At 69.4% G+C, this 115,343-nt stretch carries 105 protein-coding genes, 2 tRNA genes and 1 pseudogene (2 of these 108 cut by a window edge); 80 read left to right on the top strand and 28 right to left on the bottom strand.

Annotated features, from left to right (window positions below; genetic code table 11):
• Together ligA and H0B56_RS05595 are read left to right on the top strand one after the other, a co-directional pair.
• A protein-coding gene (ligA, locus tag H0B56_RS05600; RefSeq protein WP_180891865.1) for an NAD-dependent DNA ligase LigA crosses the window boundary here: on the top strand, positions 1 to 146 show its 3' end. It extends 1,987 nt beyond the left edge of the window; the window shows 146 of its 2,133 coding nt (coding positions 1,988-2,133); the start codon falls outside the window, past its left edge; it ends in the stop codon at positions 144 to 146.
• The gene (locus tag H0B56_RS05595; protein WP_180891864.1) at positions 139 to 639 is read left to right on the top strand and encodes a GNAT family N-acetyltransferase; all 501 of its coding nucleotides are present in this window, start codon (positions 139 to 141) and stop codon (positions 637 to 639) included. Before ligA ends, H0B56_RS05595 begins: the two co-directional genes overlap by 8 nt.
• Before the next feature lie 25 nt (positions 640 to 664).
• Here the strand turns inward: H0B56_RS05595 and H0B56_RS05590 are convergent, their stop codons facing one another.
• Positions 665 to 1,315, bottom strand: coding sequence for an ACT domain-containing protein (locus tag H0B56_RS05590; RefSeq protein ID WP_180891863.1), 651 nt, complete (start codon positions 1,313 to 1,315; stop codon positions 665 to 667).
• A gap of 340 nt (positions 1,316 to 1,655) precedes the next feature.
• On the opposite strand from H0B56_RS05590, the gene gatC reads away from it, so the two are divergent.
• Genes gatC through gatB form a run of 3 tightly spaced genes read left to right on the top strand, consistent with a single transcriptional unit; the run spans position 1,656 to position 4,973 of the window.
• Positions 1,656 to 1,955, top strand: a complete 300-nt coding sequence (gene gatC / locus H0B56_RS05585; protein WP_180891862.1) for an Asp-tRNA(Asn)/Glu-tRNA(Gln) amidotransferase subunit GatC — start codon at positions 1,656 to 1,658, stop codon at positions 1,953 to 1,955.
• Positions 1,955 to 3,457: an Asp-tRNA(Asn)/Glu-tRNA(Gln) amidotransferase subunit GatA gene (gatA, locus tag H0B56_RS05580; protein WP_180891861.1), complete on the top strand. Its 1,503-nt coding sequence runs from the start codon at positions 1,955 to 1,957 to the stop codon at positions 3,455 to 3,457. Before gatC ends, gatA begins: the two co-directional genes overlap by 1 nt.
• A 7-nt stretch (positions 3,458 to 3,464) precedes the next feature.
• The gene (gene gatB, locus H0B56_RS05575; protein WP_343063768.1) at positions 3,465 to 4,973 is read left to right on the top strand and encodes an Asp-tRNA(Asn)/Glu-tRNA(Gln) amidotransferase subunit GatB; all 1,509 of its coding nucleotides are present in this window, start codon (positions 3,465 to 3,467) and stop codon (positions 4,971 to 4,973) included.
• Between the two features lie 54 nt (positions 4,974 to 5,027).
• Here gatB and H0B56_RS05570 read toward each other — a convergent pair whose 3' ends face one another.
• The 3 genes from H0B56_RS05570 to H0B56_RS05560 all read right to left on the bottom strand — a co-directional run bounded on the left by H0B56_RS05570 (position 5,028) and on the right by H0B56_RS05560 (position 7,554).
• On the bottom strand, positions 5,028 to 6,209 hold the full coding sequence (locus H0B56_RS05570; RefSeq protein WP_180892353.1) for a PQQ-dependent sugar dehydrogenase: 1,182 nt from the start codon (positions 6,207 to 6,209) through the stop codon (positions 5,028 to 5,030).
• Positions 6,210 to 6,313: 104 nt separating this feature from the next.
• Positions 6,314 to 6,589: a WhiB family transcriptional regulator gene (locus tag H0B56_RS05565; protein WP_180891860.1), complete on the bottom strand. Its 276-nt coding sequence runs from the start codon at positions 6,587 to 6,589 to the stop codon at positions 6,314 to 6,316.
• A gap of 347 nt (positions 6,590 to 6,936) precedes the next feature.
• Positions 6,937 to 7,554: a PH domain-containing protein gene (locus H0B56_RS05560; RefSeq protein WP_246360905.1), complete on the bottom strand. Its 618-nt coding sequence runs from the start codon at positions 7,552 to 7,554 to the stop codon at positions 6,937 to 6,939.
• A gap of 336 nt (positions 7,555 to 7,890) precedes the next feature.
• Here H0B56_RS05560 and H0B56_RS05555 point away from each other — a divergent pair, with 336 nt between their 5' ends.
• The 12 genes from H0B56_RS05555 to H0B56_RS05500 all read left to right on the top strand — a co-directional run bounded on the left by H0B56_RS05555 (position 7,891) and on the right by H0B56_RS05500 (position 20,547).
• Positions 7,891 to 9,744 carry an acetolactate synthase large subunit gene (locus tag H0B56_RS05555; protein ID WP_180892351.1) on the top strand — a complete coding sequence of 618 codons (1,854 nt, stop codon included), beginning with the start codon at positions 7,891 to 7,893 and terminating at the stop codon, positions 9,742 to 9,744.
• Positions 9,745 to 9,758: 14 nt separating this feature from the next.
• A complete protein-coding gene (ilvN, locus tag H0B56_RS05550; protein ID WP_089299960.1) occupies positions 9,759 to 10,265 on the top strand; it encodes an acetolactate synthase small subunit in 507 nt (168 codons plus the stop codon).
• Between the two features lie 152 nt (positions 10,266 to 10,417).
• Complete coding sequence (ilvC, locus tag H0B56_RS05545; protein ID WP_180891859.1) at positions 10,418 to 11,410, top strand: ketol-acid reductoisomerase; 993 nt, start codon at positions 10,418 to 10,420, stop codon at positions 11,408 to 11,410.
• A 108-nt stretch (positions 11,411 to 11,518) separates the two neighbouring features.
• The gene (locus H0B56_RS05540) at positions 11,519 to 11,827 is read left to right on the top strand and encodes a DUF397 domain-containing protein (RefSeq protein WP_180891858.1); all 309 of its coding nucleotides are present in this window, start codon (positions 11,519 to 11,521) and stop codon (positions 11,825 to 11,827) included.
• Positions 11,828 to 12,116: 289 nt separating this feature from the next.
• Positions 12,117 to 13,715 carry a phosphoglycerate dehydrogenase gene (serA, locus tag H0B56_RS05535; RefSeq protein ID WP_180891857.1) on the top strand — a complete coding sequence of 533 codons (1,599 nt, stop codon included), beginning with the start codon at positions 12,117 to 12,119 and terminating at the stop codon, positions 13,713 to 13,715.
• 269 nt (positions 13,716 to 13,984) lie between these two features.
• Positions 13,985 to 15,025, top strand: a complete 1,041-nt coding sequence (locus H0B56_RS05530) for a 3-isopropylmalate dehydrogenase (protein ID WP_180891856.1) — start codon at positions 13,985 to 13,987, stop codon at positions 15,023 to 15,025.
• Positions 15,026 to 15,272: 247 nt separating this feature from the next.
• Positions 15,273 to 16,973 (top strand): citramalate synthase, encoded by a 1,701-nt coding sequence (gene cimA, locus H0B56_RS05525; RefSeq protein ID WP_180891855.1) that lies wholly within the window; start codon positions 15,273 to 15,275, stop codon positions 16,971 to 16,973.
• A 34-nt stretch (positions 16,974 to 17,007) separates the two neighbouring features.
• A complete protein-coding gene (locus H0B56_RS05520) occupies positions 17,008 to 17,784 on the top strand; it encodes a fumarylacetoacetate hydrolase family protein (RefSeq protein ID WP_180891854.1) in 777 nt (258 codons plus the stop codon).
• 154 nt (positions 17,785 to 17,938) lie between these two features.
• On the top strand, positions 17,939 to 19,435 hold the full coding sequence (gene gltX, locus H0B56_RS05515) for a glutamate--tRNA ligase (protein WP_180891853.1): 1,497 nt from the start codon (positions 17,939 to 17,941) through the stop codon (positions 19,433 to 19,435).
• 69 nt (positions 19,436 to 19,504) lie between these two features.
• A complete protein-coding gene (locus H0B56_RS05510; RefSeq protein ID WP_343063767.1) occupies positions 19,505 to 20,284 on the top strand; it encodes an HAD family hydrolase in 780 nt (259 codons plus the stop codon).
• Positions 20,285 to 20,354: 70 nt separating this feature from the next.
• Positions 20,355 to 20,426: transfer RNA gene (locus tag H0B56_RS05505), tRNA-Gln, on the top strand.
• A 48-nt stretch (positions 20,427 to 20,474) separates the two neighbouring features.
• Positions 20,475 to 20,547, top strand: a tRNA-Glu gene (locus H0B56_RS05500).
• A 28-nt stretch (positions 20,548 to 20,575) separates the two neighbouring features.
• Here H0B56_RS05500 and H0B56_RS05495 read toward each other — a convergent pair.
• Positions 20,576 to 21,064, bottom strand: coding sequence for a methyltransferase domain-containing protein (locus H0B56_RS05495; protein WP_219632355.1), 489 nt, complete (start codon positions 21,062 to 21,064; stop codon positions 20,576 to 20,578).
• Between H0B56_RS05495 and H0B56_RS05490 the strand changes: the two genes are divergently transcribed.
• Positions 21,050 to 21,502: a MaoC family dehydratase gene (locus H0B56_RS05490; RefSeq protein ID WP_180891852.1), complete on the top strand. Its 453-nt coding sequence runs from the start codon at positions 21,050 to 21,052 to the stop codon at positions 21,500 to 21,502. The genes H0B56_RS05495 and H0B56_RS05490 overlap by 15 nt on opposite strands.
• A gap of 19 nt (positions 21,503 to 21,521) precedes the next feature.
• Here H0B56_RS05490 and H0B56_RS05485 read toward each other — a convergent pair whose 3' ends face one another.
• From H0B56_RS05485 to H0B56_RS05470, 4 genes are all read right to left on the bottom strand, one after another.
• The gene (locus tag H0B56_RS05485; protein WP_180891851.1) at positions 21,522 to 22,295 is read right to left on the bottom strand and encodes an SDR family NAD(P)-dependent oxidoreductase; all 774 of its coding nucleotides are present in this window, start codon (positions 22,293 to 22,295) and stop codon (positions 21,522 to 21,524) included.
• 50 nt (positions 22,296 to 22,345) lie between these two features.
• Positions 22,346 to 25,588, bottom strand: a complete 3,243-nt coding sequence (locus H0B56_RS05480) for a carboxyl transferase domain-containing protein (protein ID WP_180891850.1) — start codon at positions 25,586 to 25,588, stop codon at positions 22,346 to 22,348.
• 141 nt (positions 25,589 to 25,729) lie between these two features.
• Positions 25,730 to 26,368 carry a TetR/AcrR family transcriptional regulator gene (locus H0B56_RS05475; RefSeq protein ID WP_180891849.1) on the bottom strand — a complete coding sequence of 213 codons (639 nt, stop codon included), beginning with the start codon at positions 26,366 to 26,368 and terminating at the stop codon, positions 25,730 to 25,732.
• A gap of 67 nt (positions 26,369 to 26,435) precedes the next feature.
• Positions 26,436 to 27,587: an acyl-CoA dehydrogenase family protein gene (locus tag H0B56_RS05470; protein ID WP_180891848.1), complete on the bottom strand. Its 1,152-nt coding sequence runs from the start codon at positions 27,585 to 27,587 to the stop codon at positions 26,436 to 26,438.
• A gap of 115 nt (positions 27,588 to 27,702) precedes the next feature.
• Here H0B56_RS05470 and H0B56_RS05465 point away from each other — a divergent pair, with 115 nt between their 5' ends.
• Positions 27,703 to 28,326 carry a TetR/AcrR family transcriptional regulator gene (locus H0B56_RS05465; protein ID WP_180891847.1) on the top strand — a complete coding sequence of 208 codons (624 nt, stop codon included), beginning with the start codon at positions 27,703 to 27,705 and terminating at the stop codon, positions 28,324 to 28,326.
• A 79-nt stretch (positions 28,327 to 28,405) separates the two neighbouring features.
• Here the strand turns inward: H0B56_RS05465 and H0B56_RS05460 are convergent, their stop codons facing one another.
• Complete coding sequence (locus H0B56_RS05460; RefSeq protein WP_180891846.1) at positions 28,406 to 29,125, bottom strand: IclR family transcriptional regulator domain-containing protein; 720 nt, start codon at positions 29,123 to 29,125, stop codon at positions 28,406 to 28,408.
• A gap of 109 nt (positions 29,126 to 29,234) precedes the next feature.
• Between H0B56_RS05460 and leuC the strand changes: the two genes are divergently transcribed.
• The 3 genes and pseudogenes from leuC to H0B56_RS23420 form a co-directional block, all read left to right on the top strand.
• Complete coding sequence (gene leuC / locus H0B56_RS05455) at positions 29,235 to 30,713, top strand: 3-isopropylmalate dehydratase large subunit (RefSeq protein ID WP_180891845.1); 1,479 nt, start codon at positions 29,235 to 29,237, stop codon at positions 30,711 to 30,713.
• 11 nt (positions 30,714 to 30,724) lie between these two features.
• Positions 30,725 to 31,327 carry a 3-isopropylmalate dehydratase small subunit gene (gene leuD, locus H0B56_RS05450; protein ID WP_180891844.1) on the top strand — a complete coding sequence of 201 codons (603 nt, stop codon included), beginning with the start codon at positions 30,725 to 30,727 and terminating at the stop codon, positions 31,325 to 31,327.
• 177 nt (positions 31,328 to 31,504) lie between these two features.
• A pseudogene (locus tag H0B56_RS23420) lies at positions 31,505 to 31,759 on the top strand (HU family DNA-binding protein); the annotation flags it as partial.
• Positions 31,760 to 31,803: 44 nt separating this feature from the next.
• Here the strand turns inward: H0B56_RS23420 and H0B56_RS23415 are convergent.
• The 3 genes from H0B56_RS23415 to H0B56_RS05435 form a co-directional block, all read right to left on the bottom strand.
• On the bottom strand, positions 31,804 to 32,262 hold the full coding sequence (locus tag H0B56_RS23415; RefSeq protein ID WP_343063810.1) for a hypothetical protein: 459 nt from the start codon (positions 32,260 to 32,262) through the stop codon (positions 31,804 to 31,806).
• Between the two features lie 283 nt (positions 32,263 to 32,545).
• Positions 32,546 to 33,493, bottom strand: coding sequence for an NUDIX domain-containing protein (locus H0B56_RS05440; RefSeq protein ID WP_180891842.1), 948 nt, complete (start codon positions 33,491 to 33,493; stop codon positions 32,546 to 32,548).
• Between the two features lie 86 nt (positions 33,494 to 33,579).
• Positions 33,580 to 35,910: an RNA degradosome polyphosphate kinase gene (locus tag H0B56_RS05435; RefSeq protein WP_343063766.1), complete on the bottom strand. Its 2,331-nt coding sequence runs from the start codon at positions 35,908 to 35,910 to the stop codon at positions 33,580 to 33,582.
• 247 nt (positions 35,911 to 36,157) lie between these two features.
• Here H0B56_RS05435 and H0B56_RS05430 point away from each other — a divergent pair, with 247 nt between their 5' ends.
• The 3 genes from H0B56_RS05430 to H0B56_RS05420 all read left to right on the top strand — a co-directional run bounded on the left by H0B56_RS05430 (position 36,158) and on the right by H0B56_RS05420 (position 38,647).
• Positions 36,158 to 36,868, top strand: a complete 711-nt coding sequence (locus H0B56_RS05430) for a lysophospholipid acyltransferase family protein (RefSeq protein WP_180891841.1) — start codon at positions 36,158 to 36,160, stop codon at positions 36,866 to 36,868.
• Positions 36,861 to 37,895: an NAD(P)H-dependent glycerol-3-phosphate dehydrogenase gene (locus H0B56_RS05425; RefSeq protein WP_180891840.1), complete on the top strand. Its 1,035-nt coding sequence runs from the start codon at positions 36,861 to 36,863 to the stop codon at positions 37,893 to 37,895. The genes H0B56_RS05430 and H0B56_RS05425 overlap by 8 nt, the downstream gene beginning before the upstream one ends.
• A 287-nt stretch (positions 37,896 to 38,182) precedes the next feature.
• Complete coding sequence (locus H0B56_RS05420; RefSeq protein ID WP_180891839.1) at positions 38,183 to 38,647, top strand: cupin domain-containing protein; 465 nt, start codon at positions 38,183 to 38,185, stop codon at positions 38,645 to 38,647.
• A gap of 32 nt (positions 38,648 to 38,679) precedes the next feature.
• Here the strand turns inward: H0B56_RS05420 and H0B56_RS05415 are convergent, their stop codons facing one another.
• The gene (locus H0B56_RS05415) at positions 38,680 to 39,339 is read right to left on the bottom strand and encodes a pyridoxamine 5'-phosphate oxidase family protein (protein ID WP_180891838.1); all 660 of its coding nucleotides are present in this window, start codon (positions 39,337 to 39,339) and stop codon (positions 38,680 to 38,682) included.
• Positions 39,340 to 39,456: 117 nt separating this feature from the next.
• Between H0B56_RS05415 and pdxR the strand changes: the two genes are divergently transcribed.
• On the top strand, positions 39,457 to 40,830 hold the full coding sequence (gene pdxR / locus H0B56_RS05410) for a MocR-like pyridoxine biosynthesis transcription factor PdxR (RefSeq protein ID WP_180891837.1): 1,374 nt from the start codon (positions 39,457 to 39,459) through the stop codon (positions 40,828 to 40,830).
• Positions 40,831 to 40,879: 49 nt separating this feature from the next.
• Entirely contained in the window at positions 40,880 to 41,977 is a 1,098-nt protein-coding gene (locus H0B56_RS05405; protein WP_180891836.1) for a D-alanine--D-alanine ligase family protein, read from the top strand.
• A gap of 80 nt (positions 41,978 to 42,057) precedes the next feature.
• Here the strand turns inward: H0B56_RS05405 and H0B56_RS05400 are convergent, their stop codons facing one another.
• Entirely contained in the window at positions 42,058 to 42,630 is a 573-nt protein-coding gene (locus H0B56_RS05400) for a DUF3515 family protein (RefSeq protein ID WP_180891835.1), read from the bottom strand.
• Positions 42,631 to 42,649: 19 nt separating this feature from the next.
• Positions 42,650 to 42,883, bottom strand: a complete 234-nt coding sequence (locus H0B56_RS05395) for an Lrp/AsnC ligand binding domain-containing protein (protein ID WP_180891834.1) — start codon at positions 42,881 to 42,883, stop codon at positions 42,650 to 42,652.
• A 559-nt stretch (positions 42,884 to 43,442) separates the two neighbouring features.
• Between H0B56_RS05395 and H0B56_RS05390 the strand changes: the two genes are divergently transcribed.
• Positions 43,443 to 44,432, top strand: coding sequence for a thiamine-phosphate kinase (locus tag H0B56_RS05390; RefSeq protein WP_180891833.1), 990 nt, complete (start codon positions 43,443 to 43,445; stop codon positions 44,430 to 44,432).
• A gap of 59 nt (positions 44,433 to 44,491) precedes the next feature.
• Here the strand turns inward: H0B56_RS05390 and H0B56_RS05385 are convergent, their stop codons facing one another.
• Positions 44,492 to 45,373 (bottom strand): RNA-guided endonuclease TnpB family protein, encoded by an 882-nt coding sequence (locus H0B56_RS05385; RefSeq protein ID WP_180891832.1) that lies wholly within the window; start codon positions 45,371 to 45,373, stop codon positions 44,492 to 44,494.
• Between the two features lie 475 nt (positions 45,374 to 45,848).
• On the opposite strand from H0B56_RS05385, the gene H0B56_RS05380 reads away from it, so the two are divergent.
• The 21 genes from H0B56_RS05380 to H0B56_RS05280 all read left to right on the top strand — a co-directional run bounded on the left by H0B56_RS05380 (position 45,849) and on the right by H0B56_RS05280 (position 69,826).
• On the top strand, positions 45,849 to 46,355 hold the full coding sequence (locus H0B56_RS05380) for a GNAT family N-acetyltransferase (RefSeq protein ID WP_180891831.1): 507 nt from the start codon (positions 45,849 to 45,851) through the stop codon (positions 46,353 to 46,355).
• A 138-nt stretch (positions 46,356 to 46,493) separates the two neighbouring features.
• Positions 46,494 to 48,020 (top strand): UDP-N-acetylmuramoyl-L-alanyl-D-glutamate--2,6-diaminopimelate ligase, encoded by a 1,527-nt coding sequence (locus H0B56_RS05375; protein ID WP_180892348.1) that lies wholly within the window; start codon positions 46,494 to 46,496, stop codon positions 48,018 to 48,020.
• A complete protein-coding gene (locus H0B56_RS05370) occupies positions 48,017 to 49,531 on the top strand; it encodes a UDP-N-acetylmuramoyl-tripeptide--D-alanyl-D-alanine ligase (protein ID WP_180891830.1) in 1,515 nt (504 codons plus the stop codon). Before H0B56_RS05375 ends, H0B56_RS05370 begins: the two co-directional genes overlap by 4 nt.
• Positions 49,528 to 50,613 carry a phospho-N-acetylmuramoyl-pentapeptide-transferase gene (mraY, locus tag H0B56_RS05365; RefSeq protein ID WP_180891829.1) on the top strand — a complete coding sequence of 362 codons (1,086 nt, stop codon included), beginning with the start codon at positions 49,528 to 49,530 and terminating at the stop codon, positions 50,611 to 50,613. The genes H0B56_RS05370 and mraY overlap by 4 nt, the downstream gene beginning before the upstream one ends.
• 4 nt (positions 50,614 to 50,617) lie before the next feature.
• Entirely contained in the window at positions 50,618 to 52,045 is a 1,428-nt protein-coding gene (gene murD, locus H0B56_RS05360) for a UDP-N-acetylmuramoyl-L-alanine--D-glutamate ligase (protein ID WP_180891828.1), read from the top strand.
• Between the two features lie 41 nt (positions 52,046 to 52,086).
• The gene (ftsW, locus tag H0B56_RS05355) at positions 52,087 to 53,493 is read left to right on the top strand and encodes a putative lipid II flippase FtsW (RefSeq protein ID WP_343063765.1); all 1,407 of its coding nucleotides are present in this window, start codon (positions 52,087 to 52,089) and stop codon (positions 53,491 to 53,493) included.
• A gap of 81 nt (positions 53,494 to 53,574) precedes the next feature.
• Positions 53,575 to 54,660, top strand: coding sequence for an undecaprenyldiphospho-muramoylpentapeptide beta-N-acetylglucosaminyltransferase (murG, locus tag H0B56_RS05350; RefSeq protein ID WP_343063764.1), 1,086 nt, complete (start codon positions 53,575 to 53,577; stop codon positions 54,658 to 54,660).
• A gap of 28 nt (positions 54,661 to 54,688) precedes the next feature.
• Positions 54,689 to 56,140, top strand: coding sequence for a UDP-N-acetylmuramate--L-alanine ligase (gene murC, locus H0B56_RS05345; protein ID WP_180891827.1), 1,452 nt, complete (start codon positions 54,689 to 54,691; stop codon positions 56,138 to 56,140).
• A 3-nt stretch (positions 56,141 to 56,143) separates the two neighbouring features.
• Entirely contained in the window at positions 56,144 to 56,869 is a 726-nt protein-coding gene (locus H0B56_RS05340; RefSeq protein ID WP_180891826.1) for a cell division protein FtsQ/DivIB, read from the top strand.
• A gap of 281 nt (positions 56,870 to 57,150) precedes the next feature.
• On the top strand, positions 57,151 to 58,461 hold the full coding sequence (ftsZ, locus tag H0B56_RS05335; protein ID WP_180891825.1) for a cell division protein FtsZ: 1,311 nt from the start codon (positions 57,151 to 57,153) through the stop codon (positions 58,459 to 58,461).
• A 205-nt stretch (positions 58,462 to 58,666) separates the two neighbouring features.
• Positions 58,667 to 59,374, top strand: a complete 708-nt coding sequence (gene pgeF / locus H0B56_RS05330) for a peptidoglycan editing factor PgeF (protein WP_180891824.1) — start codon at positions 58,667 to 58,669, stop codon at positions 59,372 to 59,374.
• Positions 59,371 to 60,114, top strand: a complete 744-nt coding sequence (locus H0B56_RS05325) for a YggS family pyridoxal phosphate-dependent enzyme (protein WP_343063763.1) — start codon at positions 59,371 to 59,373, stop codon at positions 60,112 to 60,114. The genes pgeF and H0B56_RS05325 overlap by 4 nt, the downstream gene beginning before the upstream one ends.
• A gap of 35 nt (positions 60,115 to 60,149) precedes the next feature.
• Positions 60,150 to 60,794: a cell division protein SepF gene (locus tag H0B56_RS05320; RefSeq protein WP_180891823.1), complete on the top strand. Its 645-nt coding sequence runs from the start codon at positions 60,150 to 60,152 to the stop codon at positions 60,792 to 60,794.
• Positions 60,795 to 60,814: 20 nt separating this feature from the next.
• Positions 60,815 to 61,105 carry a YggT family protein gene (locus H0B56_RS05315; RefSeq protein ID WP_180891822.1) on the top strand — a complete coding sequence of 97 codons (291 nt, stop codon included), beginning with the start codon at positions 60,815 to 60,817 and terminating at the stop codon, positions 61,103 to 61,105.
• A gap of 44 nt (positions 61,106 to 61,149) precedes the next feature.
• Entirely contained in the window at positions 61,150 to 62,067 is a 918-nt protein-coding gene (gene wag31, locus H0B56_RS05310) for a DivIVA-like cell division protein Wag31 (RefSeq protein WP_180891821.1), read from the top strand.
• Between the two features lie 54 nt (positions 62,068 to 62,121).
• Positions 62,122 to 62,637, top strand: coding sequence for a hypothetical protein (locus H0B56_RS05305; protein ID WP_180891820.1), 516 nt, complete (start codon positions 62,122 to 62,124; stop codon positions 62,635 to 62,637).
• A gap of 518 nt (positions 62,638 to 63,155) precedes the next feature.
• Positions 63,156 to 66,311, top strand: a complete 3,156-nt coding sequence (gene ileS, locus H0B56_RS05300) for an isoleucine--tRNA ligase (protein WP_180891819.1) — start codon at positions 63,156 to 63,158, stop codon at positions 66,309 to 66,311.
• A gap of 55 nt (positions 66,312 to 66,366) precedes the next feature.
• Complete coding sequence (locus H0B56_RS05295; protein WP_180892344.1) at positions 66,367 to 66,648, top strand: DUF167 domain-containing protein; 282 nt, start codon at positions 66,367 to 66,369, stop codon at positions 66,646 to 66,648.
• Positions 66,649 to 66,796: 148 nt separating this feature from the next.
• Complete coding sequence (locus H0B56_RS05290) at positions 66,797 to 68,281, top strand: potassium/proton antiporter (RefSeq protein WP_180891818.1); 1,485 nt, start codon at positions 66,797 to 66,799, stop codon at positions 68,279 to 68,281.
• 55 nt (positions 68,282 to 68,336) lie between these two features.
• Positions 68,337 to 68,894 (top strand): signal peptidase II, encoded by a 558-nt coding sequence (lspA, locus tag H0B56_RS05285; protein WP_180891817.1) that lies wholly within the window; start codon positions 68,337 to 68,339, stop codon positions 68,892 to 68,894.
• Positions 68,891 to 69,826: an RluA family pseudouridine synthase gene (locus tag H0B56_RS05280; protein WP_180891816.1), complete on the top strand. Its 936-nt coding sequence runs from the start codon at positions 68,891 to 68,893 to the stop codon at positions 69,824 to 69,826. Before lspA ends, H0B56_RS05280 begins: the two co-directional genes overlap by 4 nt.
• 3 nt (positions 69,827 to 69,829) lie before the next feature.
• Here H0B56_RS05280 and H0B56_RS05275 read toward each other — a convergent pair whose 3' ends face one another.
• On the bottom strand, positions 69,830 to 70,825 hold the full coding sequence (locus tag H0B56_RS05275; protein WP_180891815.1) for an AsnC family protein: 996 nt from the start codon (positions 70,823 to 70,825) through the stop codon (positions 69,830 to 69,832).
• Between the two features lie 171 nt (positions 70,826 to 70,996).
• On the opposite strand from H0B56_RS05275, the gene H0B56_RS05270 reads away from it, so the two are divergent.
• Positions 70,997 to 72,664, top strand: a complete 1,668-nt coding sequence (locus H0B56_RS05270) for a DUF885 domain-containing protein (protein WP_180891814.1) — start codon at positions 70,997 to 70,999, stop codon at positions 72,662 to 72,664.
• A complete protein-coding gene (locus H0B56_RS05265; protein ID WP_180891813.1) occupies positions 72,661 to 74,349 on the top strand; it encodes a DUF885 domain-containing protein in 1,689 nt (562 codons plus the stop codon). The genes H0B56_RS05270 and H0B56_RS05265 overlap by 4 nt, the downstream gene beginning before the upstream one ends.
• A gap of 42 nt (positions 74,350 to 74,391) precedes the next feature.
• Here the strand turns inward: H0B56_RS05265 and H0B56_RS05260 are convergent, their stop codons facing one another.
• Positions 74,392 to 76,194, bottom strand: coding sequence for an AMP-dependent synthetase/ligase (locus H0B56_RS05260; protein ID WP_180891812.1), 1,803 nt, complete (start codon positions 76,192 to 76,194; stop codon positions 74,392 to 74,394).
• Between the two features lie 183 nt (positions 76,195 to 76,377).
• Here H0B56_RS05260 and H0B56_RS05255 point away from each other — a divergent pair, with 183 nt between their 5' ends.
• The 7 genes from H0B56_RS05255 (at position 76,378) to H0B56_RS05225 (ending at position 81,802) form a co-directional block, all read left to right on the top strand.
• On the top strand, positions 76,378 to 76,809 hold the full coding sequence (locus H0B56_RS05255; RefSeq protein ID WP_180891811.1) for a polyketide cyclase / dehydrase and lipid transport: 432 nt from the start codon (positions 76,378 to 76,380) through the stop codon (positions 76,807 to 76,809).
• A gap of 84 nt (positions 76,810 to 76,893) precedes the next feature.
• Positions 76,894 to 77,682, top strand: a complete 789-nt coding sequence (locus H0B56_RS05250; protein ID WP_180891810.1) for a metallophosphoesterase family protein — start codon at positions 76,894 to 76,896, stop codon at positions 77,680 to 77,682.
• 158 nt (positions 77,683 to 77,840) lie between these two features.
• Positions 77,841 to 78,287 carry an SRPBCC family protein gene (locus H0B56_RS05245; RefSeq protein ID WP_180891809.1) on the top strand — a complete coding sequence of 149 codons (447 nt, stop codon included), beginning with the start codon at positions 77,841 to 77,843 and terminating at the stop codon, positions 78,285 to 78,287.
• A gap of 1 nt (position 78,288) precedes the next feature.
• Positions 78,289 to 79,452 (top strand): ArsA family ATPase, encoded by a 1,164-nt coding sequence (locus tag H0B56_RS05240; RefSeq protein ID WP_180892343.1) that lies wholly within the window; start codon positions 78,289 to 78,291, stop codon positions 79,450 to 79,452.
• Entirely contained in the window at positions 79,452 to 79,952 is a 501-nt protein-coding gene (locus H0B56_RS05235; RefSeq protein WP_180891808.1) for a hypothetical protein, read from the top strand. Before H0B56_RS05240 ends, H0B56_RS05235 begins: the two co-directional genes overlap by 1 nt.
• A gap of 1 nt (position 79,953) precedes the next feature.
• Positions 79,954 to 80,946 (top strand): ROK family glucokinase, encoded by a 993-nt coding sequence (locus tag H0B56_RS05230; RefSeq protein ID WP_180891807.1) that lies wholly within the window; start codon positions 79,954 to 79,956, stop codon positions 80,944 to 80,946.
• The gene (locus H0B56_RS05225; RefSeq protein WP_180891806.1) at positions 80,927 to 81,802 is read left to right on the top strand and encodes an NUDIX domain-containing protein; all 876 of its coding nucleotides are present in this window, start codon (positions 80,927 to 80,929) and stop codon (positions 81,800 to 81,802) included. The genes H0B56_RS05230 and H0B56_RS05225 overlap by 20 nt, the downstream gene beginning before the upstream one ends.
• On the opposite strand, the gene H0B56_RS05220 is transcribed toward H0B56_RS05225, so the two are convergent.
• Entirely contained in the window at positions 81,799 to 82,413 is a 615-nt protein-coding gene (locus H0B56_RS05220) for a hypothetical protein (protein ID WP_180891805.1), read from the bottom strand. The genes H0B56_RS05225 and H0B56_RS05220 overlap by 4 nt on opposite strands.
• A complete protein-coding gene (locus H0B56_RS05215; RefSeq protein WP_180891804.1) occupies positions 82,410 to 83,180 on the bottom strand; it encodes an alpha/beta hydrolase in 771 nt (256 codons plus the stop codon). The genes H0B56_RS05220 and H0B56_RS05215 overlap by 4 nt, the downstream gene beginning before the upstream one ends.
• A 254-nt stretch (positions 83,181 to 83,434) precedes the next feature.
• On the opposite strand from H0B56_RS05215, the gene H0B56_RS05210 reads away from it, so the two are divergent.
• Positions 83,435 to 84,190, top strand: a complete 756-nt coding sequence (locus tag H0B56_RS05210; RefSeq protein ID WP_180892342.1) for a 1-acyl-sn-glycerol-3-phosphate acyltransferase — start codon at positions 83,435 to 83,437, stop codon at positions 84,188 to 84,190.
• A gap of 58 nt (positions 84,191 to 84,248) precedes the next feature.
• Positions 84,249 to 84,755 carry a polyadenylate-specific 3'-exoribonuclease AS gene (locus tag H0B56_RS05205; RefSeq protein WP_180891803.1) on the top strand — a complete coding sequence of 169 codons (507 nt, stop codon included), beginning with the start codon at positions 84,249 to 84,251 and terminating at the stop codon, positions 84,753 to 84,755.
• Between the two features lie 90 nt (positions 84,756 to 84,845).
• Here H0B56_RS05205 and H0B56_RS05200 read toward each other — a convergent pair whose 3' ends face one another.
• Positions 84,846 to 85,991, bottom strand: coding sequence for a 3-deoxy-7-phosphoheptulonate synthase (locus H0B56_RS05200; protein ID WP_180891802.1), 1,146 nt, complete (start codon positions 85,989 to 85,991; stop codon positions 84,846 to 84,848).
• A gap of 454 nt (positions 85,992 to 86,445) precedes the next feature.
• On the opposite strand from H0B56_RS05200, the gene H0B56_RS05195 reads away from it, so the two are divergent.
• From H0B56_RS05195 to H0B56_RS05165, 7 genes are all read left to right on the top strand, one after another.
• Positions 86,446 to 87,471 carry a 6-phosphofructokinase gene (locus tag H0B56_RS05195; RefSeq protein ID WP_180891801.1) on the top strand — a complete coding sequence of 342 codons (1,026 nt, stop codon included), beginning with the start codon at positions 86,446 to 86,448 and terminating at the stop codon, positions 87,469 to 87,471.
• Between the two features lie 100 nt (positions 87,472 to 87,571).
• Positions 87,572 to 88,996, top strand: coding sequence for a pyruvate kinase (gene pyk / locus H0B56_RS05190; protein WP_180891800.1), 1,425 nt, complete (start codon positions 87,572 to 87,574; stop codon positions 88,994 to 88,996).
• Positions 88,993 to 89,874 (top strand): acyl-CoA thioesterase II, encoded by an 882-nt coding sequence (gene tesB, locus H0B56_RS05185; protein WP_180891799.1) that lies wholly within the window; start codon positions 88,993 to 88,995, stop codon positions 89,872 to 89,874. The genes pyk and tesB overlap by 4 nt, the downstream gene beginning before the upstream one ends.
• Positions 89,875 to 90,277: 403 nt before the next feature.
• Complete coding sequence (locus H0B56_RS05180; protein WP_180891798.1) at positions 90,278 to 91,132, top strand: helix-turn-helix domain-containing protein; 855 nt, start codon at positions 90,278 to 90,280, stop codon at positions 91,130 to 91,132.
• 186 nt (positions 91,133 to 91,318) lie between these two features.
• Complete coding sequence (locus H0B56_RS05175; RefSeq protein WP_180891797.1) at positions 91,319 to 91,507, top strand: DUF397 domain-containing protein; 189 nt, start codon at positions 91,319 to 91,321, stop codon at positions 91,505 to 91,507.
• Positions 91,508 to 91,774: 267 nt separating this feature from the next.
• The gene (locus H0B56_RS05170) at positions 91,775 to 92,038 is read left to right on the top strand and encodes a hypothetical protein (protein WP_180891796.1); all 264 of its coding nucleotides are present in this window, start codon (positions 91,775 to 91,777) and stop codon (positions 92,036 to 92,038) included.
• A 105-nt stretch (positions 92,039 to 92,143) separates the two neighbouring features.
• Positions 92,144 to 95,173 carry a helix-turn-helix transcriptional regulator gene (locus tag H0B56_RS05165; protein WP_219632351.1) on the top strand — a complete coding sequence of 1,010 codons (3,030 nt, stop codon included), beginning with the start codon at positions 92,144 to 92,146 and terminating at the stop codon, positions 95,171 to 95,173.
• Between the two features lie 35 nt (positions 95,174 to 95,208).
• Here the strand turns inward: H0B56_RS05165 and H0B56_RS05160 are convergent, their stop codons facing one another.
• Both H0B56_RS05160 and H0B56_RS05155 read right to left on the bottom strand, forming a co-directional pair.
• Positions 95,209 to 96,819, bottom strand: coding sequence for a succinic semialdehyde dehydrogenase (locus H0B56_RS05160; protein ID WP_343063762.1), 1,611 nt, complete (start codon positions 96,817 to 96,819; stop codon positions 95,209 to 95,211).
• Positions 96,820 to 96,930: 111 nt separating this feature from the next.
• Positions 96,931 to 97,566, bottom strand: coding sequence for a TetR family transcriptional regulator (locus tag H0B56_RS05155; RefSeq protein WP_180891795.1), 636 nt, complete (start codon positions 97,564 to 97,566; stop codon positions 96,931 to 96,933).
• 131 nt (positions 97,567 to 97,697) lie between these two features.
• On the opposite strand from H0B56_RS05155, the gene H0B56_RS05150 reads away from it, so the two are divergent.
• Together H0B56_RS05150 and H0B56_RS05145 are read left to right on the top strand one after the other, a co-directional pair.
• Entirely contained in the window at positions 97,698 to 98,849 is a 1,152-nt protein-coding gene (locus H0B56_RS05150; protein WP_180891794.1) for an acyl-CoA dehydrogenase family protein, read from the top strand.
• A 61-nt stretch (positions 98,850 to 98,910) separates the two neighbouring features.
• Entirely contained in the window at positions 98,911 to 100,053 is a 1,143-nt protein-coding gene (locus H0B56_RS05145; RefSeq protein WP_180891793.1) for a CaiB/BaiF CoA transferase family protein, read from the top strand.
• A gap of 1 nt (position 100,054) precedes the next feature.
• Here H0B56_RS05145 and H0B56_RS05140 read toward each other — a convergent pair whose 3' ends face one another.
• Positions 100,055 to 101,071, bottom strand: coding sequence for an endonuclease/exonuclease/phosphatase family protein (locus H0B56_RS05140; RefSeq protein WP_343063761.1), 1,017 nt, complete (start codon positions 101,069 to 101,071; stop codon positions 100,055 to 100,057).
• 44 nt (positions 101,072 to 101,115) lie between these two features.
• Here H0B56_RS05140 and H0B56_RS22725 point away from each other — a divergent pair, with 44 nt between their 5' ends.
• A complete protein-coding gene (locus tag H0B56_RS22725; RefSeq protein WP_246360903.1) occupies positions 101,116 to 101,667 on the top strand; it encodes a tyrosine-protein phosphatase in 552 nt (183 codons plus the stop codon).
• Between the two features lie 17 nt (positions 101,668 to 101,684).
• Here the strand turns inward: H0B56_RS22725 and H0B56_RS05130 are convergent, their stop codons facing one another.
• Positions 101,685 to 102,467: a crotonase/enoyl-CoA hydratase family protein gene (locus H0B56_RS05130; protein ID WP_343063805.1), complete on the bottom strand. Its 783-nt coding sequence runs from the start codon at positions 102,465 to 102,467 to the stop codon at positions 101,685 to 101,687.
• A gap of 115 nt (positions 102,468 to 102,582) precedes the next feature.
• On the opposite strand from H0B56_RS05130, the gene H0B56_RS05125 reads away from it, so the two are divergent.
• From H0B56_RS05125 to icmF, 10 genes are all read left to right on the top strand, one after another.
• Complete coding sequence (locus H0B56_RS05125; protein WP_180891790.1) at positions 102,583 to 102,750, top strand: hypothetical protein; 168 nt, start codon at positions 102,583 to 102,585, stop codon at positions 102,748 to 102,750.
• A 204-nt stretch (positions 102,751 to 102,954) separates the two neighbouring features.
• Entirely contained in the window at positions 102,955 to 103,443 is a 489-nt protein-coding gene (locus H0B56_RS05120) for a helix-turn-helix transcriptional regulator (protein ID WP_180891789.1), read from the top strand.
• Between the two features lie 207 nt (positions 103,444 to 103,650).
• Positions 103,651 to 104,568: a lytic transglycosylase domain-containing protein gene (locus tag H0B56_RS23410; protein ID WP_343063760.1), complete on the top strand. Its 918-nt coding sequence runs from the start codon at positions 103,651 to 103,653 to the stop codon at positions 104,566 to 104,568.
• 108 nt (positions 104,569 to 104,676) lie between these two features.
• Positions 104,677 to 105,138 carry a transcriptional regulator gene (locus H0B56_RS05110; RefSeq protein WP_180891788.1) on the top strand — a complete coding sequence of 154 codons (462 nt, stop codon included), beginning with the start codon at positions 104,677 to 104,679 and terminating at the stop codon, positions 105,136 to 105,138.
• Positions 105,135 to 105,482, top strand: a complete 348-nt coding sequence (locus tag H0B56_RS05105) for a DUF3817 domain-containing protein (protein ID WP_180891787.1) — start codon at positions 105,135 to 105,137, stop codon at positions 105,480 to 105,482. Before H0B56_RS05110 ends, H0B56_RS05105 begins: the two co-directional genes overlap by 4 nt.
• Positions 105,483 to 106,172: 690 nt before the next feature.
• A complete protein-coding gene (locus H0B56_RS05100) occupies positions 106,173 to 109,367 on the top strand; it encodes a nitrate- and nitrite sensing domain-containing protein (protein ID WP_343063759.1) in 3,195 nt (1,064 codons plus the stop codon).
• Between the two features lie 76 nt (positions 109,368 to 109,443).
• Positions 109,444 to 109,887 (top strand): roadblock/LC7 domain-containing protein, encoded by a 444-nt coding sequence (locus H0B56_RS05095; RefSeq protein ID WP_089300031.1) that lies wholly within the window; start codon positions 109,444 to 109,446, stop codon positions 109,885 to 109,887.
• A gap of 202 nt (positions 109,888 to 110,089) precedes the next feature.
• Complete coding sequence (locus H0B56_RS05090) at positions 110,090 to 110,422, top strand: DUF742 domain-containing protein (RefSeq protein ID WP_246360902.1); 333 nt, start codon at positions 110,090 to 110,092, stop codon at positions 110,420 to 110,422.
• 230 nt (positions 110,423 to 110,652) lie between these two features.
• Positions 110,653 to 111,216 (top strand): GTP-binding protein, encoded by a 564-nt coding sequence (locus H0B56_RS05085; RefSeq protein ID WP_180892337.1) that lies wholly within the window; start codon positions 110,653 to 110,655, stop codon positions 111,214 to 111,216.
• Positions 111,217 to 111,290: 74 nt separating this feature from the next.
• Positions 111,291 to 114,560: a fused isobutyryl-CoA mutase/GTPase IcmF gene (gene icmF, locus H0B56_RS05080; protein WP_180891784.1), complete on the top strand. Its 3,270-nt coding sequence runs from the start codon at positions 111,291 to 111,293 to the stop codon at positions 114,558 to 114,560.
• An 88-nt stretch (positions 114,561 to 114,648) separates the two neighbouring features.
• On the opposite strand, the gene H0B56_RS05075 is transcribed toward icmF, so the two are convergent.
• Both H0B56_RS05075 and H0B56_RS05070 read right to left on the bottom strand, forming a co-directional pair.
• Positions 114,649 to 114,990 carry a DUF8129 domain-containing protein gene (locus H0B56_RS05075; RefSeq protein ID WP_180891783.1) on the bottom strand — a complete coding sequence of 114 codons (342 nt, stop codon included), beginning with the start codon at positions 114,988 to 114,990 and terminating at the stop codon, positions 114,649 to 114,651.
• An 18-nt stretch (positions 114,991 to 115,008) separates the two neighbouring features.
• A protein-coding gene (locus H0B56_RS05070) for a DUF2267 domain-containing protein (RefSeq protein WP_343063758.1) crosses the window boundary here: on the bottom strand, positions 115,009 to 115,343 show its 3' portion. The gene runs 64 nt beyond the window's last position; 335 of the gene's 399 nt are visible here — the last part of the coding sequence; the start codon falls outside the window, past its right edge; it ends in the stop codon at positions 115,009 to 115,011.

Below are 115,343 nucleotides of genomic sequence, written 5' to 3'. Positions count from 1 at the left end.
TCGTGGCGGGGGACGCCCCGGGGTCCAAGCACGACAAGGCCGTCCAGCTCGGAGTTCCGGTGCTGGACGAGGACGGGTTCCGGGTACTGCTCGAGCGCGGACCGGAGGCCGCGCGGTCCGCGGCAGGCGCTGGTGACGATGAGTGACGTCAGCGTCCGCCCGGTGCGGCCCGACGAGCTCGCCCGGGTCGGTGAGATCACCGTGGCCGCCTACCGCGCCTCCGGTCTCCTGCACGGCGACAGTGACTACGAACACCAGCTCCGGGACACCGCGAGGCGGGCCGAGCTGGCGGAGTTGCTCGCCGCGGTGGACGGCGACGACGTGGTACTCGGGTCGGTGACCGTCGCGCGCTACGGCAGCTGGTTCGCACAGGTGGCCGTGCCGGGTGAGCTGGAGTTCCGCATGCTGGCGATCGACCCGCAGCACCGCGGGCGCGGTGTCGGCGAGCTGCTGACGCAGGCCGTGTGCGATCGCGCTGGTGACCTTGGTTGTCACCGTGTGGTGATGTGTGTCGACCGCAGTAACGCGCCTGCCCTGCGGCTGTACGAGCGCATGGGGTTCCGGCGGCTACCGGAGCGCGACTGGGCCCCTGTGCCCGCCGTGCAGCTGCTCGCCCTCGGGCGTGAGGTGACTGGCTGACTCACCCCGGGCGCCGGTCCGGCCGCTAACCCTCGAGTACCACAGCCACGATGCCTGCGAGATGTGCGAGGCGGGCGACCTCGGCGGCACGGAACATGGGACCGCCGGGCCGGCCGACCAGGAGTGCGCGGTCCGGTTTGCCGAGCGGGGTGGCTGCCAGCTCGGTACCCAGCTCGCGCCAGGTCGGGGGGATCCACGACTCCTCGGAGTCGAGGATCGTGGCCCGTTCCAACGGCAACCACGGCAGGCCCTGTAGCGGGGTCTCGGGGGCCGCTGTGGACGCGGCCAGCCGCTCGACACCCCCGTTCTGCCGCAGGACCAGCGCCCATCCGGAGCGGACGATCCGTGGGACACCCTCGGCGAGGATCTCCAGGCCGGTCCGGGGCGCGGCCGCGATCTCCTCGACCAGCTCCAGCTCCCGGTGGGTATCGAGCACGCCCGCGTACGGTCGCACCGCGTCGACCTCGACGCCGTCGACGCTCTCCGCGGCCGTGATGAGGGCATCGGGAAGGCTGCCGGAAGGCAGCTCCACGACCATGTCGTCGACGGCGATTCCGGATGAGCGTTCGACCACGTCGACACTGAGGATGTCCGCGCCGACCATACCGAGCGCTGAGGCTACCGATCCCAGGCTTCCAGGGCTATCCGGGATCTGTACCCGGATCAGGAAGGACAACGCGAACCTCTTCTCCTCTGCCTACCCCAGCATTGCCGTGGGGCGATGGACCGGTAGGACATTGTCTCAGACGTGCGCTCCCGCCGGGATCCGCCATCTCCGGTAATGCGGTCGTGTGCGCGACGGTGCGCGTCACGTAGAGTCATGCCCCGGTTCGCCTGCGGTTACCTCGCGGGGTGTGCGGTGCGCGCCGTGCGCGCGCTGGGGCGGCCCGCTCGCGATGCGCGCGACGTATCCGGATGACCGGGCACTAGACTGCGAGGCGCTCCGGGTTGGCGAACGCACCGACCGGTGAGCACGACACCCGACCGACAGTACGTAGACCCCGGGGGTTGCCCTCGTGTCCCAGATTTCCCGTGACGAGCTCGCCCATCTGGCCAAGCTCGCCAGGCTCGGCGTGAGCGAGGCCGAGCTGGACACCTTCGTCGGCCAGCTCGACGTGATCCTCGACTCGGTGGCCAAGGTCGGCGAGGTGGCCGGCGACGATATCCCGCCGATGTCGCACGCGGCGAACCTGACGAACGTCTTCCGCTCCGACGAGATCCGTCCGGGCCTGAGCCAGCAGGAGGCACTTTCCGGCGCGCCGGCAGCGGAGGACGGGCGGTTCTGTGTGCCGCGAATCCTCGGGGAGGAACAGTGATGGACCCGACCACGCGTACGGCGGCCGAGCTGGCCGCCGGCATCCACGCGGGTGAGCTCAGCTCGGTGGAGGTCACCCGCTCTCACCTAGAACGCATCGCCAAGGTCGACTCGGAGATCAACGCGTTCCTGCACGTCGACACCGAGGGCGCGCTGGCGACCGCGGAGAAGGTGGACGCGGATATCGCGGCCGGCCGGCCGCCCGTCTCCCCGCTAGCCGGGGTACCCCTCGGGCTCAAGGACGTGCTCACCACCAAGGGCATCCCGACGACCTGCGGGTCACGCACGCTGGAGGGGTGGGTCCCCCCGTATGACGCTACGGTCACGCGCAAGCTGCGCGAGGCCGATGTGGTGGTGCTCGGCAAGACCAACATGGACGAGTTCGCGATGGGGTCCTCCACGGAGAACTCGGCCTACGGTCCGACCAGGAACCCTTGGGACACCGCGCGCGTGCCCGGTGGCTCGAGCGGCGGTTCGGCCGCCGCGCTCGCCGCGTTCCAGGCGCCGGTGACGGTCGGTACGGATACGGGAGGCTCGGTCCGCCAGCCGGGTGCGTTGACCGGAACGGTCGGGGTGAAGCCGACGTACGGCGGGGTCTCCCGGTACGGCCTCGTGGCGTTCTCCTCCTCCCTCGACCAGGCGGGACCGTGCGCGCGGACGGTTCTCGACGCCGCGCTGCTGCACGAGGTGATCGGCGGGCACGACCCGATGGACTCGACCTCGTTGAACGCTCCGGTCCCTTCCGTCGTCGAGGCCGCTCGCCGGGGTTCTTCCGGGGACCTGAGTGGTGTTCGCGTGGGTGTGGTCACCGAACTCGGCGGGGAGGGCTACCAGCCGGGCGTGCTGCGGTCGTTCGCCTCGGCCGTCGACACGCTGCGCGAGCTGGGAGCGGAGGTCGTCGAGGTCTCCTGCCCGAACTTCGAGTACGCGCTGTCGGCGTACTACCTGATCGCGCCGAGCGAGTGCTCGTCCAATCTCGCCCGCTTCGACGCGATGCGCTACGGGTTGCGTGTCGCCGACGACGGCACCAACGGCGCCGACGATGTGATGTCGTTGAGCAGGGAGGCAGGCTTCGGCGCCGAGGTGAAGCGGCGCATCATCATCGGAACGTACGCGCTGTCCGCCGGTTACTACGACGCGTACTACGGTTCGGCCCAGAAGGTTCGTTCGCTCGTCACGAGGGACTTCGACGCCGCGTACGAGCAGGTGGACGTGCTGGTGTCACCGACGGCGCCGACGACGGCGTTCCGTGTCGGGGAGCGAGTGGACGATCCGATGTCGATGTATCGCGGTGACCTGTGCACGATTCCGACGAACCTCGCCGGCACCGCCGCTATGAGCGTGCCGAGCGGACTGTCCGACGAGGACGGGCTTCCCGTTGGACTGCAGATAATGGCACCTGCGCTCGCCGACGACCGGATGTACGAGGTGGGCGCGGCATACGAGCGCGCACGCGACGCGGCCGCGGGCGGCGCGCTGGTCGACCGGATCCCGGAGCTGTGAGGCAGTCGTGACGACGAAGACGGAGACGATGGACTACGACGAGGTTCTCGAGCGTTTCGACCCGGTGCTGGGCCTCGAGGTGCATGTCGAGCTGTCCACGCGGACGAAGATGTTCTGCGGCTGCCCGAACGCATTCGGCGGGGAGCCCAACACGCACGTGTGCCCCACCTGTCTCGGGCTGCCGGGCGCGTTGCCTGTGGTCAACGGCAGTGCGGTGGAGTCGGCCATCCGGATCGGCCTGGGACTCAACTGCGAGATCGCCGGGTGGTGCCGGTTCGCGCGGAAGAACTACTTCTACCCGGACATGCCCAAGAACTTCCAGACGTCACAGTACGACGAGCCGATCGCCTTCGACGGGTACCTCGATGTCGAGCTCGGCGACGGTGAGACCGTCCGGGTCGGTATCGAGCGCGCGCACATGGAGGAGGACACCGGCAAGTCGCTGCACGTGGGTGGCGCGACCGGCCGGATTCACGGTGCCGACTACTCGCTGCTGGACTACAACCGGGCGGGCGTGCCGCTGATCGAGATCGTGACCAAACCGATCACCGGTGCGGGCAGGCGTGCCCCCGAGGTGGCGCGTGCCTACGTGTCGGCGCTGCGGGACTTGCTGCGTGCGATGGGGGTCTCGGATGTCCGGATGGATCAGGGGTCGTTGCGCTGCGACGCGAACGTCTCGCTGTCCCCAAAGGGAGACGAGGTTTTCGGTACCCGCTCCGAGACCAAGAACGTGAACTCGTTGCGCAGCGTGGAGCGTGCGGTGCGCTACGAGATGACCCGGCAGGCGAGCCTGCTGTCCCGTGGTGCGCAGGTGGTGCAGGAGACCAGGCACTTCCAGGAAGCCGACGGCACGACATCGGCGGGCAGGCCCAAGGAGACATCCGAGGACTACCGGTACTTCCCCGAGCCCGACCTGGTGCCGATCGCGCCGAGCAGCGCCTGGATCGAGGAGCTGCGGAGCACGCTTCCCGAGTTGCCCTGGGAGCGGAGGCGGCGTATCCAGCAGGACTGGCAGCTGACCGACGAGGAGCTGCGGGACCTGGTCAACACCGGCGCCGCCGACGTGGTCGCCGCGACCGTGGACGCGGGGGCGCCGGTCGACGACGCGCGCAGCTGGTGGGTGCAGTTCCTCACCGAGCAGGCCAACTCGCGTGGCGTCGACCTCGCCGACCTTCCGGTCACCCCTGGCCAGGTGGCCCGCGTCATCGCCCTGATCGGCGAGGGCACCTTGACGAACAAGCTGGGGCGTGAGGTCGTCCTCGGTGTGCTCGCCGGCGAAGGTGACCCGGACGAGGTGATCGCCTCGCGCGGGCTCGAGGTGGTCTCCGACGACTCGGCGTTGACCGCGGCGATCGACGAGGCGCTTGCCGCGCAACCGGATGTCGTGGAGAAGATCCGGGGCGGCAAGGTCCAGGCCGCGGGTGCGATCGTCGGCGCGGTCATGAAGGCGACCCAGGGCCAGGCCGATGCCAAGCGGGTACGCGAGCTGATCCTGCAACGCTGCGGCGCCGAGTAGCCCGCCGAGTAGCCCCCGGGGTAGAGCCCGGGGGCCGGGGTGGTCCCCGCGCGGTCAGTCGGCGCCGCCGGAGCCTGCCTCCGGGCGCAGCAGCAGAACGACCCGGTCGTCGCTGGACACGGGATCGCTACCGGCCTTGTTGACGGTCCCGGCGACGGCGACGTCGTCGCTGATCACGTCCACGTCGGCGATCCGGCCGTACCCGATCCCGTTGCCGTCCTGCTGAGTGTCAGTGACCTGCGGCTCCCCGGTGATGACGCCGTCCTCGTCGATCGGCATGGACTGGATCGTGCCCGTGTGCGATGTGGTCACCATGAGCATGTCCGACCAGTCGGCGCACCCGGCCACACCCGGCTGATCCTGCCATGTCCACGCGGGCGCGGACAGGTCCTCACCGGGTTCGATCCGGTACAGCGTGTCGACGCTGCCGCCCCGGTCGGTCACCCACGAGCGGGTCCCGTCCCGCGAGGTGCACAGCCCGCCGGGAGAGTGCAGCCCGCCGGCGATGACCGGCGAGCCCGGTTCCGGGTTGCCCTCGGCCGCGTCCCCCGACCGGTCGATACGAAGTACCTTGCCGGCCAGCGAGTCGGGGTCCTCTGCCGCGTCCGGATCCCCTCCGTCGCCTGTGGCGACGAGCAGCGTCCCGTCGCCACCGTGGCCGAGTGCGCCCGCGTTGCCGGAATCGCCCTTGGGAATGCCCGTCAGCACCGGTGTCGCCTCGCCGTCCTCGGCGAACCGTACGACGCGGTTGTCCTCCTCGGTGCTGATATAGGCGTAGACGAGCCGGTCCTCGTGGTAGGTGGGCGACAGCGCCAGCCCCGTCAGCCCGCCGTCGCCGGTGGCATCGACCTCGAGGGAGGCGAACTCGCGCGGTTCGGCGCCCTCGACGGCAACGTGCACGGTGCCAGACTCCCGCTCGCCGGCGAGCGCGCCGATCTCCGTGCCGTGCGGCGGCAGCGCGGCGACCGCTCCGATCGGATCGAGACAGGTCGCGATGACGGCGGGGTCGTGGTCGGTGCACCCGTCGGGTGGCGGAATGGATTCCTGCGTGCGTTCCGGAGCGTCCGGTTCCTGCTCGCCCCCCACTTCCGGGAGTTCCGGCTGCGGCCCGCGCTCCGGGGTGAGCTCGGCCGTCGGTCGCCAGTCGCCACTCGCGCTCGTCGAGTCGTCGAACGTGGCGCAGGACGCCAGCACCAGCGAGCCCGACGCGGTGAGCGCGGTGAGCAGCGCTCGCATGCTGGGACGGCCGGTGAGGGTGCGCACAACGGCAGAGGATAAGCGTATCGGCGTGAACGTCACGTAATACGGCACCGGTCGCGACCGGCGCAGGCGGGCACGGTTCAGCGTGCCGGCGAGTGGTGATCGTCACCGACCCGACGCCTGCGCATGATCCGGCGCCGCTCGCCGGCCGTCATGCCGCCGAAGACCCCGTGATCCAGCCTGTTGTCCAGTGCGAAGTCCAGACACTCGGACTGTACCGGGCAGCTCGCGCAGATGGCTTTCGCCTGCGCCACCCGCGCCGAATCCGGCACGTCCTCGGTGATCGGGAAGAACACCTCGGGGTCGGAGTCCCTGCAGGCGGCACGCTGCCGCCAGTCGTATGTTGCTCGTTCCATGTCGTGCCGCCTCCTTCCGTCAGGCACGTGCATAGCTCGGGTGCTGTCCACCTGGTGACGACGGTGAGCCGACGCGTCGCTCGCGGTCCGGCAACCACGCGGGACCGGGACGCGTCGCGCTCGTGTCCGGTTCGGTGACTGGGGACATGCGCAGGTGGCATGCGCTGGGGGCACGCGCAGGTGGCGTGCGCCGGTGGCATGCACTGGGGGCATGCACTGGGGGCACGCACAGCACGTCACCGCAGGCACCGATCCCACTCAACACGTGAACCCCGGCCGGTATTCCACGGGTGCGCGAGCTCGTGCGATCGCCCGGATACGGGGCGGCCTCCGGTGGCGGGAGTAGCTCAGTGCTCCCCGGGCTCGCGCCGTTCCGTCGGGTCGTCGATGCGGCCACCGCTGACGCCGGACAGCACAGGAAGGTGCCGGGTACGGACCGCGGGCAGTGCTACCTCGGTACCGTCCCCGAGCACGGCACGGACCTTCGACTTGCCGGTCAGGGTCAGACCGCTGAGGTCGTCCCAGGCCAGCGACCGGGTCCGGAACACGGTCCGCACGACCAGCCCCGAGCTGTCCACGACGGTCTCGGTGCGGAGCAGCCACACGATGAACCCGATCGGCACCACGTAGAGCACCGACAGCGCGGGCAGCGCGAGGGCCATCGGGGTGACGCAGAGGATGACCAGCAGCGGCACCAGAACGGCAGTCTTGGGCACACGGATGAGGGCGCGTGGCTGCCGCGCGGCCGCCGTCCCCGAGCCGGCCGACGATGCCGCCGGCGACGCCGCTGGGGACGCTGCTGGGGACGCCGCTGGGCTCGCGTCGTCGTTGTCGGTCACGGTGGTCATGGTCTCGCGTGCCATCGCGGGTGTCATGTCCGGGGTGGCCCCGCCCGGATCCCGGTGCGGGGGCACATCGCCGTGCCCGCCCGTCGTGCCCAGTATCTGGGAAGTCGGTCCCGCCAAGTTGACACCCTGACCGGGCTGCGACTAACGTACGTGCCATGCAGCAGCTAGTTGAGCTCGTAGTAATTTCCTTGCGCGTCAGCATGACGTGAGGGCGACTGCAAGCCATCCGCTGCTGACGCGCAACCCTCGTTCGACCGTCCGGTCGGCGGGGGTTTTTTCGTGCGGTGAGCGAGTGTATTCCAGGGGTGGTGCCATGATGCGGGCAACGAACCGGGAGCACACGCGGCACCGAACCGTGACGGCACCGACAATGGGTTACACCGGCGTACACCCCGACTCGCGAATGAGCGCACTATGACCGTTCCCGACCCAGCGACCGACGAGGCAGAACCGATGACAAGCGCCACATCGAGAGCGAGCTCGCAGCCACGGCCGACGCATCCGGCGCCGCACGGCAAGCTCGATTCGCGTCCGAAGCCGGCACCCCCCGCGGGCGCCCCCGTCCGGGTGACAGGTGCGCAGGCGCTCGTACGGTCCCTCGAGTCTCTCGGTGCCGAGGTCGTCTTCGGCATTCCCGGCGGGACGATCCTGCCCGCCTACGACCCGTTGCTCGACTCCACCAAGGTCCGGCACGTGCTGGTCCGGCACGAGCAGGGCGCGGGTCACGCCGCCACCGGTTACGCGCAGGCCACCGGCAAGGTGGGCGTGTGCATGGCGACGTCAGGGCCCGGTGCTACCAACCTGGTCACACCCATCGCCGACGCGCATATGGACTCCGTGCCGATGGTGGCCATCACCGGCCAGCAGACCCGCGCGCTGATCGGGTCGGACGCGTTCCAGGAAGCCGACATCTGCGGTATCACGATGCCGATCACCAAGCACAACTTCCTGGTCACCGAGCCGGCCGACATCCCGCAGGCGATCGCGGAGGCGTTCCACCTCGCGCGTACGGGCAGGCCGGGACCGGTGCTTGTCGACATCCCGAAGGACGTGCTGCAGGAGACGACGTCCTACTCGTGGCCCCCCGAGATGCACCTGCCGGGCTACCGGCCCACATTGCGCCCGCACGGCAAGCAGGTCCGCGAGGCCGCCAAGCTGATGACGACCTCCCGCCGCCCCGTTCTCTACGTCGGCGGTGGCGTCATCAAGTCCGAGGCTTCCGCCGAGCTCACCGAGCTCGCCGAGCTGACAGGCATCCCGGTGGTCACCACGTTGATGGCGCGCGGGGCGTTCCCCGACTCGCATCCCCAGCATCTCGGTATGCCGGGGATGCACGGCACTGTCGCGGCCGTGGCCGCCATGCAGCGTTCCGACCTGCTGATCTCGCTCGGCGCGCGGTTCGACGACCGGGTCACCGGGCAGCTGTCCACGTTCGCGCAGGACGCCACCGTTGTGCACGCCGACATAGACCCGGCGGAGATCTCCAAGAACCGCAAGGCCGATGTGCCGATCGTCGGCGACTGCCGCGAGATCCTCGCGGAACTGATCAGCGAGGTGCGGGCCGAGATCGACCAGTCCGGCCGCCCCGACTTCGATGCCTGGTGGACCCAGGTGGGCGCGTGGCGGGACACGTACCCACCCGGCTACGAATGGCCCTCGGACGGGACGCTGTCCCCGCAGTACGTGATCGAACGGCTGGGCAAGCTGGCCGGGCCGGACGCGATCTACACGGCGGGAGTCGGTCAGCACCAGATGTGGGCCGCGCAGTTCATCGGATACGAGCGCCCGAACACGTGGATCAACTCCGGTGGGCTCGGCACGATGGGCTTCGCCGTCCCGGCCGCGATGGGCGCGCAGTTCGCGTTCCCCGACAGGCCGGTGTGGGCCATCGACGGTGACGGGTGCTTCCAGATGACCTGTCAGGAGCTGGCGACCTGCGCCATCGAGGGAGCGCCCATCAAGGTGGCCGTGATCAACAACGGCAACCTCGGCATGGTGCGCCAGTGGCAGAACCTCTTCTACGCCGAGCGCTACTCCAACACCGATCTCGGTACGCACATGCACCGCATCCCCGACTTCACGTTGCTGGCGGAGTCCATGGGGTGCGCGGGCCTGCGATGCGACACGCAGGAAGGAGTCGACACGGCCATCCAGCGCGCGATGGAGATCAATGACCGCCCCGTCGTCATCGATTTCCTCGTCGGCAAGGATGCCCAGGTGTGGCCGATGGTCGCCGCGGGAACCGGTAACGACGAGATCATGGCCGCGCGCGGTATCCGCCCACTGTTCGACGACGACGAGGTCTGACGGGAGCCGAGTACATGAGTACACACACTCTCAGCGTGCTGGTGGAGAACAAACCGGGTGTGCTCGCACGCGTGGCGGGCCTGTTCTCCCGGCGTGGGTTCAACATCGACTCGCTGGCGGTCGGGCCGACGGAGAACCCGGAGATCTCCAGGATGACGATCGTCGTCGCCGTGGAGGAGCTCCCTCTTGAGCAGGTCACCAAACAGCTCAACAAACTGGTGAACGTCATCAAGATCGTCGAGCTGGAGGAGCCGAGCTCGGTGCAGCGGGAGCTGCTGCTTGCCAAGATCCGCGCCGACGCGACGGTGCGCAGCCAGGTCCTGGAGATCGTGGACCTGTTCCGCGCGAAGGTGGTCGACGTGTCCCCCGAAGCGGTCACCATCGAGGCGACGGGGCCGGTGGACAAGATCAACGCGCTGCTGCGCATGCTGGAGCCGTACGGTATCCGCGAGCTGGTGCAGTCCGGGATGGTCGCGGTCGGCAGGGGACCGCGTTCGATCACCGGCACGTCCACTCGCTGAACGACCCGAAGCTCCGGTCCGGGTGCCACGGGAACGCAGCGATGCACCGGCGGCCGCGACCTCCCTTCGGGGCATCGTCCTCCGGGCGGGCCCCGGCACAACCGCTGGACGAGACGACAGAATGCACGAACGAAAGGAAGTTGGCAGCCCTCATGTCAGTCGAAATGTTCTACGATGACGACGCCGATCTCGGCCTGATCCAGGCGCGCAAGGTGGCGATCATCGGGTATGGAAGCCAGGGTCACGCGCACGCGCTGAGCCTGCGCGACTCCGGGGTCGATGTACGCGTCGGGCTGCCGGAGTCGTCGAAGTCCCGGACCAAGGCTGCCGACGAGGGGCTCCGGGTGGTCACGCCTGCCGAGGCCGCGCAGGAAGCGGACCTCATCATGATCCTCGCGCCGGACACCGCGCAGCGCAGCATCTACGCCAACGACATCGCGCCCAACCTGCGTTCGGGCGACGCGCTGTACTTCGGGCACGGCTTCAACATCCGGTACGGCCTGATCCAGCCGCCCGCCGACGTCGACGTGGCGATGGTCGCGCCGAAGGGGCCAGGGCACCTGGTGCGGCGCCAGTTCGTCGACGGCAGGGGAGTGCCCTGCCTCATCGCTGTCGAGCAGGACCCCAGCGGCAGCGCCCAGGCGCTCGCGCTGTCCTACGCCAAGGGGATCGGCGGTGCGCGGGCCGGGGTCATCAAGACCACCTTCGCCGAGGAGACCGAGACCGACCTCTTCGGTGAGCAGGCCGTGCTGTGCGGCGGTACCAGCGCACTGATCCAGAACGCGTTCGAGGTGCTGACCGAGGCGGGATACGCCCCGGAGATCGCCTACTTCGAGGTGCTGCACGAGCTCAAGCTGATCGTGGACCTGATGTACGAGGGTGGCATCGCCGGCCAGCGCTACTCGGTCTCCGACACCGCTACCTACGGCGACGTCACGCGCGGACCTCGGGTGATCACCCCGGCGGTCAAGGAGGAGATGCGCAAGGTCCTCGCCGAGGTGCAGGACGGCTCGTTCGCCGAGGAGTGGGTCGCCGAGGACGAGGCGGGCCGCCCGAACTACACGAAGCTGGAGCAGGAAGGCGCGAGTCACCCGATCGAGGAGGTCGGCAGCAGGCTGCGCAAGCTCATGGCCTGGGTGCGCTGAGCGGGCCGAGCAGCCGGTGCGTGGTGCGTGCTCTGCGGTACGTGCGCGCGAAGGCGCACGTCACGGTACGCGCGCACCGCGCACCGGACGGCTCGCTAAGGTGGTGCCATGAGCCAGGAGCAGTATGCGGCAGGCGGTGACAACACCGAGCCGGAGCCGTTCGACGACAAGGCACACATCCGCGACGAGATCGACCTCAGCAACGCCGAGTGGCAGCGTCCGCTTCCGGAGGGCGTCGACCCGGACGAGCTGGAAGACGCTGTCGAGATCGCGTTCGTGCCGCACACCGACGGCGTCACATACGTGGCGATGCGGCAGGCCTCGGAGCCGGACGGAACGATCCTGGTGTTCACGCCGAGCGAGTGGGAAGCCTTCGTGCTGGGTGCCAAGGACGGGGAGTTCGACGAGCCCTGGTAGCAGGCGCTGCGACGGCGCTCCGAGCGACTCGTCATCGCTGGTCAGCGAATTGCCGGCACGGTGACCGGGGTCATATCCGGTGGTGTGTTCACCCACATCGTGGTGTCGGCCCTCGATGGATCCGTGGCTCATCGATAGACTCTTGCGGGTTGGCGTTCCGTCGACGTAACCCAACACCGCGCGGTAGGCATGGTGGGCGCGCCTGCGCCGCAGTCATCCACTGCACGGGCTGCCGCCCGCTGACACCGCCCGCGCGATCTCCTTAGTCCCGACAGACCGGAGGCACTTTGTGACCGCTTCAAGCCGTCCCGTTGTCCTGCTCGCCGAGAAGCTCGCACCGTCCGTTATGGATGCGTTCGGCGATGAGGTCGAGATCCGTCACGTGGACGGAACCGACCGCGCCGCGTTGCTGGAAGCTGTTGCCGACGCAGACGCGCTTGTTGTCCGCTCGGCCACTCAGGTCGACGCCGAGGTGCTGTCCGCGGGGAAGAAGCTGACCGTCGTCGGCCGTGCCGGCGTGGGGCTCGACAACGTCGAGGTGCCCGCGGCCACCGAGCGTGGCGTGCTCGTCGTCAACGCGCCGACCTCGAACATCGTCTCCGCGGCCGAGCACGCGGTTGCGCTGCTGCTGTCGGTGGTGCGCAGGGTCCCTGCCGCGGACCAGAGCCTGCGCGGTGGTGAGTGGAAGCGCAGCTCCTACACCGGCGTCGAGCTGAACGGCAAGACCGTCGGCGTCGTCGGCCTCGGCAAGATCGGCCAGCTCTTCGCGCAGCGGGTCGCGGCGTTCGGTACCACGCTGATCGCCTACGACCCCTACGCCACGGCAGCGCGTGCCGCCCAGCTCGGGGTCGAGCTGGTCAGCCTCGACGAGCTGCTGCAGCGCTCGGACATCATCTCGATCCACCTGCCCAAGACGCCGGAGACAGCCGGCCTGATCGATGCCGACGCCCTGGCCAAGGTCAAGCAGGGCGCGATCGTCATCAACGCCGCCCGTGGCGGGCTCGTCGACGAGCAGGCGCTCGCCGACGCCGTCAAGGAAGGCCGTGTCGGCGGTGCCGGCGTGGACGTGTTCGTGACGGAACCGACCACGGAGAGCCCGCTGTTCGGCCTGCCGAACGTCGTGGTGACCCCGCATCTGGGTGCCTCGACCAGTGAGGCGCAGGACAGGGCGGGTACCGACGTGGCGCACTCGGTGCGGCTCGCGCTACGCGGCGACTTCGTTCCGGACGCGGTCAATGTCGCGGGCGGCGGCGCCGTCAGCGAGGAGGTGCGGCCGTACCTGCCGCTGACCCAGAAGCTGGGGATCGTGCTCTCCGCGTTCAGCGACAAGGCGCCGACCTCGGTGCAGGTCGTGGTCAGCGGGGAGCTGTCCAGCGAGGACGTGGACGTGCTGCCGCTGGCGGCACTGCGCGGCGTGTTCAACGGCGTGGTCGAGGACCAGGTCACCTTCGTCAACGCCCCCCGGCTCGCCGAGGAGCTCGGTGTCCAGTTCGAGGTCACCACGCAGAGCGAGAGCGAGATCTACCGCAGTGAGGTCACCGTGCGCGCGGTCCACGCGGACGGGACCACGCTGTCGGTATCGGGTGCGATCACCGGGCTCGACGAGGTGGAGAAGCTCGTCGAGGTCAACGGCAGGCACTTCGATATCCGTGCCGAGGACCACATGCTGCTGCTGGAGTACCCGGACCGGCCCGGCGTGCTCGGCAGGATCGGCACGCTGCTCGGCGAGGCCGGGGTGAACATCGAGACGGCCCAGGTCAGCCAGACCACCGAGGGTACGAGTGCCGTGTTGCTGATGCGGGTGGACCGGCCGGTGGACGCCAGCGTGCTCGAGCCGATCGGTGCCGCGGTCGGTGCGCGCACGGTTCGCGCCGTCACGTTCGACTGACCGGCGAACCGGCCCGGAAACCCTGCCCGGAAAACCGGCCCGGAAAGCCGGCACGGCGTAGTCGGAACGACGTCAGACGCGCGAGGCCGGTGCCGTACCGCGGGTACGGCACCGGCCTCGCAGCCACCTGCGCCCACGAGCGGGTGAGGCACGGTGAGCCGAATCAGGCACAAAGGTGGTCTGCTTACGCGTATCCTTTCTACGCAGGGTAGCCTGCTGTGTCTGGGGGCCTGTGACGCAGCGGAATCCTTACTAGACGGAGGTGTTGGATGCGGCTCGCGGTGATCCCGGGTGACGGGATCGGTCCCGAGGTCGTGACAGAGGCGCTCAAGGTGCTTGCCGAGGTCACACCGGCCACGGAGATCACCAACTATGATCTCGGTGCCGCGCGATGGCACTCGACGGGTGAGCTGTTGCCCGAGTCGGTTATCGGGGAGCTCCGTCAGCACGACGCGATCCTGCTCGGTGCGGTCGGCGACCCCTCGGTGCCGAGCGGCATCCTGGAGCGCGGCCTGCTCCTTCGGCTGCGTTTCGAGCTGGACCACCACGTGAACCTCCGTCCGGCGCGCCTGTACCCGGGCGTACAGGGGCCGCTGGCTACCCAGAGCGAGATCGACATGGTCGTCGTGCGGGAGGGAACCGAGGGCCCGTACGCGGGCAACGGTGGGATCTTGCGCAAGGACACCGAGCACGAGATCGCCACAGAGGTGAGCTTGAACACCGCGTTCGGGATCAAGCGGGTCGTCGCCGACGCGTTCGCCCGCGCCCAGCAGCGGCCGCGCAAGCACGTCACGCTGGTGCACAAGACCAACGTGCTGGAACACGCGGGTTCGTTGTGGTCACGGGTGGTCGAGGAGGCCTCGATGCGGCATCCCGACGTCACGGTGGACTACCTGCACGTGGATGCGGCGACGATCCACATGGTCACCGACCCGTCACGGTTCGACGTCGTGGTCACCGACAATCTCTTCGGCGACATCATCACCGATATCGCCGCGGCGGTCACCGGTGGGATCGGCCTGGCAGCCAGCGGCAACCTGGACGTGACGCGGGCGAACCCGAGCATGTTCGAGCCGGTGCACGGCAGTGCCCCGGACATCGCGGGGCAGGGCGCGGCCGATCCGACCGCGGCCGTGCTGTCGTTGTCACTGCTGCTCGACCACCTCGGCCACACCGAGGCCGCGCGCCGGATCGAGGCGTCGGTCGCCTTCGACCTGGCGACTCGCGACCATTCCTCGCCCGGTGTGACGCAGGCGATCGGGGACCGGCTGGCCGCTCTGGTCTCGTCCAACACCCGGCACGAGGTGTGATGCGCAGCTGAGCTCGGCCACGCTGTGTTTGGCCACACGGGCCCCGTGTGGCATGATGCCGGTATGGCTCGTACGCTCGCCATTATTATTCCCCAGCGCGCCGAGTAGGTGCTCCCGGAGCAGGAGACCTCGGCGCGCAGACCTCTCGCATTCGCGAGGGGTCCTTTTTATTGGTCGAGCGCCATGCCCACATTGATCCCACCCCCGGGCCCGCCCCGAGTCGTGAGTACATACACAGGAGTAACGCGTGAACCGTTCCGAACCCGCAGATACGCCGCTCGGCGATGACTTCCATGTCTACGACACGACGCTGCGTGACGGGGCGCAGCGCGAAGGCATAGCGTACTCGGTCGCCGACAAGCTCACCGTGGCACGGTTGCTCGACGAGCTCGGCGTGGGGTTCGTCGAAGGTGGCTGGCCCGGCGCGCTACCCAAGGACACCGAGTTCTTCCAGCGCGCGACGTCCGGGGAGCTGCCCCTCAAGCATGCCGCGCTCGTGGCGTTCGGCTCCACGAGGAAGGCCGACACCACGGCTGACCGGGACAAGCAGGTGCGGGCGCTGCTGGACTCCCGCGCGCCGGTGGTGACGCTGGTCGCGAAGTCGGACAGGCGGCACATCGAACGCGCGCTGGGCGTGGATGTCGACACGGCGTGCGCGATGGTGCGGGACACCGTCTCGTTCCTGGTGGGCGAGGGACGACGGGTCTTTCTGGACGCGGAGCACTTCTTCGACGGTTACGCCTACGACCCCGACACCGCGTTGCGCGTGCTCACCGCGGCAGGCGAGGGCGGAGCCGATGTCGTCGTGCTGTGTGACACCAACGGTGGCCAGCTCCCCTTGCAGCTGGCAGCGACCGTCGAGGAGGTGGGTGCGCGCACCGGGCTGCGCCTGGGCATCCATTGCCAGGACGACACCTCGTGTGCGGTGGCCAACACCATCGCCGCCGTGCAGTCCGGCGCCACGCACGTGCAGTGCACCGCGAACGGCTACGGCGAGCGGGCCGGCAACGCGGACCTGTTCGCGGTACTGGGCAACCTGGTGACCAAGCTGGAGATGGACGTCCTGCCGCCCGGTGGTGCCGCGGAGCTGACCCGCGTCTCGCACGCGCTCGCGGAGATGGCCAACATCGCGCCTGACGCACATCAGGCCTATGTGGGAGCGTCGGCGTTCGCGCACAAGGCGGGACTGCACGCGAGCGCGATCAAGGTGGACCCGCTGCTGTACAACCACATCGACCCGCCGGTGGTCGGCAACGACATGCGGGTGCTGGTCACGGAGATGGCAGGCAGGGCCAGCCTGGAGCTCAAGGGGCGCGAGCTCGGCGTGGACCTCACCGAGCGTCCCGAAGCTCTGACTTCGGCAGTGGACAGGGTGAAGACGCTGGAGTCGCAGGGCTGGTCGTTCGAGGCCGCTGATGCCTCCCTCGAGCTGATGCTGCGGCGCGTGATCGACAGCGAGGGCGAGCCGGTATCCGGCGAGGGATTCCTGCCGGAGGGGCCGTTCGAGCTCGAGTCCTACCGCGTCGTCCTGGATCACCGCCCGGACGGGGAAGTGATCTCCGAGGCCACCGTGAAGGTCCTGGTCTCCGGCGAGCGGGTGATCGCCACCGCGGAGGGCAACGGGCCCGTGCACGCGCTGGACGCGGCACTGCGCAAGGCGCTGTCGCCGTACCTGGAGTGGCTGGACAGCGTCGACCTGACCGACTACAAGGTCCGGATCCTCACCCCGGGAGCCGAGACCCCGTCGATGCAGGGACATCCGGGTACCGACGCCGTGACCAGGGTCCTCATCGAGAGCACGGACGGCGCGAAGGAATGGACCACGGTGGGCGTGCACGAGAACATCGTCGAGGCGAGCTGGATGGCGCTGTGTGACGCGCTCGTGCACAAGAGCATGCGTGTATCCGCTGGCGTGTCCCCGGGTAGCGACGGACACCGAGGGACATGACCAGTCACAACCTGCGTCGATTAGGCTCGCGACCATGCGACTAGCTCGAATCGCCCACCCGGACGGTGTCGCGTTCGCCTCGCTCGACGGCGACGTCGACGGGGGTAGCGCCACCGTGCACGAGATCGCCGAGCACCCGTTCGGCACCCCCAACCACACCGGCCGTAGCTGGCCGTACGACGAGGTACGGCTGCTCGCACCGATCCTGCCCACCAAGATCATCGCGGTGGGCAAGAACTACGCCGAGCACGCCGCCGAGCTCGACAGCGAGGTGCCCGAGACGCCGGTGATCTTCATGAAGCCGAACACCAGCGTGACCGGCCCCGGAGCTCCGATCAAGCTTCCGGCGAGCTCGACGCGGGTCGACTTCGAAGGCGAGCTCGCCGTCGTGATCGGACAACCGATCCGCAACGTACCGGCGAGCAAGGCTCCCGCGGCGATACGCGGCTACACGATCGCCAACGATGTCACCGCACGCGACCAGCAGCGCGCGGACGGGCAGTGGACCCGTGCGAAGGGCTACGACTCGTTCTGCCCGCTCGGGCCGTGGATCGAGACCGATGCCGACCCGGCCGACCTGGAGATCCGGACCGACGTGGACGGCGAGATCAAGCAGGACTCGCATACGGCCAAGATGGTGCACACCGTGCCGGAGCTCGTGCAGTTCGTCTCGCACGTGATGACGCTGCTTCCCGGCGACGTGATCCTCACCGGCACACCGGAGGGCGTCGGACCGATCACCGAGGGCCAGTCCGTCTCGATCACCGTCGGCGGCATCGGCACCCTGACCAACCCGGTTCAGGCGGCGTGAGCCATTCCGCGTAGCAGGCGTAACCCTGTGTCGGGCGCCCAGGCACCCCGTGTCGGGCTTCGGAGCACCCCGAGTTGGGCTGTGACGCGAGTTTGGCGCCCGACACAGGGTGTCACAGCGCCCGACACGCCGGGGCCGCTAGGCTGAAGGGGCTATGACAGAGACCATGACTGTACGCGCTCGTTTCTGCCCGTCACCGACCGGCGCCCCGCACGTCGGGTTGATCCGCACGGCCCTGTTCAACTGGGCGTTCGCCCGCCACAACGGCGGTACTCTCGTCTTCCGGATCGAGGACACCGACGCGTCCAGGGACTCCGAGGAGTCCTACCAGGCGCTGCTCGACGCGCTCGACTGGCTGGGCATCGACTGGGACGAGGGTCCGGACGTCGGCGGCGCGTACGGTCCGTACCGGCAGAGCGAGCGCGGCGAGATCTACGCCGACATCGCCGGACGCCTGCTGGAGGCCGGTGAGCTCTACGAGGCGTTCTCCACCACCGAGGAGGTCGCCGAGCGCAGGCGGGCCGCCGGTCAGGATCCGCAGCTCGGCTACGACAACGCCGACCGTGACCTCACCGAGGAGCGCAAGGCCGAGCTCCGCGCGCAGGGGCGGAGCCCGGTACTGCGGCTCCGGATGCCCGACAGGGACCTGACCTGGCACGACCTGGTGCGCGGGGAGATCACCTTCCAGGCCGGCTCGGTCCCCGACCCGGTGGTGGTGCGCGGCAACGGCGACCCGCTCTACACACTCACCAACCCCGTCGACGACGCACTCATGCGAATCACCCACGTACTGCGCGGTGAGGACCTGCTGCCGTCCACGCCGCGGCAGATCGCGCTCTACGAGGCGCTCTGCAGGATCGGGGTGATCGAGGAGGTACCCGCGTTCGGTCACCTGCCGTACGTGATGGGCGAGGGCAACAAGAAGCTGTCCAAACGGGACCCTCAGTCGAACGTGTTCCATCACCGTGAGCGCGGCTTCATCCCGGAGGGTCTGCTCAACTACCTCGCCCTTCTCGGATGGTCCATCGCCGATGATCGGGACGTGTTCACCGTCCCGGAGCTGGTCGGGGCGTTCGAGATCGGTCAGGTCAGTGCCAACCCGGCCCGGTTCGACGTCAAGAAGGCCGAGTCCATCAACGGCACGCACGTCCGTGCGCTGGACACCGAGGACTTCACCAGGCGGGTCGTTCCCTACCTGATCGCGGCGGGAGTGCTGCCGGAGGAACCGTCGCACGAGCAACTGGCGACGCTGCGGGCCATCGCACCGATGGTCCAGGAGCGAGTCGCGGTCCTGTCGGAGGCGGCGCCACTCGTCGACTTCCTGTTCGTCGACGAGCAGGACTTCGCCCCGGAGGAAGCGGCGGTGGCCAAGGCACTCAAACCGGATGTGGGCCCGGCCCTCGACGCGGCGGTATCGGCACTGGAGTCGTTGGACAGGTGGGACGCCGAGTCGATCGAGAACGCGCTCAAGGGTGTTCTCGTCGAGGAGCTCGGCTGGAAACCGCGAAAGGCGTTCACACCTATCCGGGTCGCTGTGACCGGACGAACAGTCTCCCCTCCGCTGTTCGAGTCGATGGAGATCCTGGGCCGGGAACGCGCGTTGCGCAGGGTCAACAAGGCTCGCGAGCGGACCGTCGCCGCCGACGCTTGACCGAACCAGTAGCCGACGTCACCTCGTTGGCCGAATCGGTGAGGGGCCCGGGCCCACTAGTCTCTGCGGGTGGAGTTCGCGAGTCCCTTTTCATCTGAAACGTACGAAGCCGTCCCCCGAGTCGAGATACCTGACCAACTCGGCCTGCGCGCGGTCTGCCTGGATATCGACGACACGCTCGTCGACTTCACCGCGGCCGGCAGACGCGCGCTGGCCGCGATGATCGGCAGGGACGACATGTGGCCCGTGTGGGAGCATCTGACGGAACTGCATGTGGCCCGTGTCGTGGCCGACCGGCTCGATTACGCGTCCATGCACCGCCAGCGCACGAAGAGCTTCCTCGGCGAGCTGGGCGTGGCCGTGTCCGACGAGGACGCGGCACGGTTCGAGCGCAGGCGCGCCGCCCTCGTGCAGTGCCACTGGGATGTGTACGGCGACGTGGTGCCGTGCCTGGAATGGCTCCGGGCGGCCGGTATCGCGCTGGCCGCTGTGACGAACGCCTCCGGGGCCCACCAGCGCAAGAAGCTCGACACGCTCGGCCTGTCCCGTTACTTCGGTCACGTGGCCATCGCGGGGGAAGTCGGCGCGGCCAAGCCGGATCCGTTGATCTTCCATTCGGCGTGCGCGGCACTGGGCTGTGAACCGGTCGAGGCCGTGCACGTGGGCGACAAGCTGGATGCCGATGCGGCCGGGGCTGTTCGTGCCGGACTCGGGGGTGTCTGGCTGGACCGCCAAGGCCGCCCTGAGGCGGATGGAGGCACTGACGTGCAGGTAATCTCGGGTCTGGACGAGCTTCCCGGCGTGCTCGTCGCCGACTTCGGACGGGCGGGGGTGCCGGTTCCGCGGTGAGGGCCACCCCCGGTGCATGCCGTGATCACCCGTGGTCTAATATTTCTCAGTGGCACCAACGGAATGCCGTTGGGGTATGGTGTAATCGGCAGCACGACTGATTCTGGTTCAGTTAGTCTAGGTTCGAATCCTGGTACCCCAGCTGAGGCGCCGCGGAACGTACCTGCTAGGTTATACCGAGTGCGCGTCAGCCCCCGTCGTCTAGCGGCCTAGGACGCCGGCCTCTCACGCCGGTAGCGTGGGTTCGAATCCCATCGGGGGTACGTACAGTATGCGGCCGCAAGCCGCCGGTCATCGAGACCGGCGGCTTGCGGCTTTTTGCATGCCTTCCCGGGTGCGGGCGGCGGGTGCGTCCTCAGGCGTTGGTGGCAACGGCGGTGAGGTACTTTCCAGTCGGTGCGGCCGGTGCCGTCTGTCGCGCGGTTCGCACACCCGCACGAGCTCGCAGGCCGCGGGTTGATGGTCCGCGGTGAACATCACACCGATCGCCGAGAGCACGAGGTCGAACGAGGCATCGGCGAACGGCAGGTCCCCGGCGTCCGCGACGCGGGACTCGACGGGAAGCGCTTCCGCCTCCGCGCGGCGCTGGGCCGCTCGACCAGGACAGGTACGTAGTCGGTCCCTGTGGTGTGGCAGCAGCGGCGGACACGTATCGGCGGGCGACGTATGCTGGACGCCGATCCGACCAGCCGGTATGTTCGACGCGGTCGCTCGCTCGTGGGCGCGTCGACCAATGCCGGTGTGTGCCAGCGACAAGGAGATGACATGCGCGTGTTTCACGGTCTGGACGAGCTGAAGCAGGCAGTGGGCGAGCACCTGGGGTACAGCGAGTGGCACACGATCTCGCAGGAGAGGGTGAACCAGTTCGCCGAGGCGACCGGCGACCACCAGTGGATCCACGTCGACCCCGAACGGGCCGCGCACGGCCCGTTCGGCGGCACGATCGCGCACGGCTACCTCACCCTGTCCCTGCTGCCGATGCTCAGCCAGGAGATCTACCGCGTCGAGGGGCTGAGCATGGGCGTGAACTACGGCAGCAACAAGGTGCGCTTCCCCGCGGCTGTCCCCGTCGGATCCCGGGTAAGGGCAGGTGCCGAGCTGGTGGACGTCGCCGCGGGGCAGAACGGTGCGCAGGCCACGGTCCGGGTGACTGTGGAGCTGGAAGGCAGCGACAAGCCTGCCTGCGTGGCCGAGGTGGTGTCGTTACTCGTCCCGTGAAACGGCGGGGCGCTACCGGTCAGATGCTCTCGATGTGCTCCTGCATGCGCCGCATGCCGGACAGCCAGCGGTCGGGGTCGGCGGCACGCCTCGCGTAGTAGTCCGCGACCTCGGCGTGCGGCAGGACCAGGAACCGGTCGTCGTGCAGCGCGTCCCAGAGACACTCCGCGACGCGCTCGGGCTCGATCGCCGAGCCTCCGAGTACCGCGTGACCCGGCGTCCCCTCCTCGGGAAGCATCCCGGTACGTACACCTTGCGGGCAGATGCACTGCACCGTGACGCCGCGGTGCCCGTAGGTCGCCGACAACCATTCGGCGAAGGCCACGGCTGCGTGCTTGCTGGCCGAGTACGGTGCCGAGCCGAGCATGGTGAGCAGCCCGGCAGCCGAGGCCGTGGACACGAACCGCCCGCTGCCGCGCTCCAGCCACCGGGGGAGCAGGTGCCGGCTCGCGCGGACGTGTGCCATCACGTTGACCTCCCAGGAGCGCGCCCATGCCTCCTCGGGCGCCTCCGGTCCGCCCTCCTCGGCGATGCCGGCGTTGGCGCAGTACACGTCGATGTCGCCGAGTCGCAGGCGTGCCTCGGCGATCAGCTCCCGCACGCCGCTGTCGCCTGCGGCGTCCCCGGCGACGGCGTACCCGCCGATCTGCTGTGCCACCGAGCCGGCTGCCGCGGCGTCGATGTCGTTGACGACGACGCGCGCACCGCCTGCGGCGAGGCGTTCGGCCAGTGCCTTGCCGATGCCTCCTCCGCCGCCGGTGACGACGACTCCTGCCCCTGCGATCGGGCTCATCGGGATCCTCCTGTGGGTGTGCTGTCGTCGGTCGCCGCACCGTGGTGGTGTCACCAGGTGTCGATGTACGGCCTACGCCCCCCTGCCGGCTGCCAGGCAGCGGTGAGCAGGCTGGTGATCCAGCCGCGGGACTCCGCGGGATCGATGACGTCGTCGATCTCGAATGCCGAGGCCACACGGGTCGCCCGGCCGTGCTCGTAGGCGGAGTCGACCATGGCGTCGAAGCTCGCCTTCCGCTCGGCGGGGTCGGTGATGGCATCGAGCTCGTCGCGGTAGCCAAGGTGGACCGCACCCTCCAGCCCCATCGCGCCCAGCTCGCCGGTCGGCCATGCGACCACGAACCGCGGGCAGCGGAAGCCGCCTCCTGCCATCGCCTGTGACCCGAGCCCGTACCCCTTGCGCAGCACGATCGCGCCGGTCGGAACCGACATGCTCCCCGCTGTGACGAACATGCGGCTCAGGTGCCGTACGGCCGCCGTGCGTTCCGAATCCGGCCCCACCATGAACCCCGGAGTGTCTACAAGTGATAGCACCGGCAGGCCGAACCCGTCGCACAGTTGCATGAACCGGGCAGCCTTGTCGGCGGCGTCGGAGTCGATGGCGCCGCCGAGGTGTGCGGGGTCATTCGCCAGCAGCCCTATCGGCCGTCCCTGCACGCGAGCGAGGCTGGTGACCACGCTCGCGCCGAAGTCCCGGCGTAGCTCCAGCACGGAGCCGGTGTCGGCGAGCGTCGTGATCAGATCGCGGACGTCGTACACGCGCTTGCGGTTCTCCGGGACACAGTGCCGTAGCAGGCGCTGGTCGGTGTGTTCCCAGTCGGGAAGGGGTCCCTGGAAGTAGGACAGGTACCGCTGCGCCGACGCGACGGCTTCGGCGTCGTCGGCCACCGGGATGTCGACGACCCCGTTGGCGCGCTGGACGTCGACGGGGCCGACCTCCTCCGGCCGGAACACACCGAGGCCCGCTCCCTCGATCATGGCGGGCCCACCCATGCCGATCGTGGCATCACGGGTGGCGATCACGACATCGGAGCAGCCGAGGAGCGCGGCGTTCCCGGCGAAGCAGCGGCCCGAGGCGATGCCGATCAGCGGAACCGTGCCGCTCAGTGCCGCGTAACGCGCGAAGGCCTCGCAGTCGAGGCCGGTGAGCCAGCCGCCGTCGGTGTCACCCGGCCGACCACCGCCGCCTTCCGCGAAGAGCACGACGGGCAGGCCGGAACGTTCGGCCAGCGAGAACATGCGGTCCTTCTTGATATGTCCACGTGCGCCCTGCGTGCCGGCAAGTACGGTGTAGTCATAGGACAACGCGACCACACGGGAGCGCTCGGGCCCGAAGGTAGCGCCGTTGACGGAGCCGACACCGGCCACGAGGCCGTCCGCCGGAGTCTTGTCCATCAGCTCCTGCTCGGAGCGGCGCGAGCGTTGCGCGGCGAGCGCGAGGCCGCCGTACTCCACGAAACTTCCCTCGTCGCACAGCCGCTCGATATTCTCGCGTGCGGTCGCACGCCCCGCCGCGTGCCTGCGTGCCACGGCTTCCGGCCTGCCGTCATCCGTGGTGCGCTCGCGGAGCCGGAACAGTGCCTCCAGGTCGGTCCGTACGTGCTCGGGATCGGGTCGGTCGCCTGCCGGGACGGTGGCCTCGGACGTGCCGTCGGGGTCGAGGTGGGCGAGGGCCTGCCCGGCGCCGACCACCTCACCCGGCTGCACCAGGACCGCGCGTAGTGTCCCCCCGGAGTCCGTTGTGACGGGATACTCCATCTTCATGGCTTCGAGGACGGCCAGGGTGGCACCGGCCGTCACCCGCGCGCCCTCGGCGAGGTACAGCCGGGTGACGGTGCCTTCCACCGGGGCGCTCAGCACGGTTGAACCGTCGTGATGGGATTCCGCAGGCGCGGCGGGCTCCTCCTCGGCGGTTTCGGCGACCAGCTCGTCGACGAGTGCCGTGTAGGTACGTCCCGTCGCGATGTCCGGCAGCGCCAGCACGGCCTCCGAAAGGGACCGGTTGGTCCGGACTCCCTCGATGCGGAACTCGCGCAACGCCCGTCGCGCACGGCGCACCGCGGCCTGCGGGTCGTGCGTGGCGTCACGCGCGATCAGCTTGGCCAGCAGGGTGTCGTAGCGGGTGCTGACCCGGTATCCGGGATAGCCGCAACCGTCCACGCGTACCCCGGGGCCGCCGGGTGGGACGTAGCCGGTGAGGGTGCCGGACTGCGGAAGCGGTGGTCCGGAGGGGGCAGGCACCTCGGTGCTGATACGGACCTGCACCGCGCAGCCGCGGGCCTCGGGAGTATGGCCGGGACGCAGTCCCAGCCGGCCGAGATCGGCGCCTGCCGCGATGAGCAGCTGTGCCTGAACCAGATCCACACCCGTGACCTCCTCGGTCACCGTGTGTTCGACCTGCAGGCGCGGGTTGGCTTCCAGGAAGTAGTGCCGCGGGGTACCGGTTCCGCTGGTGTCCAGCAGGAACTCGACGGTGCCGAGGCCCAGGTACCCCGCGGCACGCGCGAGCAGGGCTGCCGACTCCGCAAGCGCCGTCCGGGTGCGTGCGTCCAGGTCGGGGGCGGGGGCGATCTCGATCAGCTTCTTCCCGCGGTGTTGCAGGCTGCAGTCCCGGTCGCCGAGTACCGCGACCGCACCGCAGGCATCCGCGGCGATCTGCACCTCGATGTGGCGCGCGCGGGGCAGGAACTGCTCGACGAAGACTTCCGTCGAGCCGAACGCGGTACGCGCGGCTGCCTGGCAGTGGCGGACGGCGTCGGCCATCTCGGTGCGATCCCGCACGATCCGCATGCCGGTCCCGCCGCTTCCGGAGCGGGGTTTGACGATCGCGGCCGAGCCGCGCGGGAGCGCCTCGAGCCGAGCACCGGCGTCCTCCGGCGTCGTGATCGCCGTCGTACCTGCCAGCACCGGAACCCCGGAGCGCTCGGCGAGCTCCTTGGCCCGGGTCTTGTCGCCGAGGATCGCCACCGTCTCCGGTTCCGGTCCGATCCACACCAGCCCTGCCGCCACGCAGTCGCGCGCGAACTCGGCATTCTCGGACAGGAAGCCGTACCCGGGGTGTACGGCGTCGCACCCGGTCTCGTGGGCGCTGCGGAGGATCTCCGCGCCGTCGGTGTAGGCCGAGGGGCCGCTGCCCGCGAGCGCGACGGCCTCGTCGGCCAGCCAGACGTGGTGGGCGTCGGCGTCGTCGGCGGCGTATACGGCCACAGCGGTGAGTCCGAGCTCACCGGCGGCACGCACGATTCGCGCGGCGATCTCACCCCGATTGGCGACGAGCACACGCTCAAGCGGCACGGGAACGCTCACCTCCGCGACGGGACCGCGACGTCGCCTGTAGACGAGTACACGAACCGACTAGTTGGTATCTCCGAGCCTACGATGCGGGACGGAGCCGTGCAATGCGTATCCGCGTCACGGTCCCGGCTGCGACTCCGGTTACGGACGCAGCGCGGACAGCAGCATGTCGGCGAAGTACCGGCCGACGTCGCCCGCGCCGAGCCACCCGTCCTTGCGATACCAGGTGCTGAGGTGGTGCACGGCACCGAAGTGGTAGTCCACCACGAGGTCGGCGGGCACGTCGGCACGGAACTCGCCGCTGTCCTGGCCCTCCTGGATCAGCGCGCGGAATCGCTCGTGGTAGTACCGCCGTTCCGCCCGGACCTGGGCCTGCTTGTCGGGGTGCAGCTGGTGCATGGAGCGCCAGAAGATCTTGGTGTCGTCGAAATTGGCGATGCTGGTCTCGATGACGTCGACCGTCGCCGCGCGGATGCGCTCCGTCACGGGCAGGTCCGCCGAGGCGACACGCTCGAGCTGGGCGGTCTGGACCCGGAGCATGCGCCCGTAGATCTCGTAGAGCAGGTCGTCCTTGGAGTCGAAGTAGTGGTACATCGCGCCCTTGGTGACTCCGGCCGCGTCCACGATGGATTGCACCGAGGTACTTTCGAACCCGTGCTTGGCGAACAGCTCCGTTGCCACGGACACCAGCCGGACCGGCACGTCCCCGCTGCGTGTCGGTGTCCGGTCGCTGCCGGTGTGCTGTGTGTCGTCGGGATCGGAAGGTGTCGCACGGCTCATGGCTTCAGGCTACCGACTAGTCGGTCCAGGCGCCTGCGCGCGGGTGACCGGAGCGGCCGGCCCGGCCTCAGGTGAAGGCACTGACGCCGGTCAGGGCACGGCCGATGAGGAGCTTCTGGATCTGGCTGGTGCCCTCGTACAGGGTCATCACACGCGCGTCGCGCAGATACTTGCCCACCGGGTACTCGTCGATGTAGCCGTACCCCCCGAACACCTGGATCGCCTGGTTGGCTGCGTTGACGGCGTTCTCGGTCGCGTGCAGCTTGGCCATCGAGGCCGCCGTGCCGAACGGCTGCTCCCTGTCGATCAGGTCGGCGACACGCCAGACGAGCAGCCGCGCGGCGTCGGTGGCCACGGCCATGTCGGCGAGCATCTCCTGGACGAGCTGGAAGCCGGCGATCGGCTTGCCGAACTGATCCCGCTCGGTCGCGTAACGCACGCTCGCATCGAGTGCCGCGCGCGCGAGACCGACGCAGCCTGCCGCCACCGACATGCGCCCCTTGTCCAGGGCAGCCATCGCGATGCGGAAACCCTCACCCTCGGAACCGAGCATGGCGTCGGCGGGCACGCGCACGTTGTCCAGGGTGAGCTCGCCGGTGGACTGCCCGCGCAGCCCGAGCTTGCCCTTGATCTCGGTGTGGCTGAAACCCGGTGTGTCGGTGGGGACCAGGAAGGCGGAGACCCCCTTGGGGCCCGCCCCGCCGGTCCGGGCGAAGATCAGCGCCAGGTCGGCCCATGTGCCGTTGGTGATGAACATCTTCGAACCGCTGATGACCCAGTCGTCACCGTCGCGGACCGCCTTGCTGTTGAGGTTGGCCGCGTCGGAGCCGGTGTCGGGTTCGGTGAGTCCGAAACAGGCCAGCGACGCCCCGGAGCACAGGCCGGGAAGCCACGCCCGCTTCTGCTGCTCGGTGCCGAAACTCAGCACGGTCTTGGCCACCAGCCCCAGGGAAACCGACACGATGCCACGCACCGAGGAGTCCCCGCGACCGATCTCCTCCATCATCAGGCAGTAGTCCAGATGGTTCCCGCCCGATCCGCCGTAGTGCTCCGGAACCGTCAGGCCGAGGAAGCCGATATCGCCCAGCTTGCCGACGATGGATCTGTCCACCGCCTCGGCCCGGTCCCACTCCTGGATGTTCGGGACGATCTCGGCGTCGACGAACTCGCGTGCCGTGTCGCGCAGCGCCTGCTGTTCGGTGGTCAGGGAGAGATCCATGGCGTGCCCCGCTGTTGAAGACTTACACTGTTAGGTATCCTCACTCTAAGGTGCGCGCCAGCTGTTCGGCAAGCGTGCCGCGTGTAGGTCACATCCGCCTGCTCGAGGAGGCCTCATGCCCAGCCCCTCCCGGGTCACACGGGACGCCATCCGTGAGACGGCTCTCGACCTGATCGACAGGGACGGCCTCGCTGGGCTGTCCATGCGCAAGCTCGCCACCGAGCTGGGTGTGCAGGCTCCGTCGCTGTACGGCCACGTCGCGACCAAGGACGACCTTCTCCACGAGATCGCCGAAGGGATCATGGAGAAGGTCGACGTCAGCGACTTCGCCGGTGGCGACTGGTCCCGTGGCATCCGGACGTGGGCGCGCTCCTACCGGGCAGCGCTCGCCGAGCACCCGAACATGGTGCCGTTCCTGGCGGCCGGGCCCGCCCGCAGGGAGACCGCGCTGGCGCGCGCCGATGCCGTGCACGGGGGCCTTGTCGGGGCCGGTTGGCCACCGCGGTACGCCACCATGATCGGTGCGTCCACCAAGTACCTCGTGCTCGGCGCGGCGATGGGCTCGTTCTCCCGGGGTTTCGAGGAGGACGTGCGCGTCTACCTCGACCGGTACCCGAACCTCAGCCAGGCGCACCGCCTCGCGAGCCACGCCGAGGAGATCGACGCGGGTAGCTTCGAGCTCGCGCTCGACGCGTTCGTGCGGGGACTCGACGCGCTGTACGCGGAGGTCGCCGGGTGAGGCGGGTGGGGCGAGCCGAAGGCCTCCTCCGGTACCTGTGCGGTACCCGAGGAGGCCTTCGGCTCGCGCACGCCGGCGGCTAGAGCTGCTGCGTGAGATCCTCGGCAGCGGCGAGCAGGTCGCTCGCCCAGCGCACTCCCGGCTTGCGGCCGATCCGCTCCGTGGGGCCCGATATGGACACCGCCGCGACGACCGTCCCGGACGACTCGCGTACCGGTGCGGACACGCTTGCCACGCCGGGCTCGCGCTCGGCGACGCTCTGCGCCCACCCGCGGCGCCGCACTTCGACGAGGGTTCGTTCGCCGAATACCGCCTCGTGCGGGACCGGCGGCTGGCTGTGCGGGTCCGCCCACGCGGCGAGAACCTTCGCGCCGGAGCCTGCCGTCATCGGAAGCCGCGCGCCGACGGGAACGGTGTCGCGCAGCCCGCTCAACGGCTCGGCGGTAGCCACGCAGACACGTTGCGTGCCGTCGCGCCGGTAGAGCTGCACGCTCTCTCCCGTGGCGTCCCGCAACTTGGGCAGCACGATGCTCGCCGCGTCCAGGAGCGGGTCGGTCGCCGCGCCCGCGAGTTCGGTCAGCGCGGCACCCGGGCGCCACCGGCCATCCGGTGTGCGACGCAGCAGGCGGTGCGCTTCCAGCCCCGCGGCCAACCGATGGGCGGTCGCCCGCGGTAGGCCCGTGCGGCTGCACAGCTCGGCGAGGCCGCACGGCTCGTTCGCCACCGTTTGCAGTACCACGACGGCCTTGTCCAAGACACCTATGCCGCTGTACTGGTTCGACGCGCTATCCTGTCCCACAGCGCGATACTACAATCTCGTATATTGAGAAGTCCATATCGCGGGACGCTCGCCGGTCGAGGCACGACCGAATCGTCAACAACATTCCCGTGCGAGGAGTCTGAGCATCGTGGCAACCCCAACAACACGGGCCGATGGGCCCGAAGACACAACATCACAGGACGGGCGGTCGAGCGGCGGTCGGGGGCGCACGCTCGCGGAGAAGATCTGGGACGCGCACGTGGTACGCCACGGTGAGGGTTCCGAGCCGGACCTGCTCTACATCGATCTGCACCTCGTGCACGAGGTCACCAGCCCGCAGGCGTTCGAAGGTCTGCGGCTGGCAGGTAGGAAGGTACGGCGGCCGGACCTCACCATCGCGACCGAGGATCACAACGTCCCCACCATCGACACGCACCTGCCGATCGCCGACCCCGTCTCGCGCACACAGGTCGACACCCTGCGTGCGAACTGCGAGGAGTTCGGCGTTCGCCTGCACCCGATGGGGGACACCGAGCAGGGCATCGTGCACGTCATCGGCCCGCAGCTCGGCCTGACGCAGCCGGGCATGACCGTGGTGTGCGGCGACAGCCACACCTCGACCCACGGCGCGTTCGGTGCGATGGCGTTCGGTATCGGCACCTCCGAGGTGGAGCACGTGCTGGCGACGCAGACCTTGCCGCTGCGGCCGTTCAAGACGATGGCCGTCAACGTCAACGGTGAGCTCCGCCCCGGGGTCACGGCCAAGGACATCATTCTCGCCGTCATCGCCAGGATCGGCACCGGAGGTGGCCAGGGTTACGTGCTCGAGTACCGGGGCAGCGCCATCGAGTCGCTGTCGATGGAAGCACGGATGACGATCTGCAACATGTCCATCGAGGCGGGCGCCCGTGCGGGAATGATCGCTCCGGACGAGACCACCTTCCGTTACCTGCACCAGCGGCCGCACGCGCCGACAGGCGCGCAGTGGGACGACGCCGTCGCCAGCTGGCGGGCGCTGTGCACGGATCCGGACGCGGAGTTCGACGCCGAGGTCGACATCGACGCCAGCACGCTGACGCCGTTCGTCACCTGGGGCACGAACCCCGGCCAGGGCCTGCCGCTGTCCGAGTCGGTGCCGGACCCGGAGCTCATCGCCGACGAGACCGAGCGCTTCGCCGCGGAGAAGGCCCTGTCGTACATGGACCTGGAGCCGGGCACCCCGTTGCGGGACATCGCCGTCGACACGGTCTTCCTCGGATCGTGCACCAACGGCCGGATCGAGGACCTGCGTGCGGCCGCGGACGTGTTACGGGGGCACAAGGTCGCCGACAACGTCCAGATGCTGGTCGTTCCGGGGTCGATGCGTGTTCGCGAGGTAGCCGAAGCCGAGGGGCTCGACACGGTGTTCCTCGAGGCAGGAGCACAGTGGCGGCAGGCTGGATGCTCCATGTGCCTGGGGATGAACCCGGATCAGCTGAGCCCGGGTGAACGCAGCGCGTCGACCTCCAACCGTAACTTCGAGGGCAGGCAGGGTAAGGGTGGGCGCACGCACCTCGTGTCCCCCCTCGTCGCCGCGGCCACCGCGGTACGCGGGACCTTGGCCAGCCCGGAAGATCTCACCGAGTAAAAGGGGACAGCATGGAAGCATTCACCCAGCACACCGGCATCGGGGTCCCGCTCCGTAGATCCAACGTAGACACGGACCAGATCATCCCCGCCGTGTATCTCAAGCGCGTCTCGCGGACCGGCTTCGAGGACGGCCTGTTCGCCGCGTGGCGGCACGACGAGACGTTCGTACTGAACCAGGAGGCGTTCCGTCACGGGAGCGTCCTCGTGGCCGGGCCGGACTTCGGTACAGGCTCCTCCCGCGAGCATGCCGTGTGGGCACTGATGAACTATGGCTTCCGGGTGGTCATCTCCGCGCGCTTCGCCGACATCTTCCGCGGTAACGCCGGCAAGCAGGGACTGCTCACCGCGGAGTGCGAGCAGTCCGATGTAGAGCAGATCTGGAAGATCCTCGAGCACGAGCCGGGCACCGAGGTGGCTGTCGACCTCACCGATATGACCGTGCGAGCGAAGGACTTCGTCACCACCTTCACCATCGACGACTACACCCGCTGGCGCCTCATGGAGGGGCTCGACGACATCGCGCTGACCCTGCGCCACGCGGCGGAGATCGACACCTTCGAAGGCACGCGGCCGGTCTGGAAACCCACGACCACCGAAGCCGACGCCGGCTGATCCCGGCCACGTTCGCCCGTCCACGCGCGTTCGCCATTCCCTCCAATGGGGGGTAGTTCGCCAAAGTCGCAGGGGAGCTAGGGCCGTGTCGTGTGGAATTTGTAGGCTGTTCCTAATACCGTGGCGATTTGAGTCGGCCGGTAGGGCCGTGACAGCAAGGTTCTTCGGAGGACTGGAATGGCGAACAAGACGGATCTGGTTGAAGCGCTCTCTGAGCGTATCGGTGACAAGAAGGTCGCGAGTGAGGCCGTCGACAACCTCGTCGACATCATCATTCGTACCGTGAATAAGGGAGAGAAGGTCAACATCACCGGATTCGGTGCCTTCGAGAAGCGGTCACGCGCGGCTCGCACGGCCAGGAATCCGCAGACGGGCGAGACGGTTCGCGTGAAGAAGACCAACGTGCCGGCATTCCGCCCTGGTACCGCGTTCAAGGAAGTCGTCAGCGGTAAGCGCAAGTTGCCGCGTGCGAGCACTCAGCGGTCGTCGTCGACCACCAAGACCGCCGCCGCTCGTTCCTCGGCGACCCGTGCGCCGGCATCGCCGGGAACAAGCACTCGCCCGACTGCCAAGCGTGCGACGGCTGCCGGTGGCACGGCCACCAAGACGACGGCCAGGTCGGGCCAGAAGGCCGCCGCGACGAAGAGCACGGCGAAGGGTGCGACACAGACCGCGTCCAAGACCGGGACGAAGTCGAGTACTGCCAAGACGAGCACCGCCAAGGCCAGCACGACCAAGGCGAGTACGGCGAAGTCGACGACCGCGAAGTCGACGACCGCGAAGGCGTCCGGCACGACGGCGAAGAAGAGCTCGACGACGACGGCGGCCAAGGGGCAGTCGAAGTCGGCTCCGAAGGCGACGAGCAAGACGGCGTCCAAGTCGACGGCATCGTCGACGAAGGCCTCGCCGAAGTCGACCGCGAAGAGCTCGACCAAGACGGCGGCGAAGCAGTCTACGGCGAAGCGGACGACGACTACGCGGAAGAAGTAGCGCGAGCGTTCCCGCGGGGCGCGTGCCGGTCCGGACGTGGCCGTCGCCGCCTCCGGGGCGAAGTACCCGACGCAAGGAACGCGTGCTCCGTGCGTTGTCGGGGCCGGATGAGCCTCGGTAACGCCGGCAAGCTGATCGTGCAGGAGATGGAAAGACCCCGCTGTGGCGGGTCGGGATGCCACAGCGGGGCTGTTCGCGGGAGCGAGGTACGGCTCGCGCCTGTGGCGGTCAGCGATCCGGTGTCGGTAGCGGGTTCGGCAGGTGGTGCGCGGAGCGCAGCATCGGTCCCGAACCGTCCGGATGTGGGGTGAACGTCAGAACCCACAGCGATCCCTTCTTGGTTGGCGTGCTCCGCAGCGTGTGGCCGTCGCGCGCTGCGAGCGTGCTCACCAAATCCGGGATGACGCCTCCCTGGCTGCACACCACTGGAGTACCACCACCGCTGACCAGTTCGAGCAGGCGCTGCATTCCCTTGTCGGGGTCCTGCGTGTAACCTTCCTCGGACAGCAGCGGTTCGTGGACGACCTCGCTCCCGATGCCTTCCGCGATACGATGCACTGTCTGTACGCAGCGCAGGCGGGGCGCGGAATGGACACGGTCCGGGCCGAACAGCGGTAGCAGGTTCGCCAGCGCCTCGGCCTGACGCAGACCCGCGTTGGACAGCGGTCTGAGATCGTCGTCGCCGTCCCAGTTCTCCTTCTTGCCGGCCTTGGCATGCCGGACGAGCAGCAGAGTGCTCGAGTCCGTCGGGATCGAGGTGAACTCGTCGAGGACGCCGATCTCGGTGGAGTAGCTCAGCACGCGGCGCGCCTCGGCGACGTCCATCCAGCGCAGCTCGTCTACTTCGGAGTTCGGGACGAAGGTACCCCCTGCCGCCCTCGCGCTGTAGTAGTTCACCGACTTCGGTACCGTGCCCTCGCCGGTTTCCGCCGGGATCGTGTATCCCACCGTCGTCAGGAAGCGCTCGAGAACGCACGACTGGCCGGTCTCCTCGGCCACCTCGCGGACCGCTGCCTCCGGACTCGTCTCGTGCCGGTCGATCTTTCCTTTCGGCAGGGACCAGTCGTCGTAGCGCGGGCGATGCACGATCGCGATCTCGGTGCGGTCGTGCCGGTCCCGTCGCCAAACGACGGCACCCGCGGCGCGAGTCGTGAGCTGTCTCTCGGGTGAACCCACCTTCTATCCTTCCCGCGGTCCGAATGACCCGTGCACTCGTTCATCGGTCGGGTCGTACTTCGACATCCGGTTGCCCAACCATCGCTTCAGCCCATCGCCTTGTGCTTGTTCAGCAGCTCTGTCTGGTGGTCGCGAACCTGCGAACCGGATGACGGTGAGGGTGTCCATTCCCCGGTGGACGTCAGTACCCAGCATCGAGTCGCCGGGTCGAGTGCGGAGTCGAGTATCTCGTCGAGCTGTTCGGTCAGCTTGGCGTCGGTCACGTTGACGAGAACTTCGATACGGCGGTCGAGATTCCGGTGCATCATGTCGGCACTGCCGATCCAGTACTGGCCGGCGCCGGCGAAGTGGAAGATCCGGGAGTGTTCCAGGAACCGGCCGAGCAACGAGCGGATGTGGATGTTCTCGCTCAGCCCGGGAACTCCTGGTTTGAGCGCGCAGATGCCGCGTACGACGACCTCGACGTCGACACCGGCCTGGGAAGCATCGTAGAGGCCGTCGATGATCTGCTCGTCGACAAGCGCGTTCACCTTGAGCCGGATACCGGCGGAAAGGCCCTGCCTCGCGCGTTCCGTCTCGGCCCTGATACAGCCGAGGATGCCGCGCCGGATGCCGTGCGGCGAGGTGAGGATGTTGCGGTACTGGCCCTGTTGCGCGTAGCCGGTCAGGACGTTGAACAGGTCGGTGAGGTCGGCTCCGACACCGTCGTCGGCGGTCAGCAAACCGAGATCCTCGTACAGCCGAGCTGTCCTGGGGTTGTAGTTTCCGGTGCCGATATGGCAGTACCGGCGGATCCGGGAGCCCTCCTGGCGGACCACGAGGGAGACCTTGCAGTGCGTCTTCAGCCCGACCAGGCCGTACACCACGTGAACGCCCGCGCGTTCGAGGGTCCGCGCCCACGAGATGTTGGCTTGCTCGTCGAAGCGTGCCTTGATCTCGACGAGGGCGACGACCTGCTTCCCCGCCTCGGCGGCGTTGATGAGGGCGTCGACGATCGGCGAGTCACCGGACGTGCGGTACAGCGTCTGCTTGATGGCCAGCACGCCAGGGTCGCTCGCGGCCTGCTCGATGAAGCGTTGGACACTGGTAGAGAAGGCGTCATAGGGGTGGTTGACCAGGATGTCGCCCTCGCGCAGGGTGGCGAAGACACTCTTCGGCGTCTCCCGCTCGGCGAACGCGGGGTGGGTGGCCGGAACGAACGGGGGGAACTTCAGCTCCTTGCGGTCGAGCGCGGCGAGCTGTTCGAGACAGGTCATGTCGATCAGGCCGGGCACGGCGACGACGTCGTAGGGGTCGACCTCGAGTTCGCGAAGCAACAGCTCGAGCATGTGCTCGCTCATGTCCTTCTCGACCTCGAGCCGGACGGGACGGCCGAACCGGCGCTGGGCCAGCTCGCGTTCCAGAGCTTGCAGCAGGTCCTCGTCCCGGTCCTCCTCGACCTCGAAGTCGGCGTTGCGGGTGACGCGGAAGACGTGGTGCTCGATGACCTCCATACCGGTGAAGAGCTCGGAGAGGTGTGCCGCGATCAGCTCCTCGAGCGGCAGGTAGGTCGTTCCGGCCTCGTCGTCGCCCTCCTCGACGCGGATCAACCGCAGAACGTTGTTCGGGATCTTGACCCTGGCGAAACGTTCCGTGCCCGCTTCGGGGTCGCGCACGGTCACAGCGAGGTTGAGTGACAGGCCGGAGATGTAGGGGAACGGGTGCGCCGGGTCCACCGCGAGCGGGGTCAGCACCGGGAAGATGTGGTCGTTGAAGTAGCTCGACAGCCGGGCGCGTTCCGTGTCGTCGAGCTCGTGCCAGCGGACCATCCGGATACCGACCTCCTCCAGAGCGGGTCGGAGGTGGTCCTCGAACACCGATGTCTGGCGGGAGACCAGGTCCTGGTTGCGCTTCGCGATATAGGCGAGCTGCTCGCGGGGGGAGAGACCGTCCGCGCTGCGCACGCCCAGGCCCATCTCGTGCCTGCGCTTGAGGCCCGCCACGCGGACCATGTAGAACTCGTCCAGGTTGGAAGCGAAGATGGCGAGGTACTTGGCGCGCTCCAGCAGTGGCTGTGACTCGTCCTCGGCGAGGGCGAGTACCCGCGCGTTGAAGTCCTGCCAGGACAGTTCCCGGTTGAGGTAGCGATCCTCCGGTAACGAGTCGAGCAGCTCGCCTGCCCCCGCGGGCGTCACGGCCGGTGGGGCCGAGGGGACGGAGTGGATGTCACCGGTGTGCGGGACGGCATCGGACTCCGGCTCCGCTGCCGCCGCTGTCCCGGGGCCCGGCTGGTGACCATCGGCCTGCTCGCCGCCGTAGCCTGCCGGACCGTGCTCACCCCACTGCTCGGCCGCCGGTTCCGCTGGCCCGCCCGTGCCGCTGTCTCCGGGTACGGCCTCGCCGTTGCGTACCTGCGTACGGTCCTCACTGCTACCCACGCCCCCAATTGTTCCGTACCAGGGCGCGGTGGGCACAGCCCGTGCCTCGAGACGGTGCCGGGGCGATGGCCCCGGACGGCAGGCGGGTGGCGAGCCTCGATCACCGCCGCGCGATTCACCCGCGGCTCAGCCGCCCGAGAGGACAATGCAAACTTGACGGGAGCGGGTCGCAACTGCCCGGGTAGTGGTGCGGCCGTGGCAGGTCCGGTCCGTGGTGCGGACCGAGAGGCAGAAACGAGGCAGTCAGTTGGCCAGGCGAGAGAAGGGCGGGTTCTGGGTCGCCTTCACGGCGATGCTGTTCTACCCGTTGAGCGCGGTGGCGGCACGGGAGTACCGCAGAGCGGACCGTGTCCCACGACACGGTGCCGCGCTGTTGGTGCTCAACCACGTTTCGCACTTCGACCCCGTGACGGACGCGGTCTTCGTGCACCGGCAGCGGAGGGTACCCCGGTTCATGGCGAAGGCCAGCCTGTTCCGCACCCCGGTGCTCGGCAGGATCCTCCGAGGTTCGGCCGGGATACCCGTATACCGCGGAACCACGGGGGCAGGTGATGCGCTACGTGACGCACATCGCACGTTGCGCGAGGGCAAGGTCGTCGTGATCTATCCGGAGGGCACGATCAGCAAGGATCCGGACGGGTGGCCCAAGCACGCGTTCCCGGGAGTGGCGCGGCTGGCATTGCACAACGACGTACCGGTGATACCGATCGCGCGATGGGGGACCAACCTCGTGCTCGACGGCTACGCGAAGCGGTTCCGGCCGTTCCCGCGTAAGAAGGTGACATACAACGTGGGTAAGCCGGTGGACCTGTCCGGTTATCGTGAGCTGGAAGCGAGTACGGCGACGTTGCGCGAGGTCACGGATCTACTGATGTCGGAGGTCACCGCGTTGCTCGCGGAGATTCGTGGTGAGGAGCCTCCGGCCAAGGAGGAGTCAGCACAGGTGGACGATGCCTGAGGTGCCGGCGGACGAATCGGTTCCGCAACGGATCACGGTGCTCGGCGCGGGCTCGTGGGGGACGAGTTTCGCCAAGGTGCTCGCCGACGCGGGCCGCGACGTGACCATGTGGGCTCGCCGCGCGGAGCTGGCGGAGGAGATCTCCGAGTGCGGCGGTAACGAGCGGTACCTCCCGGGAGTGCGCTTACCCGAGAGCCTGCGTGCCACGAGCGATGCCACGCGGGCGCTGGACGGCGCGCAGGCGGTGGTGCTTGCCATGCCGAGCCAGACCCTGCGGGCGAACCTGTCCGGCTGGCTGGAGCTCCTGCCGGACAGCGGACCGCTGGTCAGCCTGGCCAAGGGGGTCGAGCTTGGCACCCTCAAGCGGATGAGCGAGGTGATCGTCGAGGTCACCGGTGTCGATGAGCGGCGCGTCGTCGTGGTGGCCGGTCCCAACCTGGCTCGCGAGATCGCCACGGAGCAGCCATCGGCAGCCGTGCTGGCCTGCACCGATCACGAGCGGGCCGTGTCGATCCAGCGGGCCAGCTTCAACGAGTACTTCCGGCCGTACACCAACACCGACGTCATCGGCTGTGAGCTGGGCGGGTCCTGCAAGAACGTCATCGCGATGGCCTGTGGCGTCGCGGCGGGGCTCGGATACGGCACGAACACGATGGCCACGCTGATCACCCGTGGCCTTGCCGAGATCGCGCGGTTGGGTGCCAAGCTCGGCGCGGACCCGCTGACGTTCTCCGGCCTCGCCGGGGTCGGTGACCTCGTTGCGACCTGCTCCTCCCCGCTGTCGCGGAACCGCACGTTCGGCGAGCGGCTCGGCAAGGGCGAGTCGCTCGCCCAGGCACAGGAAGCCACCGGTGGACAGGTAGCCGAAGGCGTGAAGTCCTGCTCGTCGATCCGGGAGCTCGCCAACGAGCAAGGGGTGGACATGCCGCTCACCGACGCGATGCACCGGCTCTGTCACGACGGGCGCAGCCCTCGTCAGGTCGGTGCCGAGCTGCTCGGTCGCGCCAAGAAGCCGGAGTGGGACTGAGCTACGCGGTGGTGAGCTCGGTGCGTGCGACGTGTCCGCGATGTGGGATCGGTAACTCGGCGAGCCGTCGCGCTTGACGGTTCCGGGCAGGCCTGCGATGCTCCGGAACCGTGTACGAGCGTTTCCTGAACCACAGCGGTCCCGTCTTCCTGCGACGTGTCGCTAGCGCTCTGTGTCTCTGTCCTTGATCACGGCCGACACACGTCCGTACGTCGTGGTGATGCTCCCGCAGTGATCGCCTCACTGGAGCCGCCTTCGACTCCCGCCGTAGAACGAGGATCTCTGCTGTGTTCGCAGTCCCGGATAATACTGTCGTCGAGCCCGGAAGCGGCTCGGCGCCGCGCCACCCCGTCCGCGTAGCGATGGACTTCGCCGCCGAACGCGAGCGGTGGCGTGACCTTCTCCGCTACGACCCGTCCGAACGCTTCGCCGTGCTCGTCGAGTCCGGAACGGACCAGGAAGTGTGGCTGATGAGCTGGCTTCCCGGTCAGGGCACGGACATCCATGACCACGGCGACACCAGCGGCGCGTTCACCGTCGTCAACGGGCAGCTGACCGAGGTCGTCGCGCGCAGGCGCCTCACCGACGAGCTGGACGCGGACGGCGTGGACACGCACGTGCTCGACACCGGCCAGTCCCGGGTGTTCGGGCCCGGTTACGCGCACCGGATGCGCAATGACGGCCCCGACCCGGCCGTGAGTATTCACGTCTACCGCTACGGTTCGCGTACCGTCCGCTCGTTGCGGGACTGACCCGGCGGACCGGCCAGGCACCGGCAGGCGGCTCAACCGGGCCGCCGCAGAACGTGCCCGGGAACCGGCACGTCCCCGGCAAGGTCCGGGGCCGGTAGCGGGGCGCCGAGCTCCCACCGCACGGGTAGTGTGCCCGCCCAGCGCCTGCCGTCGGCGATGTCGTGCTCCTCGTCGCCCGGCCCCTCGTCGCGCACCTTGACCGAGGCCTCGTCCAGCGGGACGGCGAGCACGGACACCGAAGCGAGCTCCTTGCGGGTCGTCCCGCGCGCGTACTCCCAGGACCCCGGCGTGACGTTGTCGGTGATGACGCGCAGGCCGGCCAGCTTGGCGTCGTGATCGTCGACGACGTGCGCGGTTCCGTGCACGATCGCACTGCGATAGTTGAGCGTGTGATGCACGAGGCTTCGCGCGTAGACGATCCCGTCCACGTGCGTCACAGCCACGCACAACTGCACTCCGGACGCCGCGGCGCGCAGCGAGTGCGCACCCGTCGAGCCGTGCAGGTAGAGGGTGTCGGAGTCCCGCCCGTAGCACGTGGGCAACGTCACCGGTGCACCGTCGCGTACCAGGCTCATGTGGCACAGGAAGCCCGCGTCGAGGATCTCGTACAGCGTCCGCCTGTCCGTGCGCGCACGGTGCGCCGTCCGCCTGGGCGTGCTGCGTTCCGTCGGAGACAGCGGCATATCTGGCATGTCTCCAACGGTGCTACACGCACGTGGCATGATTGAATGGCCAGTATCACGCGATGTGGGAATGCCACTTTCGCGGTCAGCGGGACTGTACCCCGTGCGGGTACGTAAGGAGTCGGGATGCCGCTGCTCGATACCGTGCTCCCGGTCACGCTCGACCGTGCGGCCGGTGTGCCGCTGGCCGTGCAGCTCGCGGACGGTTTGCGGGTCGCGGCCACCACCGGGCACCTGCGCAGTGGGGACCGGTTGCCGTCGACCCGGGCGTTGGCCAAGCGCCTCGGGGTCAGCCGCACCGTCACGGCAGCAGCCTATGAGCAGCTGCACGCCGAAGGGTGGATCGCGGGCAGGCACGGGTCGGGAACCTACGTGACGACCACGCCATCACAGGGTGGATCGGGCCCGACAGTCCACAGTGTTGAGTCCGGTGAGGATGACGAACTTCTCGAACTGATCCCCGGAATGCCGTGGGCGGAAGGTATAGATCGTGCGGCGTGGCGCCGTGCCTGGCGCGCCGCTGCGGATACGCCGCCGTCGCAGTACACCCATCGGGCCGGCATCGCAGGCTACCGCGCGGCGATCGCCGAGCACCTGCTGCGTCACAGGGGACTGCGCGCCGACACGGCGAGCGTGCTCGCGACCGCGGGTACGACGAGTGCGCTCGCCGAGCTGGCCGCGAGCGTGTTCCGCGCGGGTGAGGTGGTTGCGGTCGAGGATCCCGGCTACCAGCGTGCCGTCGAGGCGCTACGCGCGGCAGGCGTGCGGGTCGTCCGCGTACCGGTCGATGCGGACGGGATCCGTGTCGAGGAGATCCCCCGCCAGGCGAAGGCCGTGTATTGCTCCCCGGCACACCAGTACCCGCTGGGAAGCACGATGAGCGCCCCGCGCAGGGTCGCGCTCGTGGAGCGGGCCCGTGCGGAAGGCTTCCTCGTGCTGGAGGACGACTACGACGGCGAGTTGCGCTACGACGTGGCGCCGCTTCCGCTGCTCGCCGCGCTCGCCCCGGATGTGGTTGTGCATCTCGGTACGACGAGCAAGATCCTCACCCCGACGCTCGGCGCCGGGTGGATGGTCGCCCCCTCACCGGTGTTCTCCGCCGTCCTCGGTCATCGCGAGCGAACCGGCACCCGCCCGTCCCCTGCCGGGCAGCGGGTGGTCAGCGAGCTCGCCAGGAACGGCGACCTCGGCAGGCACATCAGGCGGGTGCGTAGGGAGCTGGCCGAGCGGCGCAGGTTGCTCACCGCCACGTTGCGGGCTGCGGACGTCCCCGTACTCGGCGATGATGCCGGAGCCCACCTGCTCGTGCCGCTGGCGTCGGCCGAGGAGGAGCGGGACCGGCTGCAGCGCGCGCTCGACCGTGGCGTGCGGCTCGATGGGCTCGCCCGGCACTTCGCGGGCCCGGCCAGCACGCACGGTATCGCGGTCGGCTACGCCGGGTGTTCCCGGCAGGCCCTGACCGGGGCGCTGGACACGCTTGTCGTGGTGCTGGGCGGTTGACCCGATGGGGTGGCGAGCATCGCCACGGGTGGGCGTAAGGTCGCGCACTATGAACGAGCGCAGGACCCGGGTGGCGGTGATCTTCGGCGGGCGCAGTACCGAGCACACGATCTCGTGTGTCTCCGCGGGTAGCGTGCTGGCGAACCTGGACCGCGAGCGATTCGAGATCGTACCGATCGGTATCACGCCGGAAGGCGGATGGGTGCTCGGCACCGATGACCCGGCGGCGTTGCAGATCACGAACAAGCGGTTGCCCAGCGTGGACGGCGGGACCGAGCTGATCCTGCGTGGCGACCCGACACGCAGGGACCTGGTGAGCCTGCCGCCAGGCGGCGAGGTCGATGTGCTGTCCTCGGTGGACGTGGTGTTCCCGCTGCTGCACGGTGCCTTCGGTGAGGACGGCACGGTCCAGGGGTTGCTGGAGCTGGCCGACCTGCCCTACGTGGGGGCGGGTGTGTTCGCCAGCGCGGCCGCCATGGACAAGGTGTTCGCGAAGAAGCTTCTCGTGGCCGAGGGCCTGCCGATCGTTGACTACGCCGAGGTGCCGCGCGGACGGTCCACTCTGGACAGGCAAGAGTGCGAGCGCCTCGGCCTTCCCGCTTTCGTCAAGCCGGCCCGCGCCGGATCGTCCATCGGCATCAGCAAGGTGTCCGGCTGGGACGAGCTGCCTGCGGCCGTGGAGCTCGCGAGGCAGACAGACCCGAAGGTGCTCGTCGAGTCCGGAGTGTCCGGCAGGGAGATCGAGTGCGGTGTCCTCGAGTTCCCGGACGGACGGGTGGAGGCGTCGCTGCCCGCGGAGATCCGGGTGCTCGGCGACGACGACGCCGCGTGGTACGACTTCGAGACGAAGTACCTCGACGACGGTGCCGAGCTGGACATCCCCGCCAAGCTCGCCGACGACGTCACCGAGCGCCTACGAGCGGTAGCGGTGCGCGCGTTCCGTGCGCTGGACTGCCAGGGCCTGGCGCGTGTGGACTTCTTCGTCGAGGCGAACGGGGAGCTGCGAATCAACGAGATCAACACGATGCCCGGATTCACCACCACTTCGGCGTACCCGAAGATGTGGTCGGTGACGGGGCTGGACTACTCGACCCTGCTGTCGACCCTGATCGAGACCGCGCTCGCACGGGGAACCGGGCTGCGCTGACGGTCGCGCGACGGCGAGCCGACGGACCCTTTCGGTACATATCTGGTACCGGAGGGGCCCTTCGGCTCGGCCCCGCGTTCTCACTCCACCTCGACGGGGCGGGCCTCGAGCGTCTCGGCGATCGTCTCGGACATCACCTGGAGGGGTCCCGTGCCCGCGCTGTCGGGAACGGTTAGTGCGATGTAGACGTCGCGGTCGACCGCGTACCAGGTGTGCGAGCCCGCACCCTCCACGGGGAGCCATTCCACCCCGTTGACGGCGCGCAACGGCGAGTCGGGCGCGAGCTCTCCCGGCTGTTCGACCCCGCACCGCAGCACGATCGGATCGTCGAGGCCCCAGGCCGTGGTAGCGGGTGGTGCCGGCTCGGCGAGCTCCCTGCGGTCGGCGGTACCGTCGCCGTCCCCGTCGATCGGGAGCCGGTCGGGTGTGGCATCCAGCACGCTGCCGCACGCCCGCGCGCCGGCATCGGGTGCCGGAACGCCGGGAACGGCGAGTGCGGAGTCGTCCTCGGCGTGCTCGTCCTCGGCGTCCGATCCGTAGACCAGCCCGATCACTGCTGCCGCTGCGGCGAGCGCAAGGGCGAGGGCGGCTGCCACGACGAGCAGGGCGCGCGGCGGCGCGCTGTCGTCGGAACGGTCCGTGTCGTCAGGCACGGGACCACTACATCACGGCCTACAGATGCACGACCGGGCAGGTCAGGGTACGCGTGATGCCACCGACGTTCTGGATGCGAGCCACCACCAGCTGGCCCATCTCGTCGACCGAATCGGCCTCGGCGCGCACGATGACGTCATACGGCCCCGTGACATCCTCCGAGCTGATGACTCCGGGAATCGTGGCTACCTCCGCGGCGACGGATGCTGCTTTACCGACCTCGGTCTGGATGAGGATGTATGCGTTGACCACGGCGCGTCCCTTCGTCGGATCGGGTTGGTTCACGGTAGGAACGACCCCGGAGGGTTGTTCACCATCCAACAGACGCGGGCCGCCCGCAAGTGCGGCTCGCCGCTGCTGGCTACGGGTACACCGAGGACGTTACTCATATGCTGGGCTACACATCGCGCGCAGGTCACCCGGTAGCGCCTGGCACCGGCGGCCGCGTGCTGGCCGCGGCAGCTCCCTGTCCACCAGCATGTGACTGTCCACCACCGTGTGAACAGCCCTTCGCGGCCGCCTGCCCGTCGTGCGACGGGCAGGCGATCCGGCGGCCCGTCAGGCCGTGGTTACCCCCGGCCTGCCGTCGTGACCGTCGTTGCCGCAGCCGCCGCCCGGCGGCACGGGCGCCGGGAAGGCCGGTGGCCGTCCCGCGCTAGCCCGTCCGGCGCGGGACCGAGCGGGGAGGCGGCGCCGCGTCAGGCCGTGCGGGACAGGCGGGGAGACTGGGGCGGTGCGACCGTGGCCCTCGCGGGCGTGTCCGTCGCCTGCGGCGGAACACGGGGAGTCGAGACGGACAGGTGGGTGAGCTGTGCAGAAGCCGAGCAAGGACACAGGATCCGGGGATCGCACCGTGGCGAGTCTCGGGGAGTTCGGCACGATCGATGCGGTCACCAGCGGACGGAGCCAGCCGGACTCGACCGTGGTCGGGCCGGGCGATGACGCGGCGGTCGTCACCGCACCGGACGGCAGGGTGGTAGCGACCACGGACGTGTTGGTGCAGGGAGTGCACTTCCGGCTCGACTGGTCGCAGCCGGAACACGTCGGGAGGAAGTCGGTCGCCGTCAACCTCGCCGATGTCGTCGCGATGGGCGCTCGCCCGTCGTCGGTGCTCGTGGGGCTGGCCTGTCCCGGTACGACCGATATCAGCACGGTCACCGAGCTCGCCGACGGGATGTGGGCCGAGGCCGCACGCGCAGGCATCGGCCTCGCCGGTGGCGACACGGTGTCAGCGGATCAGGTTGTGATCAGCGTGACAGCACTGGGTGACCTGCAGGGTCGCGCACCGGTGCTGCGCTCGGGCGCTCGCGCGGGCGACGTTCTGGCGATGTGCGGCAGGCTCGGCTGGGCAGCGGGCGGGCTGGCCGTGCTCGGGCGCGGCTTCCGCTCCCCGGTCGGTGTGGTCAACGCGCACCGCTACCCCGAGCCCCCCTACACCGAGGGCCCCGCGGCCGCCGAGGCGGGAGCCACCTCGATGATCGACGTCTCGGACGGGCTGCTGGCAGACGTGCAGCATCTCGCCACGTCCTCCGGCGTCGGGTTCGACATCGCCACGCAGAACCTGCGCGTCGACGACAGGTTGGCCGAGGTCGCCTCGGCGCTCGGTGCCGACCCGCTGCACTGGGTGCTGACCGGTGGCGAGGATCACGCGCTCGTCGCGACGTTCCCGGGGGAGGGCAGCGTGCCGCAGGGCTGGACGCGCATCGGCACGGTCGTGCCCGCCGGATCCGGCCCGGCCCCGGTCACCGTCGACGGCGGTCCCTACACCGGTGGTGACGGCGGCTGGCAGCACTGGCGCTAAAGCGTGTCGAGCAACCTCGGTGAGGCTGTCTCCACCGCCCTTCTCGGGCGTCGTCGGTCTCAGGCAGCGGGTGCTGGCTGAGCGTCGGTTCCCACGTCGTCCAGGCTCGTTTCACCGTCACCGGGGTGACGGCCAGAGCGTTCCTGTCGGTGAGCGTTGGTGACCGGGCCACCTGCTTGGTGGTCCCGAACCTGGGCGTGATCTTTCTCGGCCCAGATGGCGAGGTTGATCGCCGCATTCAGGTCCCTGTCGAGGATCAGGGTGCACGTCTCGCAGTGGTAGGTCCGCTCGTCGAGACCCATGCTGGCACGGACGGTGCCGCAGCCGGAGCAGCTCTTGGATGAGGCGAACCAGCGGTCCGCGACCACGACGTCGCCCTGCCGCCACGCTTGCTTATAGGCCAACAGCCGGGCGAGTTCGGTCCATCCAGCATCGGAGATGGAGCGAGCGAGGCGGGGGTTGGCGAGCATTCCTGACACGTTCAGGTCTTCGAGGACGAGGCGGTCGTGGGTCTTGACCAACTCGCCTGTGACCTGGTGCAAGAAGTGCTGGCGGATGTTGCGGACGCGGGCGTGGTGACGCCCGAGCCGGGCGGCGGCTTTCCTCCTGTTCTTCGATCCCTTCTGTTTGCGGGTCACGGCGCGAGCAAGGCGGCGTTGCTTGTTCATCCCCGCAGCGAGCGCCTTGGGCGGCGCGCTGACGCGGGCAACCTCACGGCCATCGGAAGTGGCCGCCACCACCAGGGCGTTGAGGCCGTTGATGAGGTCAAACCCGGTCCACGGCACCATCACCGACTCATCCCGTCGCTGCTTCCTGGCTTGCAGGTGGAGGCGCAGGCACTGGTTGAACGCGAACCGGGCCGCACCCGCGTGCCGCGCGAGTACCGCCCGCTGATCGACCGTGGGGTCGAGGCAGTAACGGAACGTGGTGTGCCGGGTCATCGCCGTCCATGCTGCATCACGCCACCGACACTGTGGTGTCGGCACGCACGACGACGATACGGTCCATGAGCACGTGCACAGAGCGGAAACGACATCGTTCCGAACTGCCGACACCGCACGGTTGCGGATCGGCCGCCCACAACACGTCCTCCGGTTCACCCGCACTGGCCTGTGGCTACGCATCCCGCGCACCCCGCGCATCCCGCATAAGCAAACCCACTGGCCCCACCGTTGCTGCCACCTACGACCGGGCAGGCATCGAGGCCGAGACCGTCTCCGGACCCGATCCCGCCCACGAGTTCATCGTCCAACCCCGCCGCGGGATCGTGGAACGCCCCAACCACCACCGCAGACCGGTCCGCCAAGCCGAAACCACCACTGCAGCCCAGAAGGCTTCCTGGCCCTCAGTCATACCGGCCCATTCCTGCGCAGGCGTGATCGAGGACAGTTGTACGGCTCGCTATAGTCTCACGCCATGCAGCTGCGCCTGGAGCCCCGGAGCCTCACGCACCCGGACGCCGAGAAGCTGATCTCGGAGATCCAGCAGGAGTACCTCGTCCGGTACGGGCAGCCCGATCACACCCCGGTGCGCGCTGAGCAGTTCAGCCCCCCGCACGGCCGGTTCCTCGTGGGGTACCTCGGCGACGAGCCGGTTGCGTGTGGCGGGTGGCGTTCCGGCGGGGAGCTCGCGGGCGAGCTACGGGACACGGACGCGGAGATGAAGCGGCTCTACGTGGCCACCGGCGCGCGTGGACGGGGTTTCGCGCGGACGATCGTGCGGGTACTGGAACGCACCGCGCGGGAGGCAGGCAAGCGCAGGATGGTGCTCGAGACGGGGACCGAGCAGCCGGAGGCGGTAGAGCTGTACACCTCGGTCGGCTACGCCGGTATTCCCACGTACGGGCTGCACAAGTGGGATCCGGCCAGCGTCTGCCTCGCGAAGCCACTGCTGGATACCGCACGCGATCCCGACACGCGATAACCATCCCGGGCTGCAGAGCGCGGACGACACGCCGGTAACCTTCGGCCCGTGTCCGTCGACAATGCTGGTGCGCCGAGACGAGGTCGGGGCAACGAACCGGGAGACGCGAGCGGGGACGGTCCGGGCGGCCCGGGACCGGTGCCCGTCCGCCCGAGCCACACCGAACCCGTGCCGCTGACGACGCTTGTCGCGCGTGCCGATGGGCGGCTGATCCCGGACAGCGGGGGGACCGAGACCGCCGTCACGGGCGCGACGCTGCGCGCCCATCAGGTGCGGCCGGGAGATCTGTACGCCGCGCTGCCCGGCGCCCACGCGCACGGGGCCGACTTCGCGGCTGAGGCGATCGCCGCGGGAGCCGCGGCGATCCTCACCGACCAGGACGGCGCCGACCGGGCAACGGTACGCGACTGTGACCTTGCTGTGGTGCTGCACGACGATCCGCGCGCCGTGCTCGGTGACATGGCCGCCTGGATCTACGGTGAACCGTCCCTGCAGCTGTCGGTGCTGGGCATCACGGGGACGTCGGGCAAGACCACGAGCGTGTACCTCGTGGAGTCGGGACTGCGGGCCGCCGGGCTGCGCACGGGCCTGATCGGGACCGTGGAGACCCGGGTCGCCGGTGAGCGCCTCACCAGCGCTTTCACCACGCCCGAGGCGCCGGACCTGCAGGCGCTGTTCGGCGTGATGCTCGAGCACGGGGTCACGCATGTCCCGATGGAGGTCTCCAGCCACGCGCTCTCGCTCGGCCGAGTGCGAGGTACGCGGTTCACGGTGGGTGCCTTCACCAACCTCTCGCAGGACCATCTCGACTTCCACCGGGACATGGAGGAGTACTTCGACGCCAAGGCCATCCTGTTCGACGGCCGTTCGACGACCGAGATCGTCGTCGTCGACAGCGCGTGGGGGCAGGCACTCGTCCGTCCCCATACGATCACCGTCGGCGTCGACCCGGCCACGGGTGCTGCGTGGACAGCGGAGCTGCGCGCCACCAGCAGCACGGGCGCGCAATCCGTCGTGCTGTACGGGCCCGCGGGGCAGCGGATCAGCACGACGCTGAACCTGCCAGGCGAGTTCAACGTGACCAACGCGCTGCTCGCCGCCGCCGTGCTGGACGCCGTCGGGGTCGCACAGGAGCACATCGCCACCGGGCTGGCCGAGGCGCAGGTTCCCGGCCGGATGGAACGGGTGGATGAGGGGCAGGACTTCACGGCGGTCGTCGACTACGCGCACAAGCCTGCCGCCGTGGCGCTGTCCCTCGACGCGTTGCGCGCGCAGACGTCGGGGCGGATCATCACGGTGCTCGGCTGCGGAGGCGACCGCGACGTCACGAAACGCCCGATGATGGGTGAGGCGGCGGTCCGTCGCAGTGACGTCCTGATCGTCACCGACGACAACCCGCGCAGCGAGGACGCCGCTGCGATCCGTTCAGCGATGCTCACCGGCGCGCGGATGGTCGGGCCGTCACAGGGCGGTGAGGTGGTCGAGATCGGTGACCGCCGCGAGGCGATCGGTCACGCCGTCGCGATCGCCTCGCAGGGAGATGTCGTGTTCGTCGCTGGCAAGGGACACGAGTCGGGCCAGGAGGTCGGCGGGGTCGTGCATCCGTTCTCGGATCGGGAGGAGCTCACGGCCGCCCTGCGCAGACGAATCGAGGGGCACGAGTGATCACACTGACGCTTGCGGAGATCGCCGAGATCACCGGTGGCAGGTTGCATCGCAGCGATGGCAGCGAGCCGGTGACCGCGCCGGTCGAGTTCGACTCCAGGAAGATCGCGCCGGGTGGGTTGTTCGTCGCGCTGCCCGGTGAGCGCGTCGACGGGCACACCTTCGCCGCCGCCGCGGCCGCGGCCGGAGCGGCCGGGGTGCTGGCCGCGCGCGAGGTGGATGCGCCCGCGGTCGTCGTGCCGCCCGCCCCGGATGCGGCGGCGGGTAGCAGGTCGGTCGCGCTGGCAGGCGACACCGACGGTTCCGGCGCGGCGGTCCTCACGGCACTCGGCAAGCTCGCCAGGTACGCCGTGCTCCGGTTGTCCGCCGGCTCGCTCACCGTCGTCGGCATCACCGGTTCCTCCGGCAAGACATCCACCAAGGACGTCATCGCGCAGCTGCTCGAGCCGCTCGGGCCGACCATCGCCCCGCCGGGATCGTTCAACAACGAGCTCGGGCACCCGTGGACGGTGCTGCGGGCCGACGAGACGACGCGGCACCTGGTCCTGGAGCTGTCCGCGCGAGGCGTGGGACACATCGCTGAGCTGGCCGAGCTCGCTCCGCCGCGGATCGGCGTGGTCCTCAACGTCGGCAGCGCCCACGTCGGCGAGTTCGGGTCCCGTGAGGGCATCGCGGCGACCAAGGGCGAGCTCGTGGAGGCGTTGCCTGCCGCAGGCGACGGTGGGGTAGCGGTACTCAACGCGGACGACCCGCTCGTCGCGGCGATGAGCGAACGGACAGCGGCCAGGGTGGTCACGGTCGGTACCTCGGCGGACGCCGAGGTACGTGCCGAGCACGTCCGGCTCGACGAGCAGGCCCGCCCGCGCTTCGACCTGGTCACACCACACGGCAGGGCGGAGGTATCCCTGCCCCTGCACGGCGAGCACTACGTCGCCAACGCCCTCGCGGCCGCGGCGACCGCGCTCGAGCTGGGTAGCGGCGTCGACGAGGTGGCACAGCGGCTGTCGGCCGTGCGGCGCCGGTCCGAACGCAGGATGCAGGTCGACACGCGGGCGGACGGCCTCACCGTGATCAACGACTCGTACAACGCCAACCCGGAGTCGGTACGCGCGGCGCTCAAGACACTCGCCTCGATGAGCGCCGCGCGGCGGTCCTCCGGCGGGCGTTCCTGGGCGGTCCTCGGCGCGATGGCCGAGCTCGGCGACGACAGCGTCGCCGCGCACGACGAGATCGGCAGGCTCGCCGTGCGGTTGAACATCGACCGGCTCGTCGTGGTCGGGGACCAGGCGGCCGCGATGCATCAGGGAGCCTGCCACGAAGGGTCCTGGGGACGGGAGTCGATCCTCGTGCCCGACGCCGACTCCGCGACCGGGCTGCTCCGCGACGAGTTGACAGGAGATGACGTGATCCTTGTGAAGGCCTCCAAGGTAGCCGAGCTGTGGCGCGTCGCCGACGCGCTGCTGAGCTCCCCGTCCGAGGTGTCGGCGCCGCGGGACGGTGGTAACGCGTGATCAGCATCCTGATCGCAGCCTCGGTGGGCCTGCTCGTCTCGATCATGCTCACCCCGTACCTGATCAGGGCGTTCTCCAAGCAGGGATTCGGCCAGGAGATCAGGGAGGAAGGCCCGGAAGGTCACCAGTCCAAGCGCGGGACACCCACGATGGGTGGGGTCTCGATCATCGTGGCGACGCTGGTGGGCTACGGCGTGGCGCACCTGCTCCGGTGGGTCTCCTCTGCCGACGGCGGTAGCCCCTCCGCCTCGGGCCTGCTCGTGCTGTTCTTGGCCAGCGGCCTGGGACTGGTCGGTTTCCTCGACGACTTCATCAAGGTACGCAGGCAGCGCAACCTCGGGCTGAACAAGACGTCGAAGCTGGTCGGCCAGCTGGTCGTGGCCGTGGTCTTCGCCATACTGGCGATCCAGTTCGCCGACCAGCACGGGCTGTCGCCCGCGTCGACCAACCTGTCCTACGTGCGCGACCTCGCGGTGATCGCGTTCCCGATCCCGGTGTTCGTCCTCTTCTGCTACCTGCTGATCGCCGCCTGGTCGAACGCGGTGAATTTCACCGACGGGCTCGACGGGCTCGCCGGTGGCGCGGCATCGATGGTGCTCGGCACCTACGTGGTGATCTCGTTCTGGCAGGCACGGCTGTCCTGCGCGGAGACCCCGCAGCCCGCGTGCTACGACGTGCGTGACCCCCTCGACCTCGCCGTCGTCGCCGCCGCGGCCACCGGTGGGTGTATCGGCTTTCTGTGGTGGAACGCCGCTCCGGCGAAGATCTTCATGGGCGACACGGGGTCCCTCGCGCTCGGTGGTCTGATCGCCGGCCTGTCGGTGACCACACGGACCGAGCTGCTCGCGATCGTGATCGGCGGGCTGTTCGTGGTCGAGATGGTGTCGGTGGTCGTGCAGATCGCGGTCTTTCGCACCACGCGACGGCGGCTGTTCCGGATGGCGCCGTTCCACCACCACTTCGAGCTCGCCGGCTGGGCGGAAACGACCGTGATCATCCGGTTCTGGTTGCTGGCCGCCATCTGTTGCATGTTCGGGCTCGGCCTGTTCTACAGCGAGCAACTCGCCGCCGTGGGTGGGTGAGCTCGTGGACAGCTGGACGGGTCGTCGTGTCCTGGTGGCCGGGGCGGGAGTGACCGGGTTGTCGGTGACTCGCGCGCTGGTGGAGGCCGGTGCGCTTGTCACGGTGACCGACGAGAACGAGGAGCGGCTGGCCTCGGTCACCGGCACCGGTGCCGAGTGCGTGCCGCGACTGGCTTCCCCCGCCGAGGGCACGGACCTCGTGGTGACCAGCCCGGGCTGGCGGCCGTCGAGCCCGCTGCTGCGGGCGGCGCGCGACGCCGGTATCGACGTGATCGGCGACGTCGAGCTGGCCTGGCGCCTCGGGCGCACGGCCGAGCGACCCCCGGCATGGCTGGTGGTGACCGGGACCAACGGCAAGTCCACAGCGGTGAGCATGCTCGCCGAGATGCTTCGTGCCGCGGGGCTGCAGGCCGTGGCCTGCGGAAACGTCGGTTTCGCTGTCACAGACGCCGTGCGGGCCGGTTACCCGGTCCTCGCCGTCGAGCTGTCCAGCTTCCAGCTGCATTGGAGCCGGAGCCTCGCACCGCACGCCTCTGTCGTGCTCAACGTGGCCGAGGACCATCTGGACTGGCACGGGTCCTTCGACGACTACGCCGCGGCCAAGGGGCGGATTCACGAGCGGACCGCGATCGCCGTCCACAACGCCGATGACCCGGTCTCCCGGCGACTGGCCGGGGAGTACGCGCCCGCAGGCGCAGGCCGGGTCGGGTTCACCGGCGCCGTGCCACGCGCGGGGGAGCTCGGGGTCGATGAGGAGATGCTCGTCGACCGCGCGTTCGACGACGCGGGGCACGCGCACCCGGTGCCCGAGGGTGGCTCCGGGGGAGGTGCTCCTGCCGGGGGTGAGCTGTGCGCGGTGTCCGAGGTGATGCCGCCGGGGCCGCACAACGTACTCAACGCGCTCGCCGCGGCGGCCCTGGCACGCTCGTACGGCGTCAGCCGCGGGGCGGTCCGCGCGGGCCTACTGGCCTTCCAGCCCGGTGATCACCGGTCCGTGCAGGTCGCGGAGATCGGCGGGGTACGTTTCGTCAACGACTCCAAGGCGACGAACCCGCACGCGGCCGCCGGTTCGTTGGCTGCCTACGAGCATGTCGTGTGGATCGCGGGTGGCCAGCTCAAGGGCGCCTCCGTGGCCACGGTCGATGCCCTCGTCGCCTCGAACGCCCACCGGCTGCGTGGCGCGGTCGTCATCGGTGCGGACGCCGAGGTCATCGCGGAAGCACTCGCGCGACACGCGCCGGATGTTCCCGTGAATCGTTGCCGTTCGGGTGACGATGGAACGATGAACGCGGCGGTGCGTGCGGCAAGCTCGATGGCTCGACCGGGTGACGTGGTGCTGCTGGCTCCCGCCGCCGCCTCACTGGACATGTTCCACAGCTACGCACACCGCGGTGAGGCGTTCGCTGAGGCGGTACGTGCGCTGGGCGGGTAAGGCCAGTGGCCGCGGAGAGACGAACTGCGCAGGGGAAGACGGTGCGGAACCGGAGGTCCCGCGGACCGGTCGCGACGCGACTGGTGGCGGTGCGCACCGTGCTGACGGCATGGCTGTCCCGACCGCTGGCTTCGTTCCACCTTGTGCTCGCGCTCAGCGGGCTGCTCACCGTGATCGGCATCGTGATGGTGCTGTCCGCCTCCTCACCGGCATCGGGGGCGGGCGGCCACGTCTACGAGCTGTTCGGCAAGCACGTGATGTACGTGGCCGTTGGCGCGGTCGTGTTCTGGGTCGGCCTGCGGGTACGGCTACGCCTGATCCGGCAGATGGCTCCTGTCCTGCTGCTGCTCAGCGTCGGCATGCTCGCGCTCGTGCTGAGCCCGATGGGCACGGTCGCGTTCGGCGCACAGCGCTCGTTCGCGTTCGGCCCGGTGTCCGTGCAGCCGGTCGAGGTCGCCAAGCTGGCGTTGGCACTGTGGGGCGCACACATCCTCGTCAGCAAATCCACCCTGCTGCACCAGTGGCGGCATCTGCTCGTCCCGCTCGTTCCGGTGGCACTGGTGATGTTCGCCCTGGTGATCGCCCAACCCGACCTGGGTAGCACGGTCAGCCTCGGCGTCGTCCTGCTGGCGTTGTTGTGGTTCGCGGGCGCGCCGAAGCGGCTGTTCGCGATCGTCGCAGGAGCCGCCGCGCTCGGCGTCGCCGTGCTCGCTGTCGTGGCGCCGTACCGGCTAGCCAGGGTGATGAGCTTCCTGAACCCGGACGCGGACCCGCAGGGCACCGGCTGGCAGGCCACGCAGGCGATGTTCGCGCTGGCGGACGGCGGCCTGTTCGGTGCGGGGCTCGGGCAGGGCGCCTCGAAGTGGCAGTACCTGCCGAACGTGCATCACGACTTCATCTTCGCGCTCATCGGTGAGGAGCTCGGTCTCATCGGTGCCGCTGTGGTCATCGGGTTGTACGCCGCGGTGGCGATCGTCGGCCTGCGGGTGGCGGCACGCAACCTCGACCCGTGGATCCGTATCGTCGCGGGAACCCTGACGGTGTGGCTCGTCGGGCAGGCCGGGATCAACATCGGCTATGTCGTGGGGCTGCTGCCCATTACGGGGATCCCGCTACCGATGATCTCCTACGGCGGTACCTCCCTCGTGACCACGATGTTCGTGTTCGGTGTGCTCGCGAACTGTGCCCGCCACGAACCCGAGGCAGTGGCCGCGCTGCGCAACCAGGGACCGGGCAAGTTCGGTAGGCTGCTGCGGCTGCCCGCTCCCGAGCCGTACCGCCCCCAGTCACGACGTAAGGCGACGAGCCGTACGGGTGGCCAGCGTGGTGGGAGCCCTGCGAAGAAGGCACCCACCACTGCGCAGCGGCGCCGTGGTCCCGGGAGCCATACGGGCAGGCAGGCGAGGAGCACGGCGTACTCGCGGTCGGGCAGGCGGGGACGTCCCTGACGGCTGCGGGTGAGCCGCGGGCAGCGCGCGGGGCCCGGACATGGTGGTACGGCAACGACGACGAGGACGTGGAGGACGGACGTGACGGCGCCCACAGTGGTTGTGGCCGGCGGCGGAACAGCCGGTCATATCGAGCCCGCGCTCGCGCTGGCCGACGCGGTACGGCGGCTGCGGCCCGAGGCGAGGGTGGTCGCCCTGGGGACCGAGCGCGGGTTGGAGACCACCCTGGTGCCCGACCGCGGCTACCCGCTCGAGCTGATCCCCCCGGTGCCGATGCCCCGCAAGCTCGGTGCGGAGCTACTGCGCATGCCCGCGAAGGTGCGCCGGTCGGTGCGTTCGACCCGGGAGGTGCTCAGCAGGGTGGGCGCCGACGTGGTCGTCGGTTTCGGTGGCTACGTGGCGCTGCCGGCCTACCTCGCCGCCCGGGGCCGGGTCCCCATCGTGGTGCACGAGGCGAACCAGCGGCCCGGCCTGGCCAATCGTGTCGGAGCGCGGCTGGCCGAGCGGGTAGCGATTGCCGTGCCGGGCACGCCGTTGCGGGGCGCCGAGCTCGTCGGGATGCCGCTGCGGGAGTCCATCACGGGGCTGGACCGGGCAGGCCTGCGGGCGCGGGCGCGGGAGCACTTCGGGCTCGACCCGGACGCTCCCACCCTGCTCGTCGTCGGCGGCTCGCAGGGCGCTCGCTCCCTGAACGAGGCCGTCTCCGGCGCGGCAGCCGCGCTCGGCGAGGCCGGTATCGGCGTGTTGCACGCGCACGGCCCGAAGAACACGCTGACCGTTCCCGCGAAACCGGGTGCGCCCGCGTACGTCACGGTGCCCTATCTCGAGCGCATGGACCTCGCCTACGCGGCGGCCGATGCGGTGCTGTGCCGTTCCGGGGCCATGACGGTCGCCGAGGTCTCTGCCGTCGGGCTTCCGGCGATCTTCGTTCCGCTGCCGCACGGGAACCGTGAGCAGGAGGTCAACGCGCGACCCGCGGTGCGCGCGGGAGCGGCGATCACGGTCGACGACGCCGAGCTCGGTCCGGACTGGGTGGCCGAGCACGTGGTGCCGATGGTGGCCGATGCGAGCCGGTTGGGGACAATGAGTGGGGCGGCCGCGGGTCTCGGCCATCGCAGCGCCGACCGGGTGCTGGCAACGATGGTGCTGGAGGCCTGCGGTGCCTGACTCGAGTCGCGATGTGAGGAGCCCCACGATGCCAGTTCCCGAGCGCCTGCGACGTGCACACCTGATCGGCATCGGTGGTGCGGGAATGAGCGGTATCGCCCGCATCCTGCTGGCACGGGGCGGCACCGTCAGCGGGTCGGACGCGAAGGACTCGCGAGCCTTCATGACCCTGCGCGCGCAGGGTGCGGTGATCGCGATAGGTCAGGACGCGCGGAACCTCGACGGCGCAGGTGACGAGCCGACAGCCGTGATCGTCTCGACAGCCATCAAGGAGAGCAACCCTGAGCTGGCAGCGGCCCGCGCTCGTGGCATCACGGTGCTGCACAGGGCCGACGCGCTCGCGCTGCTGATGGACGGCCACACCGTCGCGTGCATCACCGGGACGCACGGCAAGACGTCCACGACGTCGATGCTGACCGTGGCGTTGCAGCACTGCCGCCTCGATCCGTCCTTCGCGATCGGCGGCGACCTCAACGAGTCGGGAGCCAACGCGCATCACGGCAGCGGCGGCATGTTCGTCGCCGAGGCCGATGAGAGCGACGGCTCGTTCCTGTCGTACGCGCCGTCCGTCGCGGTGATCACCAACATCGAGCCCGACCACCTGGATCACCACGGAACATCCGAGGCGTACGGGGCGACCTTCGAGGGGTTCGTCAGCCGTATCCGCGCCGGCGGCGTGCTCGTGGTGTGCTCGGACGACCCGGAGGCCGAGCGACTGGCACGCGAGGCCGGGTCGCGGGGCCTGCTCGCCGACGGGGTACGTGTGCGGCGGTACGGCCGCACGGCCACGGGTTTCACCGACGCCCGCGTGCTGGACTACACGGCAGGCGGTGACGAAGGGGGGAGCGTGCGCCTTGAGATGCGTGGCGAGGAGTTCTCCCTCACCGTTCCGGTGGCCGGCGAGCACATGGCGTTCAACGCCGTCGCCGCGTTGCTCGCGGGGGAGGAGCTCGGCGCGCCGCAGCACGAGCTTCTGGAGGGGCTGGCCGCGTTCTCGGGCGTGAGCAGGCGTTTCGAGTTCAAGGGCCGCGCGGGAGCGGTTCGGGTCTACGACGACTACGCGCACCACCCGACGGAGGTGGCGGCCCAGCTGCGCGCGGCCCGGCACGCCGCCGACCGCGGGCGCGTGCTCGTGGTGTTCCAGCCACACCTGTACTCACGCACCGCGGCGTTCGCCGGGGAGTTCGCCGCCGCGCTCGGCCTCGCCGACGAGGTGGTGACGCTGGACGTCTACGGGGCGAGGGAGGAGCCGGTGCCGGGTGTGACCGGCGCGCTGATCTCGGACCGGATCACCGGTGCCGTGGCGCACTACGAGCCGGCGTTCGACCGGGCGGCCGAGCTGGCGGCCGGGCTGGCACGGCCGGGTGACCTGTTGATCACCATGGGCGCCGGGGACGTCACCCAGCTCGGCCCGGAGATCATCAGGCAGCTGGACGATCGCGACACGGTTCCGGCGGTCGTACACGCCCGTGAGGAGTAGCCGGTGGCGAGCACGCGCCGACGTGGGACCGCTACACGTAAGGCTCGGGCGCGCCCGTCGCGCGGCCGGATCTTCCTGCGCAGGACCGTGGCCGTGCTGTGCGTGCTCGCGGTCGGCGGCCTGGGTTATGTCGTGCTGTTCACCTCGCTGCTCGGAGTCCGCGACGTCGAGGTGACGGGGCTCGACCGGGTCGAGGAGGAGGCGGTCGTCGAGCTCGCTGGGATCCCGGACCAGCGTCCTATGCTGCGCGTGGACACCGACGAGGTGGCTGAACGGGTCGTCGAACTGGACGAGCTGGCACTCGCCGAGGTATCGCGGTCCTGGCCCGCCACCATCTCGATCGAGGTCGTCGAACGGGAGCCGGTGGCGTTCTTCGCCGCGTTCGACGGCACCCGCCTCGTCGACGAGCACGGGGTGCCGTTCCACGAGGTCGACTCGGCCCCTGCTGGGCTGCCCGAACTGGACCTGGACTCGGTGTCCTCGGACGACGACACGACGCGTGCTGTCATGACCGTGCTGACGGGCTTACCGAAGGAGCTCCGCGAGTCGGTCGAGGTGATCGGCGCGGACTCGCCAGGCAGCATCGAGTTCGGGCTCACCGGCGGGGAGACGGTGCGCTGGGGTGACAGGGAGCAGATGGAGCGCAAGGTCAAGGTTCTCGACGCCATTCTTTCCCGGCCCGGCGAGGTCTACGACGTCTCGAGCCCCGAGCTGCCCACCGTCTCGTAGTCGCCGGACGGCGGCGAGCCGCGCGGCGAGGCGCGGGGCGAGACGGGGTGGTGGCCGAGTGAGTGTCGTCATAGCAACAACTTTCAGGCGAGACACCCGGCGTGGCTGCTGGATTCACCGGAAGTCGATGCTTACCGTCCAGAACCAGCGTCAGAAGTTGACATAATTCTGAACCTCATGTTGAGGTCGAGGGTTTTTCCCGGGCGTCACAGGTCCGGGGCGGTCGACTTCGGACGTCGAAGCAGCGGAGACCTCAAGCCACGATCAGGAAGGCGGACCCGATGACGCCCCCGCACAACTACCTCGCGGTGATCAAAGTCGTCGGTATCGGCGGCGGTGGTGTGAATGCTGTGAACCGCATGATCGAGGTCGGCCTCAAGGGGGTCGAGTTCATCGCGGTGAACACCGACGCCCAAGCATTGTTGATGTCGGACGCCGACGTGAAGCTGGACATCGGCAGGGAGCTCACGCGCGGTCTCGGCGCCGGTGCCGCCCCGGACGTCGGTCAGCGTGCCGCCGAGGACCATCGTGACGAGATCGAGGAGGTCCTCAAGGGCGCGGACATGGTGTTCGTGACCGCGGGCGAAGGCGGCGGTACCGGTACCGGGGGAGCGCCGGTGGTCGCGCAGGTGGCGCGCAAGCTCGGCGCGCTGACCATCGGCGTGGTGACGCGCCCGTTCTCGTTCGAGGGCAAGCGGCGCGGCTCGCAGGCCGAGGACGGGATCCAGGAGCTGCGCAACGAGTGCGACACGCTGATCGTCATCCCGAACGACCGGCTGCTGCAGCTCGGCGACATCGGCGTCTCGCTGATGGATGCCTTCCGGTCGGCCGATGAGGTCCTGCTGTCGGGTGTGCAGGGCATCACCGACCTCATCACGACGCCGGGTCTGATCAACCTCGACTTCGCCGACGTCAAGAGCGTGATGTCGGGTGCGGGCAGCGCGCTGATGGGGATCGGATCCGCACGTGGCGAGGGCAGGGCCGTGCAGGCCGCGGAGAAGGCGATCAACTCCCCGCTGCTCGAGGCCTCGATGGACGGCGCGCACGGGGCACTGCTGTCCATCGCGGGCGGCTCGGACCTGGGGCTGTTCGAGATCAACGAGGCGGCGTCGCTCGTGCAGGAGTCCGCGCACCCGGAAGCGAACATCATCTTCGGCACGATCATCGACGACTCGCTCGGTGACGAGGTCCGCGTGACGGTGATAGCCGCAGGCTTCGACGCAGGCGCGCCGACGCACAAGAAGTTGGATCCACCGGCAGTGGCCTCCTCCACGTCGACGTCCACGGCATCGGCGGAGTCCGGCACGGTTGGCGGCGGCGCGGAACGCTCCTCCGGGGCCAGGCAGGCAGAGCAGGGTAGGCCCGCCGCGCGGCAGGAGCCCGCCGCGGGCGGCGGTGCCGGTGCCGCGGGCTCGACCGGATCCACAGGGGCCGCAGGGCCTGCCGCGCAAGGCAGTGGCTTGCCGCAGCCCGGGGCAGGCGGTGCGGTGAGCAACGGTGGCTCGCGGGGGAGCCTGCCCAACAGGGCTGTTCCGGTTACCGATGACTCCGAGGACGACGACGTGGACGTCCCACCCTTCATGCGGCGTTAGGATCAGCCGGCCCACCCGGTTTCTCGGCGACGGCTGTCGCCCCCACGTGGTGCGCTCGCGGCGAGCCGCGTGCCCCGGTCGCGTGCCCTGTCCATCGGTGCCTGGCACGCGGCCGACTAAGGTATGAGGCAGCCGAGGAGGGCCCCAGCTGGCGAGTCCCGGCTGGCGAGCCGCGCAAACGAGGAACGCGACCGGGAGGCAGGGCGTGCGGATACGTCGAGTGGTCACGACGCGCGCGGGTGGGTACTCGAGCCCGCCGTACGACTCGTTCAACCTCGGTGACGAGGTCGGCGATGACCCGGCCGCGGTGGCTGCCAACCGCAAACGTCTCGCGACCGAGCTCGGGCTCGCCGAGGATCGCGTCACGTGGATGGAGCAGGTACACGGTCGGACGGTCCGCGTCGTCGACGGCCCCCTCGACGGGCCCGCGGAGGCGACGGATGTGCTGGTGACGGCCGAACGGGACCTCGCGCTCGTTGCGCTGGTCGCGGACTGCGTGCCGGTCCTGCTCGCCGACCCCGAAGCGGGCGTGGCCGCCGCGGCGCACGCCGGCCGTGTCGGCGCGCGTGTGGGTGTGATCCCTGCGGCGCTGGAGGCGATGTACTCGCTCGGCGCGCAGGCATCCCGCGTCGAGGTGCTGCTCGGGCCGGCCATCTGCGGGCAGTGCTACGAGGTTCCGCGCGAGATGGCCGCCGATGTCGAGCGACACCTTCCGGGTAGCGCGTGCCGCACCGCGAACGGGACGACCGGTATCGACCTGCGGTCCGGGCTCTGGAACCAGCTCGCGGAGGCGGGCATCGGAAGTGTCGGGGTGGACCCTCGCTGTACGGCGGAGGACGAGTCGCTGTTCAGCTACCGCAGGCAGGGCACGACCGGCCGGATCGCCGCGGTGACGTGGGTCGGTTCCGCGTGACCGGCACGGCGGGCGAGCGGGAGGCGCAGCTGCGCGCGGCGCTGGAAGCGGTGCGCGCGCGGGTCGACAGGGCGTGCGTGTCGGCGGGGAGGGACCCCGGTGAGGTCCGGCTGCTGGCTGTCACCAAGACGTTCCCGGCATCGGATGTCGCGCTGCTGTCCGATCTGGGGGTGCGTGACTTCGCGGAGAACAAGGACCAGGAGGCCGGTGCCAAGGCCGCCGAGCTCGCGTCGCTGCGACCGGACGCGGACGTGCGGTGGCACATGGTCGGCCGGCTGCAGCGCAACAAGGCGCGCACGGTCGTACGGTGGGCCGACGAGGTGCAGTCCGTCGACTCGGTGAAGGTGGCTACCGCGCTCGATCGGGCGGTCGCCACCGCTCGGGAGCGCGGGTCGCGTACGCGATCGCTGGATGTGCTGGTGCAGGTGAGCCTGGATGATGCGCCGCATCGTGGCGGTTGCCCGCAGGAAGAACTGCCGGAACTAGTGAGTAAAATCACTCAGATGAATGAATTGCGTGTTCGCGGAGTGATGACGGTTGCCCCGTATGGGGTGAATCACGATGCCACTTTTGCGCGATTCGCAAGAATTTTTCGCCAGCTTCGTGAGGATTATCCCGATCTCGACGAGGTCTCGGCAGGGATGAGCGGAGATCTCGAGTCGGCCGTGGCACACGGCTCCACGTGTGTGCGTGTCGGAACCGCGTTGCTCGGGGGGCGAGAGCTAGCCTCGCGTGAGTGACGGTGGGGCGCTACCCCGAAATCGCGGAGGAGAGCATGAGCACGCTGCAGAGGCTGAAAGCCTACTTCGGGATGATCCCAGCCGACGATGAGGGGTATGACGACTACCCGGCTCACCAGGGCTACCGCTACGACTATCGGGAGGACTACCGGGACGACTACCGGGACGATGAGGGATACGTGGCGGAGGAGCCGCCGCACCGGGGGCGTGGCGGCTACCGCATGCGCGCCGACCCGCTCGACGAACCGAACGTGCCTGTCCGCGGCCGGGGCCGCGGGTCAGCGGGCGAGCCGGCGGTGGCCGGGGCGTTGGCGATGGACCGGCAGCCTGAGCAGGTTACCCGGCTGCGTTCCGTGCCCGAGTACAGTGCCCAGCCCGCCGCTCCACCCGCACGTGACCCGCTGAGCAGGATCGTCACCCTGCATCCGAGTGGCTACAGTGAGGCGCGTGAGATCGGCGAGCACTTCCGGGACGGCAGCCCGGTGATCATGAATCTCACCGAGATGGAGAACGCGGACGCCAAGCGGTTGGTGGACTTCGCCGCTGGTCTCGCCTTCGCTCTCCAGGGCTCGATCGACAAGGTTACGAACAAGGTCTTCCTGCTCTCACCCCCCGACATCGATGTCTCGGCAGAGGATCGTCGGCGGATTGCCGAGGGCGGGTTGTTCCTCCGTCGCTGAGAAGTGGCAGAGTTAGGCTCGTGGAACTGGTCTTTCAAGTCGTCTACTATGTGCTGTTCGTCTACTGGCTCGTCCTCCTGGCGCGAGTGGTGGCCGAGCTCGTACGGGCGTTCGCCCGTGAGTGGCGTCCAGCGGGAGGGGTTGCGGTAACGCTCGAGACCATCTACACAGTGACCGACCCACCTGTCCGAGCGCTCCGTCGGATCATTCCGACTGTGCGGATCGGCAACGTGGGGCTGGACTTATCGATTATGGTGCTGTTGTTGGTTGTGTTCATACTGATGCAACTGGCGTCATCCGGTGCCCAGTGAAGGGACCGGGTATCGTGCAGGCCTGGAGTGCGTGAGGTGATCAGATGTCCTTGACCCCCGCTGACGTGCACAATGTCGCGTTCAGCAAGCCACCGATTGGCAAACGGGGCTACAACGAGGACGAGGTGGACGCCTTCCTCGACCTGGTGGAGACCGAACTTGCCCGCTTGATCGAGGAAAACAACGAGCTGCGTCAACAGGTCGAACAGCTCGATGCCGAGCTGCAGTCGGCACGCAGTGAGGTTCAGCAGGGCGCGAACTCGGGCGCTCCGGCTGCACAGCCGGCTCGTCAGGAGCCTGCGCAGCACGAACCTGCGCGTCAGGAGGAGCCCGCGCGGCGCCTCACCTCGGTCCCGGCCCCGTCGGCGTTGGAGCAGACCCAGGAGCACGCCGGGCTGGGCGGCGGCGACGGCGGTGAGCCGAACGTGCAGGCGGCGAAGGTGCTCGGGCTCGCCCAGGAGATGGCCGACCGGTTGACGGTCGAGGCCAAGGCCGAGTCCGATGGCATGCTCGCCGAGGCGCGTACCAAGTCGGAGCAGTTGCTCTCGGAGGCTCGCTCGAAGGCCGACTCGATGGTCAACGAGGCTCGGACCCGGGCAGAGACGATGCTCAACGACGCACGTACGCGAGCGGAGACGATCGAGCGGCAGTCCAGGGACAAGGCCGCGACCATGGAGCGCGAGGCGCAGCGCAAGTACACCGAGTCGATGAACGCGCTGACAGCGGAGAAGGATGCCCTGAGCAAGAAGATCGACGAGCTGCGCACGATCGAGCGCGAGTACCGTACGAGGCTGCGGGGCTTCTTGGAGTCCCAGTTGCGCGAGCTCGACGATCGTGGTTCGGCCGCACCGTCCTCGGCACCGTCGTCCAGCGGTTCGACAGGTGAGTCCAACTCGTCCTCCGCGGGCGGTGGTGCGAGCAATCAGGGATTCTCGTTCGGCCCGCGCGCCGAGGCAGGCTAGCGGGGAACGGGCGAAGCCGTGCCGGAAACGTCCTCACGCCCGAGCTGAGTCGCCGTGCTCTACATCGTTCTCGTCCTGGTACTCGGTGCTCTTGGCCTGCTGGTAGCCGCACTGGTCACGGGTTCGTCCCTGTGGGCCTGGATCTCGATCGGCTGTTCGGCCGCGGCGGCACTGCTGCTGGTCGTGGACTGGCTGCGCAGGCGGGGCAAACAGGAGCCTGCCGGCGAGGCCGCCGAGGTCACGACCGCGACCGGGCAGGGCGAGGATGCGGGAGGTCCCGCCACCGAGGGGGAGAGCGCCGCGCCGGGCAGCGACGGCGACGAACTCGACCGTGACCCCGATGAGGAGGAGACGGACGCGGCGGACCTGCTGATCGTCTCCGAGCTGCAGGACGAGGTGCTCGTCGTCGACGAGCATCCCCGCTACCACCTCGAGGTGTGCTCGTGGCTCGCGGATCGCGACACGTTGCCGATCTCCGTGGCCGAGGCGCGCGAGCTGGGTTTCACGCCGTGCGCGCGGTGTGGTCCCGACGGGCGGCTCGCCGCGCAGCACCGGAGCGCGAGCACGTAGCACGCGCAGGGAGCCTTACCGGCGGTGCCGCACGATCCGCCGGAGGTCCGCTGCCGGTTGACCGCCCGGGGTGCGTGCGAACACCTCCCGCGGTACGCGCGGTGTGGGGTCGGCCACGCCAGGAGAGACCCTGGGTCGACGGTGCGTCGTCCCGAGGCGTTAACCTGGAGCCAGCACCAAACCTCGAACGGCATTGATCCGGCGATCACCGGGGAGCCTCCGGAAGAACGGGTCGGCAGCGTCGCCGACCTCAGTAGAACCGGACGGGGCCGGCCCGTCACAGCCGGATGACGAGTGGCCCGCCGTAGCGGCGGGCAAGCGGGGTGGTACCGCGGTACGCCGAATGACCAGCCGCGCGCCAGCGCGCCCGTGAGCGGGCGGGGGCGGGCGACCGGTTCAACCAGCCGCGCGCCAGCGCGCCCATGAGTGGGCGGGGGCGGGCGACGGGTGGGCGTGTCGTCCCCGTGTGGGTCGAACAGACCCGTGCGAGCGACGGAGCGACCGCGAGGAGTACCAGGATGGCCTACCCCAAGGCAGCGCATGGCAGCGGTACGGGCGAGGAAGGGGTGCCCGCCCAGCCGTCGTTTCCGGCACTCGAAGGCGAGGTTTTCGAGTACTGGGACGCCGACGGTACGTTCGAGGCCAGTGTCGAGGCACGCGATCCGGGCGTGAACGGGGCGAACGAGTTCGTCTTCTACGACGGGCCGCCGTTCGCGAACGGGCTTCCGCACTACGGGCACCTGCTGACCGGCTACGTCAAGGACGTGGTGCCGCGGTACAAGACGATGCGTGGCGCACGGGTCGAGCGCCGTTTCGGCTGGGACTGCCACGGCCTGCCCGCCGAGGTGGAGGCGGAGAAGCAGCTCGGTATCTCGCACAAGAACGAGATCGAGGCCATGGGGGTGGCCGAGTTCAACGACGCCTGCCGTGCGTCGGTGCTGCGCTACACCGGCGAGTGGCGTGACTACGTGACCCGCCAGGCACGATGGGTGGATTTCGACAACGACTACAAGACGCTCGACCTGGACTACATGGAAAGCGTCATGTGGGCGTTCAAGACCCTCTGGGACAAGGGCCTGGTCTACGAGGGCTTCCGGGTGCTCTGGTACTGCTGGCGCTGCGAGACGCCGCTGTCCAACACCGAGACGAAAATGGACGACGTCTACCGGAGCAGGCAGGATCCCGCTGTCACCGTCGGGCTGCGGCTGCACTCCTCCGGTGACGAGCTGGACGGCGCCTACGCGCTGGTCTGGACGACCACACCATGGACACTGCCGTCCAACCTGGCCGCCGCCGTGCACCCCGACCTCGACTACGTGGTGGTGGAGGCAACCGGTGAGCGGTACCTGCTGGCGGAGGCGACACTGGGGTCCTACGCGGCCGAGCTCGGGGAGAGCCCGCGAGTGCTGGCCAGGTACAAGGGCAACGACCTGCTGGGCATCAGCTACACGCCGCCCTTCGACTTCTTCGCGGGCCGCCGCAACGCGCATCGGCTGCTGGCTGCCGACTACGTCACCACCGACAACGGCACCGGCGTCGTGCACATCGCTCCCGCCTACGGTGAGGAGGACAAGGTCGTCACCGACGCCGCCGGGATCGAGCCGGCCACCCCTGTCGACGCGCGCGGGGAGTTCGGCCCGGAGGTCGCCCCGTACGAGGGGCTGAACATCTTCGAGGCGAACAAGCCGATCATCCGTGACCTGAAAGCCTCGGGGCTGCTGCTGCGGCACGACACCTACGAGCACCCGTACCCGCATTGCTGGCGGTGCGACAACCCGCTGATCCAGCGTGCGGTGTCCTCCTGGTTCGTCGCGGTCACCCAGTTCCGCGATCGCATGGTCGAGCTCAACCAGCAGATCAACTGGGTGCCCGAGTCGATCAGGGACGGGCAGTTCGGGCGGTGGCTGGAGAACGCACGGGACTGGGGCATCTCCCGAAACCGGTTCTGGGGGTCGCCGATCCCGGTCTGGGTCTCCGACGAACCCGCCTACCCGCGCGTCGACGTCTACGGCTCGCTCGACGAGCTCGAACGCGACTTCGGGGTGCGGCCCACGGACCTGCACCGTCCCTACATCGACGAGCTGACCAGGCCCAACCCCGACGATCCGACCGGCGCTTCGACGATGCGCCGGGTCCCGGAGGTGCTGGACTGCTGGTTCGAGTCGGGCTCGATGCCGTTCGCCCAGGTGCACTACCCCTTCGAGAACGCGAACTGGTTCGAGCACCACTTCCCCGGAGACTTCATCGTCGAGTACAGCGGGCAGACGCGGGGCTGGTTCTACACCTTGCACGTGCTGGCGACCGCGCTGTTCGACCGCCCGGCGTTTCGTAACTGCGTGGTACACGGCATCGTGCTCGGCGACGACGGGCAGAAGATGTCCAAGTCCAGGAACAACTACCCGGACGTCAACGAGGTTTTCGCGCGGGACGGGGCCGACGCGATGCGCTGGTTCCTGATGGCCAGCCCGATCCTGCGCGGGGGCGACCTGATCGTCACGGAGCGGGGCATCCGCGACGCGGTGCGGCAGGCCGTGCTGCCGCTGTGGAACTCCTGGTACTTCCTGGCGCTGTACGCCAACGCCGAGGGGGTCGAGGGCCGGTTCCGCACCTCCTCCGAGCACGTGCTCGACCGCTACATCCTGGCCAAGGCGCACGAGCTGGCCACGGGCGTCGCCGAGCAGATGGACGAGTACGACCTCGCGGGCGCGTGCTACGCCATCCGCGAGTTCCTCGAGGTGCTGACCAACTGGTACGTGCGCCGTTCACGGGAGCGCTTCTGGGCAGGCGACCGCGAGGCGATCGATACCCTGCACACCGTGCTCGAGGTCACCTGCAGGGTGGCGGCGCCGCTGCTGCCGCTGACCACCGAGGCCGTCTGGCGTGGCCTGACGGGTGGGCGTTCGGTACACCTGTGCGACTGGCCGTCCTCCGGCGAGCTGCGTGGCGACCCCACCCTCGTCGGGACGATGGACCGGGTCCGCCAGGTGTGCTCGGCGGCACTCGGCCTGCGCAAGTCCAACAAGCTCCGCGTGCGCATGCCGCTGGCCAAGCTCCTCGTCGCCGCCGCTGACGCCGAGCTCCTCGCCGAGTTCACCGACATCATCCGCGACGAGGTCAACGTCAAGGACGTCGAGCTCACCACCGATGTGGCCGCCTACGGCGGGTTCCAGGTGGCGGTCAACGCGCGGGCGGCCGGCCCGCGCCTGGGCAAGGACGTGCAGAAGGTGATCAAGGCGGTCAAGTCGGGGGAGTGGCACACCAGCCCCGACGGCCACGTCGTCGCGGCCGGCATCGAGCTGAAGGACGGGGAGTACGAGCGCCGGTTCGTGGCGAAGGACCATGCTGCCGCGGCCGAGCTCCCGTCCGGTTCGGGCCTCGTGCTGCTCGACACCGACGTCACCGGTGAGCTGGCCGACGAGGGTGTTGCCAGGGACCTGGTCCGGGTGATCCAGCAAGCGCGCAGGGACGCCGGACTCTACGTGGCCGACCGCATCTCACTGCGGGTGGACGCGGGCGAGGACGTGGTCGCGGCCGCGCGAAAGCACCAGGACTTCATCGCAGGCGAGACGCTGGCCGACGAGGTCGGCTTCGCCGGTGTGGACGGCGGCTACGAGGGCACGGTCGGGGACGGCCACACGGTCCGGGTCGCGGTGTCCAAGCGCACCGCGGGCTGACGCGCCGCGCAGGCAGGCGGAGCCCGGCCGCTACGATCGCGCGGTGTCCGATACGTTGCGCTTCGCCGTCCGGGTCAGGCCGGGAGCGAAACGCGACCTCGTGGACGGCAGCCGGGAGAGTGCGCTCGGTACCGCGCTCGTGGTGTCCGTGTCCGCCCCCGCGAACGACGGTAAGGCCAACGATGCGGTGCGCAGGACCCTGGCCAGGGCGCTCGGGGTGCGTGCGCGGGAGCTGATGATCGTACGCGGACCCAACAGCAGGGACAAGCTCATCGAGCTGTCGGCGAGCGCCGCGGACGCGGCTGACGCCGCCGAGCGGCTCAGGGCGCTGTACTGAGCACGCGCCGAGCGGGGCACCCGGCGCTCGTGGCCCGGAACGGTACGCGTCACCCTACGTATCCGGCCATCGTGCGAGGCGTTCACCTGCCACGACGCGCGGGTGCGTCACAATGTGAGTTCGGAGTCTGCGGCGAGGTGGAGGTGTTGTGGAGCAGCTCCCTGTCATTCTCGGCGTAGGCGCTGCCGTGCTGCTCGCCGGCGTCGTCGCGGTCCGGTTCTCCACGCGCCTCGGGCTGCCGACCCTGCTGGTCTACCTCGCGATCGGTGTCGTGCTCGGCGAGGAAGGTCTGGGTATCCAGTTCGACGACGCCGAGCTCACGCAGTCTCTCGGTATCGCCGCGCTGGTACTGATCCTCGCGGAGGGCGGCCTCGGTACGCGGTGGAGCGTCGTCCGGCCCGCTCTGGGCCCGGGGATCGCGCTGGCAACGGTCTCGGTCGCGATCAGCGTCGCCGTTGTGGGCACGGCGATGTACCTCGTGCTGGACTTCGACTGGCGCACCGCCCTGTTGTGGGGCGCCGTGCTGTCCTCGACGGACGCGGCCGCGGTGTTCAGCGTGCTGCGCGGGAAGGGTATCCGCAAGCGCCTGTCCGGGGCCGTGGAGCTGGAGTCGGGACTCAACGACGCCCCCGTCTACATCATGGTCATCCTGCTGGCCGGGACCGACCCGATCACGTGGCTGGTACCGCTCGACGTGGCTTACCAGCTCGTGTTCGGTGCGCTGGTGGGGCTCGGGCTCGGCTGGCTGGGCGCCCAGGCCCTGCGCAGGGCCGCGCTGCCTGCGACGGGCCTCTACCCGCTGGCCACCGTCGCGGTGTGCGTGTTCGCGTTCGCCGCCGGTCAGCTCGCGCAGGCCTCCGGGTTGATGGCGACGTACATCGCAGGCGTGGTGCTGGGCAACTCACGCCTGCCGCACCGTTCGGACACCCTGTCGTTCGCCGAGGGGATCGGCTGGCTGGCCCAGATCGGTCTGTTCGTGCTGCTGGGGCTGTTCGCCGCTCCCGCGCGGCTGCTGGATATGCATACGGTGTTGGCGGGGCTGTTCGCCGGGGCCGTTCTGCTGTTCATCGCGCGGCCGCTGTCGGTGGTCCCGTCGCTGTTGCCGTTCAAGATCCCGTGGCGGGAGCAGGTCTTCATCTCCTGGGCGGGTCTGCGGGGGGCCGTCCCGATCGTGCTCGCCTCCATCCCGCTGGCACAGGGACGGCCGGGAGCCGACCTGTTGCTGGATATCGTGTTCGTGCTGGTCGTCGTCTTCACCCTGCTGCAGGGGCTGACGATGACGCCGCTGGCGAAGGCACTGGGTATCGCGCGTGAGGCCGAGCCACGGGAGGTGCAGGTGGACGCGGCGCCGCTGGACCACCTCGGCGCGAACCTCCTGCAGGTGCGTATCCAGCCGGGTTCGAAGCTGCACGGCGTCTACATCGCCGAGCTGCGGCTGCCGAAGGGTGCGACGGTGAGCCTGGTGGTGCGCAACGACACCGGGTTCACCCCGAACGAGTCGACCCGGCTCGCGGAGAACGACGACCTGTTGATCGTCACGACGGAGTCGGTGCGCGCGGCGGTGGAACGGCGGATCAGGGCCGTGGACCGGGCCGGGCGGTTGGCTCGCTGGAAGGGCGAGACAGGCCGGTGACGCCTCGTGCGTGGGCTGGGCGCGCGGGCCGGACGGGGCGCGGGACAATGGCCGGGTGACTACTGAGCAGTTGCCGCCCCGGCGTATCGCCATCGTGACGGTCGTGACGGTCCTGGTGTTCGCGCTGGATGTGCTGACCAAGGTCCTCGTCGTGGCGACGCTGGAGGGACGCGAGCCGGTCCGGATCCTCGGCGGCGCCGTGTACCTCCAGCTGGTTCGCAACCCGGGCGCGGCGTTCTCCCTGGCAAGCGGGCTGACCTGGCTGCTGGCGCTGATCGCGATCGGCGTGGTGATCGCGATCATCTGGATCGCCCGCAAGCTACGTTCGAAGGCGTGGGCTGTCGGTCTCGGCCTGGTGCTGGCCGGCGCCCTCGGTAATCTGGTCGACCGCATCTTCCGGGAGCCTGCCGTGCTGCGGGGGCACGTCGTGGATTTCGTGTCGGTGTTCGCCCCGGACGGCCGGATCTGGCCGGTGTTCAACGTCGCGGACTCGGCGATCGTCGTCGGTGCGGTGCTGATCGTGGTCCTCACGCTGCTCGGCAGGGACTACGACAGCGCAGGACCCGCGGCCGGGCGCCTGCCGGACGATGCCACGAGGGAGGGTCGTGAATGAGCGAGCGGATGATGCCGGTCCCGGACGGCCTCGACGGGATGCGTGTCGACGCGGGGCTGGCGAAGCTGCTCGGTATGTCCCGTACCGCGGTGGCGGAGCTCGCAGCGGACGGCAAGGTACTCCTCGACGGTGAGCGGGCCGGTAAGTCGGACCGCATGATGGCGGCCAGCGTTCTCGAGGTGACGCTGCCTGAGGCGGATCGGCAGGCCGCCGTCACCGCGGTCGACGAGGTTCCCGTCCCCGGGCTGCGCGTGCTGCACTCCGACGATCACATCGCCGTCGTGGAGAAGCCGGTCGGGGTGGCTGCCCATCCCAGCCCCGGTTGGGAGGGGCCGACCGTGATCGGAGGGCTCGCGGCCGCGGGTGTCCGCGTATCCACCTCGGGCGCGGAGGAGCGCAGGGGTGTGGTGCATCGCCTGGATGTGGGTACCACCGGGGTGATGGTCGTGGCCAAGAGCGAGCACGCATACAGCGTGCTCAAGCGCGCGTTCAAGGAACGCACCGTCGACAAGGGGTATCACGCACTCGTGCAGGGGCATCCCGATCCGAGCAAGGGGACGATCGATGCGCCGATCGACCGCCATCCCAAGCACGACTACAAGTTCGCGGTAGTAGCCAGCGGCAGGCCGAGCGTGACGCACTACGAGGTGATCGAGGCGTTCCGGTCGGCATCGCTTGTGCAGATCAACTTGGAGACGGGACGTACCCACCAGATCAGGGTGCATTTCGCGGCGCTGAAGCACCCGTGCGTCGGGGACCTGACCTACGGAGCCGACCCTGCTCTGGCCAAGTCGCTCGACGTACCGAGGCAGTGGCTGCACGCCCGGTCGCTCGGGTTCGCCCACCCCGAGGACGGCCGATGGGTCGAGTTCACATCGGACTATCCGGAGGACCTGGCGAACGCGGTGGAGACCCTGCGTGCCCAGAACTGACGGTCACTCGTCGACGGTCCAGGTGACAGTGCGTTCGTCGGGCTCGGGACGGGGGCTCCAGCGCACCGAGGCCAACCGGGTGGACTCGGGCAGTATGTAGACGGTGTGCCCCCCGGCGGTCTGCCCGGGTCCCACTCCGATCCGATGGGGTGGGCGGGACGTCAACGAGACCGGGGCCTTCGCTATCGCCGTACCGTCGGCGGTGACCAGTTCGAGGAAGTTGTCCGGCAGGTACCCGAACGCGGTGGTACCGGTGTTGGTGACCTCGGTGTGTACGACCACGGCACGCTCACCGGGGGCGAGCTGGTAACCGCCTGCCCCGAACAGGAAGTCGGCCGGGTCCTGGACCTCCAGCAGCTGGATCGACAGCTGCTCGGACTCCAGCCCTTCGGTGTGCAACGTGTCGCCGACCGTGCCGTGCCGGGCTGCCGTTCCGGCCACCGGGCCGGAACGTCCCGGTGCCTGCTGGTCGCCCCGTGCCCATCCGGCGCTCTGCGGTGGCCCCCAGACGCTCATCGCAGCATCGGGTGCCGGTGCCTGCGCCTCCGGCGCGGCCGGTGCGCCGGCGCCGCTAGCCTGAGGCTGCCCGGGCGCCGCGTGCGGGCCGGAAGGCGGGGGCGGCGCCGGGTGCGGTCCGGACGGTGCGCCGTGCACCGGGTACGGCCCCGACGGCGTCGCCGGAGGTGCCGCCGGTGACGACGGGGGCTGTGCCTGCTGGGGTCCCGGGTACGCGCCCGGCGGTGCGCCCTGCTGGGGGGTCTGCTGGGGGGCCTGCTGGGTGTATCCGTGCCCCTGGGGCGGCAGTGCGGCGCGCACGCCCTGCGGGTCGCACTCCACGCCGACGAGCAGTGGGAGGCCCGATCCGGACAGCCCGACGAGCCGGTAGGCAGCTTCCCTGGGGTCCATGCCGGCTCGCGCGGCGACGTCGTGCACCGGTGCCTTGCCGTGCTCGGCGAGGGCGGCGAGTAGGCGGGCATCCGCTGGGTCAGTCACGGCCACGACGGCAACGCTACCGTTTCGGCGACCGATCGGGTCGCCGGGTGAACGCTGGTGTGCCGCGAGGTACCTGCGATCCCGGCTCCGGTGGGCCCGGCGGTCCGTGGGGTCCGCCAGCTAAGCTCGGACAGGCGAGGTTGCCGTACGGGATGTGCCGGACAGGGAGGGCGCCGCATGACCGAAGTCGCACAGCTGGCCGATGAGCTGCTCGAGGTCCAGTTCGACGCTGATCCACTGTGGCCGGCCCTGCTCGGGGTGGACATGACGCGCCCCGGACTCGGCGATATGACCGAGGAGGCCGAGCGGCACACGGCCGACCGGATGCGCGATATCCTCGACCGCGCGTCGGCCCTCGATCCGGCCGAGCTCGCCGCCGAGGACCGCACCACGCGGGACGTGGTGATCGCGCACGCTCGGGCCGCGCTGGACGAGTTCGGCGTCGGGATGGCCGAGCTGACGGTCACCGACCTGTTCGTCGCGCCTGCCGCGCAGCTGCTGTCGCTGCTGCCGATGCTCAGCGTGGGCGACGAGACCGCGATGCGGGCCTACCTCGACAGGCTGGCGGCGGTGCCGGACCATCTCGAGCAGGCGCTCGACCGCCATCGCGCGGGTGTGCTGTCCGGAAGGACCCCGGTGAAACACCTGGTCGAGGCGGCGATCGCGCACCTCGACCGGTACCTGTCGGAGAGCGAATCCGATCCGTTGCTGCAGCCGCAGGCGCCCGAGTCCCTGGCCGGGGAGTTCGACGCCGTGCGCGCCAGCCTGCTCGCCGAGGTCGTGCGTCCCGCCTTCGCGACCTACCGGGACGGGCTCGCCCGCGAGATCGCCCCGCACGCCCGTACCTCGGACCGGCCGGGGCTGTGCTGGCTGCCAGGGGGTGAGGACGCCTACCGCACGCTCGCCGGGGTGCACACCACGACGTCCCGGTCCCCGGCTGAGCTGCATGACACCGGCCGTGCGCTGATCGACGAGCTGGCAGGCGAGTACACCGAGGTCGGGTCGAGGGTCTTCGGTACACGCGAGCTCGGCGAGATATTCGACCGGCTGCGCACCGACCCGGAACTGCGCTGGCCGAGTGCGGACGCGCTGCTCGACGACGCACGCGCGGCGATCGGCAGGGCCGAGCGCGAGGCGCCACGCTGGTTCGGCAGCATCCCGCCGCAGCCCTGGGTCGTCGACGAGGTTCCAGCGGCCGCCGCACCCGGCGCTCCCGCCGCGTACTACGTGCAGCCCGCCACCGACGGGTCCCGTCCCGGCACGTACTTCGCCAATACCTACAAGGTCACGGAGCGCTTCAAGCACACATCGGAGGCGACGGCGTTCCACGAGGTCATCCCCGGGCACCATTTCCAGCTCAGTACCGCGCAGCTGCTCGCGCACCTGCCGCTGCTGCGCAAGCTCGGCGGGTTCACGGCCTACATCGAGGGGTGGGGGCTCTACACCGAGCGGTTGGCGCGCGAGATGGGCCTGTACTCCGATGACGTCGCCGTGCTCGGCATGCTGGCGAACGACTCGATGCGGGCAGGACGGCTCGTGGTGGACACGGGTCTGCACGCCAAGGGGTGGAGCAGGCAACAGGCCGTCGACTACCTGGCGGCGAACACCCCGATGCCGCTGGTCGAGGTGGAGTCCGAGGTGGATCGCTACATCGCCTACCCGGGACAGGCGCTGTCCTATATGGTGGGGCGCTTGGAGATCCAGCGGGTTCGAGCCATGGCGGAGCGCTCGCTCGGCGCGGACTTCGATATCCGCGAGTTCCACGACCGTGTACTCGGGTGTGGCGCGGTCCCACTCGCCGTGCTGGAGCGTGTGATCGGCAGCTGGGCATCCGGAGAAGCATGAACGAGACGCAGGCGGTGACCTCGCGGATCGCCGCGCTCGCCGACGAGCTCGTCGCCGCCCGGTTCGAAGCCGATCCCGTCGAGGCATCCCTGCTGGGGTTGGAGGGGCCTCATCACAGGTTGGTCGACTACGACGAGGCGGCGCGGCAGCGCTGCAGGGATCAGATGTTCGCCATCGCACGTGCCGCGACAGCAGTGGATCCCGCGTGGCTGGAGCCGACCGATCGCATCACGCGCGAGCTCGTCGTGCAGCAGGCCTGCGCGGTGGCGGCGCATATCGAGGTACGGACCGAGGAGTTCTCGGTAAGCGACGGGCTGTCGGCACCGGCGCTGTGGCCCCTGGTGGCCCTGCCGATGATCTCGCTGGGCAGTGCGCGGATGGCGCACGGTTACCTGGATCGGCTCGCCGCGCTGCCCGGGTACCTGGCCACGATCACCGAACGCCAGCGGGCCGGTCTGGCACGCGGGCTGGCGCCGCCCGCGTTCCTGGTGCGTGCCGGTCTCGACTACATCGACCGGTACCTGTCGAACTACGACGCGGACCCGTTGCGGAACGTCCCGGCACAGGTCCCCGTGCCGGACTTCACGCGACACCGGGACGCGCTGGTGGACGACAAGGTGCGTCCGGCGTACGCGCGCTACCGGATGTTCCTTGCCACCGAGGTCGCACCGCGGGCGAGGCCGGACGCGCAGGCCGGGCTGTGGTGGCAACCAGGTGGCGAGCACCGGTACGCGGCGCTGGCGAGCGTGCACACCACAACCGAACGGGGCGCTGACGAGCTACACGAGACGGGTATGGCGGTGCTCGGCGAGCTGGCGGGGGAGTACGCGGAGATCGGTGTGGCCGCGTTCGGGACGAGCGATCTCACAGAGATCTTCCAGCGCCTGCGCCATGACCGCGCGCTTCGCTGGTCGAGCGGTGCCGAGCTGCTGGATGCCGCTCGTGCCGCGATCCGCAGGGCCGAGGCGGTCGCGCCGGGCTGGTTCGATCGTCTACCTGCCGACCCTGTCGAGGTCAGGCCCGTTCCGGACGCGGAGGCCGGTGGCGGGGCGACCGCGTACTACACCCCACCATCGCTCGACGGGACGCGTCCGGGTACCTACTTCGCCAACACGTCCGATCCGGGGTCGCGGTGCCGGCATCTCGCCGAGGCGATCGCGTTTCACGAGGTCATCCCGGGCCATCATTTCCAGACGACGACCGCGCTCGGGTTGGACCGGCTCCCCCTGATACGCAGGATCGCCGACGTGAACGCCTACGCCGAGGGGTGGGCGCTGTACGCCGAACGCCTCGCCGACGAGATGGGGCTGTACTCCGGCCCGCTGAGCAGGTTGGGCATGCTCGCCCAGGACTCACTGCGCGCCGCGCGGCTGGTGGTGGACACGGGCTTGCACGCGTACGGCTGGAGCCGGCAGCGGGCTGTCGGCTTCCTCACCGAACACACCCCGCTGACTCCCGCGGAGATCGGCCCCGAGGTGGACCGCTACGCGGCGGTACCGGGCCAGGCACTGTCGTACATGGTGGGCAGGCAGGAGATACGGCGCCTGCGCGCGGAAGCAGAGCACCGGCTGGGGCCCGCGTTCGACATCAGGCGGTTCCACGAGGCCGTGCTCGACTGCGGCCCGGTGCCGCTGTCCTTGCTGTCTACTGTGGTGGGTGACTGGATCGCCGAGCGCCGGCGGTGAGTGGTGGTCACCGCCGGCGGTGACCACCACTCACCGCCGGCCCTAACCGTAGAGGCTCTCGACGGCATCCGCGTAGTGCGCGGCCACCACGTCCCGCTTGAGCTTCAGGCTCGGCGTGATCTCGCCGGCCGCCTCGGTGAAGTCCTCGGCAAGCACGGTGAACTTGCGGATGGCCTCTGCCTGGGACACGTGCCCGTTCGCCTCGTCGACGGCGCGTTGCACGGTGGCACGCAGGTCCGGGTCGTCGGCCAGCTCAGCGACGGTCGCCTCGGCCCGCTTGCCGTTCTGTTCCTTCCAGGTGCCGAAGAACTCCTCGTCGATGGTGACGAGTGCCGCGACGTACGGCCGCTGGTCGCCGACCACCATGGCCTGGCTGACCAGTGGTGTCGCCTTGATGGTGTCCTCCAGCCGCGCGGGTGCGACGTTCTTGCCTCCCGCGGTGACGATGATCTCCTTCTTGCGGCCGGTGATCTTCAGGAACCCCTCGTCGTCGAGCTCGCCGAGGTCTCCGGTGTGGAACCATCCCGCCTCGAGAGCCCGGGACGTGGCCTCCTCGTTCTTCCAGTACCCGGAGAACACGACGTCGCCGGCGAGCAGTACCTCCCCGTCGTCGGCGATCCGTACCGAGGTTCCCGCCACCGGCTTGCCGACCGTGCCTATCTTGATGTCCCGCTCGGTGTTGACGCACGCGGCCGCCGAGGTCTCGGTCAGGCCGTATCCCTCGTAGACGGTGATGCCTGCTCCGCGGAAGAAGTGCGCCAGCCTGCTGCCGAGCGGCGCGCCGCCGGAGACCGCACCGATGCAGCGGCCACCGAGGGCATCGCGCAGCTTGCCGTACACGAGCTTGTCGAACAGTGCGTGCTTGACCCGCAGCGGAAGTGGCACCGAGCCCGCGTCGAGCGCCTCGCTGTAGGCGATCGCGGTGCGCTCAGCGGCATCGAAGATCTTGCCCTTGCCCGCCGAGTGCGCCTTGAGCTTGGAGCTGTTGTAAACCTTCTCGAACACGCGGGGTACGGCCACGACGCTGCTCGGCCGGAACGCCGCGAGGTCGTCGAGCAGGGTCGTCGGGTCGGGAGTGTGCCCGAGGGTCACGCGACCGTGCACGGCCATCAGGCTGATCGCGCGGGCGAACACGTGCGCCAGCGGAAGGAACACCAGCAGCGAGTTCCCCTCCCGCAGTACCTGCGGCATCGCGCGCAGGCACGCCCTGACCTCGGCCAGCAGGTTGCGATGGGTGAGCGCGACACCCTTCGGCCTGCCCGTCGTTCCCGAGGTGTAGACCAGTGTGGCCGTGTCGTCGGCGCGGACCGCCTCGCGGCGCGCGTGCAGCTCGGAGTCGGCCATGTCGCCGCCGAGGTCGCTGAGCGCCTCGATGGCCGGCTTGCCTTCGGCGGGAGCCTCGATCTGCCAGACATGCTCGAGCTCGGTCAGCTCACCGCGTACCTCGGCCAAGCGCATGCGATGGTCGTCGGTCTCCACGATGACCGCCTTGGCGCCCGCATCGGACAGTATCCAGTGGATCTGATCGGGGGCCGACGTCTCGTAGATGGGGACGGTGGCGCCACCGGCCGCCCAGATCGCGAAGTCGAGCAGGGTCCACTCGTAGCGGGTCTTGGCGAGCAGACCGACGCGGTCACCCCGGGAGATCCCCGCGGCCATCAGACCCTTGGCCACCGCCAGCACCTCCGCGGTGAACTCCTTGGCGGTGACGTCGAGCCACGTGCCGTCGACGAGCCGCCGGAAACTGATGTTGTCCCCGAACCTCTCGGCGTTCGCCCAGATGACATCGGTCAGGTTCTCGTCATCGGCCACCTCGGGTGGCGATGGGGCGGTGTACTCACGCAACAGTGACCTCCGTCTCGGCCGGAACCGGTGAGGGCCTGATCGGGGCGCCTCATGTTACTGGCGAGTCACTCTACCGGTGGCGGTTCGCCGGACGGTGGGTCCCTTGTCCCGCGCGTGACCTGGCTGCCCGGCGCTGAGCGGGTCTCACGCCCGCGCGCTGTGCGGGCGTGAGATTCTGCACCCGTGAGTGAGACCGACGCCACGCACCTTCCCGGCGAGCCTGCGATCGATGTCGTCGACGAGACGTTCATCGCCGTACCGCAAGCCACAGTGGCTGCCGCCTTCCGCGACCCGCGTTCGTGGGCGAGGTACTGGCCGGATCTGGTGCTCGTGGTCTATGCCGATCGCGGGGACGAAGGGCTGCGCTGGACCGTGCGCGGCGCGCTGGTCGGGACCATGGAGGTCTGGCTCGAGCCGGTGCTCGACGGGACGATCCTGCACTACTTCCTGCGTGTCACCCCGGTCGACCCGGCAGGCCGGGCGCTCCGCCTCGGCCCGCGTGACCTCGCCCGCGAGTACGATCGCCGGGCGCGCGCCGCGAAGGCTGTCGCGCTGGAACTGAAGAACCTGCTCGAGGACGGCAGGAAGCCGGGTGTCCCCCCGCGGCACGGGTAGCGCGCCCGGCGAAACCGCGCCGTGCCTCCCCGTTCCCGCGCGCGACGGTGGGGTCGCGGCGGGAACGTTCTAGAGTGGGACGTGATGCGGGTTCACGTGGTCTCCGATGTGCACGGCAACGCCGAGGCGCTGGCCAGGGCAGGCGATGGTGCCGATGCGCTGGTCGTGCTGGGTGATCTGATCGACTTCGTCGACTACACCGACTACAGCGGAGGCATCCTCGGAAGGTTGTTCGGCGCGGACAACGTCGCCACCTTCGCCACGCTGCGCAGCCGTGGCGACAAGGAGGCACTGGCATCGTTCGCGCAGTCGCTGTGGAACAGCGTGGACGAGCCCCGTACCGCCGTCGACGACGCCATTCGCGAGCAGTACGCGGAGCTGTTCGGCGCCGTCACGGCACCGACGTACGCCACGCCGGGCAACGTCGACGCGCCTGAGCTGTGGGACGAGATCGCAGGGGACCGCGTGGAGAAGCTGGACGGTGACGTCGTCAAGATCGGTGGCTTGCGGTTCGGGTTCGTCGGTGGCGCGTTGCGCCCTGCGGGGGCATGGCCGCGGCGGGACGCCGCGTGGCGGCCGTACCTGCGCACGGACGAGGAGTTCGACGCGGCCGTCGCGGGTCTGGGAGAGGTGGACGTGCTGTGCAGCCACGTACCGCCGGACATCGCTGACCTGACCTATGACGTGGTGGCGCGCAGGGAGGAGCGCGGCTCGGCCGGGCTGCTGGACTACATCCGTCGGCACGGCCCGCGCTGGTCGCTGTTCGGGCACGTGCACCAGCCGCTGGCCCACCGTTACCGCCTCGGTAGGACCGAATGCCGCAATGTCGGGTACTTCAAGTACAGCGCACAGCCCTACGTGCTGCGCTGGTGAGCCCCGGCGACCGGAGCGCGCGGCGACGGATCCCCGTGCGTACCCGTTACCGGCAACGCCGCGCGAGGCCGGTGCGGGCTCGGGGCAGGCACGGGGCAGGAACGATCTGCCGTGGGCGAGGCGCGCGCCCGCCGGTATCCCGGCTACCCTGTTGACCCATGGCCGAGGAGTCCACTCAGTCGATCGTGGTCGACGCACCGCCGGAGCGGATCATGGCTGTCATCGCCGACCTCGAGGCCTATCCGGAATGGGCCAAGGCCGTCCAGCAGACGGAGATCCTGGAGACCGGCGACGACGGCAAACCCCAGCAGGTCCGGTTCACACTCGACGCCGGGCCCGTCAAGGATGTCTACACGCTCAGCTACGACTGGGCCCGCGACGGCCTTTCGGTGAGCTGGCAGCTGGTCAAGGGGCAGATGCAACGGTCCCAGAACGGCCAGTACGTGCTGCGCCCACTGGAAGGCGGGGAGCGGACCGAGGTGACCTACACGTTGTCGGTCGAGCTGATGCTGCCCATGATCGGCTTGCTCAGGCGCAAGGCGGAAAAGATGATCATGGATACCGCGTTGAAGGAGCTCAAGCGCCGGGTGGAGGGTGAACGCTGAGTTGAGGCTCCTGCTGTTCACCGGGAAAGGCGGGGTCGGGAAGACGACCCTGGCCGCGGCCACGGGGACGACGCTGGCCGAGCACGGCAGGCGCACTCTCGTGGTCTCCACCGATCCCGCTCACTCGCTCGCGGACTCGTTCGGGACCGAGCTCGGCCGTGAGCCGACAGGGGTGGGGCCGCGGCTGTCGGCCGTCCAGCTCGACCCGCGGGGTCTGGTGGACACCGCGTGGCAGGAGCTGCGCGGCCAGCTGCGCGGCGCGCTTACCGGCGCAGGCGTGGACGCGCTCGACGCCGAGGAGCTCACGGTGCTGCCCGGCGTGGACGAGCTGCTCGCGCTCAGCGAGGTGCAACGTCTCGCCGAGACCGGGTACTGGCACGTGATCGTCGTCGACTGTGGCCCCACAGCGGAGACGCTGCGCCTGCTCGCGTTGCCGGAAGCGATCTCCGGCTACCTCCGCAGGCTCTACGGCTGGAGTCGCGCGCCGAGGACGGCGCGCGGTCCCGGGGACGCCGTGTCGTCGATACGCAGGTTGGGCGAGCATCTGGAGTCGCTGCGGGACCTGCTCACCGACCGGGACACGACGACGGTCCGCCTGGTGCTGACGCCGGAACGCATGGTCGTCGCCGAGACACGCCGTACCCTGACCGCGCTGGCCTTGCGGGGTATCCGCGTCGACGGGTTGGTCGCGAACCGGTTGATGCCGGCGCCGGGCTTCTGGCGCGGTGGTGCGGCGAACTGGCTGCGCAAACGCAGGGACGAGCAGGATGCCGTGCTCGCCGAGATGCGGGACGCGGGGCTGACGGCGCTACGCTCGGTGGAGCACTGCGCGGCGGAGCCGGTCGGTACGGCAGCGCTCACCGAGATCGCGCGCGAGCTCTACGACGGGGGTGACCCGCTCGTCGGGTACTCGCCGGGCGAAGCGGAGCTACTGCAGATTTCCGACGGTGACGACGGCGGGTATCGTCTGCGCGTAGCGTTGCCACTCAGCACGGATCCCGCGATCGAGCTCGCCAGGGTCGACGACGATCTGGCGATCACCGTCGACGGCAACCGCAGGTTGATCGCGCTACCGGAACTGTTGCGCTCATGCGAGGTCACGGGGGCCGAGTTCGACTCGGAGGGCCTTGTGGTGAGCCTAGCCCAGCCAGGGAGTGTGCACTGATGACCAGCCAGCACGAGCAGTCGTACGACTACGACGGGGTCGCGAGCCTCACCCACGAGATCCGGTTGCTCGTCGAGATGGTCGCCGAGCATGCCTCCCCGTGGCTGGACAGCATCCTCGCGGCAGGGCACGGATCCGGCTTCGGCGCCGGGAGTCCTGGCACGGGAGGTGACGAAGGGCCGTTCGGGGCCGGCGAGTCCGGATGGTGCCCGCTGTGCGCGGTCATCGCGATCGTGCGCGGGGAACGCCCCGAGTTCGCGGCGCGGCTGGCCGAGCAGATGGCGCGGCTGGTCGCGCTGCTGCGTGCCGTGCTCGCCGACCGGTGGTCCCCGGAAGGCGGCGTGCACATGCCGGGTTTCGTCCCCCCGGACCAGCCGTTCGGCACGTCCACGCCGGACGGTGATCTTCGCGGACGCCGCCAGGAGGAGCAGGCGAGGGTCCAGCACATCCCGGTTCGCAGGCGAGGCGCGGAGCCCTCCGGCAGCGTCGGGGAGCGGTAGTGTGCTGACGGTCGGTGTCGACGTCGGCGGAACGAGCGTGCAGGCAGGCGTGATCGACAAGGTCGGCGCCGTCATCGACACCGCCCGCGTGGCCACGCCCGGCGAGGAAGGCGCGCTGGAAGACGCGATCGCCGGAGTCGTCGACCAGCTCGGGCAGCGGCACCAGATCCGCGCCGTCGGGCTCGCGGTCGCGGGGTTCATCGCCGCGGACCGCCGTACCGTGATGTATGCCCCGCACCTGGCGTGGCGGGACGCACCCGTGGTCGAGCGCGTGCGCAGCCGCACCGGGTTGCCGGTCGTACTGGAGCACGACGCCAACGCCGCGGCCGTCGCCGAGCACCGGTACGGAGCCGGGCGGGGCGCACGGGTGATGACGTTGATCGCTCTCGGTACCGGAATCGGCGGTGCCGTCGTGCTCGACGGCGAGATCTTCCGGGGTGCCCGTGGCGTCGCACCGGAGCTGGGACACCTGCGGGTTGTCCCGCACGGGCGCCCGTGCTCCTGCGGCAAGCAGGGCTGCTGGGAACGGTACTGCAGCGGAACGGGCCTGGCGACCACGGCGATCGAACTGCTCGCGCGCCACCCGGGCCGGTCCACAGTGCTCGCGCGCGAGGCGACAGGCGACCCCGGTTCCGTCACCGGCAGGCGCGTCGCCGCGGCCGCGCGGGACGGGGATCCCATCGCGCAGCAGGCCATGGCCGAGCTGGCGCGCTGGCTCGGTGACGGCCTCGCCCTGGTCGCCGATGTCTACGATCCCGACCTGATCGTGATCGCCGGGGGCGTGTCGGAGTCGGCGCCGCTGTTCCTGGACGACGCGCGTGACCACTACCGGACGGTGCTGACCGGTGCGGGGCACCGGCCCCTCGCGCGGATCCGCACGGCTCAGCTCGCCGACGAGGCCGGGATGGTCGGCGCGGGCGTGCTCGCCAGGGAAGGCTTGGCGGCCGCGCGTCCGACTGTGCGAAGCTGGTCGGGTGTTTTTCGACGACGGTGACGGGTTCGTCAAGTGTTCGTGTGGGCGCCGTCACTGGGGGGTACATGGTGCGGCCGGTTTGCTGATCGTCGACCCGGCGCGCGGGGTGTTGCTGCAGCGCAGAGCGTGGTGGTTGCATCACGGCCGCACGTGGGCGATTCCCGGCGGTGCGCTGCGCAGTACCGAGTCCGCCGTACAGGCCGCGATGCGCGAGGCCACAGAGGAGGCCGCCGTGCCGCGCGAGGCCGTGCGGTTCACCGCGAGCTCGATCGACGACCACGGGACGTGGAGCTACACGACCGTGCTCGCGGCGACGCGCACCCGGGTGAGCGAGCGCATCAGCAGCGCCGAGAGCGCGGAGCTGAGCTGGATCGCGCCGGACGAGGTCGACGGCTACCGCCTGCACCGTGACTTCGCGGCGGCCTGGCCGGAACTGCGCGGCCAGCTCCGGCGCAGCCTCGTGCTCGTCGTCGACGGCGACACGGTCGCCCGGGTACCGGGTACCGCACCCGGGCCGGCGGACGCACCGCGGCCGGAGCTCACGTGGCAGGAGCTGACCCGCCTGGTACGGGACGGCATCGGTGCGCGGGACGTCGGGATCGGACCGGGCCCGCACTGGCGGTGGTGGCCACGGGTCGAGCTGTCCGTACCTGGTGACGGCCCGCCGAGCGACCGGGCGGGCATCGAGGTGGTACCCGCGGGACACGGTACCGGTGCTGCCGAGCACACCCTGCGCATTGCGGATCGCGCGGTGCGCGCAGGCGAGCACGTTGTGGTGGTGACCGCGAACGACAGCGTGCGCGCCGGGGCCCACCGTGCGGGCACGCGCACGCTCGACCCGCGTGAGCTCGGCGCGCTGGCGCGCGCCACCGGCTAGACCTGCGCGCCGTTCTCCGGGTCCGATCCCGGCGGTGGACCGTCCTTGATGCGCATGAGCAGGAGCCCGAGACCGGCGGATATGGACAGGACTCCGAACGGCAGGCTCACTGCCGGAGACATCCCGATGACCCCGGGAGCGATCAGCATGAGCACGCCCGCGGCGAGGAACAACCAGGACACGACCGTGCCGTGCGCGGGCTTCTGGACCGGCGGTGGCTCCGGCGGAACGAAGTGCTCGTCCTCGTCGAGCCCGGATATGTCGTCCAGGTCGCCCTCGGCGAGCATGGTGGAGTCCCAGCTGGTCTCGCTGGCCCGCCAGTCACTGGCCGCCGTCGCGGTGGAGCCGGCTCCTTCGGCGGGATCGCTGTCGGCGTCCTCGTCCGGCCCGTCGTGCTCGGCGTCGTGCCTGTCGTCGGCAGCGGGGTCGAGCTCGCTCGAGTCCGGCTCCTCCTCGGCGCGTCTGTCACCGCCGCGCTTGTCGCGGGAGCGCTTGCCGGGCTCGGCCTCGGCTCCGATGCCTTCCGCGCGAAGATCCGCGACGATCTCGCTGAAGGCCGCGTCGAGGTCGTCCGGGCCGTCGGGACCGTTCGGGCTGCCTGTCTTACTCATGCTGCTGCTTCCACTCGGGACTGCTGTAGGCGCGAGATGAACGCGACGCTCTCGGTGAAGATCAACGATGCGTCGTGATCCAGGGTTGCGACGTGAAAGCTGTCGCGGAGCACGAAGTCAGTGATGTCGGTGCTACTCACCCGTTCCATGATGACCGCGGAGTTCGCAGGCTCCACAACGTGGTCAACGATCGAATGGAACAGGAGTATCGGCTGGCTGATCCGGGGAAGGTCGGCCAGCACCTGCTTCCAGAGCTCGGCGAGGCTGGCCGCCGCGCGCAACGGCACCCGCGGGTAGGTGAACTCGCCTGCGCCTTCCTTGGCGATATCCCCGCCGAGCCCGGCCACCGACGGCACGAACGGCGCCAGCAACGGAAGCAACGCCATTTTCCTGCTCAGGGTCATCACCGCCGGGTTGACCAGGGCCAAGCCGGCTATCCGGTCGCCGAACTCCTGGCCGAGCCGCAGCGTCAGCGTGCCGCCCATGGACTGGCCGAAGATGTAGACCGATGCGCACTCCTCGAGCAGCCGTTCGGTCTCGTCCCGCACCCGGGCGTACCAGTCCTGCCACCGGGTCTTGTTCAGCTCTCGCCAATTCGTGCCGTGGCCGGGCAGGCGCGGGCACCGCACGGTGAGCCCGTCCCCTGCCAGGTACTCACCCCAGGGCCGCATGCTCGCGGGCGTCCCGGTGAAGCCGTGGCACAGCAGCACGCCGACCTCACTCGAACCGGAGTGCTCGAACGCCTCGGCGCCGGGCGTCACGGGCATCTGCTGCCCCTTCCTGTACGTCCTGTACGCGAGCTCGCGGTAGGTGCTACGTGGCCGGTGGATACCGGCCGTCCTTACCATGGTGGCACGACTCGCCGGGCCGAGGCTCGTGAGCGGGCATCCGTACCGTACCCGGTGCTGCCGGTGCCCGTGTGAGATCGGTCGCTTACCGCCTCGTGGCGGGTGCCTGCCGTTGTGCGGGCGGAGTCATGGTTCGTAGGCTGAGGACCGCGGTGCTGGAAGGTGGGTGCGCGGTGCTGTACTGGTTCTTGAAGTATGTGTTGCTCGGGCCGTTGCTGCGGCTGCTGTGGCCGACCAAGGTCACCGGGCGGGAGAACATTCCCCGGACCGGTGCGGCGATCCTGGCCAGCAACCATCTCGCCGTCGCCGACTCCTTCTTCCTGCCGTGCCACGTCCAGCGCCGGATCACGTTCCCGGCCAAGAGCGAGTACTTCGAAGGCCCCGGCATCAAGGGCAAGCTGCAGAAGTGGTTCTTCAGCGGGACCGGGCAGTTCCCGATCGACAGGGGCAGTGGCTCCGCCGCGCAGGCCGCCCTGGACACGTCCGTCCGCCTGCTCAGGGAGGGGCGCCTGCTCGGTATCTACCCGGAGGGAACCCGCTCGCCGGACGGTCGCCTCTACAAGGGCAAGAGCGGGCTGGCCAGAATCGCCCTGGACGCCGGCGTTCCGGTGATCCCGGTCGCGATGATCGGCACGGACCGCGTCAACCCGATCGGATCACGCATGTGGCGCCCGCGCCGCCTGGAGATCCGGATCGGCGAGCCGCTCGACTTCTCCAGGTACGCCGGCCTCGCGGGTGACCGTTTCGTGGAGCGTGCGATCACCGACGAGGTCATGTACGCGCTGATGGAGCTGTCCGGGCAGGAGTACGTCGACATCTACGCGGCTCGCGCGAAGGAGCTGGCCGCGGGGGAGGACGTGCGGGTGCCGGCCGCGCGGCGGGGAGAGTCCGCCGATGGCGACCGGGTTCCGCGGTCGAAGGCCGGCTGAGCCGCCCGCGTGCCGAAGCCGTGACACGCGGACGAACCGACCCAGTAAGGTTTGCCGGGTGCGATTCTTCTATGACACCGAGTTCATCGAAGACGGCGTGACGATCGACCTGGTCTCGATCGGTGTCGTGTCCGAGTCGGGCAGGGAGTTCTACGCCGTCTCGACGGAGTTCGACCCGGACAAGGCCGGTCCCTGGGTCGCCGACCACGTCCTGCCCAAGCTGCCACCACGCGGCGACTCGGCGTGGCGCAGTCGCGCGAGTATCCGCGCGGACCTGCTCGACTTCCTCGGCAAGCCGCGCGACGGGGTGCAGCTGTGGGCATGGTTCGCCGCCTACGACCACGTCGCCCTCGCGCAGCTCTGGGGTGCCATGCCTGCCCTTCCGCGCCAGCTGCCGCGGTTCACCCGCGACCTCCGCCAGCGCTGGGAGGATCTCGGCAAGCCCAAGCTCCCGCCCGCGCCTGCCGACGCGCACGACGCGCTGGCCGACGCCAGGCACAACCTGCGGCGATGGCAGATCCTGGAAGAGGAGCGACGGAGGAAAGGGCTCCCGGTAGCGGGGTAGGGCGGCCCCGTCGAACCCGCGAACCCGCTGCGCGGCCCCCGGAGGGCGAGGGGAACGCCGCGGTGTCCGCCACCGGCAGGGACGTATGTCCTAGCCGTCCGCGCGGCCTGTACCGCGCTGCCCGCGCCTGGCGACCGCATCCGCCAGGCGGCCGATCAGCTCCTCCGTGGTCTGCCAGCTCATGCACGCGTCCGTGATGCTCTGGCCGTAGTGCAGCTGCTCCGCCCGGCCCAATGTGAGGTCCTGCCGCCCCTCGTGGAGGAAGCTCTCCAGCATTACGCCGACGATGTCGCGGTCACCTCCGGCGATCCGGTCGGCGAGCTCGCCGGTGACCTCGGCCTGGCGGTGATGGTCCTTGCCGCTGTTGCCGTGGCTGGCGTCGACGATGACGCGCTCGGGCAGGCCGGCTTTGCGCAGCTTGGCGACGGCCTCGGCCACGCTCGCCTCGTCGTGGTTCGGACCGGAGGAGCTGCCCCGCAGGATCACGTGACAGTCCGCGTTGCCCGAGGTCGTCAGCAGCGCGGCGAGCCCGTCGTCGTTGATGCCGGGGAATACATGGCTCGCCGCGGCCGCGCGGGCGGCGTCCACCGCGACCTGGATGTCGCCCTCTGTGGAGTTCTTGATGCCGATCGGCATGGATAGGCCGCTGCAGAGCTGGCGGTGAACCTGGCTCGCCGCGGTACGGGCGCCGATCGATCCCCAGCTCACCGTGTCGGCGATGAACTGGGGCATGATCGGGTCGAGGAACTCGCAGCCGACAGGAAGGCCGAGCGCCGAGATGTCCAGCAGGAGCTGTCGCGCGATGCGCAGCCCCCTGTTGACGGTGAAGCTGCCGTCCAGATCGGGATCGTTGATCAGGCCCTTCCACCCCAGGGTGGTGCGCGGCTTCTCGAAGTAGACGCGCATCACGACGTGTACGTGCTCACGCACGGACTCGGCGAGCGTCGCCAGGCGGCGCGCGTAATCCAGACCGGCCTCGGGGTCGTGCATCGAGCACGGACCGACGACGACGAGGAGCCGGTCGTCGTGGCCGCCGAGGATGTCGACAGTCTCGGCACGTCCCTGGTGGACCGTCTTCGCGGCAGGCGTGTCGATCGGGATCTCCTGGCGCAGCAGGGCAGGCGAGAGCAGCGGGCTCATACCCGTTACCCGGGTGTTGTTGAGATCGCCGTCGACCGGCGCGGAGGGCGCCGCGGAGAGCTGTGTCGAATCCTGTGCGGTATCGGCAGACGACATCGTGGGGTGTTCCTTCCCGCAAGCCGCGCTCGCGGGAATCGCCGAGCCGGCTTGCCATTGACTGGATTTCCGGCTCGGACAGGGAACGATCAGCGCATGGTGGTAGCGCCGTGCCCGGTCCGGGCCGGCCCGATAAACCACCGATAGCGCTGCATGGCCAACACATTAACACCCTCCCGCCGGGGCATTCACGAGGCAGTGAGCCACGTGACCCCGCGTGCGTGCCCTTCGTGCGAGCCCTGGCCGCTTCACCAGCGGATTCGGGTGGCCCCGCAGCGGTGGCCGGTTCCGGTCGAGGTGTACATCACGCCCGAGGCCGGTCCCGCTAGGGTGGGGGCGGGACGAGTGAGCTGGCTCACCGGCCGGCTCACTCTGTCACGGGGTAGGACACCGTGTTTCGCTCCGGGTAAGCCCGGGCTGTGACACGTGGCGACGGTAGACAAGCGGAGGTTCGATGCGCGTCGGAGTACTCACGGGTGGCGGGGACTGCCCCGGCCTGAACGCGGTGATTCGGGCGATCGTCCGTAAGGGCACCGAGAAGCTCGGCTGGGACGTGCTCGGGTTCCGGGACGGTTGGCAGGGGCCGCTTACCGGAAGGAGCGTCCCACTCGGACTGACCGATGTAGACCACATCCTGAGCAGGGGCGGCACGATCCTCGGCTCCTCGCGAACCAACCCGTACAAGCAGGACGGCGGGGTCGACGCGATCAAGAAGGTGCTCGCCGACCAGGGTGTCGAGGCGCTGATCGCGATCGGCGGCGAGGACACGCTCGGGGTGGCCAAGCAGCTGTCCGAGGAAGGTATCGGGGTCGTCGGTGTGCCCAAGACCATCGACAACGATCTCGCGGCCACCGACTACACCTTCGGGTTCGACACCGCGGTGCACATCGCGACCGAGTCGATCGATCGGCTGCGGACCACGGCCGAGTCGCATCACCGGGCGCTCGTCGTCGAGGTCATGGGCAGGCACGCGGGGTGGATCGCGCTGCACTCCGGGCTGGCGGGAGGGGCCAACGTGATCCTCGTCCCCGAGCGCCCGTTCGCGGTCGACAAGGTGGTCGAGTGGGTGCAGAGCCGGTTCGAGCGGATGTACGCGCCGATCATCGTCGTCGCCGAGGGCGCCGTTCCGGAGGACGGTGAGCAGGTCCTGCACTCGGGCGAGACCGACGCGTTCGGGCACGTCCGCCTCGGTGGTGTGGGCACATGGCTGGCCGACGTGCTCGGGGAACGAACCGGCAAGGAGTCACGCGCGGTCGTGCTCGGGCACACCCAGCGTGGTGGCACCCCGACCGCCTACGACCGGGTGCTGGCGACGCGTTTCGGCCTGCACGCCGTCGACGCCGTCGCGGAGGGCGACTTCGGCACGATGGTGGCGTTGCGGGGTACCGAGATCCACCGTGCCGGCCTGGCCGAGGCGACAGCCGAGCTCAAGACCGTGCCGCCGGACCGCTACGCCGAGGCGGAGGTGTTCTTCGGTTGACGGTTCCTGAGGTACGTACGGTTCCGTGCCCGGCCGTTCTCGCCGGGTTCGGGTGACCGGCGCTGGATCGGTCCAGGCGTCGAAGCTAAGGTGTGTGAACGTGACTCGACGCGCGAAGATCGTTTGCACGATCGGCCCCGCCACCGCTACGAGGGAGAAGGTGCGGAGCCTGATCGACGCCGGAATGAACGTGGCGCGGCTGAACTTCAGCCACGGCGCCCACCGTGACCACAAGCAAGCCTATGACCTGATCCGGGATGTGGCCGCCGAGACGGGCGAGCCGATCGGGATCCTGGCCGACCTGCAGGGGCCGAAGATCCGGCTGGGGACCTTCGGCCAGGGTCCCGTCGAATGGCACGCCGGGGACACCGTGCGTATCACGGTCGAGGACGTCGTGGGGACTCCGGAGCGAGTGTCGACGACCTACGCCGGCCTGGCCAACGATGCCAAGCCGGGTGACCGCCTACTCGTCGACGACGGCAGGATCGGTCTGACCGTTACCGCTGTCGAGGGGCAAGACGTGGTGTGCGAGGTCACCGAGGGCGGTGAGCCGAGTGACAACAAGGGCGTGTCCCTACCCAGCATGGATGTGTCGGTGCCCGCGCTGCCCGAAAAGGACATCGCCGACCTCGAGTTCGCCCTGGAGCTCGGTGTCGACTTCGTCGCGATGTCGTTCGTGCGCTCGCCTGCTGACATCGACCTTGCCCACCAGGTGATGGACAGGGTCGGCGGGCGGCGCGTGCCGGTGATCGCCAAGCTGGAGAAACCGGAGGCCGTCGCCAACCTGGAAGCCATCGTCCTGGCGTTCGACGGCGTCATGGTCGCCCGCGGCGACCTCGGCGTGGAGCTGGCGCTCGAGCAGGTTCCCCTGGTACAGAAGCGAGCGATCCAGATGGCGCGGGAGAACGCCAAACCGGTGATCGTGGCGACCCAGATGCTCGACTCGATGATGGACAGCTTCCAGCCGACACGGGCGGAGGCCTCGGACGTGGCCAACGCGGTGCTGGACGGTACCGACGCGGTCATGCTCTCCGGGGAGACGAGTGTCGGCCGGTATCCCATCGAGACGGTCGAGACGATGAGCCGGATCGTCACGGCTGTGGAAGCCGAGTCGACCGTTGTGCCGCCGCTGAGCCATGTGCCCCGGACCAAGCGCGGGGTGCTGTCCTACGCGGCACGGGACATCGGCGAGCGGCTCAACGCCAAGGCGCTGGTCGCCTTCACGCAGTCCGGCGACACGGTGCGGCGGCTCGCCCGGCTGCACACCAAGTTGCCGTTGCTGGCCTTCACACCGCTGGAAAGCGTGCGGTCCCAGCTCGCTCTCACCTGGGGTACCTCGGCCCAGATCGTGGATCCGGTGGCCTCGACGGACGCCATGGTGCGACAGGTCGACCAGGCCATGCTGGCGAACCCGCGATACCAGCCCGGTGACCTTGTGGTGGTCGTGGCGGGGTCGCCGCCGGGAACTGTCGGGTCGACCAACCTGATCCGGGTGCACCGGCTCGGGGAAGAGGACCACGCATGAGCGGTGCCCGCGATGCGGAGGGTGCCGATGACCAGACGGTTGTCGACCAGCTGGTGAGCCTGCTCGACCTGGAGAAGATCGAGGAGAACATCTACAGGGGCATCTCCCCCGAGCACTCGCCGGTGCGGGTGTTCGGGGGGCAGGTGGCCGGCCAGGCACTCGTCGCCGCGGGCCGTACCGTGCCCGCCGAACGAGGCGTGCACTCGCTGCACGCCTACTTCATCAGGGGTGGGGACCCGAGCGTGCCGATCCTGTACGAGGTGGATCGCATCCGGGACGGGCGTTCCTTCACCACTCGCAGGGTTGTCGCCATCCAGCACGGCAAGGCCATCTTCGCGCTGTCGGCGTCCTTCCACCTGGCCGAGGAGGGCATCGAGCACGCTGTGCAGATGCCGGATGTCGATCCCCCCGAGTCGCTGCCGACGTTGCCGGAACGGCTCAGCGGCGTCGAGGACAGGCTCGGGATCCACGCCAGGCGACGCCCGATCGACCTGCGCTACGTCAACGACCCACCGTGGGTCACGCGCGAGAACGGCGGTAGGGAAGGGCGCAACCAGGTGTGGATGCGCGCGGACGGTCGCCTGCCCGATGACGGGTTGTTACACGTGTGCGTGCTGACCTATGCCTCCGATATGACCCTGCTCGACTCGGCGCTGGCAAGGCATGGCGTGTACTGGGAGATGGACAAGGTGCTCGGCGCCAGCCTCGATCACGCGCTGTGGTTCCACCGGCCGTTCCGTGCCGACGAGTGGCTGCTCTACGACACCGAGTCACCGACCGCCTCCGGTGCGCGTGGCCTGGCAACGGGCCGGTTCTTCGACAGCGACGGCAGGCTGATCGCGACGGTGGTGCAGGAAGGCCTGTTGCGCGTGCTGTGAGGCAGCGGGTCCGCAGCCGGCGGCAGCACGCTGACGCGGGCCGCGGCGTGACCGGGCAGGCAACGGAGCCGTGCGCTGGTGGCTTCCGGCGCGGGTGAGGAACGGGAAATAAAGGAGTCCGGGGCCGGTCGGGGGATTTGCGACCCCGGACTCCAGTGCACCCCGTTCCGGCGACGAAGGGGGACCTGGGGAGGGTCGCCGCCGATAGTGGAGGACGTGCGCGTGACTCACGCCCACCGTAGGGTGCGGATGCGAGTGTACACACGCGGAGTGCAACTTGCACTAGGTGCCCCGGCGCGTCGGGTGGATCGTGACTCGGCAGCTTCGCCCGGCTGGTTGGATGGTCCCGTGGAGACTGTTACGGAGGGTCGCGAAACCCCAGGAGGGATGCGGAGGTGCCGCTATGGCACGAGGTCACGGGCCCGAGGTGCGCCGTCGCCGGCTGGCAAGTGAGTTGCGCAGGCTGCGTGAGTCAGCCGAGCTGACGATCGGTGAGGTGAGTGACCGCCTGCGGTGCTCGACGTCGAAGGTCAGCCGGATCGAGACCGGGCACGTCGGTGTGCGGCCGCAGGATGTGCGGGCCATGTTGACGCTCTACGGCGTCGGGGAGCGCGAGTCGGACGAGCTGGTGCAGCTGGCACACGAGGCCCGCACGCGGGGCTGGTGGCACTCCTACAGCGAGGTGTTCACCGGCTCGTTCGTCGGTCTCGAGGCGGACGCGAGCTCGCTACGGGCGTTCCAGGCGTTGCTGGTACCCGGCTTGTTGCAGACCAGGCGATACGCACACGCCGTGATCAGGGCGATGCGCCCGCACGCACCGGATGCCGAGATCAAGCGCCGCGTCTCGGCGCGTATGCGGCGGCAACGCCTCCTGGCCGACGAGTCACCCCCGTCGTACGAGGCCGTGATGGACGAGGCCGTCCTGCACAGGGTCGTCGGCGGGCGTGACGTGATGAGCGAGCAGCTGCTCCGCCTGCGCGAGGCCGCTGCGCTGCCGCACGTCACGCTCCGCGTCGTGCCGTTCGACGCGGGAGCCCACTCGGGAATGGAAGGACCGTTCCTCATCCTGGGATTCCCCGAGCGGGCCGACCCCGACGTCGTGTACGTGGACAGCACGACGGGTGGTGTGTGCCTCGAGGAGCCGGACGAGGTGGAGCGATACTCGGTGATGTTCGACCATCTCCGGTATCACGCACTCGGTCACGAGGACTCCACGCGGTTGCTGGACAAGCTCTCCGGAGCCGCGCACGGTCGTTGAGCGGGATCGCGCGACGCGTGCTGCGACGGGTCGACAACGGACGGTGACGACCATTGAGTCGGGCTGGCGCGTGTGCGAGAGTCCGCGCAGCGAGGTCACTCGTGACATGACGGGTCGCCGATCGTCCACGCGGGCGCGGTGGCACGGCAGGGGATATGAGGAGCCGGAACGAGGAGCGGGGAGTTGATGATCGACAGTGCGCGGTGGCGTAGGAGCCGGCACAGCGGTGGCGGGAACGATTGCGTGGAGGTCGCCCACGACGGCGGCGCGGCCCTGATACGCGACTCGAAACGCCCTCGCGAGGGTGTACTGGTCGTCCCGGAGTCGGGTTGGTACAGCTTGCTCGCCGCACTCAAGTGGGACCCGACCGTGTGATCCTGACTCGGCAGGCGGGAGCTGTTCCCCGCCGCCTCCGGAAGCGCGTGGCGCCGTGATGATCCGGGCGGCGCGTGTTCCCTTACCAGGGCTTACGGGTGCTCCGAGCCTGCTGAGGTGTTCGGGTAAGGGAGCACGCCGCCACACTCGTGCCGACGGTGCGTGATTTCCCGATGCCGGGGGCCCGCCCTCAGGACGACTCTTGCGTTGCAGGTCGAACGCAGTGATCGTCGAGCGGCCGTCGATCGGCCGTAGGGAGGCGGGGTCATGGAGCAGCACACGCCGGTCGACGGGTGGAGCGCCGAGGTCGCCTACCGCCGCGAGCAGCTCGCGGCGGACGCGGAGGCGATACGCAGGACGCGGGAGGTTCGCGCACGGGCGAGGGCCGATCGTGCCGAGCGGCGTCGCAGGACCGGACGAGCAGATCAGGGCCGGGGCGCGTCCGGAGCCGACGACGCTCCCGGCCGGAAGTGGGGGGCCGGCCGGGAACGGACGCCGGTTGCGCGATCCGGCGCGTGCGCGGCCTGCTGACGGCCGGGCTCGCACCCGGGGTGCCGTGGCGTGCCCGTGCCCGGCGCACCGGGTGGACCGTGTGCCGTACCGCGGCTGTCGGTGGTCCGGGTGACAATACGGGGTATGCCTCGACTGGGGACCGGAATTCCACTGATCGGCAGGCGTACGGAGCTGCGGCTACTCGTCGACGCGCTGGAGCGAGCCCACAACGGTGACGCGTGCGGCATCCTGCTGTCCGGCGAGGCCGGCATGGGTAAGTCGCGGTTGGTCGCCGAGCTGGGCCGGCGCGCGACGGAGTACGGCGCGCTGGTCCTGACCGGTCGTTGTGTCGACATGTCCGAAGGTTCCTTGCCGTACCTGCCGTTCTCCGACGCGCTCGCGCCGCTGGCGATTCCGGAGAGTGGAGAGCTGCGCGGGGTGTTGCGGGCCCGGCCTGCGCTCGGGCGGCTGTTCCCGCAGCTCGTCCAGCCGACCCCTGCCACAGCGGACTCCTCCCCGTTCACCGTCGAGCACGAGACGATGCGCCGCCCCAACGCCGAGCAGGATATCGGCCAGCTGCAGCTGTTCGACGCCGTCGTGCACGCGCTGACCGAGCTCGCCGACGAGCGCCTCGTCGTGCTCGTCGTCGAGGACCTGCACTGGGCGGACAGCTCGACGCGCGACCTGCTTGCCTTCCTGTGCGCCCGGCTGCGGTCGCAGCGCCTGCTGTTGCTGGCGACCTACCGGCACGACGACGTGCACCGCAGGCATCCGCTGCGCCCGTTGGTCGCCGAGCTCAGCAGGGCAGGACGGGTGGACCGGATGGAGTTGTCCGCGCTGTCCGCGGACGATGCCCACGCGTTCATCGCGGCTATATCGGACGGGCAGCTGGCCGGGGACACCGCGGCAAACATCGTGCGGCGGGCGGAGGGCAACGCGTTCTTCCTCGAGGAGCTGGTCGCCTCGGGAGCGGAGAGCGAGCACGAGGTGCCGGCGGGTCTCGCGGAGGTGCTGCTCGCGCGGGTGGAACGCCTGCCTGCCGTCGCGCGCCAGCTCATCCGGGTCATCTCGGTGGCTCACGGTGGGGTGGCGCACGGCGCACTGAGTGATGTCGCCGGGATCGATGAGCTCGAGCTGGAAAGCGCCCTGCGTGAAGCGGTCCAGCACGGCGTGCTCGTCGTGGACAACGGCTACTACGCGTTCCGCCACGCGTTGCTGCGCGAGGCCGTCTACGCGGACCTGCTTCCCGGCGAGCGCACCCGGATGCACGCCGCGTACGCGCGCAGGCTGGTCGGGATGCGGCGCAGTGGCGTTGCCGCGCAGCTGGCGTATCACAGCTTCGAGAGCAACGACCTGCCAACGGCGCTGGAGGCATCACTGCGCGCGGCACAGGAGGCCGATGCGCTCGGCGCGCCGGGCTCGGCACTGCAGCACATCGAGCGAGCGTTGCGGGTGTGGGACGCGGTGCCGCCGGAGCGGCGCCCGGACGACGTGACTGAGCTCGAGCTCACCAGGAAGGCGTCGCGTATCGCGGGAGTCGCAGGCGAGCCGGACCGCTCCATCTCCTACGCGCGTGCCGCGGTCGACCTGCTCAGCGAGCCGAGTGCCGCGCAGGTCAGCGGGGAAGAGGCTGCCAAGATCCACCTGCGTCTCGGCCGGGCGTTGCTCGGCATGACGGCCTCGCTGGACGAGGCGGCGTCGGTGATCGACCGTGCCTGGGACCTCGTCGCCGATGCCGAGCCGAGCCATACCCGGACCTGGGTGCTCGCGGTACGCGCACGGATACTCCGCGGTCGGGGAAAGTTCGAGGAGTCGCTGGCCAGCGCGCAGGGTGCGCTCGCGGAAGCGCGCACCTACGACCTCGGTGGCGCCGAGGCGGATTCGTTGATCACGATAGGCAGGCTCGCCGAGCACGGGGGCGACTCCACGGCGGCCCGCGAGTACCTCCGGACGGCGCAGCACAAGGCGGCCGAGTCACACGCCGTCGGTACGGAGATGATGGCGCGCTACTATCTCGGCCTCGGATACGAGGAGCGTGGCGAACTCGACGAGGCTGTCGCCGTCTTCGACGACGCGGTCGCGCGGGGTGCCTCGATCGGGGCCGGGTTGACGACCTACGGCGTGGAGTCCCGGGTGCGGCAGCTGCACCTGCGATACGTGCGGGGCGAGTGGGGCGGCATCGACGCCGCCGAGCCGAACCGGAACGCGTTGTCGAGCATCACGGCGGCGTCGCTCGCAGGGCCGATCGCCCACGTGCTCGCCGGGCAGGGCCGATTCGAGGACGCGCTGCGGCTGGTGGAGGAGATGCGCCCGCACGTGCGGGTCGAGCTCCTGATCGCCATCGCGGCTGCGGCGGTCGGCACGGATGTTGCCTTCTGGCAGGGGGAGTACTCCGTCGCGGTGCGTCGCGCGGAGGAGGGCATCGCGTGGTTCGACGAGCACGTCCCCGGGCTGCTCGCCTGCGTGCGGGTGGCGGCGCTGGGCATCGCCGCGGCGGCCTCCCAGGCAGGCGAGCACCGCCTGCGTCTCGACCGCGCAGGCGAGCACGACGCGGTGGGTGCCGGTGAGCGGTTGCTCGCACACACCAGGAGTGTGCTGGATACGCGGGCCGGTGAGGTGGATCCGGCGCCCGGGACGGCGATACGACCGGTCGGTCCGGAGGCCCTGGCCTGGCAGGTACGTGCCGAAGCCGAGGCGACCAGGCTGCGGGGTAGCTCGGACGCCGGACTGTGGGCGAAGGCTGTGGAGGCCTTCGGCTACGGGCCGGTGTACGACCAGGCGGTGTGCCGGTGGCGCTGTGCGGAGGCGTTGCTCGACGCGCACGACGCCGAGCCGGCCGCCGAGCAGCTGGCGGAGGCACATGCCGTCGCCGAGCGGATCGGTGCCGTCCCGCTGCGCGATGCGGTCCGCGCGACGGCGGCGCGCGGGCGGGTGACGCTTCCGGGACGGCAGGCCCCCCGGGCAGCGGGCACCGGCCCGCTCACCGAACGGGAGAGGGCCGTACTCGAGCTGGTAGCCCTCGGCCGGACGAACCGCCAGGTGGGGGCGGAGCTCTACATCAGCGAGAAGACGGTCAGCGTGCACCTGTCCCGCACGATGGCCAAGCTCGGCGCGAGCAGGCGCGCCGAGGCCGTGGCCCTCGCCTACGACCGCGGCCTGCTGAACGCTGAATGACGCTTTCGGTCCATGACGAGGAGTGAGAGCGTCATTCAGCGCGGTAGGTGCCGCATGGCCTTGACGCCACGGGACATGAGCCTGGTCCACAGCTTCGGTGGCATGCCGCGGAACGGACGCAGGCGCATCCCGCGCTGGGCGGCGATGGTTTGGGACTCGGTGTAGCGCAGGATCCCGTCGGCACCGTTGCGCCGCCCGACGCCGGAGTCGCCGACGCCGCCCATCGGGGCATCGATCGATCCGAAGCTCGCCGCGAAACCCTCGTTGACGTTGACGGTCCCTGCGCGGATCCGGGCCGCGACAGCTCGACCGCGTGCCCCGTCGCGGGACCACACGCTCGCGTTGAGCCCGTAGGCCGTGGCGTTCGCGCGGTCGACGGCCTCATCGAGGTCGGTGTATCCGTAGATCGACACGACCGGCCCGAAGGTCTCCTCGGCGTAGACGGTCATTTCCGGCGTGACATCGGTGAGCACCGTCGGTTCGTAGAACAGGGGCCCGAGCTCGCGTCTCGCCCGGCCTCCGGTCAGCACGGTGGCGCCCTTGCCGCGCGCGTCCTCGACGTGCCGTGTGATCGTGTCGAGCTGGTCGGCCGAGGTCAGTGACCCCATGTCGGCACTGAAGTCCAGCTCCGCTCCGAGCCGTAGCCGCTCGGTCTGTGCGACGAACGCGCGGGTGAACTCCTCCTTGACGGACTCGTGCACGTAGATCCGCTCCACCGACACGCACAGCTGCCCTGCCGACGAGAAGCATGCGGTCACGGCGCCCTTGGCGGCGGCATCCACCTTCGCGTCGTCGAGCACGATCATCGGGTTCTTGCCGCCGAGCTCCAGGGAGAAGCTGGTGAGCCGCTCGGCGATCTGGCCGGCCAGCCGCTTGCCGGTTGGGGTCGACCCGGTGAAGCCGACATAGTCGGACTCCTCGACGATCGCGTCGCCGATCACCGAACCGCGGCCGAGCACGATCGTCCACGCGTCCTCGGGTAGGCCCGCCTCGCATGCCAGCTCGTGCAGCCAGAGCGCGCTCAGGCAAGTCTGGTTGTCCGGTTTCTGTACAACGGCGTTGCCCGCGGCCAGAGCGGGCAGGACATCCAGCGCGGTGAGCGCGAGCGGGTAGTTCCACGGCGAGATGATGCCGACGACCCCCTTGGGGTGCCGGACCTCGCTCGTCCTTGTCAGTACCGGCAGCACTCCGGCCCGCCGTTTCGCGCCGAGCAGCTTGGCGCTGTGCTTGCCGTAGTACGACGCGCACAGTGCCGCCGCCGCGACCTCGTCGAACGCGTCCATGCGGGACTTTCCGGTCTCGGCCTGGATGAGATCCAGCACCTCGTCCCGCCTGTCGAGAATGAGGTCCTGTAGCCGCAGGAGGATTCGTTGCCGTTCCGCGACGGGAACCGCTGACCAGGAGCGTTGGGCCTGGCGTGCCCCGGAGAAGGCTGCGCGTGCCTCGGCGTCGGTCGCCTGCGGAAGGGTGGCGATGGGGTTGCCGGTGAACGGCGCTTGCATCTCGGTCCCGCCGGTGTCGTTACCGCCGGTGACACGGGCGAGCAATGCCTGTGCGCGGGTGCGCGACGGCGCGCCCGGCACGCCACCGATGGTGCCGCGTTGGCTGGTGCTGGATGCGGCCTTGGCCGGCAGGGTGCTCGTCACGACGCCTCCCGTTACTCGTGGGTAGCTTCTCCCGGTGAGCATACTGGCGGTACGGCGCTGAACCAAGCTGCCCGTCCGCACGCGCGTGGTCACGGCCGTCAGCGAGGTCCCTCAGCGCGCTTCCGTGCCGACCAGGATGCGTTTCCATTCCTCGAGCAGCTGCTTGCGGCGCACCGCGTCCCCGCCGATCTCGGCGTCGAGGGCGAGACCGCGGATGAGGTTGACGGTGAGCCAGAACAGCGTCTCGGTCCGTTCCGAGGGGCTCTCGCCGGTCAGGGACGTGAACAGTGCCAAGGTCGACTTGCCGAGCGCGCGGTCCACCGGGCGGATCGCGGCCTTGAGCTCGGCGTCGGTACGTGCGGCGACCCACAGTTCCATCACGGCTGCCGAGAGTGTGCCCGAGAACCCCTGCCAGAGCAGCTCCACGCCTCGTTCGACCCGTTGCGGACCGGGCGGGAGGCTCCCCGCGGCGTCGACGATCTCCTCGCCGATGCGATGGGTGAGGTGCTCGACGGCTGCCGCCATGAGGTCGGCCTTGGTCGTGAAGTGGTGTTGCTGGGCACCCTTGGACACGCCGGCGCGCGCGCAGATCTCGTGTACCGACGTACGCGCGTAGCCCAGCTCGATCAGGCAGTCGATGGTCGCGTCGAGCAGCGCGGCGCGGGTATGGGCGCTGCGCTCGGCCTGGGTGCGATGGCCCCGGACGCCTCGCTCCGAGGTGTCCTTGGACGGTTCGGCACTGCCCACGTCACGCCTCCCTTGATCGCCCGACGAGTGCACTGTACATTCCGAGTAGAACTTACCTTCCAATTGGAATGTTTTCTAGTCGACACCCGCATGGGACGTGTCCCGCGCGAGAGGCACAGGAGGCCTGAGGAATGGCGCTGCAACTTCCGTCAAGCTCGTGGAGTGACTCCGATATCGAGGCGTTCCGGGAGCTGGCGCGGACCTTCTGCCAGAAGGAACTCACCCCGAACCAGGAGCGGTGGATCGAGAACAAGCAGGTCGACCGCGAGCTGTGGACCAAGGCGGGGGAGGTCGGCCTGCTCGGCCTGTCCGTTCCCGAGGAGTACGGCGGTGGCGGCGGGACCTTCGCACACGAGACCGTGCTCTTCGAGGAACAGGCACGCGCGGGCGACGGCGCGTGGGGCGTCAGCGTGCACAGCGGGATCGTGGCGCACTACCTGCTTGCCTACGCCTCGGAGGAGAGGAAGCGGGAATGGCTGCCCAAGCTGTGCTCGGGCGAGTACGTCGGCGCGATCGCGATGACCGAACCCGGCACCGGGTCGGACCTGCAGAGCATCACCACCCGCGCGGTACGGGACGGGGACAGTTACGTCATCAGTGGTTCCAAGACCTTCATCACCAACGGCGCGCACGCCGATCTGGTGGTCGTGGCGGCCAAGACGGACCCGGACGCCGGCGCGCAGGGCGTGTCGCTGTTCGCCGTGGAGACGTCGGCCGAGGGCTTCCGCAGGGGACGTGTGCTGGACAAGGTCGGGCTCAAGGGCCAGGACACCGCCGAGCTGTTCTTCGACGACGTACGCGTGCCCGCCGACAACCTGCTCGGGGAGCAAGAAGGCATGGGCTTCATCCAGCTCATGGAGCAGCTGCCGCAGGAACGGCTGATCATCGCGGTCACGGCGGTGGCCGGTATGGAGGCCGCCGTCGACCAGACGCTCGAGTACACCAAGGAGCGCGAAGCGTTCGGCCGCCCGATCTTCGGGTTCCAGAACACCAAGTTCACCCTCGCCGATGCCGCGACAGAGGCCGCGGTGAGCCGGGCGTTCCTGGACCAGTGCATCGAGCGGCACCTGCGCGGCGAGCTGGACGTCCAGGGTGCGGCCATGGCCAAGCTGTGGACCACCGAGCGGGTCAACAAGGTCGTCGACGACTGCGTACAGCTGTTCGGCGGTTACGGGTACATGGCGGAGTACCCGATCGCGCGCGCCTGGACCGATGTCCGGATCAACCGGATCTTCGGTGGCACGAACGAGATCATGAAGGAGATCATCTCGCGGTTCCTGTAGTGGACTCGCCGGGCCCGAGGACCCGGTTCGGGATGACGACATCGAGAGGATGAGATCGCATATGGCAGCAGGCCCCCTCTCCGGGCTGCGCGTCGTGGAGCTGGCCGGGTTGGCACCCGGGCCGTTCGCGTGCACCGTGCTGGCCGACCTGGGCGCCGAGGTGATCCGGGTGGACCGTGCGAAGCCGGGAGCCGATGTGCTCATGTTCGACAACGATCCGCTGATGCGCAGCAGGCGCACCATCGGTGTGGACACCAAGACCGCTGAGGGCGTGGAGCTGGTGCTGCGCCTCGTCGACCGTGCCGATGTGCTCGTCGAGGGGTTCCGGCCCGGGGTCGCCGAACGGATGGGCCTGGGCCCGCAGGAGTGCCACGCGCGCAAACCCGCGCTGGTCTACGGCAGGATCACCGGGTGGGGCCAGGACGGTCCGATGGCCTCCTCGGCCGGCCACGACATCAACTACGTGGGCCTGTCGGGTGCGCTGGAGCGGATCGGGCGCTCCGGGCAGCGCCCGGTGCCGCCGCTGAACCTGGTCGCCGACTACGGCGGCGGCGGCCTGCTGCTGGCGATGGGCGTGCTCGCCGCGCTGTACGAACGGCAGCACTCGGGCGAGGGGCAGGTCGTAGACGCATCCATGGTGGACGGTTCGGCGCTGCTGGCGACCAGCCTGTACGGGCTGCGCGCGAACGGTGGCTGGTCGGGTGAGCGTGGCGAGAACATGCTCGACGGCGGCGCCCCGTTCTACGACACCTACGCCACGGCGGATGGTAAGTACGTCGCGGTCGGCGCCATCGAGATGCGCTTCTGGGGCGACCTGGTGAAGGTACTCGGACTCGACGCCGACGAGCTCCCGTTCCATTTCGACCAGAACGAGTGGCCACGGCTGCGCAAGATCCTCGCCGACGAGATCGCCAAGTACGACCGGGACGAGCTGGTGGCGCGCGCCGAGGGTACCGACGCGTGCATCACACCTGTGCTCTCGCCAGAGGAGGCGCCCTCGCACCCGCACAATGTGGCGCGCGGCACGTTCGTCGACGTCGGGGGCGTGCGGCAGCCCGCCCCGGCGCCGAAGTTCGACCGCACACCTGCCGAGCACCCGAGTCCGCCGCACGAGCGGGGTTCGGATACCGACGAGGTGCTCGGCGAGCTCGGCTTCGACGGCGCCGACCTCCAGCGGTTGCGCGAGGCGGGAGCGATCGCCTGACTCAGCCGGGCAGCACGATCTCGGCGAACACCGCCCGGTGATCCCCGCCGGACACGTCCGGAGTATCGACTTCCCGTGCCGAGGCTCGTGCGTCGAGCACGATGTGGTCCAGTGTGGCCAGCGGTACGGGGAGGTACCGCCTGAGCGGCCAGGTGGGCACCAGCCCCTTGCCCACCTGGCCGGCCGCGTCGGCGTAGCCGGAGCCGAGCAGCCGCCGGAACTCGGCATGGTCGAGCGTGGCGTTGAAGTCGCCGGACAGGATGCGTAGCGGAGCGTCGGTCGTGGCTTCCGGCAGGGCGCGCAGCTCGGCGCGCCAGTCGGCGGCCCGGGTCACGGGTGGCACCGTGTGCACCGCGACGATCTCGACGGGCAGTGCGGAGTCGAGCCGCACGCGCGCGCTCGGTTGCCGGAACCAGGAGCCGCCGACCTCGCCCAGCTCCTCCAACGGGTACCGCGAGGCGATCCCGGAGCCTGCCGCGGCGGTCTCCGGGATGAAGTGCTGGTGCGGCAGGAGCTCGCCGAGGCCGGCCGCTTCCAGCTCCGTCGCGGTCCGCGGGTGCAGCTCGAGCACGGTCAGCACGTCCACCTCGTACTCGCGCACCAGCTCGACAACGGCCTCCGGGTCGACCCGGCCGAAGAAGAGGTTCACGGACAGCACCCGCACCGTGGCACCGCCGGTGTCCGGCCCGTCGGCCGGCAGCGCCCTGGGGAGCATGACGGCCACCAGCGCGACGACGAGTGCCGTCACGACGCCGCCGATCCACCAGCGGCGCAGGACAAGAGCCAGCACGCCGAGCAGACCCCCGGCCAGCGTGACAGCCGGTGTCAGCGCCAGCAGGGCCGTCGTGTAGCGGTTGCCGTCGGTCCACAGCAGGCCGGAGACCACCAACCGCAGGCCGGCCGCGGCGCAGAACGGGACGGCGAGGAGGACGAGGCTCGTGGTGACGACGCGGGCCACGGGCGTGCTCCGCGGGTGGGGTTGCTCGCGACCGCGGACCTGCTCCCGGGATCGCCTCACGCGGTACCTCCTCATGCGCTGCCGTACGCGTACGCTCGCCGATCATGCCCGCCGCAGCCGACCATCTGTTCGGCGCATCGCTGCCGGACATGCCTTCCGGGCGGTGCCAGGGCCGGTTCACCGCATGCCGCGCACGCGACAGCGGCACGGCAGCCGCTTGCCCACCCTGGGCAGGGAACGGACCGGCAGGGGACGGGATACTGCATGTTATGCGAGAGCCGGATGCCGCCGCGGACGACCCGGCGAGCAGACACAGGCAGCTGGACTGGGAAGGATTCCACAACGCCAGGGACCTCGGTGGTCTACCTACCCTGGACGGCCACCGCACGCGGTTCGGAGCGTACGTCAGATCGGCGGAGCCGACCCTGGTCACCGAAGCGGGGTGGCGGGCGGCGCTGGACGCGGGGGTGCGCACGATCGTCGACCTGCGCAACGAGGACGAGGTCCGACCGGTGGCGGGGGAGGGCCCGACACGGCTCGCCGGGACGGCACTGTTCTCCCGCACGACCGACACCGGTGTGGCGCCCGCGGGGTGTGACAGGTGGGAGGTAGGGAGCCGAAGGTGGCCTTGGTTCCATAGAAGGAGCCGAACGTGACATTCGGCTCCACCCCGTCACGACTCGAAGGTGCCGTGGCGGCCGGCTCCGCCCGCGAAGCGGGCCGCACCGGATACCGCCTCCTCGGAGAGCGTGGTATCGCCTGTGCCGATCGTGAATTCCCTGGCCAGCGCTTCGTCGACACTCTGGCCGTGCTGCTCGAGCACAGACTGCCGGTCGGAACGCATGCAATGCTGCGGGAACGCCGCGATCTGCGCGGCCAGCTCCTCGGCTGCCGCACGGGCCTGGCCCTGAGGCACGACCCGGTTCGCCAGCCCGATCGCGTGCGCCTCGTGCGCGTCGACCGGGCGGCCCGTCAGGATCAGGTCCATCGCGCGGGACTCGCCGATGAGCCGGGGGAGCCGGACGGTGCCGCCGTCGATCAGTGGCACGCCCCATCTGCGGCAGAACACGCCGAAAACCGCCGACTCGTCCGCGACCCGCAGATCGCACCACAGGGCGAGCTCGAGGCCGCCTGCCACGGCGTGCCCGTGCACCGCGGCGATCACCGGCTTGCCGAGCCGCATCCGGGTGGGTCCCATCGGACCGTCTCCATCGGGATCCAGCACGTTGCCACGTTCGGTACCGACGGCCTTGAGGTCGGCCCCTGCGCAGAACGAGTCCCCGGTGCCGGTCAGTACGGCTACCCGGGCCGCGGGGTCGCGGTCGAACTCACGGAAGGCTTCCGCGAGAGCCCGTGCCGTCGGCCCGTCCACGGCATTGCGCGCCTCCGGGCGCCGAAGGGATACGATCAACACGGGCCCGTCGCGTTCCACGTCTACGTTGCCGGGTGTCACGATGGCACTCGCCTCTCTGTCACGGACGGGATGCCTACTCTATGCTTATCCGTGAACACACTGAAGTGGCCTCGTCACACTCGCGAGGCCGTCACGACCGGATGGGATAAGGACGACTATGCCACCGAATCTCAAGAAGGCCTTGATCGTCGGTGCTGTCGGTCTCGTGCTGTTCTTCCTCATCAGCCAGCCGACGGAGTCCGCCAGCGCGGTACACGCCGTACTCGGGTGGCTGCAGGAAGGCGCGGAGGCCCTGGTGACCTTTGTCCGTGCCCTGTTCGAGTAATCGTCACTCGGGTGTGGGGTGTCTCACAGTGCGGACCGTGATTAGGCCATCCGAGTGGTTTCCCTGGGTGAAGGTCCAGGTCATCGAATTCTCTCAACTGAAGGTCTGGCGAACGTCCCCTGTCGCGTCCTACCGTGCTCACAATACGTGACCGACCGGTTCTGCATCGTTAACGGGCAGGACGGTTCATCGAGGGAGGCGGATATGACCCGAGACCCAGGTGTGGACGCGTTGATCCGGCAATGGTCGGCTGAGCGGGATGCGACAGCCGAGGACAGCGAGGTCAACCGCATTACGGCGGAGTGGTTGGCCGACGCGCCGAGTAGCGCACCTGGGATCCCTGGTCAGCGCGACAACGGGGGAGACTCCGGCTGGTCGGAGGTGCAGGCTGCCGACCCCCGCTACGTCGAGGCCATGCGGCGCAGGCTGCCGGGCGTGCCCGAGGAGCTTCTCGGTGCCGCGGCGCGCTGGTGGCAGGTGGTCGGCGGCCTGGCCGAGGCAGAGGAGTGGTGGGACGCGGGCATCAGCCCGCTCGACCAGCGCGCCTTGGAGTACCGGGCGGCCGGTCTGGCTCCCGGCGACCTCAGCGTGCATCTCGGCCCGTACACCGTGCTGGAACACCTGCGGCGCGGCAGCGCGGCCGCCTGGTGCGTCGCGCGGCTGGCCAAGGCCCGGCGCGCGGCCGCGTCCTGAACCCGCCCGGCAGCTCCCGCACAACACCCTGTGCCGCGTGTGCACCGCGTTCCGTGCGCCTCTTCACTGACGTGTGACATCGGATCGTGGTACAACAACGCGTAACGTGACCGCGGTGCGCATCGTTGTGTGATCGGGACGGCATGACCGTAGGCGCATGGCGATGGCGCGGTCACGGTTGTGCGGGAGCGTTCGATCGGGAGGCAGGTGTCCGTGCGACAAGCGCGTAGCGCGGAGAGTGGTTCGGAGGACGACGGGCCGACCGATCCCGCACGCTGGCGCCGGGAGACCGGTGGCGTCCTGGTGCGGCTGGGCGTCGTGGTCGGTGTGCTGCTGGTGGCCGGCAGCGGCGTGTTCGCGTTGAACCACGTCACGGCACCGGAGTTCAGCCCGACGACCAACGAGATCCCCGCGCTGTCGGTGGAGCCGGCGTCGGTGGAGCCGGGTACCAACGTGCCGGGTAACGCGACGGTGGCAGGCACTGCCACCGAGGGCGACGACGAGGAGTCCGGCGAGCAGGGCGAGTCGCGCGAGCCGGAGCAGGCTTCGGTCCGGGAAACGCTGCGTGACTGGGCCGAGAGGCTCGGTCCCGAGCTCGACGTCCCGCCTCGAGCGCTGGTCGCGTACGGGTTGGCCGAGATCTCCGTGCGCCAGAGCCAGCCGAGCTGCCGGTTGTCCTGGGCGACGTTGGCAGGGATCGGCCGGGTCGAGTCCTATCACGGCCAGTACGGGGACGCGGTCCTGCAGGACAACGGACTGCCGTCCGAGCCGATCATCGGGATCGCGCTGGACGGTTCCGGTGACGTGAAACGGATCCAGGACACCGACGGGGGCAAGTGGGACGGCGATCCGGAATTCGATCGCGCCGTCGGGCCCATGCAGTTCATCCCGAGCACCTGGAGCCGGTTCGCGGTGGACGGCAACGGCAACGGTGAGTCCCACCCGCAGCAGATCGACGACGCCGCGCTCGCTGCGGCTCACTACCTCTGCCGCAGCGGCCGTGACATGTCAAGCGGGCAGGGCTGGTGGCAGGGTGTCCTGTCGTACAACGACTCCGTCGAGTACGGGCAGCGCGTCTTCGCCGTCGCCGACTCGTACGCGAGCACCGCGCAGTCGCTCGGCTGAGTACGGGACGGATCCCGACCCGTCAGCGGTGCCCCTCCTGGCGGCCGGGTCGGCGCGGTGTGTGACGGTGGCCTTCGTTGCGCTCGCGCGAAGTGCTAGCGTCGATTCGTGCCGGTCAACAGCTTCTCCGTCGGGCGAAGGCTCGCCGAGGTCGGTGTCTGCGTTGCCAGCCTGGCCGCGAGTATCGCGCTGGCCTGGTGGCAGTGGGAGCAGTTCGCGGCGGCGGGCGGCACTCTGCAGAACCTCGGCTACGTGCTGCAGTGGCCCCTGTTCGGACTCTTCCCCGCTTTCGTCTTCTGGCGTATGCGAGTGTTACGCAAGCGGGCCGCCTGCAACGGCGATGGAGCGGATCGGGTGGCGCCGGGCGCCTCGAACGTGCCCCGGCGCACAGCAGGTTCGGCCGTGGCCGGCCGGCAGGGGGCCGGTGTCGGCAGCGATGGGGGCGAGAGCGATGGGGGCGAGGCCGGGACCGGCGACGGGGCCGATGACGAGCTCGCGGCCTACAACCGGTATCTTGCTGAGCTGAACGCGCGGGACAACCACCGAGGAAGGCCGGCTCACCCGAGATGACAACGCGTACGGAATCGAACGGTTCAGCGTCGCCCACCGTCGAGGGGGGCGCGCTCCGGCGGTTCCGCGCCGCTGCGATCACGACCGGGATCGGGCTGCTCGGGCTGGTCGCCGTCATGATCGTGCGTTACGGCTTCGGCAACGCGACGCCCTCCGCGGTGTGGTCGCCGATCCACGGTGTCATCTACATGGTCTACATGGCCCTGACCATCGATCTCGCTATCAAGGCACGCTGGTCCATCGTCGGCACCCTGCTGGTGCTGCTCGCCGGGTGCGTCCCGATCGTGTCGTTCGTCGCCGAGCATCGCGTTACCAAGCGGGTGCGGGCCGGCCTGCGGATCTGAACCGGTACACCTCGAGGGGGTCGCGACGCGCCCGCGTGCCGGGCTGGTCTGGGGCTGGTCTGGGGTAGGTCTGCAGTTGACCAGCACTGAAGGTACCGCACCGCGAGTGCGGTAACGGTGGCCCGCATGTTCCGGGTCGCACCGTCATGCGCTACGGTCCGTGACTATTCCGGCCGGGCGATGGGGTTCGCTCTTTCCGCGTCGGTACTGACACTCGCCTGCGATTACTTAAAGTAATCGGAAGCGGAAAGTGTTCCGGTAATGAACCGCCGAAAGTGTTGCATTATCCAGGTGTTGATCACTTGCAGTTCCGTAAAACGGGCCAGTGTGACGGGTGAACACCACATCATCGTGCGTAGATTTGCCCGTAACACCCGCCAATTGCGACGCTCAGTATGTACGTCCAGTGTATTATGTCCAGATTTCTAACCCGTACGGGTGACACATCGCCAGGAGCTTGCCGTGTGTTGGTGACGGAATGCGGTAAGTCCATGAGGAGACATGGAAAAAGCTCACCCTTTGGCGTGGGTGAGACGAGAAATTGCAGGTCACCGGAGGAATGCGACTCAGTATGGTGATCACCTGATAGGTGTAAGATTCTCCCGGGGTGCGAGACGTAGTGGTCCGTGGCAGAGCCTGACCCGGATTCCGGAAAGCAGGGTCGAACGCGTTGAACAGGGAGTCACATTCGTGGCCGATACAGGACAAGAGCAAGTTCCTGTCGATAAGCTTCTCGGTCGGCAACCACAACGGTCGGCATCCTGGAGGCACCGGCTGGCCACACTCAGCCAGTGGCGTGACTGGAACCTGCCGGTCAAGCTGGCGGCAGTCACGATCGTGCCCATCCTCATCGCCGCCGTTCTCGGTGTATCGACCCTGAACGGGCAGCTGGACCGGGTCAGCAGCCACGAGCGCACCGACAGCTTGCTCGGCCTCAGTGGTGAGGTGGGCCTGCTGCTCGATCTGGTCCAGCAGGAGCGCACCGAGACCGTGGCCTCGCTGGTCGACGGGATCGAGGGGGGCGAGCTCGATGACGCTCGCGCGGACGTCGACAGCCAGATCGACACCACGAGGCAGGCCGCGGAGCAGGCCGTGCGGTCCGACCGGGGTATGGCGGACGCGGTGAGCGAGACCGAGAACGTCCTCGGCCAGCTCGGACAGCTGCGGGAGGACGCCGACTCGGGACAGTTGGAGCCGGTTCCGGCGATCGACGAGTACTCGGTGATCACCGAGGCGTTGCTCGAGCTCGACGCGGCTGCGGTGTCCAGGATGTCCGAGGAGGCGCTCGGCGGTACGCCGCAGGCGCTGTTGGACCTGCGCGCGGCGCAGGAGGCGACATCGGCACAGCAGTCGCTGGTCGCCTATGGCATCGAACGGGGCATTCTCGCTCCGTCCGAGCTCAGCAGAACCCGCACCGCCGAGGTCAGGATCGAGGACAGGCTCGCCGGTTTCGAGGCGTCCGCCACGCCCGAGCAGCGGCAGCTGTTCGACTCGACGATCAGTGGCCCCAGCTTCGCCACGCGCGAGCGCATGGCCAGTGCCGCATTCGGGGAGCTGGGATCGCCGACGGACATGGCTGTCCAGCAGCTCTCACTGGACGAGTGGACCAGTAGTTCGAGCAGGATCGTCAGCCAGCTCTCCACCGTCGGGGACGAGCTGCACACCGAGGCCACCGACGTCTCGGCGGCACTGCTCGCCGACGCGCGCAAGAGCGTGACGATCCTGTCGGTACTGCTCGGGCTGGCCTTCGCCCTCGCGCTGTTCGTGGTGTTCGTGATCACACGTCACCTGCTTCGCTCGCTGCGAGAGCTGCGGTCCAGCGCGATGCAGGTCGCCGAGGAGCGGCTGCCTGCAGCGGTGCGGGATATCCAGGACGACAGGTCCGGTGCGGTGGACATCGCGCCTGTACCGGTGAGCTCCCGTGACGAGGTGGGCCAGGTCGCGCGCGCGTTCGACGCCGTGCACCACCAGGCACTGCGGCTGGCGTCCGAACAGGCGACGATGCGCAGCGCCTACAACAGCGTCTTCGTGAACCTGTCCCGCCGGAGCCAGAGCCTCGTGCAGCGGCAGCTTCAACTCATCGAGCAGCTGGAGCGCGACGAGGAGGACGCCGACCAGCTCGCCACCCTGTTCCACCTGGATCATCTCGCCACGCGGATGCGCAGGAACAACGAGAACCTCATGGTCCTGTCCGGTTCGGAGAGCGCGCGCCGGTCGGGCAGGCCCGTCAGTACCGCCGACGTGCTGCGCGCAGCCGTCTCGGAGATCGAGCAGTACCAGCGAGTGGTGGTCCCCTCGCCGCCGACGACGAAGATCGTGGGGCACGCGGCGAGTGATCTGATGCGGCTGCTCGCCGAGCTGCTGGAGAACGCGACCGCGTTCTCCCCACCGGAAAGCCAGGTCACGATCGCGACGAGCGTGGCGTCGGACAGTTCGATGACGATGGACGTCCTCGACAGCGGGATCGGCATGAGCGAGGAGGAGGTCGCCGAGGCGAACGCCCGTATGCGGGCCTCGTCCCCTGTGGACCTGGTGTCCTCACGCCGGATGGGCCTGTTCGTGGTGGGGCGCCTCGCGAGCAAGCACGGCTTCAGCGTCACGCTCTACGGGGGTAAGGAGACCGAGGGCGTGCGGGCCTGCGTAACCGTGCCTGCGCAGCTGGTGATCGGTGCCGACGGTGGCCCGCTGACCACCGAGATGCCTGCGATCACCGAAACCGGCCAGCTGCCGCGGCGGCAGCCGGGCGCCAGCGGGGTGCGTACGGCATCCGACGAGGCTCAGCAGGTCAAGGGCGCGGGGCAGCAGGAACCCGTCAACGGCTCGCACCCACCTGCCGCCCAGCAGGGCCTCCAGCAGGCGGCCCAGCAGGGCGGTAACGGCGCGAGCCCGGCCTCGGAGTCCTCGGAGTCCTCGAGCACCGACCTGTTCACCCCGGCAGGCGGTGCGGATGGTTCGGCGAACCAGGCTCCGGACGGCGGTAACGGGGAGTCCGGGGCGCCCCCGGGCTCGCCGCAGTCCAGCGGGCTACCGAAACGCGAGGCACCGGACGCCTCCTCGACGGGTGAGCTTCCCACGGGCGAGGCCCTGTTCGCGCCGGGGACCGCACCGCTGTCCGACTGGTGGTCCTCCGCCGCCGCGGAGCCGGTCGAGCAACAGGAACAAGCACAGTCGGGGAGCAGGCCGGAAACGACGCCGATCTTCGACGAGATGCTGTCGGTATGGTTCCGTACCTCGCTCGGTTCGGGCGCGGACAGCTCGGCCGAGCGGTCCGCGGCCACGTTGAGCACCTGGGACTTCGCGGCCGACAAGAACTGGCAGACGGTCCGGAAGGTGGCCAACTCCGCTCCGGAGGCCTATACCGAGGCCGGGCTCCCCCGCAGGCAACGTGGCGAGCAGCTGCTGCCCGGCAGTGCGACGAGCGAACCCGCGGAGGCCACGCCCAGCAGGTCGGCGCTCGGCCGCGCGGACCTGCCCGCGCGAGACCCGCAGGACGTCCGGGGCAGGCTGAGCAACTTCCAGCGCGGCCTCAGCAAGGGGCGCACCGAGAGCAAGCAGCCGGAGGCCGGATCCGGCGGCCCGGACGAGGGCAGCGTGCCGGAGAGCGCAGGAAGGCACGCGCAGCGAGCCGAATCGCCGGAGGCGTCCGGCTACACCGACACCGGGTTGCCGCGTCGTCGCCGGGGCGAGCAGCTCGTCGCGGGCAGTGTCTCCGGGCAGCAGGCGGCGACGGCGGGAGCACAGCAGCCGGAACGGGACCCGAACGCGATGCGTGGCCGGCTGAGCAGCTTTCAGCAGGGCATCCGCCGGGGCCGCAGCAGCGTGACGCAGCCGGCCGAGGACAGCAGTGACGAGATGCGGGAGATCGGTGCTGGAGGGGAGACCTGATGGCGGCGATGTGGCCCGAACGGCCGCGAGCCTGCGGGTGTCCCGACAGCACAGTGCCTGAAGAGATGGAGGGTGAATGACGTCGCCACAACCCCAGCAGAACCAGTTCGGTTGGCTGGTGAACGATTTCGCGGAGCGAGTGCCCGGGGTCGCGCACGCGGTGGTGGTCTCGGCGGACGGCCTCTTGCTGACCTCGTCGGCGCGCCTTCCGCTGGACCGGGCGGATCAGCTCGCGGCCGTAGCGTCCGGGCTGGTGAGCCTGACCCAGGGTGCCGCCCGGTGCTTCGAGGCGGGCGCGGTCAACGAGACCGTCGTGGAGATGGAGCTCGGCATCATGGTGCTGATGTCCATCAGCGATGGCTCGTGCCTGGCCGTGCTCGCGGCACCGACCTGCGACATCGGCCAGGTGGCTTACGAGATGACCTTGCTGGTCGATCGGGTCGGTCAGATCTTGACTCCCGAACTTCGGGCACAGCTGCAGGGGTCCGGAGGATCCCTGCTCGGAGCATCTACGGGATGACGTGATGACAGCCACACCACAGCAGGGGGCGGGTTCGGGGAAACCGGACCCACGCCGCGGCGGACGCTCACGGCACCGTCCGCGGCATGCTCAGCGTAAGGAGGGTGAGGGGATGTCTGCGCAGTCGCTTTCGCAACGTATGCCGACCCAGGTCATACCCGCGTTACCCGAAAGGGATTCCGCTTCGGCCGACGATGCGGCTATGGTGCGTCCGTACATGCTCACGGGTGGGCGTACGAGGGCGAAGTACCCGCTCGAGCTGGAGACGATGGTCTCGGTCAAGGAGGGGGTGCCGTTCGACGGCACGTGTGACCGGATCGAACACCGCGCGATCGTGGAAGCTTGCCCCGCGCCTCGATCGGTGGCCGAGATCGCGGTGAAGCTCGGGATGCCGCTCGGCGTGGCGCGGGTGTTGGTCAGCGACGCGGCTGACGCAGGGCACGTGACCGTGCACAGGACGATGTCCGGCACAGATGGTGCCGAGGCACACCTGCTGTTGATGGAAAGGGTGTTGAGTGGACTCCGTCGGCTTTAGGAAGGTGTTGAGCGCCTTGCCGAGGTGGTTGGACAGCCGAGCGCACCGCGATACGGTGCGCGGGTGCTTTCTCCCGAGGTCGGATCGTTCCCCGCACGGTCAGGACCGAGAGCCGACCGCCCGTTGTATGGTGAGTACCTCACGGGGATCGTCGTCCGCCGTATTGGGGGTATGCAACGGTGAGTAACCCGGCACGGCAGCTGGCGCAACAGCAGTCCGACTCCTCGACCATGACCTCGGCCAAGATCGTGGTCGCCGGTGGGTTCGGCGCGGGCAAGACGACCTTCGTGGGTTCGGTATCGGAGATCGTGCCGTTGACGACGGAGGCGATGATGACCGATGCCAGTACGGGCATCGACGACCTCGCCGCCACCCCGGACAAGCAGGCGACGACCGTTGCGATGGACTTCGGCAGGGTCTCCCTCGATGAGGACCTCATCCTGTACCTGTTCGGCACACCCGGCCAGCAACGGTTCTGGTTCATGTGGGACGACCTGGTCCGCGGTGCCATCGGTGCGGTGGTGCTCGCCGATACGCGACGGCTGGCCGACTCGTTCGCCCCTGTCGACTTCTTCGAGGATCGCGGGCTGCCTTACGTCGTCGGACTCAACGCCTTCGACGGGGTACTCCGGCACGAGGTCGACGACGTGCGCGAGGCACTCTCGGTCGAGCCCTCGGTTCCGATCATCCGGTGTGACGCGCGTGACCGGGAGTCGACGAAGCAGTCGCTCATCACGCTCGTCGAGTACGCCATGAAGCAGTGGGTCGCCATGAACGAGAGCGGGCACCGGTGAGCACCTCGGGTGAGGCGTGGGTCACGTGTATCGGATGCTTCCAAAATAGTAGGAAGTCCTAGTATTTTGGAAGCATGACCGCAGACCTGCGCCGTCCGGTGAACCCCGTTCGATTCGTCACCGCGTCCAGCCTGTTCGACGGCCACGACGCGTCGATCAACATCATGCGGCGCATATTGCAGTCGCAGGGTGCCGAGGTCGTCCACCTCGGTCACAACCGGTCGGTGGACGAGGTCGTGACCACTGCGATCTCGGAGGACGTGCACGGCATCGCCGTCTCGGCCTACCAGGGTGGCCACGTCGAGTACTTCACCTACCTCGTGGAGTCGCTCCGGGAGCGCGGAGCCGAGCACATCAAGGTATACGGCGGGGGCGGCGGTGTGATCGTCGACGAGGAGATCGAGCTGCTGCATTCCCGGGGCGTCGCGCGGATCTTCTCGCCGGACGACGGCCAGCGGCTCGGGCTGCCAGGCATGATCAACACCATGATCGCGGAGTGCGACCACGACCTGACCGGGACGCCGGTGGGGTCGGCCGAGCGGTTGCTGTCCGGGGACGTACCGACGCTGGCGCGGGTGATCAGCCGCCTGGAAGGTGGTGCGCTGCCGGATGACTGGCGCGCGGCCATCGACGACGGTGCCCGCGCGCGCACGGTCCCGGTGCTGGGTATCACCGGCACGGGAGGCTCAGGCAAGTCCTCGCTCACCGATGAGCTCCTCCGCAGGTTCCGGCTCGATCAGGAGGACAAGCTACGCATCGCGGTGCTGGCGGTGGATCCCTCGCGCAGGCGGGGCGGGGGTGCGTTGCTCGGTGACCGGATCCGCGTGAACTCGCTGGGTTCGTGGTCGGCACCGGGCGCGAGTGGCGCCGACAGCCCGGTGTTCTTCCGCTCCATGGCCACGCGGACGACCAGCGGTGAGATCCCGACGGGGCTGGACGAGTCGATCCGCGCGTGCAAGGCGGCAGGCTACGACCTGGTGATCGTGGAGACCCCGGGTATCGGTCAGGGCGATGCGGGCATCGTCGACCATGTCGATGTGGCGCTGTACGTGATGACCCCGGAGTTCGGCGCCGCATCGCAGCTGGAAAAGATCGACATGCTGGACTTCGCCGACGCCGTGGCCATCAACAAGTTCGAACGGCGCGGCGCCGAGGACGCGCGCCGTGACGTCTCGCGCCAGCTCGTACGCAACCGTGAGGCGTTCGGGGCGTCCCCGGACGACATGCCGGTGTTCGGTACCAGCGCGGCGCGTTTCAACGACGACGGCGTGACCGCGCTGTACCAGCACCTGCGAGACGCGTTGGCCGGGTGGGGGCTGAGCGTGTCGGCCGGCACCCTTCCCGAGGCCACCGGAAAGGTCTCCACGGAGCTGAGCACGGTCATCCCGGCGTCGCGCGCCAGCTACCTCGCCGACATCGCGGCGACGGTCCGCGGGTACCACGAGCGCACTCGCGCGCAGGCCGATGCCGTGCGGTACGTCGACCAGCTCACCGCTGCGCGGGACGCGCTCGCGGCCGACGGCGCCGACACCGGTGCCATCGACCGGCTCATCGACGATGCACGGCAAGGAGTGGCCGAGGAGTCGGAGCGGTTGCTCGCCGAGTGGTCCGAGCGGGCAGCGGCCTACCGCGAGGACGAGCTCGTTGTGCAGATCAGGGACTCCGAGCTGCGCAACGAGCTGTGGCGGGAGACGCTGTCCGGCAGCAGGATCCCGCGTGTGGCGTTGCCCCGCTACCGCGACTCCGGGGACCTGCTGTCCTTCCTGCGCGGGGAGAACCTGCCCGGCTACTTCCCGTTCACGGCGGGAGTGTTCCCGTTCAAACGGGAAGGGGAGGACCCGGCGAGGATGTTCGCGGGGGAAGGCGACCCGTTCCGCACGAACCGCCGGTTCAAGTACCTCTCCGCCGACTCGGAGGCCAAGCGGTTGTCGACCGCGTTCGACTCGGTGACGCTGTACGGTCACGACCCGGGAACCCCACCGGATGTGTACGGCAAGATCGGGACCTCGGGCGTGTCGATCGCGACGCTCGACGACATGAAGGCGCTCTACGACGGGTTCGACCTGACCAGCCCGTCGACCTCGGTGTCGATGACCATCAACGGTCCGGCGCCGACCATCCTGGCGTTCTACCTCAACACCGCGATAGACCAGCGGATCGACGCGTTCCGCGCGGAGCACGGGCGCGAACCCGACGAGGACGAGGCCGCCGAGCTGCGCTCCTTGGCGCTGCGCAGCGTGCGTGGCACGGTGCAAGCCGACATCCTCAAGGAGGACCAGGGCCAGAACACCTGCATCTTCTCCACCGAGTTCTCCCTGCGGATGATGGCCGACATCCAGGAGTGGTTCATCGAGCACGACGTGCGGAACTTCTACTCCGTGTCGATATCCGGGTACCACATCGCCGAGGCGGGAGCCAACCCGATCACGCAGCTGGCGTTCACGCTGGCCAACGGTTTCACCTATGTGGAGTCCTACCTGGCGCGTGGTATGCATATCGACGACTTCGCCCCGAACCTGTCGTACTTCTTCTCCAATGGCATGGACGCCGAGTACACGGTTATCGGCAGGGTCGCCAGGCGGATCTGGGCCGTGGCGATGCGTGAGCGCTACGGCGCCAACGAGCGCTCGCAGAAGTTGAAGTACCACGTGCAGACGTCGGGCAGGTCGCTGCACGCCCAGGAGATGAGCTTCAACGACATCCGCACCACACTCCAGGCGCTGTGCGCGCTCTACGACAACGCGAACTCGCTACACACCAACGCCTTCGACGAAGCGATCACCACCCCGACCGAGAGCTCGGTGCGGCGCGCGATGGCCATCCAGATGATCATCAACAAGGAATGGGGGTTGTCCAAGAACGAGAACCCCCTGCAGGGTGCGTTCGTCATCGACGAGCTGACGGACCTGGTCGAGGAGGCGGTACTCGCGGAGTTCGAGCGCATCTCGGAGCGTGGCGGTGTCCTCGGTGCGATGGAGAACGGCTACCAGCGGGGCAAGATCCAGGACGAGTCGATCCATTACGAACGGCTCAAACACGACGGCGAGTTGCCGATCGTCGGGGTGAACACGTTCCTCAATCCGCATGCCGAGGACGAGGAATCCGCGACGGTCGAGCTCGCGCGCGCGACCGAGGAGGAGAAGCAGTCCCAGCTCCACCGCGTCGCCGAGTTCCAACGGCGCAACTCGGCCGCGGCCGAGCAAGCGCTCAGGGCACTCCGCGAGGCCGCTACCCGGGGGGACAACGTCTTCGACGTGCTGATGGATGCGGCCCGGGTGTGCTCCCTCGAGCAGATCACCGAAGCCTTCTTCGAGGTCGGCGGCCAGTACCGGCGCAACGTCTGAGCCGGTCCGCGGAACCGGATGCCTGGCGCACAGCCGACCCCGGGACGCGTGCCGGTCGGCGCCGGAAACGGGCTCCGCGGACTCGCGGTCAGGGGCGGTCCCGACCCGGCGTCCTGCTCACCCTGCCGTGCCGGAGCGGTCCGGACTTCTCCGCGGCCGCGTCCGGCGAGACGGCCGAGCCCGCACGGGTATCGGTGGGACGCTCGGAGTGAGCCGACGGGTTACCTCCGGACGTCTCGCCCCCCTGTGCGAGCTGCTCGAGCCGAGCCCGCAGCAGCTCGAGCACCGGGACGCGATTGGCGTGCGCGTGCTCGTGCGCGAGCAGCGTGTTCAGCTCGTCGCGCTCCAGCGCCCGGATCCGGTGCTGCACGCTGGTCAGCGGTAGCTCGTCGAAGTCGGGAATGGGCAGTCGGTCCTCACGTCGTGTCACGGAAGTTTCCTTTCATCGTCAGCGGAACAGCGCAGCCAGCTCGTGCGGTAGCTGGTCGACCGTGTCGGTGAGCTCGCCCTCGGGTGCCGAGTCGCGCAGCGTACGAAGTACGGCGCTCACCTGTTTCTCGACCTCGTACGGATCGACGCTCGGGATGAACCCGGCTACCTTGTCCAGGAACGCGCTCTTGTCGAACGCTGTCGCATGGCCGTGTTCCCCGGCGAGCTCGGCGTGCAGCTCGGGGGGAAGCCAGGCGGCGAGCTTCTTCGCCTGACCTCCCGATACGGACTGCCCGAGTACGGTCATGACCGCGCGGCTGAGTTGGTGACTCTCGCCGTAGCTCTCGAGCTTCG

This window comes from Haloechinothrix aidingensis (genome assembly GCF_013450155.1).
Classification (GTDB): domain Bacteria; phylum Actinomycetota; class Actinomycetes; order Mycobacteriales; family Pseudonocardiaceae; genus Haloechinothrix; species Haloechinothrix aidingensis.
This window is presented reverse-complemented; position numbering and strand designations above follow the sequence as displayed.

Coding starts and splice junctions, on each gene's coding strand:
- H0B56_RS05595 (WP_180891864.1), top strand. CDS start 139: ATGAGTGACGTCAGCGTCCGCCCGGTGCGGCCCGACGAGCTCGCCCGG.
- gatA (WP_180891861.1), top strand. CDS start 1,955: ATGGACCCGACCACGCGTACGGCGGCCGAGCTGGCCGCCGGCATCCAC.
- H0B56_RS05570 (WP_180892353.1), bottom strand. CDS start 6,209: ATGCGAGCGCTGCTCACCGCGCTCACCGCGTCGGGCTCGCTGGTGCTG.
- H0B56_RS05565 (WP_180891860.1), bottom strand. CDS start 6,589: ATGGAACGAGCAACATACGACTGGCGGCAGCGTGCCGCCTGCAGGGAC.
- H0B56_RS05555 (WP_180892351.1), top strand. CDS start 7,891: ATGACAAGCGCCACATCGAGAGCGAGCTCGCAGCCACGGCCGACGCAT.
- ilvN (WP_089299960.1), top strand. CDS start 9,759: ATGAGTACACACACTCTCAGCGTGCTGGTGGAGAACAAACCGGGTGTG.
- ilvC (WP_180891859.1), top strand. CDS start 10,418: ATGTCAGTCGAAATGTTCTACGATGACGACGCCGATCTCGGCCTGATC.
- H0B56_RS05540 (WP_180891858.1), top strand. CDS start 11,519: ATGAGCCAGGAGCAGTATGCGGCAGGCGGTGACAACACCGAGCCGGAG.
- H0B56_RS05530 (WP_180891856.1), top strand. CDS start 13,985: ATGCGGCTCGCGGTGATCCCGGGTGACGGGATCGGTCCCGAGGTCGTG.
- H0B56_RS05520 (WP_180891854.1), top strand. CDS start 17,008: ATGCGACTAGCTCGAATCGCCCACCCGGACGGTGTCGCGTTCGCCTCG.
- gltX (WP_180891853.1), top strand. CDS start 17,939: ATGACAGAGACCATGACTGTACGCGCTCGTTTCTGCCCGTCACCGACC.
- H0B56_RS05490 (WP_180891852.1), top strand. CDS start 21,050: ATGCGCGTGTTTCACGGTCTGGACGAGCTGAAGCAGGCAGTGGGCGAG.
- H0B56_RS05485 (WP_180891851.1), bottom strand. CDS start 22,295: ATGAGCCCGATCGCAGGGGCAGGAGTCGTCGTCACCGGCGGCGGAGGA.
- H0B56_RS05475 (WP_180891849.1), bottom strand. CDS start 26,368: ATGAGCCGTGCGACACCTTCCGATCCCGACGACACACAGCACACCGGC.
- H0B56_RS05470 (WP_180891848.1), bottom strand. CDS start 27,587: ATGGATCTCTCCCTGACCACCGAACAGCAGGCGCTGCGCGACACGGCA.
- H0B56_RS05465 (WP_180891847.1), top strand. CDS start 27,703: ATGCCCAGCCCCTCCCGGGTCACACGGGACGCCATCCGTGAGACGGCT.
- leuD (WP_180891844.1), top strand. CDS start 30,725: ATGGAAGCATTCACCCAGCACACCGGCATCGGGGTCCCGCTCCGTAGA.
- H0B56_RS05425 (WP_180891840.1), top strand. CDS start 36,861: ATGCCTGAGGTGCCGGCGGACGAATCGGTTCCGCAACGGATCACGGTG.
- H0B56_RS05415 (WP_180891838.1), bottom strand. CDS start 39,339: ATGCCAGATATGCCGCTGTCTCCGACGGAACGCAGCACGCCCAGGCGG.
- pdxR (WP_180891837.1), top strand. CDS start 39,457: ATGCCGCTGCTCGATACCGTGCTCCCGGTCACGCTCGACCGTGCGGCC.
- H0B56_RS05405 (WP_180891836.1), top strand. CDS start 40,880: ATGAACGAGCGCAGGACCCGGGTGGCGGTGATCTTCGGCGGGCGCAGT.
- H0B56_RS05385 (WP_180891832.1), bottom strand. CDS start 45,373: ATGACCCGGCACACCACGTTCCGTTACTGCCTCGACCCCACGGTCGAT.
- H0B56_RS05380 (WP_180891831.1), top strand. CDS start 45,849: ATGCAGCTGCGCCTGGAGCCCCGGAGCCTCACGCACCCGGACGCCGAG.
- murC (WP_180891827.1), top strand. CDS start 54,689: ATGCCAGTTCCCGAGCGCCTGCGACGTGCACACCTGATCGGCATCGGT.
- ftsZ (WP_180891825.1), top strand. CDS start 57,151: ATGACGCCCCCGCACAACTACCTCGCGGTGATCAAAGTCGTCGGTATC.
- H0B56_RS05320 (WP_180891823.1), top strand. CDS start 60,150: ATGAGCACGCTGCAGAGGCTGAAAGCCTACTTCGGGATGATCCCAGCC.
- wag31 (WP_180891821.1), top strand. CDS start 61,150: ATGTCCTTGACCCCCGCTGACGTGCACAATGTCGCGTTCAGCAAGCCA.
- ileS (WP_180891819.1), top strand. CDS start 63,156: ATGGCCTACCCCAAGGCAGCGCATGGCAGCGGTACGGGCGAGGAAGGG.
- H0B56_RS05280 (WP_180891816.1), top strand. CDS start 68,891: ATGAGCGAGCGGATGATGCCGGTCCCGGACGGCCTCGACGGGATGCGT.
- H0B56_RS05270 (WP_180891814.1), top strand. CDS start 70,997: ATGACCGAAGTCGCACAGCTGGCCGATGAGCTGCTCGAGGTCCAGTTC.
- H0B56_RS05265 (WP_180891813.1), top strand. CDS start 72,661: ATGAACGAGACGCAGGCGGTGACCTCGCGGATCGCCGCGCTCGCCGAC.
- H0B56_RS05250 (WP_180891810.1), top strand. CDS start 76,894: ATGCGGGTTCACGTGGTCTCCGATGTGCACGGCAACGCCGAGGCGCTG.
- H0B56_RS05245 (WP_180891809.1), top strand. CDS start 77,841: ATGGCCGAGGAGTCCACTCAGTCGATCGTGGTCGACGCACCGCCGGAG.
- H0B56_RS05235 (WP_180891808.1), top strand. CDS start 79,452: ATGACCAGCCAGCACGAGCAGTCGTACGACTACGACGGGGTCGCGAGC.
- H0B56_RS05220 (WP_180891805.1), bottom strand. CDS start 82,413: ATGAGTAAGACAGGCAGCCCGAACGGTCCCGACGGCCCGGACGACCTC.
- H0B56_RS05215 (WP_180891804.1), bottom strand. CDS start 83,180: ATGCCCGTGACGCCCGGCGCCGAGGCGTTCGAGCACTCCGGTTCGAGT.
- H0B56_RS05200 (WP_180891802.1), bottom strand. CDS start 85,991: ATGTCGTCTGCCGATACCGCACAGGATTCGACACAGCTCTCCGCGGCG.
- H0B56_RS05195 (WP_180891801.1), top strand. CDS start 86,446: ATGCGCGTCGGAGTACTCACGGGTGGCGGGGACTGCCCCGGCCTGAAC.
- tesB (WP_180891799.1), top strand. CDS start 88,993: ATGAGCGGTGCCCGCGATGCGGAGGGTGCCGATGACCAGACGGTTGTC.
- H0B56_RS05180 (WP_180891798.1), top strand. CDS start 90,278: ATGGCACGAGGTCACGGGCCCGAGGTGCGCCGTCGCCGGCTGGCAAGT.
- H0B56_RS05175 (WP_180891797.1), top strand. CDS start 91,319: ATGATCGACAGTGCGCGGTGGCGTAGGAGCCGGCACAGCGGTGGCGGG.
- H0B56_RS05170 (WP_180891796.1), top strand. CDS start 91,775: ATGGAGCAGCACACGCCGGTCGACGGGTGGAGCGCCGAGGTCGCCTAC.
- H0B56_RS05165 (WP_219632351.1), top strand. CDS start 92,144: ATGCCTCGACTGGGGACCGGAATTCCACTGATCGGCAGGCGTACGGAG.
- H0B56_RS05150 (WP_180891794.1), top strand. CDS start 97,698: ATGGCGCTGCAACTTCCGTCAAGCTCGTGGAGTGACTCCGATATCGAG.
- H0B56_RS05145 (WP_180891793.1), top strand. CDS start 98,911: ATGGCAGCAGGCCCCCTCTCCGGGCTGCGCGTCGTGGAGCTGGCCGGG.
- H0B56_RS22725 (WP_246360903.1), top strand. CDS start 101,116: ATGCCCGCCGCAGCCGACCATCTGTTCGGCGCATCGCTGCCGGACATG.
- H0B56_RS05125 (WP_180891790.1), top strand. CDS start 102,583: ATGCCACCGAATCTCAAGAAGGCCTTGATCGTCGGTGCTGTCGGTCTC.
- H0B56_RS05120 (WP_180891789.1), top strand. CDS start 102,955: ATGACCCGAGACCCAGGTGTGGACGCGTTGATCCGGCAATGGTCGGCT.
- H0B56_RS05105 (WP_180891787.1), top strand. CDS start 105,135: ATGACAACGCGTACGGAATCGAACGGTTCAGCGTCGCCCACCGTCGAG.
- H0B56_RS05095 (WP_089300031.1), top strand. CDS start 109,444: ATGACGTCGCCACAACCCCAGCAGAACCAGTTCGGTTGGCTGGTGAAC.
- H0B56_RS05090 (WP_246360902.1), top strand. CDS start 110,090: ATGGTGCGTCCGTACATGCTCACGGGTGGGCGTACGAGGGCGAAGTAC.
- H0B56_RS05085 (WP_180892337.1), top strand. CDS start 110,653: ATGACCTCGGCCAAGATCGTGGTCGCCGGTGGGTTCGGCGCGGGCAAG.
- icmF (WP_180891784.1), top strand. CDS start 111,291: ATGACCGCAGACCTGCGCCGTCCGGTGAACCCCGTTCGATTCGTCACC.